This window comes from Companilactobacillus furfuricola (genome assembly GCF_003946325.1).
In the GTDB taxonomy this organism is placed as follows: domain Bacteria; phylum Bacillota; class Bacilli; order Lactobacillales; family Lactobacillaceae; genus Companilactobacillus; species Companilactobacillus furfuricola.
Genome location: NZ_RHNT01000001.1, coordinates 115,344 through 230,686, shown reverse-complemented (window position 1 = coordinate 230,686; position 115,343 = coordinate 115,344). Strand labels below are relative to the sequence as shown.

Sequence of the window (115,343 nt, the reverse complement as noted above, 5' to 3'; positions counted from 1 at the left end):
CATCGATCTTGGACTATTTAAATGATGCTTCATCAAAGCGCTTCGAATACTTGAAGTCACTGTTGGATGATTTAGATATTAATTATGAAGTTGACCCAACTATGGTTCGTGGACTTGATTATTACAATCACACAATTTTTGAGTTCATGGTGACAGATCCGGCTTTTAATAATAAAGAAATCACCGTTCTAGCTGGTGGCCGTTACAACGGCCTAGTTGAAGAATTAGGTGGTCCCGAAACTCCTGGTATCGGATTTGGTCTAGGTGTTGAAAGACTATTGTTGCTGATCGACGACCAATTAGATCTCACGACTGACTTAGATGTATATTTAGTTACTATTGGTGAAAAAGCTGAAAAAGCTTCCGTAAAGATTTTGGCTGGATTACGTGCAGCTGGATTTTCAGCCGATAAGGATTATTTGAGTCGTAAAACAAAGGCTCAATTCAAATCCGCTAATAATCTAAATGCCAAATACACAGTAACCATTGGTGACAATGAGTTGGAAAATGATACTGCCAATGTTAAGAATATGGCAACTGGTGAAGAACATCCCGTATCTTTAGCAAATTTAGCTGCAGAACTGAAAGGAATCGAGGAAAAATAATGCAAAAACGCACAGACTATTGCGGAAATATTGATGAAAAATATGTTGGTCAAACCGTATCTCTTGATGGATGGGTCCAACGTCGTCGTGATCTAGGTGGACTTATTTTCGTTGACCTTCGTGATTACAAAGGAATCGTTCAATTAGTTTTTAATAACGATGAAGGCGAGATCTTCAAGCAAGCTGAAACACTTAGATCAGAATATGTCATCAACGCTATTGGTAAAGTTCAATTGCGTGGTGAAAAAGCTATCAACCCCGATATGAAGACGGGGAAGGTCGAAGTTTTAGTTGACAAGCTTGAGATTTTGAATAAGTCAAAAACACCTCCTTTTGAAATTGCTGACGACATTGATACAACTGAAGAGACTAAATTAAAGTATCGTTACTTAGATTTTCGTCGTCCTGTGATGCAAAAAGCACTTAGAACTAGAGCTCAAATCAAGCACTCAGTTAACGAGTACTTGTATGACAACGGCTTTATCGATATTGAAACGCCTAACTTAGGAAAGTCATCTCCTGAAGGTGCTCGTGATTACTTAGTTCCATCACGTGTTTACCCAGGAAGTTTTTATGCTTTGCCTCAATCACCACAATTGTTTAAGCAATTGTTGATGGTCGGAGGATTTGATCGTTACTTCCAATTAGCTCACTGCTTCCGTGATGAAGACCTTCGTGGTGATCGTCAACCAGAATTTACACAGATCGATATTGAAACTAGTTTCATGTCAGCTGAAGAGATCCAAGATGTCACTGAAGGCTTGATTGCTCGTGTTATGAAGGATGAAAAAGGTATCGACGTTAAATTGCCATTCCCACGGATACAATGGGATGATGCCATGGATCGCTTTGGTTCAGATAAACCAGATATCCGTTTTGGTATGGAATTACAAAACTTAAATGATATTTTTGCCGATTCAGAATTCAAAGTATTCAAAGGTGCCATTGATAACGGTGGTCAAGTCAAAGCTATCGTTGTTAAGAATAATGCGGACAAATATTCACGTAAGAATATCGATGCTTATACTGAATACATCAAACGTTTTGGCGCTAAGGGTCTTGCTTGGGTCAAATATAATGATGACAAGTTGACAGGTCCGGTTGCTAAATTCATTACTTCTCATGAAGATGATTTAGTGAAGAGATTAGGTCTTGAGAATAATGATTTAGTCTTATTCGTAGCTGATCGCAAGAAAGTTGTCGCCGATGCTTTAGGTTGGTTAAGAACTGATATCGCTAAAGATTTGCATTTGTACGATGAAAATGAATTTGCTTATTGCTGGGTCGTAAATTGGCCACTCTTTGAATATGACGAAGGTATTCAAAGATGGACAGCTGCTCACCATCCATTTACTATGCCAAATGAAGAAGACGTTCACTATCTCGATGATGGTGAAGATCCACATAAGGCTTACGCTCAAAGTTATGATATTGTCTTAAATGGCTATGAATTAGGTGGTGGATCGATCCGTATCCACAACCGTGACATCCAAGAAAAGATGCTCAAAGCACTTGATTTCACGCCTGAAAGAGCTAATGCTGAATTTGGTTACTTACTGGATGCCTTGACATTTGGTTGCCCACCACATGGTGGTTTAGCAATTGGTCTTGATCGTTTCGCTATGTTGTTGTCCGGTAAAGACAATATTCGTGACGTAATTTCATTCCCTAAGAATTCAAATGCTACTGAACCAATGACACATGCGCCTGCTCGGGTATCTGACGAGCAATTGCAAGAACTTGGTATTGAAGTAGCCGATAAAGATAAATAATAATTAGAAGCATCCTGGAAATAATCTAGGATGCTTTTTTTACTCAAAAATATTCTTAGAATATATCCCGCCATAATGTTTTTTTGCAAACAATTGCTTGAATTTTTTTAAAAATTTATGAGCAAAATATTAGTAAACGATATGTGGTTGTTTATACTATTTTATATACAAAGGAGTGATTTTATTGGCAGACGCATACAAGAAGAACACAGAGGATCTAAACGAAATGGAGTATATGGTTACTCAACACGCAGCTACAGAGAAGCCTTTTAGTGGGGAATACGATGATTTTTATCAAAAAGGTATTTACGTAGACATTGCAAGTGGTGAACCACTATTTTCATCAGCAAAGAAATACGATGCTGGATGTGGATGGCCTTCATTCAGTCAGCCAATTGCTAAGTTACAAGAAAATCGTGATACTTCAATTGGTATCGAAAGAACTGAAGTCCGTAGTGGATCAGCTAATTCGCATTTGGGACATGTCTTTACTGATGGGCCACAAGATCAAGGTGGATTGAGATATTGTATCAATTCAGCAGCTTTGAAATTTATCCCATATGATGAGATGGATGCAAAAGGCTATGGCGACTACAAGAAGTTCGTTGATGAGGGGGACAAATAATGAAGGAAGAAACTGCAATTTTTGCTGGTGGATGTTTCTGGTGCATGGTCCATCCATTTGATCAACAACCTGGTATTATCTCGGTTATTTCTGGATATACTGGTGGACACGTTCCTAATCCTACTTATGAACAAGTTTGTTCTGAAACTACTGGACATACTGAAGCAGTTAAGATCACTTACGATGCTGACATTATTTCATACAAAGAATTAGTTGAAATTTATTGGATGGTAGCTGATCCAACTGATGCTACGGGGCAATTCCAAGATCGTGGCGATAGTTATCGTCCTGTGATTTATTACGCGAATGATGAACAGAAACAAATTGCAGAAGCTTCAAAGAAACAATTAGCTGAGTCAGGTGAGTTTGACGATCCGATCGTTACTCAGATCTTGCCAGCCAAAGAATTTTATGTAGCTGAAGATTATCACCAAGACTTCTACAAGAAGAATCCTGAGAGATTTGAAATGGAAGAAATGGGTGGACGCGCAGCTTATATTCAAAAACATCAAAAGTAACGTATTCCGTGAGTATTCACTAGTATTTGTGGTAAGATTACAACGTATATATTAATGAACAAATAACTAGGAGAATTTTTCATGGATGAACTGGATAAGTTGATTGAAAGACATCAAAGCTTATCGAAATTATCAGTTGCTTTTCTTTATTCTATTACCGTATCAATAGCCGTTAATATGTTTTGGACACCAGGTGGAATTTATGGTTCTGGTATTACTGGTGCTGCTCAGTTGGTCTCAACTATTACTGAGCGGTGGTTCCCATTTCATATTTCAACGGCTATTATGCTAGTTGTATTAAACGCACCACTGTTTGTATTAGCTTGGACGAAGATCGAACACAAATTTACCATGTTTACGTTTGTAGCAGTCATTTTATCATCGTTCATGATGCACTGGATCCCGCCTTTGGAGATCACGGCAGACCCTTTGGTCTGTGCGATCTTTGGTGCGGTGGTCAATGGATTTGGTACCGGAATGGCTCTGCGTAACGGAATCTCAACTGGTGGTATTGATATCATCGGGATCGTACTAAGAAGGAAAACGGGTAAAAGTGTTGGTACGATCAATATTATGTTTAATTTAATGATCATTGCTTTTGCGGGATTTTTATTCGGCTGGGTCCATGCGCTATATAGTGCGGTAAGTATTTTTATTAACGGACAAGTAATCGATATGATCTATAACAAGGATCAAAAGCTACAAGTGATGATCGTTACGTCTAAACCTAAATCTGTTATCACTGAGATTCAAAATGAGATGCGTCGTGGGATCACTATCGTTCACGATGCGGAAGGTGCTTATAAGCATCAACAAAAGACGATCTTGTTCACTGTTATTTCCCGAGCTGAACAGCATGAATTAGAAAATGCGATGTATGAATCAGATCCACATGCTTTCGTCAGTGTTACGGATACTGTTAAGGTATTGGGTAGGTTTTATCAGAAACACATTTATTAATGGAGGGTCAAGAATGATAATTGGGTCACATGTTGCCATGAAGGCACCAAAAATGTTAGTTGGATCAGCGCAAGAAGCTCACAGTTATGGAGCTAATGCAATGATGATTTTTACTGGAGCTTCACAAAATACTCGTCGTAAAGACACTTCTGAGATGAGGATCGAAGAAGGTAAGAAATTACTAGAAGAGTATGGGATCAATAACATCATTGGTCATGCACCTTATATCATCAATCTTGGCAATACCGTTAAGCCACAAAATCTCCAATTTGGAATTGAATTCATGCAAGGTGAGATCAAACGTTGCGATGCTTTGGGCATTCAAGCGTTAAGTTTTCATCCAGGTGCGCACCTGGGCAAAGGTCCAGATGTCGCATTAAAGCAAATTGCTGAAGCAATGGATGAGATCATCGATGAGCAACAAAATGTTAGTATTGCCATTGAGACTATGGCTGGAAAGGGTACTGAAGTCGGAATAACCTTTGAACAAATAGCTCAAATATTTGATCACTGTCAAAAAAACGACAAGTTATCAGTAACGATCGATACGTGTCATATGAGTGATGCAGGATATGACATCAAAAATGATTTTGACGGTGTCTTAAACGAATTTGATCACATTTTAGGAATCGACAAAATTTCAGTCGTGCATCTGAATGACTCCAAGAACGAACGAGGTTCACACAAAGATCGTCACGATGACATCGGCTTTGGTACGATCGGATTCGACGCTTTAAATTACGTGGCACATCATCCACAACTAGAACAAGTTCCTAAGATCATGGAAACGCCATACGTCAAGAAAGATGAAAATGACAAAAAAGGCGTGCCCGCATTTAAAGAAGAAATCGATATGCTGAGAAGCGAAACATTTGATCCTGAAATGAAAAAGAAGCTAATCAACAGTATCTAAGCGTGAAATCATATATTTCAAATAAAAACAGCTAACGTTCAAATCGCAGTGCGATAACGTTAGCTGTTTTTACGTATTAAGATCAAAAATATTTGTATGAAAAAAGCCAGCCCGAGGCTAGCTTTTATGAAATCCATTAAAATTAAGTTGTTCCATAATCAATGCCGCAGTTTCCTCGATTGAACGATCAGCAGTATTAATCACATAACAGCCGATCTTATCATAAATATTATTTGAAAATTGGAGTTCTTTTTCGATCTCGTCTTTTGCAGAATACATATTGTTTGGGTCTAATCCATAGGCAATCATCCGTTGACGTCTGATCTTTAAAAGAACGTTCATGTCAGTCGTTAAGCCGATCACTTTATTGGAATCGACCTTCCATAGTTCTTTAGGGATCTGAGCTTGCGGTACTAGTGGCATATTAGCAACTTTTAATCCTTTGTTTGCTAAATAAAGTGACAGGGGAGTCTTCGATGTTCTGGAGATGCCCAGTAAAACAAGATCTGCTTCCAAGAACCCCTTTGGATTTTGCCCATCATCATTATTTAAGGTAAACTCCATTGCTGAGATCATATCGAAATATTGTGTGTCAAGACTATGTGTCAGACCTTTCTTTCTCACGGGGTCAATTCCCGTTAATTGTGAAAAAGTTCCAATTATTGGGTTTATTACGTCGTAATATGTGATATTATTTTTCTGACAGAAGTCTTCGATCGTATGGATCGTAGCTTTTGATACAATTGTGTGAACAATGACTGCATCTTTTTCTTTAGCCATATCTAGAATGTGTTCTAGTGTGGAATCATTTTTAACAAAGGGAAATTTCGTGAAGCTAGTATCTAGTTCTGGGAACTGTGAGAATGCTGCTTGTGCCACTTTTTCAGCGGTTTCACCGGCGGCATCGGATAAAATAAAGACATTTTGTTCTTTTGTCATGAAAGCTCCTCCTAAAAAAATGAAAAAATAGTTTGAACATTAAGCTCTTTTTGTTATAATAACATATGAACTGTGAAAGAAATAGGCAGTTACGTTCAATATCGGAAGGAGGGATATCATATGGCAAAAACTATCGTTCATGAAAATGAGTCGCTTGATGATGCTCTTCGTCGCTTTAAACGTTCTGTCTCAAAGAGTGGTACACTTCAAGAATACAGAAAACGCGAATTCTACGAAAAACCAAGTGTTAAGAGAAAGTTAAAATCCGAGGCTGCTCGTAAGCGTAACAAGAAGCGTCGTTAATAATAAACCATATCCATTGGGTATGGTTTTTTTGATGGACTTTTTTCAAATCACTGGCTGATTGATAGTTGAACCTTGAAATGATTTGATAATTTCCATCAGTGTGTGAAAATTTTCTATAATATACAATAATTGTATTTTCTAATTTTTTTTGAAGAATACTGCTATTTTGACAGTGTTCTTTTTCTTTTCCTACAAGTTTTTACCAACGTTATGGTATCATTCAAAGTAACGACAGGGGTGTGATTTATTGACTGAAAATGAGCAACAAACTAAGAAAACAATTCAGATTAATGATCCGCAAGATGCGATCAATATTTTTGGCGTTAATGATGGTAACTTAAATTTGATCGAAGAAGGACTGAATGTTAAGGTCCATGCTTTTGGTGATCAAATCGATATTGTCGGCAACGGCAGCGATGTTAGCAAAGCTAATTCTCTTATCAGTAAGCTAATTAAGCTGTCTAACACTGGAATAACTTTTGGTTCAGCCGACATCGTCAGTGGTTTGAAAATGGCAGAGATAGGAACTCTGGACTATTTTGATGATCTTTACAAAGAGGAATTGATCAAAGACTTTAGTGGTAAGCCGGTCCGAGTGAGAAATTTTGGTCAAAGGCAATATGTCAACGCTATTCGTCATAACGATATTACTTTCGGTATTGGGCCTGCTGGTACTGGTAAAACGTATGTTGCAGTGGTAATGGCTGTTGCTGCTTTGAAAGCTGGCCGAGTGCAACGGATCGTTTTGACCCGTCCAGCAGTTGAGGCTGGTGAAAGTCTTGGTTTCTTGCCTGGAGATTTAAAAGAAAAAGTCGATCCTTATTTAAGACCAATTTATGATGCTCTTTATGCCATTATGGGTGCCGATCACACTAATCGTCTCTTAGAACGTGGTGTGATCGAAGTGGCACCATTAGCTTATATGAGAGGTCGGACTTTGGATGAATCATTTGTTATTTTGGATGAGGCTCAGAATACTACTCGAGAACAAATGAAGATGTTCTTAACTCGTTTGGGCTTTGACTCAAAGATGATCGTCAATGGTGACGCTACCCAGATCGACATCCCTGGACATGGCCGCAGTGGCTTAGTTCAGGCTGAAAAGATTTTACAAAATTTACCACACATCGAATTTGTGAACTTTACTTCTGCTGACGTTGTAAGACACCCAGTAGTCGCTGAAATTATCGATGCATATGAGGATACAGACTCAAAAGAAAAATAAACGGAGTAAGCTATGGATCTAGAAATATTTAATGATGATAATTTAATTGGTGAAGCTCGGCAAAAGTGGGTCGAAGATTTGGCCGATTTTGCAGCAACTGATCTTGAATTGGCCGACAATACACAGTTGTCGATCCATTTTGTAACAAAGAATGAGATTCACGAGATCAATAAGAAATATCGTGATGTTGATCGTGCAACTGACGTGATTAGTTTTGCCATCAATGATGGTGAGGATTCTCTTGATTATTTAGAACAACAAATCCCCGATTTACCAGTTGATTTGGGAGACTTATTTATTAGTGTTGAAATAGTTAAGGAACATGCCGATGAATATGAACATTCATTTGATCGGGAACTAGGATATACGATCGTCCACGGGATTTTGCATTTAAATGGTTATGACCACATCGAACCTGAAGACGAAAAGGTCATGATCGGATTACAAGAAAAGATACTAAGCGCCTACGGCTTAAAAAAATAAGAGGTAAGTAAAATTGACAATTGATGAAAAAACGTTATTTGCTAAAGCTACTGTAGCAATGGATCAAGCTTATGCACCATATTCTCATTATTCAGTTGGAGCAGCTATAGTTACTGAAGATGATGAGATCTACACTGGTTGTAACATCGAGAACGCTTCATATGGACTGACTAATTGTGCTGAGAGAACGGCCATTTTTAAAGCAGTTTCTGAAGGACATAAGTCAATTAAGACAATTATCATTGTCAATAAGACTTCAGAGATGTCCAAGCCTTGTGGGGCTTGTCGACAAGTAATGAGTGAATTTATGGGACCAAATAGTCAAGTTTATTTGGCCGATAAAGATAATAACTTCAAAGAATATACTTTCAAAGAAATTTTGCCATTAGCATTTAGTGATAAGGACATGGATAAATAATATGGATAATAATTTTCGTTCAGGATTCGTAGCGATCGTTGGTCGTCCAAACGTTGGTAAATCGACATTTATGAATCGGATCATCAAAGAACAAGTGGCAATCACGTCGCCAAAAGCTCAAACAACTCGAAATAAGATCCAGGGTATCTATACTGATGACCAAAGACAAATCGTCTTTTTAGATACACCCGGGATCCATAAGCCACATAATGATTTAGATCAATATATGGATAAAGCAGCTTTGTCAGCCTTAAAAGAAGTTGATGCAGTCTTATTCATGACTGAAGCTGGTCAAAAGGCTGGACCTGGTGATAAATTCATCATCGAAGAATTGGCCAATGTTAAAGCACCTGTCTTTTTGATCTTGAACAAGATCGATTTGATCAATCCTGATGAGATGGCACCCCAAATCGATGAATACAAAGATCTAATTGACTTTGCGGAAGTCATACCGATCTCTGCAACTAATGGTAATAATGTTGAGGATCTAATCGATTCATTGACTAAGCATTTACCGTTAGGACCTAAGTATTACGATGTAGACCAAATCACTGATCATCCAGAGTATTTCATAGTTGGTGAATTGATAAGAGAGAAGATCCTGGATGACACTCGTGATGAGATTCCTCATTCAGTGGCTGTCATTGTTGAATCGATGAATCAACGCAATGAGCGTGGTAAATTGCAAGTTGAAGCAACAATTTATGTTGAACGTGATAGTCAAAAAGCCATTGTCATCGGTAAAGGTGGCAGTATGTTGAAGAATATCGGGATCGGTTCACGGATCAAGATCGAACATTTGCTTGGGGAAAAGATCAATTTGAAGCTTTGGGTCAAGGTCAAGAAGAATTGGCGCGATGATCCGTTATTCCTTTCGAAAGCAGGGTACTCCTTAAAGGACCTCAAGTAATGAATCGTAAAACTAGTAATTTTTTTGGCATGGTGGTTAAACGACAACGATATCGAGAACATGATGCGTTAGTCACAATTTTGACAAAAGAATATGGCTTCAGAACTTTTTTGGTTCGTGCGACTCAAAATGGCAAGTCAAAGATCTCAGGAGCAGTGATCCCTTTTTCTTACGGAGATTACACGGGCGTTGTACGAAAAGACGGTTTGTCTTATCTGAATTCAGCTAGCAATATTAAGCAATTTGAACAAATTATTTTAGATATCGAATTAAACGCCTATGCGACTTTTTTATTTGATCTAGTTCACAATGCTTTTATGGAAGATAAAGTACCGCTTGCTTGGTATACAACAGTCTTTAAAAGCCTGCGCTATATCGACAATGGTTTTGATGCTCAGATAATCGTAAACATTATCCAAATGCACCTGTTAAAGATTTTTGGTGTCGAACCTAATATGCACCAATGTGTCGTAGGTGGCGAGACAGAAGGTAAATTTGATTTTTCCGTCGTCCTTGGTGGTTTATTGTGTTCCAAACACTTCGGTAATGATCCTAATCGACTGCATTTACAACCACAGACTTTGTATTTTTTAAGGTTGTTTAGTCAAATCAGTTTAGATCAAGTACATAGCGTGGAGTTAAAGTCAGAGAACAAGCAATTGATACAAAAAGCTATCGACGCAATTTATTTAGGATCAGTGGGTTATTATCCCAAGAGTAAATCATTTATCGATAAGATGCATAGTTGGCATTTGTAGCGTTGACAAGTGGTTTAAAAGTGACTATCATTATATTTATGTAAACAGCGATGTGGAATAGTGAAAGCCACAATTTTAATGGCGTACTTCTTTAAACTAATAATATAAAAGAGCAGAACTTCGGTTCTGAATAAGGGTGGAACCGCGAGAAATCGTCCCTTGCAACATAAATTTATGTTTGCAAGAGGCGATTTTTTTGTCGCTTTCTATCTGGAGGGAGAAACTATGACAAAGAAGCTTAATATTCAAAACATGATTTTGACACTTCAACGCTTTTGGGGTGAAAAAGGCTGTATGTTAATGCAAGCCTATGATACAGAAAAGGGTGCTGGTACTATGAGTCCTTATACGTTCTTGCGTGCTATTGGACCTGAACCTTGGAACGCTGCCTATGTGGAGCCTTCAAGAAGACCAGCTGATGGACGTTATGGTGAAAATCCTAACCGTCTATACCAACATCATCAATTTCAACTAGTTATGAAGCCAGCTCCAGAAAATATTCAAGAATATTACTTAGATTCTCTTCGTGCTTTAGGAATTGAACCACTAGAACATGATATCCGCTTTGTTGAAGATAACTGGGAAAACCCTTCAATGGGTTGTGCCGGTGTTGGTTGGGAAGTTTGGCTTGATGGAATGGAAGTTACTCAATTTACATACTTCCAACAAGTCGGTGGACTTCAATGTCACCCAGTTACTAGTGAGATCACATACGGTGTTGAACGTTTAGCTGAATACATCCAAGATGTTAATTCGGTATATGACCTTGAATGGGGCGACGGCGTTTTATATGGTGATATTTTCAAAGAACCTGAATACGAACATTCTAAATATTCATTTGAAGAAAGTAATCAAGATATGTTGTTCCAAGCATTTAATGATTATGAAAAAGAAGCTAATCGTTTGATGGATCTAGGTTTGGTTCATCCAGCTTATGATTACATCTTGAAGTGTTCCCACACTTTCAATTTACTAGATGCACGAGGTGCCATTTCTGTTACTGAAAGAGCTGCCTATTTATCACGTATCAGAAGAATGGCTCATAAAGTGGCTGCTGCCTTTGTTGCAGAGCGTGAGAAACTTGGTTTCCCATTGTTAGCCAGCAAAAATGCTAAAGACGCAAAGGAGAAAGCAAATGACTAAAAATTACTTATTAGAAATTGGACTAGAAGAAATGCCAGCTCACGTGGTAACTCCTAGTATCGATCAATTAGCTAAGAAAACTGCCGCATTTTTAAAAGACAATCGTATTTCTTTCTCTAAAATCGAAAAATACTCGACACCAAGAAGATTATCCGTTTTAGTAAAAGATATCGCTGACAAACAAACGGATATTGATGTGAAAGCCAAGGGACCATCAAAGCAGATCGCCCAAGATGACGATGGCAACTGGACCAAAGCTGCTCAAGGATTTGCCCGTGGTCAAGGCATGAGCGCTGATGATATTTTCTTTGAAGATCTCAAAGGTACAGAATATGCATATATTCAAAAGCATGAAACTGGGAAAGATGTTACCGAGATCCTCAAAGAAATCGCTGATGTCATCACATCATTGACTTTCCCAACTAGAATGCGCTGGGATAGTTATGATTTTGAATACATTCGTCCGATCCATTGGATCGTTTCATTATTGGATGATGAAGTTGTTCCCATGAAAGTTTTAGATGTTGAAGCTGGACGCAAGAGTCGTGGTCATCGTTTCCTAGGTAAGACAGCTGAGATCAAAAACGTTCGAGACTATGTTGAAGATCTTCGTAGTCAATTCGTTATTGTTGACGCTAAAGAAAGAAAAGATATAATTAGAGATCAAATTGCAACGATCGCTCAGGATAACAATTGGGTTGTCGATGTGGATGAGGACTTGCTGGAAGAAGTTAATAATTTAGTTGAATTCCCAACAACCTTCCACGGCAAATTTGACAAGAAATACTTAGAGATCCCCGAAGAAGTTTTGATTACTTCGATGAAGGATAACCAAAGATATTTCGACGTTCGCCAAAAAGACGGTAAGTTAGCTCCAGATTTTATTTCTGTTCGTAACGGTAACTCAGAATTCATTGAGAACGTTATTCAAGGTAACGAAAAAGTCCTAGTTGCTCGTCTTGAAGATGCCGACTTCTTCTTTAAAGAAGATCAAAAGAAGACAATTGCTGACTACGTTGAAAAATTAAAGACAGTTAACTTCCACGTTAAAATCGGAACGATGTATGAGAAGATGCAACGAGTTCATCAAATTGCTGACTATTTAGCATCAGTCTTTAATTTATCAGCTACTGACAAAACCGATTTATTACGGGCTAGCGATATTTATAAATTTGACCTAGTAACTAATATGGTTGATGAATTCCCTGAACTACAAGGTGTCATGGGTGAAAAATACTCCAGTATCATGGGAGAAACCGATGGTGTGGCTCGCGCTATCAGAGAACATTACATGCCAGTTTCTTCAGAAGGCGAATTGCCAGATACTAAAGTTGGAGCAACTTTAGCCGTAGCTGATAAATTAGATTCATTGATCACATTCTTCGCTGTTGGTTTGATCCCAAGTGGATCCAATGACCCATACGCTTTGAGACGTCAAGCTTACGGGATCGTACGGATTTTAGATCACGAAGGCTGGGAGTTGAACTTAAATGATCTTCAAGCTTACTTGATCAAGAATTTGAACGTTCCAGAAACTTTGGATCTTAATGCTAACGAAAAGGATCTGGATGGATTTATTATTGACCGTATCCGTCAATTCTTAAATACAAAGGCCATTCGCAATGACATTATTGATGCCGTGACAGATGGTCGTATCTTCGATCCTGTTTCAATGATCAATACAGCTCAAGTACTTCAAAATCACGTTGCCGATGCTGATTTCAAGGTTGTTGTTGAAGCATTGAGTCGTGTCGTCAACTTGGCTCAAAAAGCAGGCATTAAATATTCAGATGATTTACAAATGGATGAGTCATTGTTTGAACATCCATCTGAAAAAGTTTTGAATGATGCCGTAACTGATATTTATCAAAAACAATCAGACGATGCTGAAAAGCTGTTCCAACAATTGGCAACATTGAAAGATTCGATCAACGATTACTTTGAAGAAAACATGATCATGGATAAAGATGAGAAGATCAAAAACAATCGCTTGACTCAATTAGTAATTACAAACAATTTAATTGCAAAATTAGGAGATTTGTCTAAAATTGTAATTAAGTAGAGATTCGACCTTGCAATAATATCCAAAAGATGATATATTGTAATTCACTGTTTTTACATTAATTCGTTGAGGGGGTGATGCGTTTTGGCAACAATGATTCCACAAGAATTTATTGAAGAAGTCTCCTCTAAAACTAATATCGCTGATGTTATTAGCAAATATGTTCAACTGAAGAAGTCGGGGAAGAACTTGTTTGGTCTCTGTCCTTTTCAACCTGAAAAGACTCCGTCTTTCTCAGTATCAGAAGATAAGCAGTTGTTTCATTGCTTTAGTTGTGGCCGTGGTGGAAATGTTTTTAAATTCATCATGGAAATCGAAGACAAGAGTTTTCCCGAGGCAGTAATTGAAGTTGCGGAAATGGGTAACATCACTGTACCTGACAAATTTCAACCTTCTAATTCACCTGTTCAAAACAATAGTCATCGACAACTAATGCAAATGTATGCTGAAGCTGCCAAGTTGTATTCTCACATTTTGACCAAAACAGAAAACGGTGATGTTGCGATGCGTTATTTGACGGATCGTAATATCAACTCTGATTTGATTGAAGAATTCGATTTAGGCTATGCACCTAATAATTCAAATTTATTGTTACAATTTTTTAGAGATCGTTCCATAGATGATACTGTCCTGAAGAAATCTGGATTATTCGCTGAAAATGATTCCGGTGAATTATTTGACCGCTTTCGTGATCGTGTGATGATTCCGATTAAAGATGAAAATGGCAGTATCATTGCCTTTTCTGGACGGATATTGAATAAGACTGAAGGGGTAGCAAAGTATCTCAATAGTCCGGAAACACCAATATTCAACAAGGGAAAAACTATTTTTAACATCAACTTAGCAAAGCACAGTATTCGTGAGAAGAACAATGTGATTTTGTTCGAAGGTTTTATGGATGTCATGAGTGCTTACAAAGCTGGTGTAACTAATGGCGTTGCCTCAATGGGTACCAGTTTGACCGATGATCAACTATACTCATTGAGCAGATTAACCGACCAGATCAACGTTTGTTACGATGGTGATGATCCAGGAGTCAAGGCGACTTATCGAGCGTTAACGCAATTAAATGATGAGCGCTTTACTTATGGAGTGATCAGTATTCCAGATCAAAAAGATCCAGATGAGTACATTCGCAGTGCTGGACCAGATAAGTTTAAGAGCTTAACTGAGAATTCTGTTCAGACATCGATCGCATTTGTTCTTAATTATTTTAAACGGCAGTATAATTTGACTAATCAGCACGATCAGATCGAATTTTTGAAACAAGCCATTAACGAGTTAGTTAAGATCAAATCACCAGTCGAATTGGATATGTACGTGACTCGATTAGCAGACGAGCTGAATATCACTAAGGATTCGATCAATAAAGAACTAGTTACAGCACGACGGAAGAATTCGATCAATCAACCGGCCAATAATTACAAGAATATCGAACATGCCAAGTTGGAACAAACCACGGCCTCCGTTCCGACAAAATTTGACCGAGTTGAAAAGTCTGAGCGTAATTTGATTTATTGGGCACTGAATTTTCCGGAGATACGTTCGATGTTAAAGGGAAATGAGATCAAATTCGTTCATCAAAATTATCAAACGATTTTTGATAAAATGATCGAATATGCTTCAGATCGTGATGTAAATGATGAAATACAAGCAGCAGACTTCATGAACGTACTTGATGAAGAGAATAAAAACGTACTTGCCGATATTGAGATGATGAAAATGCCTCCCGAGTACAATGACGATGAGATCAAAGATTACATCGGCAATATTGAAAACTCGAGTTTGGAATTTAAAATCACAGATATCAATCAACAACTAAAAAAGGCGGCGATGGTGGGTGACAATGAGTTACAGTTACAACTTACCCAAGAGTTGATCAGAGTAAGGAAGTTGTTAGCTAGCAATTAATGCATACTGGAGGAATAATATATATGGCAACAAAGAAAACAACAGTATCAAAAAGCAAAAAGGTCGTTAAATCAAGTAAAGAATTAGAGTCAGCAATTAAAGCTTTAATTAAAGATAAGAAGAAGCAAGGTCAAGTGACTGAAACTGAGTTGACTGAGAAATTGATCAAGCCATTCTCTCTAAAAGATGACACTTTGGATGATACACTGGAACAACTGCAGGACAAGGGTGTTGCTGTTGTCGATGATGACGGTAATCCAAGTAAATTGGCTCTTCTCAAGGAAAAGAAAGATGAGAAGGAACCAAGCTCTAAAGATACTGCTGCTCCAGCTGATATCAAAGTAAATGATCCTGTTCGGATGTATTTAAAAGAAATCGGTCGTGTTCCTCTACTAAACGCTCAACAAGAAGTAGATTTAGCGTTGAAGATCGAACAAGGTGATGAGGAAGCTAAGCAGAGACTAGCAGAAGCTAACTTGCGTTTGGTTGTTTCTATTGCTAAGAGATATGTCGGTCGTGGTATGCAATTTCTTGATTTGATCCAAGAAGGTAACATGGGATTAATGAAAGCCGTTGAGAAATTCGACTACCGTCTTGGTTTTAAGTTTTCTACTTATGCCACATGGTGGATCAGACAAGCTATTACGCGTGCAATCGCTGATCAAGCTAGAACTATTCGGATCCCAGTTCATATGGTCGAAACGATCAACAAATTGATCCGTATCCAACGTCAATTACTTCAAGATTTAGGTCGTGAACCGCTCCCTGAAGAAATTGGTGCTGAAATGGATATGGCAACAACTAAAGTTCGTGACATCTTGAAGATCGCTCAAGAACCAGTTTCTTTGGAAACTCCTATTGGTGAAGAGGATGATTCGCATTTGGGAGACTTCATCGAAGATTCAGATGCAACTAGTCCGGAAGATCATGCCTCATACGAATTGTTGAAGGAACAACTTGAGAATGTTCTTGATACATTGACAGATCGTGAAGAAAACGTCCTTCGTCTACGCTTTGGTTTGGATGATGGTAGGACCAGAACTCTTGAAGAAGTGGGTAAGGTATTTGGTGTTACTCGTGAAAGAATTCGTCAAATCGAAGCAAAAGCACTTCGTAAATTACGTCATCCTTCAAGATCAAAACAATTGAAAGACTTTTTAGAGTAAAAGTATCCTAAAATTCAATTATCAGTTGATATATTAATCATAAAATAACAATGTCTATTTTTGGCATTGTTATTTTTTTTTGGCAATAATATGTAAAAGATCAAATATCAAGCACTAGGCCAAATCAATGGCTTAATAGCAAGCATTGATTAATTGTTTTCTGAAAAAATTAATAATATTTTTGTTTTGATTCATTTTGATTTACAATAAAGTATATTCAATTTTTGGAGGATTTTTATGTTAGATAAAACTATTTACGATCAGATTTTTAAACGGTCGTTTACTATTCCCATAACCATTATTTTCTGGGATGGCAAAGAGAAAAAGTACGGACCAGAAGGAAAATCTGACATAACAATCAAATTCAACAAGGAAGTTCCCATTTCTGAAGTTGTAAAACATGCAACTTTAACATTGGGTGAAGCCTATATGAATAAAGACATTGAGATCGAGGGGTCGATCCAAAAACTTATCACATCAGCCTATACGCAATCAGATAGTTTTATGTCTAGCACTAAATTAAAGAAGATCATTCCTCAATTTAGTCATTCTGAGGAGAATAATAAGAAAGAGATCCAAGAGCATTACGATATCGGTAATGATTTTTACAAGTTATGGTTGGATGATACTATGACTTATTCATGCGCTTACTTCCGGACGCCTGAAGACGATTTAGAAACTGCGCAGATGAACAAGGTTCATCATATTTTAAATAAATTAAATACTAAACCTGGAGAGTCTATCATCGATATCGGTTGTGGCTGGGGCACCATGATGTTCACTGCCGCTAAAGAATATGGATTGAAGGCTAAAGGGGTAACTTTAAGTCAAGAACAATACGATTACGTTAATAACAAGATCCAAGAAGAACATTTGACAGATCAAATGGAAGTTATTTTAGAAGATTATCGTGAAGTCAACGAACAATTCGATCATGTTGTTTCGGTTGGTATGTTTGAACACGTTGGCCAAAAGCATCTTGAGGGTTATTTCCAATCTGTTAAGCGCATGCTCAAACCAAATGGAACTGCTTTGATCCACGGTATTACTGGTCAACACGAGGGACTTGGCGTTGATCCTTGGTTAGTTAAATATATCTTTCCAGGTGGGTACATTCCTGACATTAAAGAAAACATCGGTCATATTATGGACGCCAAACTCCAAATCGATGATATCGAACCACTTAGAAGACATTATCAAAAGACTGTTGAAATTTGGCATCAAAACTTTTTGAAAGTCGAAGATCAAGTTGAAGATATGTTTGATGAGAGATTCGTCAGAATGTGGGATCTTTATTTGCAAGCTTGTGCAGCTTCATTTGAAAGTGGGAACATTGATGTTATACAATATTTATTAACAAACGGTGCCAGCGGTAGCAGTATGCCAATGACTCGTGAGTATATGACTGAAAAAGACAAGCAAACTGCAGAACGGGTGACAGAATAGAGTGACTTTATTATCAAAGCGACTTAGTATCGTTTCAAAAATGGTAGATCAAAATGCGCGGTTGGCCGATATCGGCTCTGACCACGCTTATTTACCAGTGGAATTAGTAAATAATCAAGTAATAAACTTTGCAATTGCCGGCGAAGTGGCAGAGGGACCTCGCGACCGCTCACTAGAAGACATCAAGAAATATCAGCTCGCTGATAAGATCGATGTCAGACTAGGTGACGGTCTGGCCGTGATCAAGCCGGCTGATAAGATCGATACAGTAGTTATTGCAGGAATGGGCGGGATCTTGATCTCGGACATTTTAACGCGTGCTACTCCAGATCAACTAGCAAATGTCCAAACTTTGATCTTGCAGCCAAATATTGGCGAACCTCTGGTTAGACAGTGGTTGATCAAACATCATTTCGCAATCGTTGACGAAGATATCGTGGAAGATGAGCATCACATTTATGAAATTATCAAAGCTAATTTCCAAAACGAGATCGAGCCGCTTTCTGAGGCGGAAATTTTGATGGGTCCAGTGTTGATGCAAAAGAAATCAATGACTTTCGCCCAGAAATGGTCACATAAATTGCAGAACTATCGAAATGCAGTAACAAATATGCAACACGCTAAGAAAATCGATCAAGCCAAAATTGCTCAAATGAATGACTATATTAAGTACATTGAGGAGATTTTGTAATGGTAAAAGTTCAAGATATTTTAAATAAAATAGAAGAGTTTGCTCCATTAAGCATCAAGATGGATGGCGATCCTTCTGGTTTTCAAATCGGTGACCGGAATAAGGAGATCCACACGGTGATGACGACGCTAGATGTGCGGCCTAAAGTGGTTCAAGAGGCAATTGACAACCAGGTCGATTTGATTTTGGCACATCATCCGATCATGTTCCATGCTGCTAGAAATCTAGATCTTTCATCACCACAAAACCAAATGTATCGAGATCTTTTGGCAAATGATATCGCGGTCAATGCCTCTCACACTAACCTCGATAAGGCTCACGGTGGTATGAATGATTGGTTGATGGAACGTCTCCGTGAGAATATTGACATTAAAGATTCAGAGTATCTTGACCCGGATGACGATTACTCAATTGGTCGGGTCGCCGATCTCAACGAACCAATGGAACTTTTAGATTTTGCCAAGAAAGTTCGGGATACTTATGGTCTCCAAAATTTACGTTATGTTAAATCTGAGAAGGGGCAACCAGTAAAACGGGTCGCTTTGATCGGTGGAGATGCTGGTAAATTTTATCCTGAAGTTTTAAGATCAGGAGCAGATACCTTTATTACTGGTGATGTTTACTACCATACCGCTCATGACATGATGTCAGCAGGATTGAATGTGGTTGATCCGGGACATCATATCGAAGCCATTTTTATTGAAAAGATGGCACATAAGCTTTCAGACTGGTCTAACGCTTATCATTGGGACCTTAACATTATCAAATCAAACGTAAACACCGAACCATACAACTTTATTTAAGGGGAGAAGAAAATGACTACTAAATATGAGAAATTACTACCTCGCTTTCTAGGATATGTTAAAGAAAATACTAGATCAGACGAGGATTCAACTACGGTTCCATCAACTTCCAGACAAACTGTATTTTTAAAGAAGCTTGAAGATGAATTAGTTAATATTGGTTTGGAGAATATTCGAATTCATCCAGTAAATTCATATTTAATAGCCGAATTACCTTCAAACCTAGACTACGATGTTCCAGTTTTAGGATTGATCTCACACGTTGATACAGCTGATTTTAATTCAGAGAATATTCAACCTAAAGTGGTTGAAAACTATGACGGTAAAAGTGTGATCGATTTAGATGACAAAGGCGAGTTCAAACTTGATCCAAAAGAATTTTCTTCATTGAAGAAATATGCTGGTCAAACATTGATCACAACTAGTGGTGACACTTTACTAGGGTCTGATGACAAATCTGGAGTTACAGAAATTATTACTGCCATGGAATATTTAGTTGCCCATCCAGAAATCAAACACGGAAAGATCGTCATCGGTCTGGGACCTGATGAAGAAATTGGGACCGGTGCTGATAAATTCGATGTTGCAGATTTCGGTGCTGATTTTGCTTACACAGTCGATGGTGGTCCAGTCGGTCAACTAGAATATGAAACTTTCTCAGCAGCAGCTTTGAAGGTCAAAATCAACGGTAAAGATGTACATCCTGGTTCAGCTAAGGGGATCATGATCAATGCTTTAGGTGTTGCAAATGATTTCCAAAATGCTTTACCAGATGAAGAAATTCCTGAAAAAACTGCTGGTAGACAAGGTTTTTACCATTTGTTGTCACTCAATGGGACTGTCGACAGTGCCAAAATGTCTTACATCATTCGAGATTTTGAACGTGAGGGATTGAATGATCGTAAAGCTAAAGTAGAAGAAATAGTCGATCAATTAAACCAGAAGTATGGTGCCAATACTGTTGAAATCGATATGAAGGATCAATACTACAATATGATCGATGTTATCAAAGATCACATGGATGTAGTTAAAATTGCGGAACAAGCAATGAAGAACTTGAATATCGAGCCAGATGAAGCTCCGGTCCGTGGTGGGACTGATGGTTCCAAGATTTCCTTTATGGGACTTCCTACGCCAAACCTATTTGCCGGTGGCGAAAATATGCATGGTAGATACGAATATGTGGCTGTTGAGTCCATGGAAGCAGCAGTTGATGTTATACTAGAAATTGTTAAACTAAATAACGAACGAAAAAATAATTAAGGAGTGATTGGTTATGCCATTAGTACACATTGATTTGATAGAAGGACGTTCCTCAGAACAATTGAAAGGTTTAGTAAAGGATGTAACAGATGCTATTTCAAAAAATGCTGGTGCGCCTGCTGAACACATCCACATTGTTTTAAATGAAATGTCAAAAGATCATTACTCAGTTGGTGGCGTGCGCGCTAGCGATGAAAAATAATCAAAAAAAATAAGACTTCAACTGAAGCCTTATTTTTTTTGCCCTGATATTAGGGTTTGATTTTTAATTCTCGAATATTATTTTGTTGCATGAAATCGTTGATTTGATCGAGTAAAACTTGATTTTTATTAAAATCCGCAAAGGCAATCGCCATCGTCAGAGAATGGCTGATCTTTGCTTGATAGTTTTGCTCGGCAGGCTTAGCATTTTGTGCTGCAAGAAAAAATAGCTTGTCAGTAAATTCAGCTGAAAGGTATCCGTGACGGGGGTTAATTCCTAGACGAATGTATTTTTCCGCAGTTTCCGAATCATTTTGTGCCGTAAAGTATGCCGCAAGCTCAGTAATTGCACTAAGAAAATAATAAAATTCTAAATCATCGAAGAGATCAAATTCAATGAAGTATTGATCAGCCAATTTCATATAGTATTGTTGCTTATCTACAGCCTCTTTTTTTAAGTAGGCGTTAGCTAATCCAACATAAGCCATGAATTTCCAAAAATTAACACTTTTATTGTCTAGAGATTGTAGCGTGAAGTTAAATTGAAAAATGGCTTCATCTAGATCTTGATCACTTGAAATCAATCCTAATACAAAGTGTATGTGAGTGTTTTGGACCTTAGTTAAGGAACTTATATCTAAAGACAACAAAACATCCTTAGACTGAAGATAATCGCCATTCTGAAACAACAGGTCTGATCGACGGATTTTATCATTGATAAAATTATTTGAAGGAAGATTACTAAACTCGGAAAATAAATCATTTAAAGATAGATCCACTCGCTGACAAAGTTTGAGCAAAACATCGACAGAAGGGGAGATATTTAAATTTTCAATTTTGGAAATAAACGCTTGAGAACAAATCCCTCGACTAACATCTAATTGATTTAATTTTTTTGCCAAGCGATGCTTTTTAAATTCAGATCCTAAAAACATACAAACCACCTTACTAATATTCATATATATTATAATATTAGATTCAAAACGAATATTTATTACATATAGTAATATAACTAGACAACGAATGCAAAATAATCATTTCAAAACGACTTGATTTCACACGTCTTATTTCTTTAGAATTTGAATGATAATTCAAATTCGAACAAGTTCGTCTTCAAATACTCTTGTTGATGTCTATTTAAATTTGGTAATGAGCAGCAATAATAAGTATTCAATTCGTAAGAGAGTGGGGGGAGTACGATTGTTTTTTCTAAATCTAACACGCTTCTATATGATGATAAAAGATAACAAAAAAAATAAGACTGATTAACTCAGTCTTATCGTATAATTCAAAAGCTTAATTCTAAAGATTAACTGTGAAGCTTAATGTATTCAAGAATTACTTTTTCTTCATCAGGAGTTGCTTCGTAACCACCAGATTTGAGGTTATGAACTCTTTCAACTGACAAATGACTTTCAAAAGCAAACTGTGTGTCATTCATATTTTTATTCTTTTCATACTCAATTATCATTTCTGAAATATTAGGTTTATCCATATTCATGACCTCCATAATCAATCATATCATTAAGACTAAATTTCGCACATTATTTTAGAAAACTGTCCATTCGTTTAATGGCCAATAACGCCATTTGACTTCACCTACAACTGAATCTTTCTTGATAAAGCCGATCAAGCGACTATCTTTAGAAACAGTTCGGTGATCTCCCATTACAAAGTAAGTACCAGCGGGAACCTTATTAGTCTTTTTGACTTTGTTTAAATAACTCTTGCTGTAGATTTGTTGATACTCAGGTGATTGAGCCAATTGACTTAATGTGAAATTGTAAGTCCAACCATAACCTTTACCAGCATAGACGTTAGGAGCTTTTTCTTTGATCTTGTTACCAGCATCTAAGAATGATTCCTTGTATCGTTTTCCGTTGATGTACATTTTGTTATTTTTTGATACGATAGTATCTCCGGGCATTCCAATGACACGTTTGATATAAAATGAGCCTGCTTCGTCAGGTGCCTTTAAGATAATGACGTCGCCACGCTGAATGTTGGTATGTTTGACGGCAAGTAATTTCTGGCCATCTTCAAATGTTGGTTGCATTGAAGGGCCGGAGACTCGCTCATTGGCTAACGTAAATTTGAACGCTAGCATAATAATTGCATACAAGACGATAGTTAATAAAATCGTCTGTAGCCAAAACTTCCACCCTGACTCTTCCTTCTCGGGGCGTTTCTTTTGATTATTTTTTGCCATATTTCACCTCAAAGTTGTACTACTTAGAATATTATACTTTTTCGCAATTATTTGAAATAAAATGTAGTATTAGAAATGATAATTTAATAAAAGGACAGTTTATCTTGGATTATATCGACCAATTAAAAGAAATCTCCAAACGATTACCACAATCGCAAGTCTTTAATGCTAGAATCAATTTTATGCAACATATTGTTGATGCTTTAAACGAGGGGCGACTACCGAAGCATCGGTTCATTCATTTTGAATTAACGGAATCCCAGTTAACTAACTATTTGGCCAATTATGCCGATCAAGACACCGGTGATTTGAAACAGATCATTGCAGATCTGGAACTTTTTGATAAAAAAATTGCTGATTTTCGAACTTACTTGCAAGACGAATTCGGCTACTGGGCAACCATTACGGAAGAATTAATGCAGACTTGGGCGCAACTGTTTCCTAATGAAACTTATTTAGAATTGATGGCAGGTAATGGCTATATCTCCAAAGGCTTTAGTGATCAAATGATCAAATCGATTGCAACCGACGATCTGAGTTGGTCGACTGAAAGTCCCACGGGTAAAAATCAATTGACCGCTGTTCAACAATTTGATGCACTTTCTGCGATCCAACATTTTAAAGACCAAGTATCAGCGGTTGTTTTAGCCTGGAGCCCAGACAAAAATACCATCGATACAAAGATCTTGGAACAGATCCGTCAAACTAAACTGAAGTTTTTTGTGATCGGGGAACCATATGGGGCAACCAACAGTCATGAATTTTGGGATAAAATTGATATCGTTGAAGATCCTAGGATCGAGCAATTGAATCAAAAATATCCTCAATATGATTTAGTCAATGATAAAATATTTTTAATTAAGTAAATATAGGTGGAACAATGAAGAAAGTTATTTCTAGCATTATTATCTTTTTGGTAGTGCTTTTAGCAGCAGTAGCAATTTCACGGAATGATTCCGTCAAATACAACAACACGATGAATCGATTAGGTATGAGTGAAAGCGCAACGGTTTTAAAAACGAACTCTAAACAAAATTTGACTAGTGCCGTCAAGAAATTGAGCGATTCAAAATTAGCACATTACCAAATAATCTTTTTTGACAAAGATAATAGTAACTTTGGTTACTTATATAGTAACCATACTTTGCGCAAATTGCCGACTGTCAATGGTCGCTATTTCTCTAAGTCTGATTTTAATTCGGAGATCCCTTTTGCAGTCCGTGGTCAACAAGCTGATGTTCCTAGTTACAAACCGCAAACTCAGCAATACATCAAGACTGGCAAACGTTACGTCTCTGTGATCGGTACGATCGGGTTTAATAATGCTAAGATATTGAACGAGCAAACTTTAGTTTCGATTTCACCAGTCCAAAACCAAGCTAATTTGCAATTAAATGATGTGATCCCGGTAGTAGATGGTCCAATCGTTTCTTCAAAGACAGATCTATCCAAAATGAAGAAAACGTTAAAAGTTAGTTCAACTCATAAATATAGTCCACAAACTGATGATTTCAGTGAGATCAAAACTAACTCAAGCGGTAACATGTATATCATTTCATTATTGTTGACGTTCTTAGTGACCATCGCTGTAGAGATTTATATTTTGTTACCATTGCGTTTTGATGTGAAGAAAACTAATTTGACCGGTGACCTTAAGAATAATTATCGAAATGGGCTTTTGATCCGTTATTTATTATTTACAATGATCCCTTATTTAGCCGCATATTTATGGAGCAAGTGGAAGATCGTTATTATTAGTCATTCGACTTTCAATACTTATTTGATAATATCCATCATTGCCGCCATCGTCGTCGGTATCTACCAAATCTATTTTGTTAAAAAAACGGAGTGACCAGCATCTTATGAGCGTGAATTTAAGTCAAGAATTTAAAAGAAAATACCAACAGTTACTCGGTGATCGTGCCGATAAGCTTTTTACAGCAATGGAGGCAAAGAGCTTGGACTCTTTTCGATTAAACCCGCTAAAAGCTGACTATCAAAATGTTGACTGTGACAAAAGTCAACCGATCGAATATTCCAATATTGGTTATTACGGTAATGTCGATGGGAATAGCATTGATCATCTGGCCGGATATGTCTACTCGCAAGAACCTAGTGCAATGTATGTTTCAGAATTAGTCGATCCTAAACCTTCGGAATCAGTCCTAGATCTCTGCGCGGCTCCAGGAAGCAAGAGTACGTATTTGGCCACTAAAATGGCCTCACAGGGACTTTTGGTAAGTAACGAGATCAATTACAAACGTGCTAAGGTTTTGTCCTCGAACATCGAAAGAATGGGGATATCCAATACAGTAGTGACTAATAACTCGCCACAAGACTTCGAAAAGCCATTTGCTGAATATTTTGACAAGATCTTAGTTGATGCTCCATGTTCTGGAGAAGGAATGTTTCGAAAGGATCCTGATTCAGTCAAATATTGGTCGCAAGAATATGTTGAGCAATGTGCTAACCGGCAAAAACATATCTTGGATTCCGCCTATCAATTATTGAAACCTGGTGGGACGCTCGTCTATTCAACTTGTACTTTTGCGCCAGAAGAAAACGAAATGAATATCGATTATTTTTTGAATAAATATGACGATATTGAATTGCTTCCGGTGACAAAATATCCTGGGATGGAAGACGGAAGACCTGAATGGGGGAACGGCAATCCTGAATTAAGAAAGGCTCTTCGCATGTTTCCAGATCAATTTAAAGGTGAAGGTCATTTTATGTGTAAAATGGTCAAAAAGGGTGAACCAGGCAAACTTCACGTCAAGACTTTTAATGATGGCATCAAGAAAGATGACCTGGCACTAATTCAAAAATTCGCAAAGGCCAACCTCAACCAAACACCAACCAACAACTTGTTTAAACTAAATGATTTCTTGTATCAAGCTGCAAGTTTCGATACTCGCTTTAAAAAATTGCACATTTTACGAAACGGATTGAAACTAGGAGAGTTCAAAAAAAATAGATTGGAACCCGATATCGCAATGATATTGGCGATCCAACCTAATGAACTGAAGACGGTTTATGAATTAAATGATGAGCAATTTAAGAAATATTTACACGGTGAAGCCCTGATATTGCAAGAGACACCGGATTTTTCCAATAAATGGATCGGCCTGAGTTATCGCAATAAACTATTCTCTTGGGGTCGATACAGCAATAAGCAAATAAAAAACGTCTATCCCAAAGGATTAAGACGTTAGATCGATTTTGCGCTGTTTAGCGTAATTTATTAAGTCCTGATCGTAAATGATCGGGGCTTTTTTGATGTCAGAAATTTGTTTGGCGCCAATGGCAGCCATTAGTATTTTTAGCTGAGTTATCATGACTTCAAAGAATATCTTGGTTTCTTCGTATGAGTACTTTTGCAAATGATGTAGGGCTAGTCCTGAGATCCCGACTGACTTAGCTCCCATAGCTAAAGCTTTGATAATATCAAAAGCTTCTTTGATGCCTCCGGAGGCAAATATGTTAGCTTCGCTAGCAAATTGTTTAGCTTCTAGCAATGATTCAACTGTCGAAAGCGAAAGCTGGTCTAAATAAGTTAAATCGAGCTCGTGATTGCGAGCACTTTCGATTTCAGCAAAATCAGTGCCACCAAAGCCAGAGATGTCGATATTTTTAACGCCTAAGGAAATCAGTTTAGCGATAGTTTCTTTGGTCATCCCAAAACCAACTTCTTTGATGATCACGGGCACTGTTAAATTATTGACGATCGATTTAATATTGTCTGCCCAGTAATATTCACGATCACCTTCCGGCATTGCTAATTCTTGTAAGACATTCAAATGGATCTGCAATGCATCGGCATGAATTAACTCAACTGCTTGTTGAGCTTGTTTTTCATTGGCTTTGCCAGAGAGGTTCGCGATAACTACACCATTCGGATTATTTTCACGCAAAATCGTAAAACTGTCTTTCGTCTCTGGGATCCGAAAATAAACCCCCATTGAACCGCTAGATACAGGAATGTTGAATTCAGCTGCTAGTTTGGCAAGTTCAGCGTTGAATTTACCAGACTGCTTGGAACCACCTGTGATCGCATTGAAATAAAACGGATAAGAGACCGTATGGCCTAAAAAGTCCGTTGAGAGATCGATCTTATCAGTCGCTAATTCGGGTAGGGCATCATGTAAAAGTCTGACCTGATCAAATCCGGCAAATGATTCTTGATTATAAAACTTCTCCGCTAAAAACAAATGCTCAACTTTTCGTTGAATTTGTTCATCCTGTTTAGGCATGGTCGATTATTTCTCCGATTTTTAATTTAAGTGGGGTAATGCCAGCTTTTTTCCATTCATTTTTAAGATTCTTTAAATTGAGATCTTTATTGCTGATAACAATGCCGCAATCACCACCGCCGGCACCGGAGGTTTTGGCTGCGCCACCGAGTTTTTCGGCAATATCGCACAACTTGGTAAGTAGTTTAGTCTCGATGTGAACGTCACTGAAATGTGCTAGGTCCGTCAAGACTTTACGATAATCACTGATCATTTTCTTGATCATCTCGGCATCGCTATTTTTGAAGCCCTTGATCAATTGTTCGACGCTGTTACGGCTCGATTTCAAAAAGTGTTGATATTTATCGACTTTTTGAGCTTTAGTCAGTGCTATTCGATCAACTAAAATCGAGGTCGATGCGGGTGAACCAGTCCAACCGACGACCATTTCTAGCTCTTTTGGCAAATGAAGTGGTTCGATTTTCAAGTTAGGCCAATCCAATTTGAGTAGTTTCTTTAAACTGTGGTTTCTCACCATATTAAAAACCCAATTTCGATCAGGCGACTTGTAAGCGATAATGCCACCAAAAGCGCTGGCAGCAATATCGCCAAGGCTACCATTTCCTTGAACCGACAAATGAGCAACTGATGCTAGCTTGTAAACATCCATTTTGGATAAATCGAGGTCATAAAAGGAGCCTAGTGCTTTAACTACGGCAACTGTTATTGCCGCTGAGCTTCCTAGACCAAATTTCTTCCCGTCATCAGAATCAAGTTCACTAGTTACTAGTAGATCGTAATAAGCTAGTTTCTTGTTGTTTTCGATCGCATATCTTTCAACGAATTTGATAGCGGTAAGTATATATGCTAATTGACTTTCGGTGTCGTCAAAGACTAATTTCGTTCCTTGACGATTCCAGTGGATCAATTGTTTATTTAAGTTTTTTGATTGGATCGTTCCGCTACCCTTAGCCTTTGTAACGGTAACTTTGACGTATTGATCGACCGAGGCGATCACAGCAGGGAAGCCAGTTTCTACAACGGCGTATTCTCCTGCTAAATATAGTTTTCCAGGTGCAATTCCAGTGGACAAAATATCATACCTTCCCAAATATCAGATGTATTGTATACCTTTTCCAATATGTGCTTCAAACGTTGAAACATTCTTGATATGTTGCGTGATGTAATCATTAACATGATTAACAGAATTATTATTACAAATTATTTTAACATTTGGACCAGCATCAATAGTAACATATGCGAATACTCCTTGTTGACGCAAATGCTTAACTGCTTGAATAATCTCAACTGTTTCTGGAGCAAAGTAAGTAAAAGGTGGCTGAGCAGAAAGTGTTAAAGCGTGCATTGATAAAGCATTGTGTTCTGCTATCTCGCCAATTTTCGTAATATCTTTTTGAGCAATTGCTTGCTTAATCTCTTGTATCTCTGAAGCCACTAGTGTACTCCAATTTGGATAAAATGGGGAGGTTTTAACTGATAATTCCATCCCAATTGTCGATGAAATTGATTTCTTTTGTTCCGAAATCACGACTGACAGTAAGACTAGGTCAATATCAGGATCTTCATCGATCGGTTCAGAAAATGAAGTTTCGTTGGAATGACCGGCATGCCATTCAACAAATCCACCAAAAATCGAACGACTAGCTGAACCAGAGCCATTTCGAGCTAAGATCGATAGTTCTTTGCGGGTCAATCCTAAGTCTAAACATTCATTGATCGACCCAGCTAATGCAGCAAAACCGGAAGCAGAGGAGGCAAATCCCGCAGATATCGGAACATGATTGACCGATTCGATTTGAAAATGTTGGGCAAGTCCGTACATGTTTCTCACTGTATCTAAATATTTCCTAGTGCGACCGGAAGCTTTGTCGTCAAGGATCGTGTCGTTTAAAGAAATGATATCTTTATCGCTATCGATCACTTTAGCTGTTGTATCGGTATAAAACTTGTCTAACGTTAGCGAAAGGCTATTAGTTTGGGGCAATTTCAGCTGTTGATCTTTTTTACCCCAGTATTTGATCAAGGCAATGTTTGTATATGCTCGTGTAATCCTAGTCAATATTTGCTCCCTCATTTTCGTATATTGATAAAGGTTGGATCCAAGTTTGGGCAGCACCTTGTTTAAGTAACGCCTTTTGGATCATTTGGGCACTAGTCAAGTTCTTAGCCACGCAAATAATGCAGCCACCGCGACCGCCACCTGTCATCTTGCTACCTAAGGCGCCCGCACTGTTAGCAGCTTCGATCATCGTATCGACCTTCGGGATCGATAAATTCAGTTTAGTTAATATTTCATTAGCTTGAGTAAAGATTTGCCCTAGATTCTTCAAATTATTAGTTTTAAGAGCCTTTATAGCCAATTCAGTGCAATTACCTAGGTCAGCTAATTCTTGTCCTACAACGACGCTATTTTCGTCAAATAATCGACGCACATCCCTAACTGTTTGCTTAGTTTTCCCTTTAACATTCGAATCACCAATAACGATGAAGCCATCCGATTCAAATGAAAAATGTTGAAACGAAGTCCCTTGACTATATTTTATCGGAAAGTCGGAGATGACCGTATTGGCATCGAGCCCACTGGCTTTACCGTGGGTAACAGTTTCCGACATGTTGATGTGTTCCAATAAGCGTTCATCACTAAGCGGCCGATCAAAGAAGTCGAAAAAAGCCCTCGTCAATGCTGCGCCGATGGCAGCTGAAGATCCTAATCCGCGTTCGATGGGTAAACCACTGTCGATAAAAATCGAATAGTTGATTTGATCTTGATTCATTTCTTTATCGAGCGTGTCGATCAAATATTTGACGCCTGATAATGATTCAGGTAGATCTGCAAGGCTACCGACAAAATAATTCGACGATAACGTTTTAGTCTTACTTTCTTTGATCCGAATAATGACAGGAATACTGACTAGCGGCAGGGCAATTGCTGGATACCCGTAGACTACCGCGTGTTCTCCCATCATGATCATCTTTCCATGACTTTTTCCAATACCATTCATCACGGCATTCACCTCAGTTTCTCTAAGATTATATTTTATACATACTTCAAACTTATTTCCACTGTATGGCGATTGAACTATGATAGAATTTTTTTATTAGGAGAATAAACATGACACTTAACTTCATTTTAGGTAAAAATCAATTTGATCATCATACAGAAATGATGAAACTATTTAAAGCAGATTTTGAAAGGGACCCAGAAGGGGAATTTTTCTTTATCGTGCCTAATCATATTAAATTTGAATCTGAGATCAAGATGCTGAATGACTTTGGGAAGATCCAGGGTCATCCCGAATTAGTGGCCTCCAGTCGCGTTCAATGCTTTTCACTTTCACGTTTAGCTTGGTATTTTTTGCGTGGAAGTGATGTTTTTAATACCGAAACTTTGACTGACACTAAATCAGCAATGATCATTCGCAACATTATTGCCAAGAATCACCCTGATTTGAAGATCCTCGGTGGTATGGCTGATAAAACTGGTTTCGTACAACAATTAACATCGCAATTCACTGAATTTCAAAATGGCCAAGTTTCACCCGACGATGTTGAGCAAGTCATGCAAAACAACCAGTCGAATTTATTTACTGGAAAGATCGAAGAGGTCAATTTGATCTATCGAGATTATTGTGAGGAGATTGCTAAATTTGCGACGAATAATTTTAAGCTAGATCAATTGGCTCAATTTTTCAATGAAAAAATAAATACTAAGCATTATTACTTTTATGTTGAAGGCTTTTCAACTTTTACAGCATCAGAACTGCAAGTTATCAAATCGATTTTAGTTAATTGTGGTAGCTTAAATATTTCTTTTAATTTGGATCAACCAGCTTTACAGCCCGTTGACAAAACTAGTTTTTATGCACGTCCTGCTGGGACTTATCATCAATTATTGCAACTGGCGCAAGATAATCAGGTGGCGTTCCACAATCTTTTTGCTAAAATGCCACGTGTGGCTGACGATATTGCCAAGCTGGAAAACTACTGGGTCGATTCCAGTCAGGGGAATCCGATCGATCCCGAAAAATTTACAACTAACAACGCGGTGCAGATCTGGAAGAGTACTAATAAGCAAGCTGAACTGTCAGCTACTAGTACTTATATTCGTCAATTGGTAGCTAATCAAGGCTACCGGTATAAAGATTTCTTGATCTTAGCGAGAGATCTTAACCAGTACAGTTCCTTTACAGAGGCTTTCATGGATGAGAACAAAATCCCTTACTTTATCGATCTGCAAAGAAAGATGTCCGATCATCCCTTCAAGAAATTGGTCGACCTCTTATTTGATTTGTATAACAAAGGCTTGCAAAGTGAAGATGCCATAGCTTTGTTGCGGACAGAGTTGCTTCTACCGGATGAATATCAAGAACAAGATGTTTCAAAATTTCGCTCAGCAGTCGATCTGATTGAAAATTATGTTTTGGCCAATGGTTCTACCAAACGTGATTGGCTGGGGGACGACATTGAAGCTGATGCCACTTTGGATGAACAAGTTGACCAGAAGCTGATTTCTGATTATCGATCGATAAATAATATCAGAGCTTTTATCAAGCAAATTTATTCTGAACTGGAAAGTTATTTTAAGAAGCCACACAAAGCCTTACAAGTAGCAGGATTTTTATATCAATTTTTGGAGGATCACGGCGTTTTTCAAGAACTAGTCAATTGGCAAGAATTAGCAATCGACCAAGAAGATTTAACTAGTGCCGATCAACCTGAACAAGTCGTTGATAAATTTAATACTATCTTAGATGAATACGTCAGTGTTTTTGGTGAAGAGAAATTCAATGGGCAAGAATTCATTGAAATTATCGATGCTGCTTTTGAAACGGCTCAATATTCGCAAATTCCTTCAACTTTAGATGCCGTCAATATTTCTGAAATAGGGATGGTCCAACCTAACAATCGAAAGATCACCATCATTTTGGGAGCTACGGTCAACAATATGCCTGGCACCTCAGTGTCTAACGGCATCATAGCCGATGAAGAACGGCAGTTGATCTCAGATAACTTGGACGCTGACAAGTATTTGAATGCTTCTGATGAAGTCATGAACAATTCTGAGCCTTACCTTCATGACTTGACTTTTACTACACCATCACAACGCTTGATTTTTACTTATCCTAACTATACTGAGGATAATAAGCAGCAAGATCTGTCCAGTTACGTGGTGCGGATCGCAAAACATTTTGATATCCCTGAACAAGATATCTTGCTAAATCCAGCACCCGACGAGGTCAAAGAAAATGAGATCTTACGTTACATTGGTTCAGCTGAATCTAGTTTGAATTATTTGATCAGAGTTTCTCGTGCTGCGATCGACAACAAGAGCGAACTTTCTGGTCAGTGGAAATATGTCCAAAAGAAATTGCTTCAAGATGATCAGGCTGATTCGGAGTTTGCTTTAAGTTCTTTGAAATATCAAAACATCCCGACTAATTTGGATCCGGAGACGGTCGAAAAATTGTATGGGGATGACATCAAAGTTTCCATTTCTCGTTTGGAGACTTTTTACCAAAATGAATATGAGTATTTCTTAAAATATGGCTTGCGATTAATGCCACGGAAGATTTTTGAAGTTACTCCAGCGCAAACAGGTTCACTTTATCATGCGGTTCTCGATGGCTTCGTTAAAATGATCAATGATAAAAAAGTTAATATCCGTGATTTGAATGAACAACAATTGGCCGATTTTGTGAAAGATATTTTTGAACAACAAGTTAAACTGCCAGAAAACAAGGTTTTCAACTCCTCAGAGCGAATGGGATACATTTCTAAAAAAGCCCAGAATACTTTGCTCCAACTAGCACGGATAATTCAAAAACAATTATCGAGAAACAGTTTCAATCCCAAGGCAACCGAAGTAGCTTTTGGGAAAATGAACAACACTAAGCAAGATCTGCCAGGATTGAATTATGATATTTCTGGCGGACATCAGATCAAGGTCAGAGGAAAGATCGACCGGATCGATGAGATGAAACTGAATAATGCCGACTATTTAGCCGTCATTGATTATAAATCTAGTGGCCGTAAATTTGATTTTGATGCCTTCTTGAATGGGATCACGATGCAGATGCCGACTTATTTGGAAAACCTTGTCAGCAACAAAGCCTTATTTTCTAATGGTGACGACGTGAAGATCGCTGGAGCCTTTTATGAACACATTCAAAATCCTAAGATCCAGCTAAAAAAGGGCATCGATCTAGAACAAGAACTATTAAAGAAGTTTAAACTTGATGGATTGATCGTCGATGACGAGGAGCTATTAGATAATTTGGACTTGCTAATGGGAAATAATTCTTTGATCCTACCTTTGAAGCAATCTAAAGCCAAAGGTGTTTACATTGATCAGAAACATGCGATTTCTGAAGACGACCTATTTAAGATCTTGAATTATAATCGTCACTTGATCAAACAAGCAGGCGAAAAGATCTATTCCGGTAACTTACAGATCAATCCTTATCGTGACAGCAATAACCAAACTGGTTTACAGTACAGTGATTATCGTCCGATCCTGCAATTTGACGCCATGCTGCCAGAAAACGAATATCATGAGATCATCAATCATGGACGAGAAGCAAAGAAAGAAGTATTGAAACGAATTCAAATGATTTTAGAGGAAAGTAAAGACAATGCCTAAGTGGACAGAAAATCAACAAAAAGCAATTTTTCATCATGGACATGATATCCTGGTTTCCGCAGCTGCTGGATCAGGGAAAACGACTATCTTGATCGAACGGATCATCGAATTGATCAAAAACGGTGAAAATGTCGACAATTTACTAGTTGCCACCTTTACCGATGCGGCCGCTAAAGAAATGAAAGACCGTTTGATCAATCGGATCAAAGAATTAGTTGCCAGTGATTCTCTGAGTGATGAACAACAGCAGCACATGCAATCACAAATTTTCAAAGTCCCCGTTGCTAATATCAGTACATTGCATGCATTTTGCCTCAGTGTGATCAAGAAATATTACTACGTGATCGATTTAGATCCTAATTTTCGACTGTTGAGTGATGATACGGAGAGGACTTTATTACAAGAACAAGCTTTCGACAATGTCAGAAATAAATATTATAACAAAGCTGATCTTGAGTTCCTCGATCTGACTGAGAACTTTTCTAACGATAAGACTGACGATGGTCTGGCTGATACAGTTTATCGACTCTACAATTTTGCCGTGACCAACGAAAACACTGATCTGTGGCTCGATAAACTGGCAGATAGTTATCAAATCGGCGATGACCTAGTGAGTTCTGATTTTTATCAAACTAAAGTCAAGAAGCAATTGCTGAACAATTTGAACAACATGATCTCCGAGATGGAAAGCTTAGCTGAAATTTCTGCTAATGATCTGCTCAGCCAAAATTATGTGGTCGTTTTTAATAATGCAATCGCTAAAATCAAAGTGATCCAAGATGCGATCATCAATGACGCTAAGTTTGACGAAGTCCGTGATATGGTCGCAAATTTCAAGTTTGATCGAGTCAAAGCTGTTTCAAAAGAAATCAAAGCTATGGCAGATGACGAAACTATCGTCGAATCCGTCAAAGATCAACGTAAAAAATTAAAGACAGAAATGGATGAAAAGATCTATGAAGGTTACTTTATCCAAGACGAAGAAAACACCATCAAGACGATCCACAATGCCCAACGATTAGTTAAAAAGCTGGTCGAGGTAGAAGAAGCATTCATCAAAGAATTTACTAAACTTAAAGACCAAGGACACACTTTGGACTTCAATGATCTTGAACATAAAGCCATTGAAATTTTTAATACTGAGGTCGACGGTCAAAAAGTGGCCTTAGATTTTTATCAAAGCCGTTTTCATGAGATCATGATCGATGAGTATCAAGATGTTAACCCAATGCAAGAACAAATCATCCAAACTTTATCAAACGATGATAATCATATGTTCATGGTTGGGGATATCAAACAATCGATCTACGGATTCAGGCAAGCTGCTCCATATATTTTTACGAGCAAATATCAACGTTTCCAGCAAGACGACAATCCTGATGAATTGATCCAGTTGTCCAAGAACTTTCGTTCTTCGGTAGCAGTTGATGACTTTGTAAATGCTATCTTTAAGAGGATCTTAGATCGTAAGATCGGTGATATTGATTACGATCGCAGTGTCCAACTGATCCCGGGGACTAATTTTCCAGATGATGTTGACTCGACCAATGAAGTTTATATTTTAAATCCTAAGGGACCTGAAGAAAATGACGAAAAGAAAACTGAAATTGAAGTCATGGATCCAGCGGTAGTCGACAAGCGGGTCGATAAAATCGAATTTGCTGCTAAGCGGATCAAACAGATGATGTCCGAAAACTTTCAAGTTTATGATGCCAAAAAGAGTAGCTATCGTGATCTGAAATATTCTGACATTGCTATTTTGATGCGGAACAAAAACAGCAATACGGATCTGATATCTTATTTTGCAAATGAAGAGATCCCGGTCATGGTAACTGATGCGCAAAACTACTTCCAAACGACCGAATTGCAGATCATCATGTCCATGCTGAACATCATTGACAATCCACGTCAAGATGTGCCGCTAGTTGCTGTTTTGCGTTCACCGATCGTCGGGCTGGATGAACAGGAATTAGCTTTGATCAGGCTCGCCAACAAGAGGGTAGACTATTATTCAGCAATTTTAGATTTCATTCAGCAACCAGATTCAGATCAACGATTAGTTTCTAAGATGGTTTCTTTCATTGAACGACTTGAAGGATATCGGGATTTTTCGAATAAAAATAGTTTAGTTAAATTGATTTGGAAAGTTTATCAAGAGACAGGGATCTTAGAATACGTTTCAGGGATGCCTGGTGGAAAACAGCGAGCTGCTAATTTACACGCGTTGTATCAACGGGCTAATACTTATGAAAAGAATAATTTCATGGGTCTCCATAAATTCATTAGTTTTATCCAACGTATGCAAGACATGGATCGAGATCTTGCACAGCCTAATAGTATCGAAACGACTGATGATAGTGTCAAAGTCATGACGATTCACGCAAGTAAGGGCCTGGAATTTCCAGTGGTGATATTGCTAAATATCGATGACAAATTTAACAATAAAGATTATATTGCTGATACTTTATATGATGTTCACCAAGGCATCGGGATCAGTGTCTTGGATCAAGTGAGTCGTGCTAATGCTCGGACCATTCAACGAACATTGATCAGCAACGATAAGAAAATTTCCACGGTTTCTGAAGAAATGCGATTATTATATGTTGCCTTGACCAGAGCTAAGCAAAAATTAGTCTTAGTGGGATATGACAAAGATCCCCAAAAAATGATCAACAATTGGGAATACGTTCGTAAAGATGACAATGGCGTGATCAATGAGGGCTTTCGATTAGCAGCCTCCAGTTATCAAAATTTAATCGGTATGAGCCTTATTTCTGATGACAAGACTCAAAATGATTTAGACTTAGAGCACTTTACCAATGACGAAAGCCAGATGCAGCTGACGATCGTTGACACTCATCAATTAAAAGAACTAGAACCAAATAAAGCAACTGCATCAGACGTGAGCGATTCTAAAATCAGTGACCGTTTCAAGACAACAGTTGATAATATTTTAGATTTCCAATATCCTCATGAAGACGCTGTTAATACGACTGCTTATCAGTCCGTTTCTGAGATCAAAGGCCTATTTTCTGACCCTGATGACGAACAAATGGCACCAGCAGAGATCGTATCCCGAGGTCGATATACGCAAAAGCAATTCAAACGTCCACAATTTTTGGCACAAGAAAAGAAAGTTTCTGCTACAGATATTGGCTCAGCAACGCACTTAGTTCTCCAAAAAATCCCTATTGAACAAACTCCGGGTAAATCCGAGTTTGAAGCTTTATTAGAACAGTTGGTAAACACAAAAGTTTTGGATGAACAAGTAGCGCAAAAAATCGATTTGGATAGCTTAGTCAGTTTTTATCAAAGTGACTTGGGCCAAATGATCATTTCAAATCATAAGCAAGTTTTGCGTGAATATCCGTTTTCGATCTTGGCACCAGCAGAAAAATTGTTCAATTCTGCAAAAGATATTGATACTAGTGATGACAAGATCTTAGTTCATGGTATTATTGACGGAGTGATTGAATTAGACGATGAAATAAAAATTTTTGATTATAAAACAGATAACGTTAATACCAACAATATTGATGAAAAGATCAATAATTATTCTGGACAGCTGAATTTGTATGCCAAAGCAATTTCAATTATCAAAAATAAACCAGTGACAGGGAAATATCTTTATTTCCTCAAGATCAATCAAATTGAGAAATTAGACTAGTGGTGATGTAATATTGAAAAACTCATATGCTGTTGTTGATCTCGAGACGACTAATGCTAATTGGCACGATGATGGTCGGATCATTCAATTTGGCTGTGTGTTGATCGAAGATGGTGAGATAACCAAAGTTTTTAACCAAAAGATCAATCCTGAGGTGCCGATCCCAAGTCGGATCACAGCCTTAACAGGATTGAGCGATGAAGATGTCAAAGACGCACCTAAATTTAAAGAACTTGCTCCAGGTATTTTTAAGCTCTTGAAAAATAAGATCTTTATTGCCCACAATGTAAACTTTGACCTGCCATTTTTAAATCGAGAATTAAATCGTGTTGGCTTGAACGAATTGAACGTTAACGCCATCGATACCGTGGAACTTTCACAGATCATGTTTCCCACAGTAAGTAGCTACAAGTTGCAAGACCTCACTAGTTATTTAAGTATTGAGCACGACAATCCGCATAGCGCCGATAGTGACGCTTTAGTAACTGCCAAATTATTTTTAGTTATTCAAAGCCAGATCAGAGATCTACCTCTGACTACCTTAAAGAGCCTAGTTGATCTAGGCAAACACACGATCCGCGAAACGAACCTTGTGTTCAAAGATATTTATCAACGTCGGGTCGATCATAAACGATTATTACCCGATTATCTTTATGAGAAAAATGGATTAGTTTTGCGGAAGAAACAGTTCCACATTACTGAACAAATAGCTCAACACACAAAATATCCTCGATCAAAGCAACAAAAGCAAAAGTTACTGAATGGTAAGTTGCAGTATCGAGAAAACCAAGCTAAATTAATGGATGATATTTACCAAAACGCCAAACAACACAGTACTGACAGCAAGTGGAATTTGATCGAAGCACCAACTGGGTCAGGGAAGACCTTAGGTTATTTGTTGCCGCTATCTTATTTGATCAATGGCGATAAAAAATTGGTTATCGCAACAACGACGAAAGTGTTGCAAAAACAAATAGTTGATCAGTCCATCCCTTTGTTGAATCAAGTTTCACAACACAACTACCATGCTGAAGTAGTGAAGAGTAGTTATAATTTTATTGATATCGATCGCTTTTATGAAGCTATCGAAAACTATCAAGGACATCGTCACACCGCATTATTGAAGATGAAGATGCTAGTTTGGCTAACGATTACTGACACTGGTGATCTTAACGAACTCCATCTGACAAATTATAACAATCCGCTTTTTACGATCATCAGACATCGTGGTGAACCTAAGGAAAATACCTTATTTGCTGACGATGATTTTTGGAAATATCAACTGAACAAGTATCGTGAATCCTTGATCTTGGTCACGAATCAAGCTTATTTAGCTAGAAATATCGATAGTCCTATCTGGGGCAATGACTCATATTTGGTAGTCGACGAAGCTAACCATTTTGATGACAATCTGCGCGATGTTGCTTCGCCGAAGATTGACTTTTTGAAACTGAATGAATACGTGAAGAAACTAAGCGATATCTTGTATCAAAATCGCGTTACTTTACGCTATGCCTTTACCGAAGTGACAACGCAATTGTGGAATTATCAAGATCTCCAAGATATGGAGTCGCACTTTCAAGCAATCGACGAATTAATGGAACGTCTGGAGTTCAACATTTTTGAAAATAGTATTCAAGACAATGTTTCACTCCAGGAGCGCGATCAATTTGTCAATTTGTTACTCAATCAAAATGACTTTAACAAGGGCAATTCTGACTTAGTCGACCTATTATCGGACTTGATCGTCGAATTGACTATGGTCGTTAATCGAATCGATATTTTGTTTGATCAGTACAACTTCCAGAAGAACTTCATTTCCGTAGAACTTTCGCGGATCATTTCGAATTTGATCATTGAGAATTCAAAGATCAGACGCTCCTTGCATGCCATGGACGAATTGCTACAGGTCATTCAACAAGAAGATTCAGACTTTGGCATCGAGCTTGATATGCGTGACTATTATGAGCCGAATACTATCAAAATCAGTTGGCGCCAATATGATATCAAGAGTTTGATCAAGGATACGACTGATTCATTTAGCCAGATATTTGCCATCGGTGCAGCGATCACTATCCAAAAAGATTTTTCACATTTTATCTTAGATCTGCAGCTTGATAGCAATCAGATCAATGAAATGATGATCTTGCCAGATGCTAATAACATGGCTAAAAATAGCAAGATCTATATTCCAGAAGATATTTCAGATATCACTCATTTATCGACTGAGGATTATTATTCAATGGTGACGAGATATATTGTAGAAATCCTGGAAGATCTAGATCGCCAAACAATGATCTTATTCAATTCTTTAACAACACTAGAGGCTGTCTACAATAAGCTGATGGAGACCTCGGTTAAAGAAAAATGGGAAATCTTGGCGCAAGGAGTTACTGGGACTAACGAGAAGATCAAAAAGCGCTTTGCTATCGGTAATCGTTCAGTATTACTCGGGGCGAATTCATTTTGGGAAGGCGTGGATTTTCCAAACAAAATGCTGGAAATATTAATTGTTACGCGCATTCCTTTTGAATCTCCAGAAATGCTTGACGTTAAGGTAAGACAAGAAGTAATGAGTCAAGAGGGTATCAACGTATTTCAGGCTGATACTTTACCCAGAGCTATCTTGCAGCTGCGCCAAGGACTGGGGCGTTTAGTAAGAAATCCTCACGATCGTGGAGTCATCTTATTGCTTGATAACCGGATTTTAACAAAATCATACGGTAAGAAGATCATCGACTCATTGCCACAAGGGATCCACATCGTCCAAGAGAACATGCCCAATATAAAAAAAGATATAAATAAGTTTTTGAATTAACTAAAAATTGCTATACTATGAATGTTGACTAACATTAAGGAAGAACTTATGACTAGAAACACAAAGATTTTATTAGCAATCTCATTAATTGCCTTAGCCGTGGTCTCATTGATCACATATATTAATTTATCTTTTGCTCCTTACTCTAGTGCGAAATCACAATCGTATGATATTGCTCAGACAAGCGCAAAGATCACTCAACCGGATTATTTTGGCAATTTTTCACGTCAAAAACAATATTACTCTGTTGGTGGGCTAACTAATAGCAAGCAATATCGTTACGTAATAATCAACGCCAAAACTGGGAAGACGACTGTCGTTGACAAAGGTAAAGCGCCAGTTCGCCAAACTGTCATCGACGGTGTTGCTACTCGATATGATCCTAGTAAGATCTTGCACATCAATTTAGGGCTCTACAAGAATAAGCCTACTTGGGAAGTGGCATTCAAGAACAAGAATGGTTCGATCGGGTACAATTTAGTCGACTTCAAAACGGGCAAAAGTGTACAATTAATCAATAATATTTAGTGGAACCTCACTTTTTAATGGCAATATTCAATTATGCGAATATTGTCATTTTTACATTGTGGAATAATTTATGATTTTTGGAGTGAAATTAATGGATGAGAAAATGTTTGAGAAATTTCTCAACAGTGGTAGTACCAATATTAGTAATTTGATAATAGCTAATTATCATAATTTAGGGATGAATGAACAAGAATTGATCATCTACTTGAATTTACAAATGTATGCTCAGAAGGGTAACTATTTCCCGATGGTTCAAAACATTGCTCAGAATACTGGATTTGACGAATCGGAAATATATAATTTATTGCAAGAAATGATCAAGCTGGGCATCATTGAATTAAAGACCGTGGTTGAGAATCACCAACAACGAGACATTTACTCATTAACACCAGTATATGAACGATTGAAAGCGCTGTTTATTCAACAAGCAAATAATGACAGTCAGCAAAAGTTAATGTCAGATACCCAAGAATTATTTAAGAAGATCGAAGTGGAATTCGGTCGTCCGATCTCGCCGATCGAGCAAGAACAAGTTCATCAATGGATCGATGATGATCATTATTCGATCCAATTGATCGGCTTGGCATTAAGGGAAGCCGTGCTAAATCAAGCCTATTCTTTGAAGTACATGGATCGGATACTGATCAGTTGGGAAAAGAGTAATATCAAGACGGCTGAGCAACTACAAGAAAGACGAAAGAAGTTGGGATATTAATGTTAACGAATGAACAAATTGTCTGGGCCATTCATCAAATGGAAGAAGACATTGGGCCAGTCGGGCCATCGCTAGATTCGAGAACTCCTTTTCAATACTTAGTTTCGGTCATTTTGAGTGCACAAGCTACGGATGTTTCCGTCAACAAAGTTACGCCTGTGCTATTTTCTAAATACCCTGATCCTATCGATCTGATGGATGCCCCATTAAGTGATGTTGAAGATATCATTAAGAGTGTCGGATTATTTCACAATAAGGCAAAGAATATCATTAGGACGGCAAAAGTGATCCATGAGCAATATAATGATGTTGTTCCATCAGTTCGTAGTGAGATCATGAAATTACCTGGGGCAGGGCGAAAGACCGCTAACGTCGTCTTGAGTGACGTTTTCGATCAACCAACGTTTGCCGTTGATACTCATGTTGCTAAGATCTCTAAGCGACTTCATTTTGTTGAAGAAGATGCTTCCGTTTTACAAGTGGAGAAAAAGATCGTCTCGGTCATGAAGCCTGAAGAGTTGCACCGGGCTCATCACACCATGATCGAATATGGTCGCAAATATTCAATGAAGGTGCCAGTAGACGAAGAAACAAATCAACTGATCATTCAATGTGATGAGTTAAATGAAGCTAACAAATTGAAATAAGATAAGGGACCGCTGCCTTGCACAGCTTTCTTCCAAACAAAAAAGGTCAAAACCAAAAATCGGTTTTGACCTTTTTAAATAGGCTAAACAATTAGTTACTCAAATGTTTGTTCACTACCACTTTGTGTGTTGGAGCCTTGCGTACCTGCTCCATTATTACCAGTGTTGCCGGTAGAACCACCAGTAGTTCCACCGGTGTTGCCAGTGTTACCACCAGGGCTTGTAGAACCACCAGTAGTTCCACCGCCGGTATTGCCACCGGTATTTCCAGTAGTTCCACCAGTATTACCAGTTGTATTGCCGCCAGTATTACCAGTGGTGTTGTTACTGTTGTTTTGATCAGTTTGACTGTTTGTTCCATCACCAGTATCGGTATTGCCGTTCATTTCATTAGTGTTGGAATTTTCGCTAGTTTCGTCATCATCCGAACTTGGACGACGGTTTGGGATGACTTCTTCAGAACTGGATGAAGAACTAGAACTGGATGATCCAGAGTAGTTCTTGTATGGATTAGAAGGTGCATGACCACGGACGAACAATTCAGTTGTGTATGAACTTGAAGAAGATCTAGGGTTCGCTACAATCGGCGTAGTTGAACCGTTATTTCTAATCTTCAAAGATACTACTGAACTAGGCTTCTTCCAATCGGAGTTCGTGACATCACTGCTTAAGTATTGCATTTCAGCTTTGTAGATCTTTCCTGCAACACTTTGGTATGTCGAATCGATCCCATTTTGATTAGGGGAGTCATAACCGGTCCAGACGCTCATCGAATAATTCTTCGTATAACCGTTGTACCAAGAATCCTTAGATTTACCACTTAAACTAGGATTAGAACTGATAGCATCGTCAGAATAATTTGTCGTCCCAGTTTTACCAGCCTGATGCAATCCTGAAATCATTGCGTAGTCGGCAAAGCCAGTGCTAGTTGGCACTTCTTTTAGAATGTCAGTGATCATGTAAGCAGTTGAAGCTTTCATGACACGTTTAGGTTCAGAGTGATATGAGTGGGTGATACCATCTGAAGTCTCGATCTTAGATACATAGCTAGGTTTGTAGTAATTACCGCCATTTGAAAAAGCAGCATAAGCTGCAGCACCTTGAAGACTAGAAGCATCAGCACCGATACCTTGCGAAGTCCCTTTATCTTCAGAAACATTCATACCTAAGTCCTTAGCAAAACCAATGGCTTTCTTAAAGCCGACAGCATCTAAAGTCTTGATCGCAGGGACATTTCTTGAGGTTGCTAAAGCTTCCCGCAAGCTCATTTGTCCTTTGTAAGTCTCATCCCAGTCTTTCAAGACAATATTAGTACCAGGATAAACGTATTTTGTATCATCTAATTGGTGATAAGTCGACCAATTCAAATACTCGATCGCAGGACCGTAATCCATTACTGGTTTCATAGTTGAACCATTACTTCTGGATGTTTGGACCGCTCGATTCAAACCAAACTGGATATTCTTCAAATTACGTCCACCAACCATAGCAACTACTTTACCGTTGCTAGGGTCAACGACCGTGGCACCAACTTGCATCTTGGAATCAGGATATTGGACATAGTTTGAGGAATTGACGATATTGTAGAGACGTTTTTGCGCATTATAATCCATATTGACAGTGATCTTAAGATTATCACGATAAGGATCAAAGCCTTTAGCCCTAACTTCTGAAATAGCTTCTTTAATGTATGGATCGGTGATCATCTTATTCTCGTCATCGCCAGTAGTATTTTCTTTAAATGGCTCTAAACCAGAATCGATCGGCGTGTTGATTGCTTCTTGTTCCTGAGCTTGCGTGATCTTCTTATTGTTGTACATTGCACGTAAGACTAAATCACGGCGCTCTTTGGCAGCTTCTGGGTGGGTATAGGGATCATAATTACTAGGAGCATTAGGAAGACCTGCAAGCATTGCCATCTGTGCTAACGACAGTTTGTCGAGCGACTTACCGTAATAGTATTTTGATCCAGTTTCGATACCGTAAACACCATTATTCATATAAACTTTATTAACATAAAATTCAAGGATCTGCTGTTTAGAAAAGTCATGACTGACTTTCATTGCTAACCAAGCTTCTTGCATTTTCCGCTTGAAAGTTTGATCTTTAGCGTCAGTTGAGAAAACAGTCAGCTTAACTAGTTGTTGCGTCAAAGTACTTCCACCTTGTAATGTATCGTTGGTTACATTGTTGAAAGCAGACTTAACGATCCGCACAGGATCGATACCAAATGTTTCATTGTAAAAGTTCTTATCTTCGATAGAAATTACGGCATCTTGCATTTGTTGAGGAACTTTGTCGATTGTCACGTAATTTCTTTTGTTGGAGCCGAGTGAACCGACTTGGTTTCCTTTAGTATCAACGATGGTCGAAGAACCACCACTTTGCAATAATTCTTGGCTAATTGCAGGAGCCTTGAAAGCGTAAAAAATGAATATTACTAAAAAGACCGTAATTGCAGTCCCTAGCAAGATCCCTAACCATTTCAAAATATTCTTGAAAGGAGAGTTCTTGACTCGAGGTTGATTATTAGGAGTATTATTCATTGTTTCTCCTTCCTTTTTGCGATTAATTTCTTAATAATGTCAACATAGGGTAGTGTGGGATTATAATTTGATTTAATTTCATATGAATCCGCAACTACTTGTGACAATTGGATCGATTTTGGTCCATCATTGCGTTGACCTTCCCAGTATTTAAACAGGTTAGTCGCAGGCATGATAAAATATCTGTTGAGTGTGACATATTTGATGATCACAAAACAAATACCATCTTGCTTTTGACAAGCACGCAAATGATCGATCTGATGTTGATGAAAGTTCTTGAGTGGAAACGTATTCTTATTAGTTGTTTCCTTAGCCTCAAAATCAATATAGTAACCTTGATAAACACCGTTATAATCAGTAGTAGATGCTTGTCGAAAGTAGGCTTCTTTGATTACGGCTCTCGAGCGCTTAGGATAATCTACTTTAACGATCTGTAAAGGTGTTGGTTTCTTGTATATTACCGCAATTTCGTGAGCACGATAATACTTATTGCTTTCATTTATTTCATCTTCCAGTCGCATACCACGATCACCAAAGATAACTTTCTTGGCAGCGGTAGTAGACAACTGAGATGGCTTGGAACGTTGTTCGAATTTTCGGCCATCAGGGTAGTTAAATTTCAAATTATCAACTCCTACTTGAAGAATTATACCATGATAGCAGAAAATAAAATTATTGGAGGGATCTCTGTGATCAAGAATTTATGGATAACCGGGTATAGATCCTACGAATTAGGGATTTTCAAGCCCGATGATCCAAAATCGAAAGTTATCAAAAAATTTCTTGAGGAACGGATAACTAACTATGTTGAAGATGGCTGTGAATGGATCATCACCGGCGCCCAAATGGGAACGGAACAATTTGTGGGTCCAGCAGTGCAATCTATTCAAGAAAAAGGATATAATGTTAAACATGCAGTCATTTTACCATTTGCTAACTTTGGCAGTCAGTGGAATGAGAACAATCAGTCATTACTAAATATTTTTTTAAGAAATGCCGACTACGTAAATAAAATCACTAATTTAGGTTATCATTCAGGTATACAACTAAGAACTTGGCAGAATTTTATGCTGCAACATACTGATGGGGCGCTATTATTTTACGATCCTGATAGTGGAGGGAAGCCAAAGTATGATTATTCTGCAATAGAAAATTATCTCGATAAGGGGAATGACTATTCCTTGGAGTTGGTAGATTTTGATGCAATGCAGGATTTTGCTAATAGTTTGTCGGAAGAGTAATTAAATTTGTCAATAAATAAATAATTGGGGTGCAAATTATGAATAACATGAATCAAATGAATGGAAATGGATTCAATCCACAACAACAACCACAACAACAACCAAACAATAAATTCTTTTTGAACTTCCAACCAAACGATATTTTACAAAAAGAATTCAAGACTAAAATGCGTGGCTACGATCAAGCAGAAGTTGACCAATTTTTAGATGGTATTATTAAAGACTATGAATCATATTCTAATGAGCTAAATCGTCTCAAGGCTGAAAATAATCGTCTTCAACAGCAACTGAATTCGATCCCACAAACCAACCAGCCTAATAACGCTCAAAACAACAATCAAAATGGACGTCAAAGAATGAATCGGACAATTCCTACACAACCAAAGTCCGCTTCTATGCCAAATTACAATAATAATAAGGCTAAGCAAGATGCTTCTACTTATGATATTTTAAGAAGAATTTCCAACTTGGAAAAGCATGTCTTTGGTCATGACTTTGCTAATGGCGTTCCTAATCAAAATGCTGCTGGCAATAAGAATGATGAACCAATCAAACAATTTGCTTCAGCTGCTGTGCCAAATAACAATATGCACAACAGTCAAGCTAATCCATTCGAGTCAGGTCACAACGAGATCAATCCTGATTCAATGCAACAAAATTTGAACAATAATAATAACATGAACAATCCTATTAATAATAGTAATTTGAGCCCAAATCATTTTGATGCTAATCGTCAAAATATGAATGGATTTGGACAAAATTTAAATAATAATGGAAATGTTAACCAATTTTAGGTATAATGAGTAACGTTGTAAATTTTGAGTAATCGCGGTCTAGTTATCTAGGCTGAGGAAGGTCCACGCCAGCACGAGCTGAGATGCTTGTAGTGTTCGTGCTTAGCCTAATAAGCTAAGGTACCTTTTGGTAACGGCAGCGAACGCACTAAGGTTTTCTATGTGTTAATAGCTTGAAAGTGCCACAGAGACGTAGTATCAAGGGAAACCTTGATAGTGGAACGAGGTAAACCCCGCGAGCTGGCAACCCAAACTTTGGTAGGGGCGCTTCATAACGAGAAATGAATCTACTGTGAAGGCTTAATTGTAGATAGATGATTACTAATTGTATCGGTTTACCAGACCGGTACTTGAACAGAACGTGGCCTATAGAAATTTACTTGGTAAGGGACGACTTGCTCGTCCTTTTTTTGTACATAATTTTAACAAAAGAGGAAAAATATGAAATTAATTGCGACGATGTCGAGTGGTTTTGAATCAGTAACTAAACAAGAATTGCAAAACTTAGGCTATGATGTCTCAACCGAAAATGGAAAAGTTTATTTTGAAGGTGATTATGAAGACGTCGCTAAGACTAATTTGTGGTTGCGCAGTGCCGATCGAATCAAAATTGTGATCGATACTTTTGAAGCTAGAAGTTTCGAAGAATTATTTGATAAAGTCAATGCGATCGATTGGGATTATTGGTTGCCTCTCAATGCAGCTTTTCCGATCAAGGCTAGAACTGTCAAGTCTAAGTTACACTCCGAAAGAGACATACAAGCAATTACTAAAAAAGCTATCGTTAATAAAATGTCAGACGTTTATAAGAGACGAGGTCGGTTACCAGAATCTGGTGCAACTTTCCAAATCGAGACTAGGATCCATAAAGATGTTGTTGAGATCACACTGGACACAACAGGAGATTCGCTTTATAAACGAGGATACCGTACAGAACACGGTGCAGCACCTATGAAGGAGAACTTTGCAGCGGCACTGATCATGTTGACTAATTGGCATTCAGACATGCCTTTTGTTGATCCAACGACTGGTTCCGGAACGATTGCCATTGAAGCGGCATTGTTAGCAAAGAACGTAGCTCCTGGGATCTTGCGTCATTTTTCATTTGAAAACTTCGATTGGTTCGATCCAAAGATTTTAGAGCAAGAAAAAGAAGCAGCCAAAGAAGTTCAGACTGCTCCAGAATTAAATATCTTTGCCAGTGATATTGATGGTTCAATGATCGATATTGCTAAGTTGAATGCTCACGCTGCTGGGGTCCTTCACGATGTGACCTTTAAGCAGATTGCTGTAAAAGATCTCAAGATCGAAGGCGACGATGGCGTCATCATTTCAAACCCTCCATACGGACAAAGAATGAGTGATATGGAAGGCGTTCATTTGCTTTACAAACAAATGGGTGAAATCTTTGAAACTTTGCCAACGTGGAGTAAATATATTGTTACTAGTGATCTTGAATTTGAACAATATTACGGTAAAAAAGCCACTAAGAAGCGCAAATTATACAATGGCTCACTCCGAGCAGATTACTATCAATATTGGGCGCAGAGAAGACATTAGAGGCTATTTCGACGATGCAGATCCCAAAGGACGAAGATTATCATGGCGATCGTGACCACGATCGAGAATATCCAAGACCATTTTTGGTCAGCAACTGGTAGAGGCATGTTCATTCCGTAAAAACCAGAAATAATAGTTGGCACACTTAAGACGATGGTATAAATAGTCAGTATTTTCATGGTGTTGTTCATTTGGTTATCAAGAATATTATTGGAAGTATTAGAAACGCGATCAATAATATCTGAGGAAAGGTCGGATTCATCTTTTAGTTGTTCGATCTCAACAACTGAATCATGCAGCCGTTCTTTAGTTTTATCAGTGAGATCGACGGTTTCTGCCTTACTATTAGCGATAATATCGATCTGTTTGATCACGCTATAATCGTTATTAATGGCCGTACTGATATAAATCATAGTGTCTTGCAAATTAGCTAAACTAATAATTTGTTTGTAGGAAGTTCGCCTTTTTTCAATACGATCTTGCATACGATTACGGTGATTATTAATATCGTTGATAGTATCACTGTAGTCATCAGAAATTCGATCGAAGGCATAAAAGATCAAGGCCCAAAGTCGATCTTCAATTTCTCCTTGAAAATGGCTGTCAGCATTCATCAAGTAATCTTTGACGTAATGGGTATATTTGTTAGTGAACAAAAATAGTTGACCATCCTTAATAATAATCGCAATAGGGCGAGTGCTTTTAGAAGCAGATGATTTGATCTCAGTTTGGACGTAGTACACTACTAGCCATATTTGATGATCTTCATCAAATTCTAAACGTGCTCGCTCGTTTTCGTCATCGGCATAATCTAAGAATTCATTAGTTAAGTTGTATTGCTCGATCAACTTTGTACGGTCTTCATCTTGAAGACTAGTCTCAGATTGAATATCGATCAGGCTTAGATTCTGTTTTAGTTGTTCGAATTTGATCATAATTTTTTCCCCTTGTGATTTTTATTTTATCATATAGGGTGTTGTTGGTTGGATGCGGGTTCAAGGTTTGTTCTGTAATAATATGAAATCAATCAAAAAAAGCTAGCGTAAGCTAGCTTTTTTCTTAATCAGTAAATAGTTTTATTAAATCATCATGGTTGATCCCACTAAAATATTGGTCTAAATCGTATTGGTCTAGGACCGATCTTATCGTTGCTGGATCATAATCCATACCGAGTAAGTTTTGTTTGATCTCATTGGAATCCTTTTTCCCAAAATAATCACCGTAGATTTCTAGGTCTTTGATTTTTCCCGATGAAACTTGATATCTGACATCGATGGTACCCATTTGGAAATGCTTGCGGTTTTTTACTGTGAAATCAGGAGATTTTCCATAGATCCAATCCCAATTGTAATAGTAGTCATCATTTAACTTTTGAATAGCTTGTTTATCTTGTTCCGTTAATTGATACTCTTTATCACTGATTTCATCCATTGATCGAGCATGAAATAGTTCTAAGACTAAACGATCTCTGAACTGCTCAGTCGTCAAACTTTGATATTCAGGTTTCAAATATGGTTTGACGTTCGTTACTCTAGATTTGACGGATTTGATTCCCTTAGAAGCTATTTTGTCTTTGGGAACATTAAGCGCCTTTGACAAAACTGTCAGATCGACATCATAGGCTAGGGTACCGTGCGAGAACATCTTGCCATTCTTAGTGTACATGGCGTTGCCTGAGAATTTCTTACCGTCGACCATCAGATCGTTTCTCCCTGAAACCGTGGCCGTGGTTGCCCCCATGTCTTTTAATGCGTCGATGATCGGCTTAGTCAATTTCTTGAAGTCACCAAAATTATCGTTGTCAGAGTTGACCACGAAGCTGAAACTGATATTTCCTAAGTCATCATAAACAGCTCCACCGCCAGAAATCCTTCTTGTTACAGTGATATTGTGTTCTTTGACGTAATCTAAATTGATCTCTTCTAAAGTATTTTGATGACGTCCAACAATGATACATGGCTTTTGAATGTAAAAAAGGACTAACGGTTCATCGAACTCGACGTTATTCATTAAATATTGTTCTGTTGCCAAATTATCACGGATATCAGTTGATCTCATCCGGTAAAAATACATATTATTCTTCGCTTCCTTCAAAAAAAGCTCGAGTTTATTTAAACTCAAGCTTCGGTTTTTATTATGGAGTAAATAATTTTACTAATTCATCTTGTGGGATACCTTTAAAGTAGTCGTCCAAATTAAATTGATCTAGTACTTTCAAGATCTCATCGCGATCGAATTTAGTGCCAGTTAGTTTAGCCTTTACTTCGTTAGCATCTTTCATTCCAAAATAATCGCCGTAGATTTCGGTATTCTCGATTTTACCGTCAACGACATTATATCTAACATCCACAGTACCCATATCGAAGTGCTTGCGTTGTTTGGCAGTAAATTTTGGAGATTTTCCGTAAACCCAATCCCAGTTGTAATAATATTGTTCTTTGATCTTATCAATTTCTTTTTGCTCGTCTGGTGAAACGATGTATTCTTTATCTTTGATCTCATCGATATTATTTGCATGGAACAATTCTAGCAAGAGACGATCTCTAAATTCTTCTGTTGATAATTTTTGATATTTCTCATCTAAATAAGGTCTTAAGTTAGTAACACGACTTCTGATCGACTTGATCCCTTTTGAGGCGATTTTGTCTTCTGGAACATTCAAAGCATCTGTTAGGACTGACAAATCAACGTCCAATGACAATGTACCATGTGAGAAAGTCTTACCATTCTTTGAATACATGGCATTACCGGAGAATTTCTTACCGTCAACTAATAGATCGTTACGGCCGGAAACTTCGGCAGTTGTAGCTCCCATATCATGCAAAGCATCAATAATAGGTTGGGTGAATGACTTAAAATCACCGAAATTCTTGTCGTTAGAATCAACAACAAAGCTAAAACAAAGATTTCCAAGGTCTTGGTAGACTGCTCCCCCTCCAGAGATACGACGAGTAACGGTAATATTGTGATCCTTAACGTAATCACTATTAATTTCCTCGAGTGTATTTTGGTTTCTACCAACGATAATACATGGCTTTTCAATATAGAAAAGGACCAAAGGTTCGTCAAAATCAACGTTGTTCATAAGATATTGTTCAGTGGCAAGATTGTCACGAATATCTCGGTCTTTCATTAGAACATAATACATTTGCGAAAATCCTCCTTGCTTAAATTTATAAGCGATTCAATCGTATCACAAACTTTTAGATTTTGATAATAATGATATTTATGATTTTCTTAAATGTATTAATTCTTGATGTATTAATGAATGTGCAGCTTTATTTTCCTTATCAGAAATATGTTTGACAAAGTAAGCTGGAAATTTTTCTAATAAGGGGATAATTTCGTCGACCATCTCTTGATAATGTTTCGAATATTTCTTCTCGATACTATCAGTGACGATCTGACTATCAGACAGTAGTTGAAGCAAGTCATCATTTAAATTTTGTTGTATCAAAGTCGATAATCCTAATTTGACAGCCAAAAATTCTAGGTAGTGGTTATCAGAACCGTTGACTTGTTTAACGTTACTGTCACGCTTGTTTTCTGTTTGGTAAACAAATGCGATCGCAGCTAAGTTTTGATTAGTATTTAAACCTGCGTCGGTGTACAATTTAATCATGTCAATTAACCTTTCGGGGGTATTTTATGTCGAAAAAGTATTACATTCAGCCCAGCGGGGCCTGGGGTATCATTCTCTGGTCCATTGCTTTGATCATCATTTTCTTTGGAGTGATCTTGCAACTGGAAATATTTAGTTTTAGTGTTATCCCTGTTATTATTTGGATCGTAGGACTGATTTATATTTTTTATATCCTTAGAAGTTCATGGATCAAAGTTTCGGACTCACAAATTGTTATTAAGGAACCTAATTATTATAAAACGAGATCTTTTGACATTGCGGATGTAACTGTTAAATCTTCTCATAAATGGCAATTAGAGTTTGAATTTAAGAATCATGATTACTTTCCAGTCAAAGTTACGTCAACTAGAAAGATTTTAACAGACTTAAAGAAAAGAGTAGGTGGATAAGCATGGCATTTCCTAGTGATATTGAAATAGCACAGATAAATGAGCACGACAAGATGAAAGATATCAATGATATCGCTATTAAGTTAGGCTTAGATTCTCAAGACATCGAGCCTTACGGACATTATAAGGCAAAGATCGGTCAAACTGGTATTTCTAAAGCTATGAAGAACGATGACGGTAAATTGATCTTGGTAACTTCGATCAACCCCACTCCAGCTGGTGAGGGTAAGTCGACTGTCGCTATCGGTTTAGCTGACTCACTTCAATCTTTAGGTAAAAAGACGGTCTTGGCATTGCGTGAACCATCTTTAGGACCAGTGATGGGGATCAAAGGTGGTGCTACTGGTGGTGGTTATGCTCAAGTAGTTCCGATGGAAGATATCAATTTGCACTTTACCGGTGATATGCATGCCTTAACTAGTGCAGTTAATACTTTAGCTGCCTTGATCGATAATCATTTACATCAAGGAAATCAATTAGGCATCGATCCTAGACGGATCATTTGGAAACGAGCTTTAGATATCAATGATCGTTCTTTGAGAAGTACAGTAATTGGTTTAGGTGGTCCTATCAACTCGATCCCACGTGAAGAACATTTTGAGATCACTGTTGCCAGTGAATTAATGGCCATTTTATGTTTAGCTCAAGATCTAGATGACCTAAAGGAACGGATCGCTAGCATTTTGATTGCATATACTTATGATCGAAAACCAGTTTTTGTCCGTGATCTCCAAGTTGAAGGAGCAATCACGATGTTGCTCAAAGATGCTTTAAAACCTAACTTAGTTCAAACTTTAGAGAATACACCGGCAATCATTCATGGTGGTCCTTTCGCAAACATTGCTCACGGATGCAATAGTATTTTAGCAACCAAGTTAGCAATGAAGTTAGGTGACTACACTGTAACAGAAGGTGGCTTTGGTGCTGACCTTGGTGGTGAGAAATTTATGGATATCGTTACTCCTAAATTGAATCATGCACCTAATGCTATTGTTATCGTTGCGACTATCCGTGCCTTGAAATACAATGGTGGTCAAAAATTAGCCGATCTTAAAGATGAAGATCTCAAAGCACTTTCACTCGGATTCAAGAACTTGAAACGACACATTCAAAATATGCGTTATTACAACGTTCCTGTTGTCGTTTCGATCAATAAATTTGCAACTGATACCGAAGATGAGGTCAAATTATTGACGAGTCTTTGTGATGAGGTAGGCGTAACGGTAGAATTAACTGAGATCCATCATAAAGGTAGTGCTGGCGGTACTGGACTCGCTAAAGCTGTCATCAAAGCTTGTGAGCAAGAAGCTAATTACACACGCTTATATGAAGATGAACAAACTACTGAAGAGAAAATTGCGACGATCGCTTCGGAAATTTATGGCGCTAATAATGTTGAGTATTCAGATCAAGCTAAGAAACAACTGAAGTTACTCAAAGATAATGTTTGGGACGATCTGCCAGTATGTATTGCAAAGACGCAATATTCATTAAGTGATGATCCTAAGAAATTGGGTAGCCCTAAAGACTTCACATTACATGTTAAGAGTTTGATACCAAAGCTTGGTGCAGGGTTCATCGTTGTGCTGACAGGAAATGTCTTGACCATGCCAGGATTGCCAAGCAAACCAGCAGCCTTAAATATGGATGTTGATAACTCCGGAAAGATAAGTGGACTCTTCTAATGCCTTTTGTTTATATTATCGTTTTACTCGGCTTAGTCTTTTCTGACCAGGCTCTCAAGTTTTATGTTTTTTATAATATTCCAGCGATGGGGAACCAAGAATTCATCCCCGGGATTTTATCGCTGACTAATATCAGGAATACAGGTGCAGCGTGGAGCATGTTAGAAGGGAAGATGTATTTTTTCTACATCGTTACCGCGATTGCCGTGATCGTTTTAGGATATTTATTTTTTAAAGCTGAAAAAGACCAACATCTCTACCGGTTTTCGCTTTTGTTTTTGTTAGCCGGTACGATCGGTAATGCGATCGACCGATTTACGAGACAATTCGTGATCGATATGTTTAATCTTGAATTCATGAATTTTCCAATTTTCAATTTGGCAGATACTTTTATTACGATCGGCGTTATTTTATTACTGATCTCTTTATTTAAATCGACAGCAGGTGAAAACAATAGTAAATAGTACAATCGAATTAACTTTTGAAGAAAATTCAAAAGCACGTTTAGATAAATTTATTGATGAACAAGTGGATGATCTTTCCAGATCACAGATTTCTAAGTTCATCAAAGATGGCGAAGTTTTTGTTAATGGCAAGATCATTACCAAAACTGGTTTTAAAATAGTTAATGGTGACAAAATTGAATTTACCATTCCGGAAGAACAACCACTCGAAGCTATCCCTCAGGACATTCCCATTGATATCGTGTACGAAGATGAAGACGTCATAGTCGTAAACAAACAGCAGGGGATGGTTGTCCATCCAGCTGCTGGGCATCCTGATCATACATTAGTAAACGCCATTTTATATCATAGTAAGATCAATGATGATGATATGGTGCGACCAGGGATCGTTCATCGGATCGATAAGGATACTTCCGGCTTGTTAATGATCGCTAAAAATAATTTAGCTAAGCAATCATTGATGGAACAATTGAAAGCAAAGACTAACCTTCGAGAGTATCTAGCCATTGTTCATGGAAATTTCAAAGAGAAAAAGGGCGTGATCAATGCGCCGATCGGTCGATCAAAGAGTGATCGGAAGAAACAAGCAATCGTCGATAATGGTCGTCATGCTGTGACTCACTTTGAGGTCTTAGAACAATTTAATGGCTATGCGTTGGTCAAGCTAAAGCTAGAAACGGGCCGCACGCACCAAATCAGAGTACACATGCAATATATCGGTCATCCGGTTGCTGGAGACCCACTTTATGGTCCAAAGAATACACTTGCTGGACATGGACAATTTTTACATGCGCAAACCTTAGGGTTTGATCATCCGAAAACTCATCAGTGGATGGAATTCTCGGTTGAACCTCCTAAGATCTTTGAAGATACCTTGAAAAAATTGCGCAGTTGACATGTTGCGACGGCTAATTTATTCTGAAAATATATTAATATCTTTTTGATCGAGTATTACTCGAATGAATGATGAAAAATCTTTAAGCTAGGGCACCTGTCCTGGCTTTTATTTAGGATAAGGAGTTTTTTTATGGCAAAAGAAATCATTGATGGTCAAACGATGACTAGAGCTTTGACTAGAATAACCTATGAGATAATCGAACGAAACAAAGGGATCGATGACTTAGTATTAGTTGGCATCAAGACTCGAGGCGTATTTGTCGCTCATCGGATCGAATCACGCCTCAAACAGCTGGAAAATATCAGTATCCCTGTTGGGGAATTAGATATCACACCTTATCGTGATGATGTGGCTGTAGATGAAAAAGACGCCCAAGATTTCAAGGCGGAACCACTTAATTTTGACATTAGCAATAAACATGTCATTTTAACAGACGACGTTTTGTACACTGGCAGAACTATACGTGCAGCGATGGATGCATTGATGTCTTCAGGTCGTCCTAAAAAGATTTCCTTAGCTGTCTTGGTCGATCGTGGACACCGTGAATTACCGATCAGAGCTGATTTTGTCGGTAAGAACATTCCAACTTCTCAACGTGAAAAGATCAGAGTATTCATGAAAGAGATCGATGGCGAGGATAAAGTCGAAATTGAATAATTAATTGGAGTTGGGAAAATGAAACGTTATTTAATACTAGAAGACGGGACAGTTTTTCCTGGAGAAGGATTTGGATCTTCCGTCATTACGACGGGACAATTAGTCATCTCTAATAATCGGACTGGTATTGAGCAGTCAGTAACTGATCCTGATGCTGAAGGGCAAATAATTGCTTTCACAATTCCTGGTATTGGTAGTTCTGGGATCAATCGAGATTTTTATGAATCTATCAATTATCAATGCAAGGGTGTCGTGATCGGATCAGCAAGTGCTGAAAGTGTTGATGGTTCGATCCCCTTTGAGGAATGGATCACAACCTTAAAGATCCCCGGCATCAAAAATGTCGATGTTAGAGCACTCTCAAAGTACATTTATGAGCACGGTGAAATGAAGGCCTCGATCATGGATACCCATGATGAGCACGCCATCGATCAGATCAAAGCTTTAGTATTGCCTACAGATCTAGTTAAGCAAGTTTCGACAAAGCAGTCTTATCCCAATCCTAATATTGGGTTAAAAATGGTCATTGTTGATCTGGGATTGAAATATTCAATTTTGAGACAATTATCTTACCGAGACTGTAATTCAGTAATCGTTAATTACAATGCTACGCCAGAAGAAATTGCTGGTTTACATCCCGAAGGGATCATCTTTTCGAATGGACCAGGGGACCCGAAGGACTTACCCAAGACAATTGAGAATATCAAAGTCTTACAAAAGCAATTTCCGATCATGGGCATTGGTTTGGGAAGTTTGTTAGTAGCCATGGCAAATGATTGTCAAATCACCAAATTACCAAATCCACATCACGAATCTTCATTAGCCGTCAAAGAAGTTGCCAGTGGCAAGATCGATTTTGTTAACCACAATCATTCGTATACGATCGATCAAAAATCGATTGGATCATCTGATTTTATCGTGACAAATATTTGTGTAGCTGACGGTAGTATTGAAGGGATCCGTCATGAATTTTTGCCGATAATCAGTGTTTTATTCGAACCTGAAGCGGCACCTGGTCCAACAGATGGCTATTACGTCTTTGATGAATTCATTGATTTGATCAATTCAACAAAGAATCAAGATTGGAGCATCTAGATTGGTAGTAAATGGAATACATAACATTTTGATCATAGGTCCAACAAACAGCGACAAAAATGTCGATTTATCGACTGCACTGTATGACACCGCCCAAATCTTGCATAAATTAGGCTACAAAACTAGCGTCATGGTGGAAAATCCGACATCTTTACTATCCGCAAATGTCCTTTTTGATCGGATCATTGTCGAAAAAGTCAACGGAGAGAATGTCTTAAACTATGTCGATCAATATCATCCCGACGCAATTTTACCCACGGTCGGGGATAAAAATGCTCTCGGGATAATCTCCGGACTAAACGGAAAGATATCTTCGACTAAAGTTTTGGGTACAAATTATTTTGCTTCATTAGCAACATTCAAACGTGAATTATTTATTAGTAAATTAAATAAAAATGATCTCCCAGTGATCAACTTTATCTCGTCAGATGATGAAGAAGAACTCTATGATTTCATCCGTTCGATCGGGTTTCCTATTATCGCTAGAAGAAGATTTTCAAACCGGCATTCAAGCGGCTGGACGAATATCAACAATTTATTTGAACTAGACAACTTTATGGCGCTGGAAGATTCGAACAATGCCAAAATTGAAATTGAACGAAGTATTCGAGGATTTAGTGAATATTCATGTACGATCGTGCGTGATCGTTTCGATAATGCATCATTGATCGGTACGATCGAAGACGTCGAACCGATCGGGGTCCATCACTTAGATTCAAATTTGATTTCACCAGCTTTATCTTTGAATGATTCGAAGCTGCAAAAATTACGCAATCTCGCAATAAAGTTGGCACGTGTTTTTGACGTTATTGGTGTCTGCACGGTACATTTTGCTCTTAATCACAAGACCAACGAGTGTTATATTACAGAATTTATCCCACGTTTGAGTGAAGAAACTAAGTTTTTGGAATATGCCACGAGTTATCCGTTAGCCACAGTTGCCGTAGAATTGAATCTTGGTTTCCAATTAGATAAATTGCAACTGGATTCTGGAAATAGTTTTAATGGAGCCTGTGAACCATTTATGGATCACATTACTTCACGTTTCCCTCAGTGGAATTCTTCTGAACAGAGATATATTGGTCCTTCAAAAACGTCTGATTCAAGCATCATTGTAAGCGGTTTTAGTTTGGAAGAGGTCTTCAATAAAGGACCATTGAACGACAAACTGAATGATACTTTGATTCGCTATGAAAAATTGCATAAATTGGATGATGATCAATTATTCGAGAAGATCATTCATCCGACTAATTGGATGTTAGACGTTTTACTTGAAGCAATTAGACGTGACTTTGAACTTCCAGTACTATCTGAAGTTACTTCTATAAATACCCCTTATTTATTAGCTTTGAAAAATATCAAAAACAATAGTGCCATCATCCGCGACGATGAGATCGATGAAAATAACATCGAAAAATTGGTCTCAATGGGAGTTAAAGGCTTAGGTTATAACAAAGTATTACTGGATCGCGACGATATCGTGACTAAGTCAGTTGTTAAAAGTAAAAAAGCCATTTCCGTTAACATGGATCAAATTACTAACCGCAATTTCTTTGTTACTAGTGGGATCAGCAATGATCTAGAATTTGGTGATCGCAATAAAATTGTTGTTAGATCACCGATCATCACTTCAAAGAAGAATATTATGGTCCGACAATTTGTTTTATTGCAACTAGTCAAGTCGATCCATCAAAATGGTTTAGAGGCTGTTATCCTGGGCCGTGAGCCGTGGAGTTCACCATTAGACGTTCGTAATATTGCCTATGAAATCGCTGATCCGCATATGGAAATGCAGCATCTTAATTTGATCGATACTAAATCGATCTTTAAGATAATTGATTTTTCACAAACTTTGAGTGATGAAGATAAGCAAAGCAATGAGGTGTTCCAGATCAGTGCCAAACCTATCAAATCACTCGATCTTAAATCAGACAAAACAATGCGAGTGATCGTCGTTTCTGATGGTAAGTCATTTACCATCCCATCTGTCATCTATCGACAAGTGATCAACGATAAAAGTTACGAGATCAGCAGCTTTAATAAATTCTTGACTGATTCAGAAAAGTCCGATTTGATCGAAAACATTACGAATGAACTACAGAAGACAGACCAGATCAATACTTACAATTTTGAGTTTTCATATGTTCATGATCACTGGATCATCACTAAGATCTCTTCGGGGATGAATCAAGATATTATCCGTCACGAATTGGCTAGTTCTGTCCACGTGATCGATACTTTAGTCAAACTGATCCTAGGAAACAATTTAGGATCGAATATGTCTTCAGACGAAATATTTAACAATGATGATGAAAACTTTCTTGTGACTGTGAATGATCAAAAGTTTAAAACTTACGATGAGATCGGGTTGAGATTTTTCTTGAATAATACTTTAAAGATTTAAAAAGATCTCGTGTGCATACGTGCATATTGGGAACTAAGTGGAAATTTTTTCTGGTATGAGAATTCCTTGACTTGCATCGATTTGTATTTAATTAGGACATTAAAAAAAGTACTATCCATTTTGGCTTGCGATAATTGCAGCAAATTGGATAGTACTTTTTTATTTTGATCCTCAAGGATGTTGAAACGAGCTCCGCGAGGTAGCGACCTCCGGTTAACACAGGTGGTCGCGGCGCTGCTTCGCAGCACCTTTGTGCTGACTGACCTGAAAAAAATAGTACTATCCATTTTGGGTTGCGGTAAATGCAGCAAATTGGATAGTACTTTTTATTTTTATCCTCAAGGATGTTGAAACGAGCTCCAGGCGACAGCGGCCTCCGGTTAACACAGGTGGTCGCGGCACTGCTTCGCAGCACCTGTGTGCGACCACCCGCGTTAATCCTCAGCAGCTGACCGTCGCCTTGCGCTCTCTGATTTTTTATTTCACGCGTAATTTTTCGACTAATTCTCTATCCGGATCAACTAGGATGGTGGTCTGTCCTTCGAAGATTACGAATCCGGGTTTGGCACCATTTGGTTTTCTGATGTTTCTTACTTGCAAGTAGTCTACCGGAACTTTGCTCGATTCTCTGGCCTTTGAATAGTAAGCTGCTATCATGGCTGCTTCTAGGATCGATTGATCATCTGGTTGGCTTGTTTCTAAAATGACGTGTGATCCGGGTATGTCCTTGACGTGGAACCAATAATGATTCTTTTGAGCCAATTTCATAGTTAATTTGTCGTTTTCAATATTGTTTTTCCCGACGACAACTGGCACACCGGTGGAAGTTTCAAAACGTTCGCCGACTGTTTTCTTTTTCTTACGACGTTTTTGCTTTTTCTTCTTCTTGATATATCCAGATTCTTCTAATTCTTCAATAATACCGTCAACATCTTCAATATCTACGTAATCCAGGGAAGCTAACACTGATTCCAAATAATTTACTTCCGAATTAGTAATATCTAACTGTTCTTGAATGTGAGGGATCGAATTTTGTAACTTGCGGTATTTCTTGTAATAACTTTGAGCATTTTCAGAAGGTGAATACTCAGGATTGAGTTTGATAGCGACTTCTTCATTGTTGTAGTAATTCGTTAAGGTTATCGACTTAGCCCCACGTTTGATCTGCGACATATAAGTTGTCAACAGCTCACCGTAAAGGTTGTACTGATCCATGATCTTAGTTTGTTCTAATTGCTTATTTAGCTTCTTAATCTTAGATCTATCTTTTTTCAAGATAATATTCAAACGGTGTGTTACGTTCTTAGTTTGTTGTTCGATCCGGTCGATCCGTGCACGATCTAGGTAGTAGTTATCCAACAATTGGCCCAGAGTAGGGTAGTAACCGACAATATTAGTGGTCTGGCTGAACTCCACTGCAAAAAAACCTAATTTCTTCTTGCCATTTTGTTTGGCTGTATTGGGAGAAATGACGTCATCAAATTTATTGAAAAATTCCTTCACATCACCATTGCTGCTTAAAATAGATTCAAGTTCTTTGGAAGTATCTAGGCCGATTCCCTCAAACTTATCTCGGATATCGCTGGCTGACAGCGAACTGTCAAAATCAGAACTATTTGCCTTAAAAGGATCGAGCTTATTTTGAGATGGTGGTAATTGGTAAGTATCTCCAGGTAATAGTCCTCGGAAACTATTATTTTCTGGAGAAACACGTTTGATCAGATCGATGATCTTGCCCGTTTCGTTGTTGATCAAGAAAATATTACTGTGACGACTCATGATTTCGATAGTCATCGTATATGAGTGGATATCACCGAGCTCGTTTTTGGCACTCAGATCGATACTTACGACCCGATCGTTATTTAATTGTCGAAAATCTTGAACTATCGCACTAGTTATGTACTTTCTCAGTGACATGACAAATGTGGAAGGCTTTGCAGGATTTTCAAATGGTTGATCAGTAATTTGGATCCGAGCATAATTAGGATGTGCGGACAATAACAGTTGCTGGTTCTTCCTATTAGAACGGATCGTTAAGATCAATTCATTCGCAAAAGGCTGTTGAATTTTAGCGATCCGACCGCCCTTAAGCGTGTTGTTTAATTCATTCACCATTGCATGGGTGAACATTCCGTCAAATGACATTAATGGAAGCTCCTTAATTCTTTTTATGTAAAAATATGTGTATTTCGCTGTAGGAAAGTGTAGAATACTACTCTATACTTAATCCAAAAGGAAATTGTTTTTAGATGCGATAAATATAATATGCCTTTAATATGATATAATCAAATGGTTATACATCCATTATACGTGAGTAAACGAGGAATTGATAAATTTATGAAAATTGCCATTGTTACTGATAGCACATCTTATTTACCTCAAGAAATTGTGGATCGATACAACATTACCGTTGTTCCGATAGAAGTTGTGTTTGATACTAAATCTTATCGTGAAGATATTGATATTACTACTTCAGAGTTTTATGACCTGCTACAAAAATCATCAGAATTACCATCAACGGCTCAACCGCCGATCGGTGAAATGTTGAAATTGTACGATAATCTTGCCAAAGAAGGATATGATGCGGTGATCTCGATCCATTTGGCATCATCGATCTCTGGTTTTGTTAACAACTTAAAGAGCGCCGCTGAAACGGTTGAGAATATCAATGTAGTAGTTTATGACTCATGGATCACAGTAAGATTAATGGGATACTTAGTTCAAGAAGCTGCTGCTATGGCCCAAGACGGTAAAGCTCTAAACGAAATCATCAAACGTTTAAACATTTTAAGAAATACTATGGGTGAATCATTCGTCGTTAGTGATTTGAAAAACCTGGTCAAGGGTGGACGCTTATCTAATGCATCTGCCGTGATCGGAACGATGCTGAACATTAAGCCTTTACTAGAATTTGATTCCGTGAGTCACTACATCATTGCCTATGATAAAGTCCGTTCGCTCAAAAAAGCTAAGGCTAAGGCAGAAGACAAACTCAAACGTGCTATCAAAGATTCAAAATACCCACTCCGCTTATTGGTCATCGATGGTGATGACAAACCAGCTGGAGACGAATGGGCTGAACATTTGCAGCAAAAGTACCCAGATTTAACTTTGGATCGTTCATATTTTGGTCCTGTTATTGGAGCACATTTAGGAAAAGGTGCTCTGACTATTGCTTGGATCCGTGATTTTGAGAAATCATAAAGATGAGTTTTAGGGGGATATTATGAAATTGAATAAAAAGAATCTTGCAGTTTTGTTCTCTAGTGCACTTTTATTAACATCAACGTTTGGTTCAGTCACAACTACCTTTGCTGACTCAACATTGGCTACTGACAATCAATCTACTGAACAAGTGACAAATGATACCACTACAAGATCACAGAACAGTCAAACTACCAATGCTGACAATACTCAGGCCACGACACCGAAAACTCAGGCTAATGCAACAACTGACGTTGCAGCTATCAAGGCAGCTATGCTAACTGAGATCAATAATTTACGTGCTCAAAATAATTTGAACGCATTGACTGAAGTCGGTGTCTTGAACAACTACGCTCAAGAAAGAACTGATCTTTTTGCTTCAAATGGTACGGGGATCGATAACCATGTAGGTTGGAATTCTCAAAAGATGGCACCATACAATTTGACTGCTGAAGAAAACATCGGTCAGTTGCCACTTGGAACATTATCAAATGATCCTTCTGAGATTGCCAAAACGATCATTGCTGAATTTTACAATGAAAACAATGATGCTATTCCTAATTATGGTCATCGCAAGAACATGCTCAACCCATACGTCGGCTATATTGGTTTTGGTGTGACTATTGGTACCAACGGCATGATTTATTTCAGTCAAGAGATCGGTAATGATGCAACATATGCTGCCAAGAGTAGCTACACGGACCGAAATACTTACTATTACACAACTCAAAATGATTATGCTAACGTTTCTCAATATGATGTTGCTGACGCTTCACGTAAAACTTCTAATGCTGCTGCAGATTATGTTCAAAATGGCAACAAGTATATTTACAGTGATGTTCGCGGTGGAGCAAGTACCCGTGATTCATATGTCAACTTATACAACAGAGAAGGAACAATGTACACGAATTTACGACTAGCACCAGGAACTGATTGGGCCTCAGATATCGTTTCAATCATAAATGGTTCTTATTATCTACATGTATCCAATAATGGTTTTGTTCGGGCAGAGGATGTCCTTCCATGGGCTTCGTTCTTAGCAGGACAAGTTATCCAAGTCAAAAATGACAATACAGTCATCTACGATGATTATGGCAAGCCAACGAATCGCAAAGTAATGGCTGGTTCCGCTTGGCAAACTGACCGTCGCTCGATCAACTTTGGCACTAACGTTAAGTATTATCGGATCGGAACTAATGCTTGGCTATTGGAATCAGACTTAGTTAGTCCCTTGAACTAATAAACAACTGAATAATCTATGAATGACAATATTCTATCGAGTATTGTCATTTTTTGATGAATAAATCTGGAGGTCCTTTTGAAAGAAATATTTGACGATTATATAAATAAAAATGTAACTAAATATCGCTTAAATCCCAATATCAAATCGTGGTACATTGCAAATAAGTGGTTGATGATCTTTTTCTTATTGTTCCCACTAATAATGGATCTATTGTTTGGCACTTTTATGATAAACAGCATCGTAAAGAGTATAATTATATTAATAATTGGATCAATCTGGGTCTATTTAAAGTATTTATTTGTTAAACGGGTGTTAGTCTTGCATGAAAAACCACTCAAACCTTGGAAATACAATTTATACAATGCAGTGATTTGGGGATTGTTCGTAGCTGTTTTAGCCATCCCCTCATCAGGTAGCGACTATGCAGGTGGAAATTTCTTAATTAACTGGTTGACGATCTTTATCATCGGAGCGTTGTTTTCTCTATTATTCACCAGTCTCGAAATGGATCGGTTCCGTTTATATTTGAATAAACACAAATAATTCCCAGAAAAGTTCGGGGGGTTATTATGAAAAGAATTCTTACGGCTTTATTTTTCTCTGTGCTAATATTTGTTGGTTTGCTGTCATTTAATGACGAAAGCGTCAACGCAAAGGGGAGTTATGTCGATAATTTTGATACCGATGTGTATATCCAGACTGATGGCAGTGCCAAAATTAAACAATCGATCCGTTTTTATGTTTCTGGTAAGCAAAATCAGTTTAGTTTTACATAACATTTCTCGGATTCCGTTAAAACTAATAATGCTAAACCTAAGGTAATGTTTTACGATGGGAAAAATGAGTTACCGCTGCATTATGGTTCAGGGGATGATAATACTTATGACACTATGGCTGGCCATGGATTGGTTGCCATTGGAGTTTATCATACGATAAATGATGGCTTTGCAAGTGCGAGATATAATTATCATGTCAAAAATTTTGTTGTAAATTATAATGACGTTGCAGAAGTTAATTGGCGTTTAATTGATTCCGATTGGAAGATGTCCTTTAAAAGAATTTCCGTAACTTATCATTTACCAACTGGAGCCAATAAGGACATCTATGCTTATGAAAAAGGACTTGCGAAGTACAACATTCAAATTGATCACAATAGGTCGAAAGTCAGTTTTGTTGCTCATAAAGTTTCTGCTCAACAACTATTTGAAACTAGAATTCTTTTCCCAAATACCGTCACCTATAACAATAAGAACCAGATCAAGAAAAATGCTAAAACTAAAATAATTCATCAAGAACAGCAATACGATCGTCAGCAAACACTTAAGCACGTTATTTTTTATACAATGGGTGTATTTTTTATCCTAATAATTATTTCTTGGTATTACACTCTTTTTCGCAATATCTATCGAAATCCTTACCAGAAGAATTACCCGATTTCGGAGTATTTGCATTGGTTTACAACTCCCAAGTTAGGACCAACCATGACAAAATTACTCTTAAGAAATCAAACTTTGGCTGACTTTAGCTGCTTTGTAAGTGAATTGTTAGTTCAAATAGATCGAGGCAAGCTTCAAATTAAGCGAAACGGTAAAATTATCGAGATAAAGCGTATTGCTCCGATCCACGATAAATTTATCAACTATTTGCTGAATGAAGTAGGAGATAGTCAACAAGTTAAATCTACTGACATTCAAAACTTTAGTGATGATCAACTATATGTGGAATATCATAATTGGCTCATTCGAGCATCCAATGGGAAAAATCGTTTCATTGAACCAATCTCAATCAATCACCGACACAGTTTAGCCAATATTTCATTGTTCACCAGCTTTTTTGCTGTCTTAGTATTGATCTTAGCAGCATTTCTTAACCCAGGGGTGATCTTTACTGTGGCATTCATTTCATTGGGTATTTTAATCTGTAGTTGGTTGGCGTTTGGATTGATTAACCGTTATAGCAAATGCATGACTGATTCCGGAAAAGAGTCGATTTCGCAGTTAAAAGCATTTGACTTAATATTGACAGATCCAGAAAAAATAATCGAGTCTATTACTCATGGTAATATTACTAAATCGAATATTTTACCGTATGTAATTGCTCTTCACAAACAAGAAATTATTGATTTAGATATTTTTAAAGTTGATAAAGAAAACCTAGCACTTTTGGTTGGTGCATTTCAAAATAATCCTGTTTTTAACAAGCATCGCATCAATATTTAAATTACCGCATCAATGCAATAAAAAGTGGATGAAAAACCGTAATCGGCTGTTCATCCACTTTTTTATATCAATATTTATTATTTTTCCAGATAATTCAACGTTGCTGTTCCCATAGCTTTAGCAGCGATCAATAAACAGTCTTCATTCATCATGAAATCAGGGCTATGATGCGGATGATTGGCTCCATCTGGAGTTTGACATCCGACATAGAAGAAACAACTTGGTCGATCATTGGCGAAGTAAGAGAAATCTTCTGAAGGATCCTGTGGTCCACAGTCAAATACTTCGGTAATTTCTGGAATATCCGCATGACTGATCGCGGACATTGCTTTTTCAGTAATTTTGGAATCGTTATATAAGACTGGGTAATTATCGTCATAGTCGACATCAGCTGTAACGTCGAACATGTCACAAATGACGTTAATGATCTTTTGGATCCGGGTGCGGATGACCTTCCGGGTCGATTCCTTCATGATCCTGACGTCTCCTTTTAAGACGACGCTTTCTTTAATGGCATTGTAAGAACCTGCTCCATCAAAAGAGCCGATCGTAACACTAGCAGTATCAAAAGGATCGATGTTTCGTGAAACTACCGTCTGCAGTGCGGTCACAAAGTAGCTTCCTGCAAAACAATTGCATCCTTAGAAAGATGAGGCATTGATGCATGGCCACCTTTACCAGTGAATTTTATCGTAAAATTAGCGCGTCCTGTTTGCGTTTCGTTGGTATGATAGCCAATTGACCCAGTGGGCATAGACGTCATTACATGGGCACCAATGACGTTATCGACGCCTTCTAAAACACCAGCGTCGATCATTGACTTGGCCCCACCAGGAGATACTTCTTCAGCCGGTTGATGGATGATACGGATCTTGCCACGCAGCTTATTTTTCATTTCAAAAAGATTCTTGGCAAGGATCATCATATAAGCGGTATGTCCGTCATGTCCGCATGCGTGCATCACGCCAGAATTCTTAGACTTGAAAGGCAAATCATTATCTTCTTGAATTGCCAGAGCATCAAAGTCAGCACGTAAAGCCAGTGTTTTGCCAGGATGTCCAGAATCGATATCCACAACTAAGCCATAGCCATTGCCAAAGTTCTTAGTTTCGATACCATTTTGATGATAAAAATCTTTGATGTATTTAGCAGTTTCTTGCTCGTGAAAAGATACTTCAGGGTGCTCATGAAGGTGGCGACGAATGTTAATAATATCTGTTTCTGAGTCATTTAGCCTTTGCATTAATTCACTTTGAACTGTCAATTGATCCACTCCTTAACCATTTTTAATACTTTTAGCGTAACACTGTTTGAAGGAAAAAATCAGCCGTATTTCCACCTGAAATATATCTTCTCAGAGCTTTTTGAGACCTTTCTTTTGTTCTTCATCGATCATATGTGTATATAAACTCGTTGCTCCCGTTGAATTTTGTCCTAGTTGCGTGGCAACTAATTGTTCATTTTTAGTGGCAAGATAAAGTTTTGAGGCTAAGGTATGTCGCAGTTTATGTGGGGTGATCCGAACTTTGAAAGCAGCTGAATACTTTGCGACCATCTTTTCAATAGTTGATGATTTGATCCGTGAAGGTTTGCCTCGATATAAAGTCAAGAATAAGGCACGGTCAGCTTTATTAGCATGATACAGTTCTTTTCTTTGTTCAACGTAGTCTTGAATAAATGGCAGAGTCCAGGGTGCAATATGGACGATATCTTTTTGACCACCTTTACGAACGACACCGATAGTGCCTGTTTTTAGATTTAGATGCTGAATATCAGCATTGGCAGCTTCGGAAACTCTGAGACCACTTCCTAATAAGAGAGCGTTTATCGCCAGATCCCGTTTTTTATCACGCAAAAAATAACGTTTTTGATTGGCAGTCAATTTAGTTTCGTATTTCTCGTCAATAAACGACAAGTACTCATGATCAGTATTGCCCAGCATGAGTTTTGTCTTCAAATTAGAAGCTCGAGTTGCAAAAGTTTCGTTAGTTCTAACCAAGGCAATCTTATGCATCACATTGCGGTCAAAATAAGCCTCTCCATTGTCATCTTCGGTATCTTCAGTTAAGTACTTGAAAAGCGATGATAAAGCGTGCAGAGAGCGATTTACCGTTGAATGCGTCTTGCTTTCGTGGGAGCCAGTAGTTTTAGCTTGATTCAGCAATGCTGACTTGTAAAATTCAACCGTTTCTTTCTTGAGATGTTCTAATTCTTCCAACTTGATCTCTGATTGTTTTGTAGCAGGACTGTGGCCTTCAATGATCAACCAGCTAAAAAAGCGACGAAACTCCGTTAAATATTGATATAGTGTGGCAGGGGAGAGCGGTATGGTAGATTTTGCTTGATAATATTCTTTCACGAACCAGGGGGATGTTGATAACTCTTCATCGATCAATTTCAGGTATTGTTGTTTTTCCATAATTAGCTTTCTCCAAACGTATGTTCTATATGTAAATATGATACCTTTTTTATACTGATTTGGAAAATATTAAGAAAAAAGACTCGATTTTTTGAACAATCACTATCGTCCAAGAAGCTCGAGTCTTTTTTCTATTTAATTTTTTTAATTAATTTTGCGGGGTTGCCACCAACAACAGCATAAGATTCAACATCTTTTGTTACCACAGCGCCAGCTCCAACGATCGCATGCTCACCAATTGTTACGCCTGGTAAAAGAATTGCTTTGGCACCGATCCAAGCACCTTCTCGGATGGTTATTGGAGCGGTTTTTAAGATATTCATGTGTTCGATATCATGATTAGCTGTCAACATGGTCACACCTGGAGCAATTTGGACATTGTCCTCAATCGTAATTCCACCAAGTGCTACTGTAATCAAACTGTGATTAATGAAAACATTTTGGCCGATCTGAATTTTATTTCCACGATCAATTTGGGTAGGCGCCCAAATGGTACTATTTTCAGGCAATCTATTTTCGAATAGTTGATTTAAATAATTTCTGATTTGCGAATCGTTAGGATCAAGATTATTGATCTTGAAACAAAGCGATTTGCTACGAGCACTTTCTTTAACATCATCGAGATACTCTTTTGAATTCATATCATATATTTTCATAATTAGTTCACCTTTGAAAGAAATTCTGCACCATCAGCTGTTAAATGATCGATAAAAGTGGACTTCTTTGTATCAAGTTGTTTTATGGTATCCATTTCTTGATTAGTCAAATAAAAATCAAAAATATTAAAATTTTCTTCTAAATGATTTAAGTTACTAGAGCTAGGAATCGTAACAATATTTCTTTGTATTAACCAACGTAAGATAACTTGAGGCACCGTTCTTTGATGATTATCGGCAATTGCTTTTAATGTAGGTAATTTGCTTAATATTTGAATAGATTCACCAAAGGGTGCCCATGATTGTGGCTGAATATCATTTTGTAACGCATAATTTGACTCCGGTATTTCTTGAAAAAAGGGATGTATTTCGATTTGATCGATCATCGGCTTGATTGTGCTATGCATGGTTAAATCAATCAGTTGAAATGGAGCAAAATTCGAAACACCGATAGCCTTGACTTTGCCATCTCGATAAAGTTTTTCCAATGCACGCCACTCACCAAAAACATCACCGTATGGTTGATGGATCAAATAAAGATCTAAATAATCCAAATCTAATTTTTCTAAAGAATCATTGAACGCTTTGAGCGTTCCAAGATACCCATCTGACTGGATCTTTAACTTAGAAGTTATAAATAGGTCTTTTCGATCAATATCACTATTTTTAATGCCTTGACCAACTTCAATTTCATTATCATAGTTGGCAGCAGTATCAATTAATCGATACCCCAAGTCGATTGCCTGCGGTAATAATTGAGGTAGATTTTTAACATTCATTGTTCCTAAGCCTAATTGTGGCATGGATAATTGGTTATTTAAAATTACGTTTTGCATTAAGTCACTCCCAATTTATTGGATAAATTCATCTTAAGAGAGTATCTTAATTATGTAAAATACTTATAATAAAAGGTAAACTATCCATATATTGAATAAGAGAGAAGCAAAAAAGCATGGAAACTAGATTATTTAAATACTTTTTAGCCATTGCTCAAACAGGCACAATTTCTAAAGCATCTCGTGAATTGCATGTCACACAACCGACTCTAAGCCGCCAATTAAAAGAACTTGAAAATGAACTGGGAACAGAACTATTTATTCGAAAACAACGGCAAATGGTTTTAACTAATGCAGGACTGCAGTTCCAAACTGATGCCAAACAAATTTTATCGATGCTTGATCATGCAAAGACCAATGTCCAAGAAATTGATAATAAAGTAGTAGGAACGATTGCTATTGGTTGCATTGAATCCAACGCTGCCGAATTACTTGCTCAAACCATTAGGCTGTATCACGAGCAGTATCCAGGTGTAAAAATCGAGTTGTATGACTTAGATAGTACCGATATCCAAGAACGATTGGATCAAGGGATGTTAGATTTAGGGATTGTATTGAAACCAAGTGAAACTGCTAAATACCATGTTAAAGATTTAAATTTAAAAGATTCCTGGGGATTAGTTGTGTCAAAAAAAGCGTTCTTAAATCAAGATGAAATTTCCAAGGCCGAAATGCGAAAGATTCCTATTTTTGTGACTCGCAATAATTTGATCCAAACTGAGATGACCACTTTACTAGGTATTCCATTATCAGAGTTGAACGTCATCGGTAAGCAAAATTTAGTTTCCAATTCTTTGTATTTAGCGAAGAATCAGACAGCTTATCCACTCTGTGCTAAAGGGGCTTTTATCGGTGCTACCACTGACTTAAAGTTTTTACTTTTAAAAGATGCAAGTTTGATAGAGCAGCAATTAATTTGGAGTAAACAACGAAAAGTTTCAGAAATCGTTCAAAGATTTATTGAATTACTGGTCAAACAAGATCAAAAAAGCAATTAAGATTACCTATCCAAACGTTATCGGTTTAAGATAGAAATTTCATATAATGCTTCCTTACCTAAGGCAGGCTAGTAATCACCATTAATATAAAATAACCTTTCCTAAATATTAATGATAAGGAAAGGTTCTTTTTGTATTTACGAAATTATAATTTGAGGATTTTCGACAGGCTAATCAAAAAATTGTCAACTTTACTTCCGGGAAATTTAGTAGTTAAAATCCCATAGGATACATGGATATCGGTTTTTAAAGGGATTGATACAAGATTAGGATGAATACTTTTCCAAGGAGTCAAAGTTATCAAAGGGATGTTTTCTTCAACAGCCAGATTAAAGGTATTCATATCATAACGGCCACTGGTTGCCACTACTTGAACAGTAGGGTATTTCTCGTGAATGATTTTTCTCACTGACCTTGCATATTCCTAAAATTAATAATTAATTATTAATCACGCTTTAGATTTAGTATGCATTTTTTACTATTCATTTATTCAATTGAATTGACTAAATAATTTCGCCATACTAGGTATATCAATACTCTTTGGAGATAGACATATGAACATGAATGAAGAATTAAGACAACTATTACTAGCGACTAATTTGGGAAAAAGTCGAGACCATCCATTAGCTGGATGGAATATTTTGACGATTCTTTATGGTAATCGAGCAAGTGCCGATATTCCAAGAACATTAGACTTTTTACTTAAACAGTACAATGCCAATTATTTAGATGATAAATCAAACGAAGCACGGATCAGTGATGCAGTATTGAAAAGTGTCTTGGGAACACTAAATGAGCAAGCTAAATTCATTGAAGTTTCACCACGAAAGATACGAGTCCGTATGGAGAGTGGAGCCACTCATATGCAACAAGCCCCCGTTTATCGGATAACTAGTCGTGGAATGGAATATTTAGCAATGCTCCCAAAGGTCCTCGATGCCGAAAGTACCGTTACTGCAAATATTTCACGAATAAATGAATATTGTCAATTAATTGCAAAATTAAATTCTCCAGAGATAGATCCTTCAAACACACAACTATTCAATGATTTCAATAATATAATCTCAGCTTATACTGACGTCATGAAGGGGATGCATAAACTAAGTGAAGACCTAGATGAGGTCTCCAATGATTTAGCATTTAATCACGGTCGATCAACACCATCGGTAAATTCGTTGAACAGGAACAATTAATCGACCAATGGCTTGGCTAACTTATCTAGCAAGTGTAATTTGTGATTTATAAGTTAACAAGTAATAGCTTTGGATTTGGTATATTTAAAGTTTTGAATCAATCGAGATACAATTAAAAAAATCAACTAATTGATGATTATCTATCGTGTTAGTCTATTATCAAATTAAAAGAACTCCACCAGCAAATTGGTAGAGTTCTTTTTTGACTAATTCTGTTCAGCAAAAAAGTTATCTAAAGCAAATCTCAAATTGGTTGATAAAAATTTAAAAGCAGATTTGGTTAATTGAGATTCAGGGGCAGCAATATCAAAGCAGTGGAAGGCCCCTTTGACCTCTAGTAAGTTGGTCCAAATTCCAGCTTTCTTCAGTTTTGTAAAGTATTGAACTGTTTCATCATAAAAAGGGTCGATTGTCCCCACAAATGATATAGCTGGTGGCATATTGGACAAATCTTCGGCTCGATTCGGCGCAGCATAAATCGGTACATTTGCACTGTCGAATTGATTGCCTAAATATATATCCCAAGCATTTTTATTCGAACGCTCACCCCAAACAGGAGCATCGTTATCTTTCATCGACTCTGTGATCATTCTATCATCTAGCATTGGATAAATTGGCAACTGTAAAGCTATATTAACTTCACCTTTATCACGAGCATACAGCGATAATGCTGCGGCAAGCCCACCTCCAGAACTACAACCACCAACGACAATTTGATTTGAACGAAGATTGTATTTATTAATATTGTCCTTGAGCCACAATAAGCTCAAATAAGCATCATTTAGGGCAGCCGGATAGGGAGCTTGCAGTGAAAGAGTATAATCAGGAGCAAAAATTATTCCCCGACTAGCATGTACTAATTGTTCGATCATCGCAATTTCGTCTTCTGGTTGTCCCATAGCATAACCGCCGCCGTGAAACCACAAGATACCAGGAACGGTAGAAGCGGTAGACTTCTTTTCGGAATAGATCAGAATTCTCAATTTACTGGCATCATTTCGCGTTAGATAAACCGTTTGGACGTTTAATCTACGATTGTCCGGAACAACATCATTTCTGGCTGCATTCATTTGCTTAATAATGTCCATCGAAAAATACGGCAAACCTTGGCGGAACTGTTCACCTTGCTGGCGAATTTCTGGATGGATTTGATCGGTTGTGATTTTCATCGTATGCTGTTATCCAATTCTTTGTATTATTTTTAGAATGTTACAATTCAAAAATTTAATGGAATTTATCAAGATAAGTCTAAATACCTAATAGAGGAGCAAATATCAAAACTATTCCAGCAATTAGCAATAGGATGTATACGAGGAGTCTATTTGACCAAATCCTACGACCTAATTGTCTTGAGTTACTGATATTACCGACGACAGCAAAAAGCCCCAAAATTACCAGACCAATTCCTAAAATTACTAACATATAAGAACCCCCATATTCACAAATTAGATATTATTGTTTAATATCAACTTCCTGACGCATATGCTTTAATACGATCTTAGCATATACATTGAGGATCATAAATTAGAGATACCAAAAACTACTACCATATCCTGGACGTGGGAGAGATTAGCTAAATCAGCAATACATGTAGAAAATGGAAACCTAACTTGATCCCACCACATTAACAAGCTTGCCAAGAAAATAATATTGTTCTCGATCCATAGCTAATCTTGGAACAGGGGACAGCTACCTGACATTTATAATTCAATGACGGTAAATTTAGAACTCTTGATCAATATTTTTAAAATTTCCGCAGAAAAGCATAATGTTTTAAGCCTCTACATTGCAATTGCTTGGGCCATTCAAAGGGGAGCCACATCAATTATCTGGTTTAATAAACCTAAATACATGGATGAGACATTGCTACTAATATACAATCATCCAAAAATGAAATGAATATACTAAAAAAATTAGCTGAGCAAATTCAAGAAAATATGCGTGGTAATTAAGATACATATATGAGGCGGATACATATATGAATAAAATCAGTAAAAAAAGTATCTAATTGTAAATTTAGATTCTTTTTAAATATTCAATTATTGGATTGATACTTTCATTAAAATACTAGTTTTAATGAAAGTACTAAATTTGCTATCTTGATTGGCACACAATCGACAAAAATATCTATTAGATAAAATACCTTTATCATTGTATAAATCAACATATTTATTGCATACTCGCAGCAAATTAATTTTTAAAATCATCAATTACATACTGTAGCATTCTAGATTATTAATATTTAATGTTTATTGTTTATATATTACAAATCTAGTGATTTTTAACTGGCATAATCATTCTTACATTTGTTATTGATCAAAATCACCAAATCAATAACACTTAAGAAAAAACAACTGTCGTGAACGTCGTTGCTATTAGGATAATCTCATTACGTAGCAATTGTAGTTTTAATTAGGCGCGTTCTAAGGTCATGTTCAAACATTAAGCGAGTAGTTCTTGGTCAAGATCAATCACAGCACGCAAGTATTTGAGATTAACTGTTACAAACAATCAGTTTTAAGAAAGCATATAAAGGCCTGAGTAATTTATTTGCTACGAATCATTTTACAACCGCTTTAAAACTTTTAATCAACTATGGCAATTAGCAATAAAGTAGTAAATCGCCAAACATATTCTGAAAGACTAAAAAATACCAAACAGGGGATCTATTTTGAAAATAACTGTTATTTGTTCATCTAAGGTTACATAATATATATTATACGAAGTAATGCTTTTAAATAAAAGAGACTACTCTTTCTCAAGTAATCTCTAAAAATGATTTACGCGCAATCTTTTAAAGAAATCTATTACATCTGCGCGATAATTATATTGCTTATTATATTTGGTCAAAGTATCAATATCATGCGTGCTGGCTTTGCCAGTGTGCAATAAATAATCATAAAGTTCCAAGTACGGTAATTTGGCAGCTTTAGCAAGTTTGAGTTCATCATTGATATCATATGACGCGCGTTTAAACGACACGTTCGCCAATCCACTTGAATCGATCTCCATTACGGCATACTCAGCACGCAAATTATCAGCAAATTTTTGCCAACGTGTATATGGTTCACCGATCGATCCCGGATTAACGATCAATTGATCATTTGAAGAAGTTCTCATGATTTGATGATGTGTGTGCCCGTAAAATGCCATATCGATCGATTGGTCTTCAGTTAGTTCGTCAAAGTTTCCCTGTATTTCATATGGAAACAACTCGTGTCCAGAATTCTTCAGTTTGAAGTTATGTGATATTTGAAGATTCAAACCGTTGATCGTAAGATTTTGAAACGTTGGCGCATTTTTTAGCTGTTCAAAATTTGCTGCTGTAATTGTGTCGTCAATGTATTCGATCATTCGTGCAACGTGCACATAACCATCGTTATCGTAATCCAAGAATTGCTCGTTATCAGCTAGTACATGAACAACGATGTCGTCCCAATTTCCACGTATAAACACAGTTGTGTTTAGGTCATTCAAACGATCAAATATTTCATTAACACCGGGTCCAGGAGTCAGCAAGTCGCCTAGATACCAATACTCAGTAATGTTTTCACTTTGCAACTGATTTAAGACTGTTCTTAATGCAGTCACATTGCCGTGAATATCAGATAAAATTGCGATTTTATGCTTCACGTTGAATCCCTCCTAGTTATAGTAGTGTTTTTTATAAGATGTTTTCGTAAAACATTTATTATAACAACTGCTCCCAAAATTCATTTAATTTTCAGCTTGATATTCCTTGATCTCATGAATAAATTTGTCGCCATATCGTTCAAGTTTAGCATGTCCAACTCCGGAGACCGTCAAAAATTCTTCACTATTCTGCGGCAAGATCTGCGCCATATCTTTTAATGTCTTATCAGAGAAGATTACAAACGGTGGCACATCGGCAGCGTGAGCCAAATTCAATCTTAATTGACGCAACTTCTCGAATAATTGTTGATCGTAATTACCATCGTCAATAATTGGACTTTGTTGTTTGGTGATCCGTGTTTCCCGACGCTTGACTTTCAGTTCACTCTTCAAGACTTTTAACCCTTTTTGAGTCAGTTGTAGTACCGGATAACGACCTTGAGACATTTGCAAAAAGTCATTAGCTGTCAAAAAATCAATAAACTCTTCAATATATTTCAACGTCTCATCGTGCATCAATCCAAAAGTCGATAATTTGCCAAAATTTCGCCAATCGTTAGCAATATCAGGCTTCCCTGCCAAGACCCTGGCGACAGTTTTCTTACCATAGCGTTGATCCATGCGTACTACACAGCTAAGAGCTTGTTGCGTTTTAGCTGTTACATCATTAGCCGGACGCTGGTCAAGGCAATTCGAACAGTGACCACAAGGCGTGGTCTTTGTTTCACCAAAATATTTCAAAATATAATTCATCAAACACAATTCGGTCTTGGCATACTGATTCATTTCACGCAGCTTATCATTTAAGCTCTGTTTATAAGCTTCATCAGCTTCTGATTGCTCAATAAAAAATAGATGCAGTCTTAGATCAGCGGGAGAATAAAGTAAAATAGCTTCTGCTTCCAAGCCATCACGACCTGCCCTACCTACTTCTTGGTAATAGCTCTCTATCGTACCCGGCATCGTATAGTGGATCACAAAGCGGACGTTAGTCTTATTTATTCCCATTCCAAAGGCGTTGGTCGCGACCATGACATCGATCTCATCGAATAAAAACTTCTCCTGCATTTCGTGACGGATCGAATCGCTTAAGCCAGCATGATATTTCCCAACTTTGAAGCCTTTTTCTTTTAGTAAATCATATATCTTTTCAACATCTTTTCGACGGCCAGCATAAATGATCCCTGATTCGTTAGGATGAGACTGCACGTATTCAGTTACATAACGTGGCTTGTTGACACCTCGTTCGATTTTTAAAGCTAAATTAGTCCTTTCAAAACCAGTTTTAACAACGTTATCCTCAGAAATATCTAAAATTTGCATCAAATCTTGTTGAACCCGTTGCGTGGCAGTAGCAGTCAACGCTAGTAAAGATGGTTGACTAGGTAACTGGTTCAAGGGATCGATAACGTTTAAATAACTAGGACGAAAATCATGGCCCCACGATGATAAAACGTGAGCTTCATCGATGGCGATCAATTGTATTGGTAGATGAGTTAGCCAATTGTAGAATTCTTCATTTTCAATTTTCTCAGGGGCAACGTAAAGCAATTTTACTGCTCCAGATTCGATGTAACGCATCCGTTCGTTAGCATCAAAATAACTCAAAGTACTATTTATATAAGTTGCTGGGATATTCATCTCGTTAAGACTATCAACTTGATCCTTCATCAAGGAGATCAGTGGGGATACGACTAATGTTAATCCCGACGACATCAAGGCCGGTATCTGATAACAGATCGACTTTCCACCACCAGTTGGCATGATGCCTAAAGTTCTTTTTCCCGCGTTCACCTTTTGGATGATCGACAATTGTCCAGGGCGAAAATCGTCGTAACCAAAGGTGCTCTTCAATATTTCATTTGGACTAGTAATCATGAAAACTCCTTAAAAATAAGTTCATTACTAGGATATCATTAACTGAAAAATCCACCTAATCATGAGCAGTATTTTCATTAATTCTCTCCTTGATATCAAATTACGTTAAAATTGTCTGGATTTTTTTAGATCAACCCAAAATGTTTCAAACCGTGAAGGATACCATTTTGATCGATCGGATCGGTCACAAAATCTGCTGCTTGTTGGACGATTTTTGGAGCATTACCCATCGCTATCGCCATGTGAACGTGTTTGAACATTTCCAAGTCATTTTCCTCATCGCCAAAAGCCATCGTCTGTTGTTGATTAATTTGGCATTCGCTCATAAAAGCTGAGATCCCAACGGCTTTATTTGAAAAATCTTGGGTCACATCATAAACATCATGTGCAACTTTAACCAATTTGACGCCTTTGACTGGCACTTTCAGCTGCTCATTGGTCTCGTTTCTGACAATCAATTGAATGACCTCATCTGGGATCACCGTATCAGAAATTTGTTTGATTGTCATCGAGCTATCTGGAATGAATTTTGAAAATCGGTTTTGGTAAAGCGTTTCAGCGGTCTCATAGCAAAACGGTATATCGCGATTTCTAAAAAAAGTCACGATTTCTTTTAATTGCTGCTGATCAAAAGTATCGTGTTTGATAACTTTACCGTTTACCTCAACGTAACGTCCGTTATTAGCAATTAAATTATTGATCCCTAACTTTTGCAGCACTTGTTCGATCATGCCACGGTTTCTTCCCGTAGCGATCACTGGGATCACCTCAGTCTTTTGTAACAAGTCGATAGCTTGGAAAGTGGAATCTGGGATCCGCTCCAAAATAGATGAATTATTGCCACTATTGTGCTGTGCCAAAGTTCCATCGACATAAAAAAATACTACTTTAATTTCTCCCACAATTAAACTCCTCAAAATATTCATAAATACATTATATACGTAATAATTGCTGAATTAATTGTTTTTAAATTAGTATTTTACTAATCAGGTTGACTTTTATTCTAATTAAGACCACTATAATTTTAATGTTTAAAAAATAAGGGGTGCATTTTATGAGTAAAGTTGCGATCATTGGCCTAAGTCATGTCGGTAGTACGACAGCTTATACATTAGTGAGTCGAGATTTGATCGACCAATTAGTATTGTTCGATAAACATGAAAAAATTGTTACAGCTCAATACAAAGATCTTTATGATGGGCAAGTTGGACTCAATTCACACGTTGAGATCATCAAACCTGATCTAAAGGAATTAAAGGATACTGATATCATTATTTTTTCTGCTGGGAAAATTTCTGTCCAGCAAGATAGCGGTAACCGTTTTGATGAATTGAATTATACGAAAAAGGTAGCTCAAGAATGGGGACCTAAGATCCAACAAGCTGGTTTTCACGGTATCTTGATCAATATCACCAATCCTTGTGATGTCATTACGAGGATGTTGCAAGAAGAAACTGGTTTGCCACATGACCAGGTATTTGGAACAGGAACCTCTTTGGATACTGCCCGCATGAAACAAGCTGTCAGTGCTGAACTAGGCATTCATCCTAACAATATCAACGGTTCAGTCGTTGGCGAACATGGTATGACGCAATTCGTTCCATGGACAAAAGTATCCGTTGGCGACTCTGTCTTGAGCGATACTCTGACTCAAGCTCAGCAAGATGAATTCGAAAATCAAGCTAAACAAAACGGGATCGATATTTTCTTTGGCAAAGGATTTACTTGCTACGGGATCGCTAATCAAACAGCTTTGATCGTTCAAACCGTACTCAGCAATAGTAAAAAGATCATGCCAGTTTCCGTCTACAATGAGAATGAAGGCATCTATATTGGTCAACCTGCCCTCGTGGGATCCGGTATTGAAAAAGTCTATCCTTTAGACTTCAATGACAATGAGCAAGCAAAATGGGAAAAATCTGTCGCCAGCATCAAAGAAATGTATGCGGCTATTTAATTAATGAGATCTACATATGGAAGATATGTAGATCTTTTTTCATGGAAACGAGTTGCAGCGCACAGCGGCCTCCGGTTAACACAGGTGGTCGTGGCACTGCTTCGCAGCACCTTGTGCGACCACCCGCGTTGATCCTCAGCAGCTACCCGTGCACCTCCACTCTCTTTTTTGGAAACGAGTTGCGCTTGATAGCGGCCTCCGGTTTAGAAACTATCAGCGAGCACTGCTTTCGAATAAGTGGATCTTTAAATCTTTAGTAGCAAAATTTGAAGCAAATTGAATAGAGGTTGTTATTTTAATTCTCAAGGATATGGAAACGAGTTCCGGTGCACAGCGGCCTCCGGTTAACACAGGTGGTCGTGGCACTGCTTCGCAGCACCTGTCCGACCACCCGCGTTAATCCTCAGCAGCTACCCGTGCACCTCCACTCTCTTTTTTGTTGAACGGATGTTCGATTTACTTTAACATATAAGTATTAATTGTTTAAGTGAGGTCCGCTATGACAAAGATCCCATATATCACTGGATTTAATGCTTATTTAAAGACACGTCATATTTCAGCGCGTGCACACGATGAATATCTCAATTCACTCCATGATTTTTTGGATTATTTAGTTGAGCACGATCAACTGTTCAAAAGCACGCTCGATACTCACTCGATCCACGATGTTGATGTGCTTGAATACAAGTCCTTTTTAGAACATAAACTGCGTTTGAGTCCTAGTACGATCAATAAAGTTCTTAGCAATTTGAATATTTATTTCAAATATCTATTTGCCAATAAGTTGATCGACGATTTGCCGACGTTAAATATCAATAGTTTAAAAGTCCCTCTCCAAGACAACTTTCCTGTCGAAATATTCTTGAATCTCGACGATTATTTAACAAATCAAAATCTCCACGTCTACCCTCGTTTATTAATGTTGATAATTTCTAAGGGATTCCATTACCAGACAGCTTTGTCAGACGGATTCTATCAAACTTTCACCTCACTTAAATTTTCATCCAGGCAGCGCCAATTTCTCCAAGAATATCATGATTTCATCGAACCTTGGCAATCGTATTGGAATACGAAAAATCTCTTTTTGAGTCGAAATAAAGGTGCTAAATCGCCTCTCTTAAGTACCGCTGCGTTACATCGAGATTTAAAAAAAGATAGTGAGAAATTAGATTTAGAACTTACACCAAAAAAACTATACACGACTTTCATCCTGATTTTACTTTCGAAAAGAGAACCAACCGATGATGATTTAGCGATCATTGATCAACTCAGTGCAAGTTCTTTACTCTACTATCGTCGATTACTTCGTGAAACTGACTTTGAAATTTAATATTAATTTTGTTTATAGTCAAAGAATTTTTGTTGCTTTTGAATTATAATGTTGATATTGATTATAAAAGGGGAACAAAAATGTTCAAACATAAATTATTTAAAACGACTGTTTTAACATTAGGCTTAACCATGCTCTCAATCGGCCTAAGTAACAATTCTGTCCAAGCTACCACCACTGAAACTAATGATTCTGATCTGATCTATCAACCATTTCCAATTGATTACCTAAATTCATTCCTAGATAATTTAAACGACAATGTCACTATCCCAAGCTATGAACTTGCTGAAGAAGTTGATGGTTATTATCGAACTTTTGATCAATTCGTTGCCGGTGACATGCCTCTCTGGCTCGGTGAAGCCAATACTAACTATGCTAAAGCAACGAGAAATGATGCCTTAGCAAATCATTACAAGTATCGTTTGAGTCCAGCAGACGACGATTTTTGGACTTTTAAGACCCAAACTGTCCCTGATCTCAAAAAAAATGGCGGAACTGCGCAACTAAAACTACAGATTTTAAACAACTTTAACTACAGTCAAACACTGATTGAAAAGCCGATCACGATCACCGTTCCAGCTTTAAATTCTTTAAATGTCGACTTCCAAGATACGATCACAACAACTAACGCTACACCAAATGTCTTTACAAACATTTATCAGATCCCGAACTTCACTATTACTGATAGCCAAGGCAAAACTTATCAGGCTAAAAATATTGCCCCAGTAAGTAATGTTTATCAAGATGGTAAAAAAGTGGCGATTAGTGCTTTACCTAAGACATTAAAAGCTGGTACCTATGCTCAAAGTATTTTCTTTGATGTAAGTAATATGAGTCAAGCTGAATTAAAACTATTATCTACCAACGGTCTTATTACTGGTAACAATGGCAATGACACTATCCGTTACTCCAACGGTCAGTTGATCGCTGCTAGAACAGTAATTGTAAAATAAATCAACTTTTTATTTAACAATTGTACTTATTGGACCTATGATGAAGATGTCAGGTAGGTATTGGTGATTTCCCTATTTGACACTCCTTAGATTTCGGTAACATTAGACTCATCACTAATAATTACCGAGATCCCCCACATTATTGGATAGAAGTATTCTGAGACCTAGTCTCAAAAAAGCGCTCCAGGAAAATTCCTGGAGCGCTTTTTCTCTATTATGAAACGAATTCTTGCAAAAAAAATATGCAACGACCATAGTCATTGCATAACATTAGACACATAAGATTACTTGATAAATGCTGTAATGATACCAGCGATAACAACTAAAGCTAAACCACTAAGTACAGCGACCATTTCTTTTGATGTCTTCTTTTCATGAAGAACGTAAATTCCACCAAGTGTAGCAAGGATAACGTTCATTTGTGAAAGTGTGAATCCTGTAGCTAAACCATTAACTTCTGGACGTGCAGAAATCAAATATGATAAGGCAGCTAAGGCAAAGAACAAACCACTGATGATATTAGTGTATGAACTCTTAGTTCTGTAAGGTTTTGAAGATCTGTTTGATTTAGTTGCAAATGCAAAAATCGTTGCCACAACAGCCATACCTAAACCTTGTGGTAGAAAGGCTTCAAATCCTGAAACTTCAACTGCTTGTGGGAAGGCTGAGTATGCTAAGTAACCAACTTCAGCGATCAATACTAAACCTACACCCTTTAATGCTTTACTGCCATTAGTACCAGTTGATGTCTGATTCTTATTCTCAGTATAAGTAGTCAAGTAAACACCAATGATGATCAAGAAAATAGCGAAAAAGCCGATTGCTTTAGCCATTCCGGTTGACCATTCACCTAAGACGAAGACGCCCCAGAGAGAAGCACCGATCAATTGGAAACCAGTTGAAATAGGCATTGTTCTTGAAACACCCATTTCCGTAAAGGCATAGAACACAAAGATCTGACCAAAGGACCAGGCTGCACCAGAAAGGAAGGTAAATAAGAATTCCTTTCCAGATAGTAGAGGTGTTTGCGTAAATAGTGCAACAACAATAGCACCAAGCAAAGTACCATATGTTGCACCAATAATTTGGTTAACTGGCTTTCCACCGAAGTATCCTGTCAAGACTGGGAAAACACCCCAGCCGATCATAGGCAGAAGACCAATTAGTATGTTTGTAACGCTCATTGTAAATCCCCTTTATTTAAGAAAGTATCTAAAACACCAAAACTGCCGGCAGTCAAAAAACCACCAGCAGTTTTAATGATATATAGATTATACAAGAGCAAGCGAACGTTTTCAATGAAAACGATTAACAAAAAGTAAATTCTTTTAATTAAAATTTACTCTTATTTTACTAAAAGTTTTCGTTAAGTGGAGGTACGATTTGCTTCTTACGTGAAACAACGCCAGGTAATGCAGCTTTGTTATCATCAACCTTAGTATTTAAGGCTTTTTCAAAGGTAGCAACGTCAGCATCATCACCAATAATGATACCAGTTGTATCACTTGTCATGATATTTGTGATCAATAAGACAAATAGGTTGTAACCATTATCTTGGTTTTCAGCCTTAATATCTTTGACAAAATCTGCTTCACGTTCAAGCGTATGATCGACATCAACGGTATTAACTTGAGCAACACGCACGCTGTGACCGTTCATATCAAAACTCTTAGCATCCATGTCAAGAAGTTCCTTCGTCGACTTGTCATCTAAGTCAGTTCCTGCTTTAAGCATGTCCATACCGTATGACTTGTAGTCGATACCAGCTGTTGTAGCTAAGCTCTTAACAGCAGCAACGTCTTGATCAGTGGTTGTAGGTGATTTTAGTAAAAGTGTATCTGAGATAATAGCTGAAGCCATCATTCCAGCTAAATTAGCTGGGATCTCAACATCATGTTCATTGAACATCTTCCAAAGGATCGTACTTGTACACCCTAGTGGTTCAGCACGATAGTAAAGAGGTTGGTCAGTTTGGAAATTAGCAATACGGTGGTGGTCAACTACATGTGTTACTTGAACATCATCGATATCGTCAAAACTTTGTTGTGCTTCGTTGTGATCGACCAACATAACTTTTTTAACTTCATCACTAGCTTTAGTAGTAATACGTGGGTACTTATAGTCAAATTTATCAAAAACAAATTTTGTTTCTTTGTTAGGTTCACCTTGAGCAACTGCTTCGGTATTGAACCCTGTTTGATTCTTAAAATATGAAAATGCAATTGCTGCCACGACAGCGTCAGTATCTGGACTCTTGTGTCCAACTACTAATTCTTTTTCTTTTGCCATTAGTACGTTACTCCTTTGTTTTATAAAGATTTCAAACGATCGATATAACTCTTCTTACTTAAAAAGCCATCCCACTCAGTAAAGAATTCTTTGATCCGTGGGATCTTATCTTTGTCATCACGATAAACAAATGTTAAATCAGCTGAAATAGCTGGCTCGAGTGGTGTCTGATAATACTTAAACATTTGCTCATTAGCTAAGCAAAAGCTCAATGGCAGACCAGTATAGACGCCATCTGAATCTTGTACGAACTTCAACAATTGATAAGGTGAAGAAAATCTTGCGACTACTTTAGGCACATCGACTAATGAATTCTTGAACTTCTCGATCATCAAGTCTGTAAAGTAATATCCTCGCAAATAAGAAACCCACGGTGTGGTGATAGCTTCTTTGTAAGTAGCTTTGCCACGTTTGGCGATCTTTTCATTATTGTGCACCAACATTATCGTATCATTAATAATCTTCTTTGACTTATAAGATTTCCAATTTTTGATAGTATTGTCAGGCAAATACATTACAGCAATATCGATCTTATTGTTTTGGATCTGGTCCCAGATCTCATTACGAGTCAGCAAGACTAGATCGATCTCGATATTCGGATTGATCCGATTGAACTCAACAATAAAGTCTTCAAGAACTTTTGGTTCAACTGAATTCAAAATACCGATACTGATCGTACCTGAACTTTCGGAAGATTTTTGCTGAATTTGGTCTGTAACGGTATTGATCACATCAAATATTTCGTGAGTCGCACTTAATAAAACAGATCCGGCATCAGTTAAATAGATTTTCTTACCAACGCTGTAAAACAACGGGGCACCTACTACCTTTTCTATTTTTTTGATCTGTTGAGTTAATGCTGGTTGCGTAATCCCTAAGGATTGAGCCGTTTTGGTATAACTCATGTTCTTAGATAACTCATCAAAATAATTTAACGCTTTGGAACTAAATACACGTCTAGCATCTTCATCTAACAAAAAATCACTTCCTTTCACTGTCTAAATTAAACACTCTATAGGTCAATGATACTATATATAATAAATTAATTATAGCATTGCTTATTTATTAATATAATTTATTTCAAATCTGATAGGATCACCGTCAGAATCAGGATCTAAAATGAATGATCCATTAGAATAACGGTCAGTATCACTATGAGCGTTGAAATCAATTGAGACGTGTTGGTTAGTATCAGTGATAACTTCTAGCTGGATATTTTGGTTAGTCTTAGCAACTAAACATATACGATGTGGTGATCGCTTAAGTTCTCGTAAGGTCAAGACCCCTCTTCTAGCACGGCTAGTGATCGGGATCTCTGATAGTTTCATTTGCTTGTATGAACCACGCTGGGTCAAGACAGCAATTTTATCTTCAGTATCGTCTTTATCGGCGATAAAGTATCCAGCAACTTCATCATCTGGTTTCAGACTGACAAATTTAACACCGACAGCTTTACTACCAACGACTGGAACCTCTTCTAGTGGGAAAGCTGAAGCATAAGAATGTTTAGTAAATACATAGACTAATTGATTGTTAGCTTGATCTGCAGGGATATAATCTACGTCAAAAACATGCTGGTCGTCATTTTTTAGCTTAATGTAGCGGCTGGCACGTGATTTATAAGTTCGTCCCGGTAATAAATCAGAAAAGTCGATCTGTTTGATGTAATTACCGTCAGTTCCGGTTACAAATGTTCCTGTTTGCTTCAGATCTTTGAAGACGAATGCCTTCAGAACTGATTCATTATTAGCTAAGCCAACTTCTTGCGACAAGTGGGAACCCGTTTCTTTCCACTTAGTATCTTCTAATTCAAAAATCTGCCGGTAGATCAAATTACCCTTATCCGTAAAGATAAAGAGATGATCCAAGGTGTTAGCTTCAATGTTTAAGACTGGATAATCTTCGTCCTTGAGGCCATTCTCGCCCTCGTCTGAAGCCATATACGAACGTTGGCTGCTACGTTTAACGTAACCATCGTGACTAACTAGTACTCGGACGTCTTCACTAGCGACCAAGACAGTTGTATCAACTTTGATCTCGTCAACTTTTGCCTCGATCTTAGTTCTACGATCATCCCCATAAGTATCTTTGACCTTAGAAAGTTCTTCTTTGATGACCCACATTAATTCATGATGATCATTAATGATCTTGTCTAATTGTTTGATCAGAGCATTCAGATCTTTATCTTCTTTTTCTAATTCAGTGACATCAGTATTAGTCAAACGATAAAGCTGTAAAGAAACAATAGCCTCAGCTTGAGCTTCAGTGAATTTATACTCTTTCACTAAGTTGTTCTTGGCATCGGACTTATTCTTACTTGCACGAATAGTCTTGATCACCTTATCTAAGATCGAGAGTGCCTTGATCAAGCCTTCAACGATGTGAAGACGCTTCTTAGCTTTATCTCGATCAAAATGTGAACGTCGCAAAACTACGTCTTCTTGATGCTTGATATACTCTTTGAGCATCTTGATCAAGCCAACTTGTTGTGGTGTCATTTCGGCAATAGCGACCATGTTGAAATTGTAAGAGATCTGTAAATCGGTATTTTTCAATAAGTAATTTAAGATCCCTTGAGCATCAACATCGCGTTTTAGCTCAACGACGATCGAGAGACCTTGTCGATCACTTTCATCACGAACTTCAGCGATACCCTCGACCTTTTTCATCACACGAACTTCATCCATTTTCTTGACCAGTTGTGCTTTGTTGACTTCATAAGGTATCTCAGTGATAACGATCTGTGACTTGTGACCACGAAGTTCTTGGATCGAAGTCTTTGAACGTAAATAAACCTTACCACGACCAGTTTCGTATGCTTCTTTGATACCGGAAGCTCCCTGGAGGATACCACCAGTAGGAAAGTCAGGTCCCTTAACGATCTTCATGAGCTCTTCTAAAGAAGTATCTGGTTCATCGATCAACTTGATAGTTGCTTCAATGACTTCGCCTAAGTTATGTGGTGGGATCTCTGTCGCATAACCAGCTGAGATACCAGTTGCTCCATTGACTAACAAATTGGGGAAGCGAGCTGGTAAAACTTTTGGTTCCTTTTCAGTATCATCAAAATTCCACTCTTCATCAACAGTATTCTTGTTGATATCGCGGAGCATTTCTGTGGAGATCTTGCTTAATCGTGCTTCGGTATAACGCATCGCTGCCGGTGGGTCACCGTCCATCGATCCGTTATTTCCGTGCATCTCGATCAGCGGCTCACGTAATTTCCAATCTTGTGACAAGCGGACCATGGCTTCGTAAATGGAGGAATCACCATGTGGGTGAAAGTTACCCATGACATTACCGACACCTTTGGCCGACTTTCTAAAACCTTTATCGAAAGTATTCCCGTCCAAAAACATTGAATATAAAATTCTTCGTTGAACCGGTTTCAAGCCATCTCGAATATCAGGTAGTGCTCTTTCCTGAATAATCGATTTTGAATATCTCTCGAAACGGTCCCCCATGATCTTCTCTAATGGGATATCTTGGATTTTAGGAGAATTATTTGCCAATATCTATCACCTATTCCTTATTCAATAAATCATCAACAATTTGGCTGTCCATATGATCGGTATCATCGACTTTTTCCAAAATGTTGTCGCCTTCTTCAGTTCCGTTAAAGCGAACGTTCTTTTCGATCCACTCACGTCTTGGCTTAACTTTATCGCCCATGAGTGTTGTAACTCGACGTTCTGCCAAGGCAGCATCATCGATATTAACTCTGATCAAGATCCGATTTTCGGGGTCCATAGTTGTCTTCCAAAGTTGGTCGGCGTTCATTTCACCCAGACCTTTAAATCTTTGCAAGTCATATCCTTTACCTGCTTCTTTGATGGCATCTTTTAATTCCTCAGGCGTCCAAGCATAACAATTGTAGATCTTTGATCCACGGCCCTTTTGAACCCGATAAAGCGGTGGTAAAGCAATATAAACGTGTCCAGATTCAACTAATGGACGCATGTAACGATAGAAGAATGTTAGAAGTAAGATCTGGATATGCGAACCATCATCATCGGCATCGGTCATAATGATAATTTTGTCGTAATTACGATCTTCTAGTTTGAAGTCGGCACCGACTCCCGCACCGATCGTATAGATCATCGTATTGATCTCTTCATTCTTATATATTTCTTCTAATTTGGCCTTTTGGGTATTCAACACTTTACCACGTAAAGGTAAGATAGCTTGAAATTTACGATCTCGTCCTTGCTTAGCAGAACCACCGGCTGAATCACCCTCAACTAAAAAGAGCTCATTTTTAGCAGAATTCTTGGATTGAGCTGGTGTCAATTTACCAGACAAGAGACCGTCATTTTTCTTGTTCTTTTTACCATTACGACTCGATTCACGTGCTTTTCGAGCTGCATTACGTGCCTCACGTGCCTTGAGAGCCTTTTTCACCAATGTTTGGGCTTGTTCCCCATTTTCCATCAAATAAAAGCTCATTTGCTCGTATACAAGCTGATCGACGGCAGAACGTGCCTGAGGTGTTCCCAATTTACCTTTAGTTTGACCTTCAAATTGTAAGATCTCTTCAGGGATACGCACAGAAATAATGGCAGACAATCCTTCACGGACATCGCTACCTTCGAGATTCTTACTATTCTCTTTGAGCAGACCGACCTTTTTAGCGTAGTCATTGAAAGCTTTAGTAAGTCCTGACTTCATTCCTGCTTCATGAGTACCACCATCAGCAGTTCGAACATTGTTAACAAACGAAATAATATTTTCCGAATAGCCATCATTGTATTGACCGGAGAACTCGATCTCGATACCGGAATTTTCACCTTCAACGTAAAAGATCCCACCTAACGCATCTTTTCCTTCGTTCAAGTACTTGACGAAAGATTGGATCCCATCTTCATAGTGAAATACTTCTTCACGGTCTTCTTCACCACGTTTGTCAGTGATGGTAAATTTAACACCTTTGAGTAAGAAAGCTGATTCACGAAGTCTCTCAGCTAAGGTGTCAAAATTAAATTTAGTAGTTTGGAAGATGCTTTCGTCAGGCTTAAAGCTGATAGTAGTTCCACTATCTTCTTTAGTCTTACCAGTCATCTTCAGAGTACCTTTAGGATGACCACCATTTTCAAAGCGTTCTTCGTAAATCTTATGATCTCGAACAACGCGGACAGTCATCCATTCAGATAAGGCATTTACGACCGAGGAGCCGACCCCATGCAATCCACCAGAGGTCTTATAACTGTTCTCTGAGAACTTTCCTCCGGCATGCAATACGGTCAAAATAACTTCGATCGTTGGTTTTCCTGAAGAATGCATCCCTGTTGGCATTCCTCGTCCGTGATCGACCACAGTGATACTGTTGTCCTTATTGATTGATACATTTATCTCTTTACCATATCCTGAAAGAGCTTCATCGACAGCATTGTCGACAATTTCGTAAACCAAATGATGCAGTCCACGTGAATCGGTCGAACCGATGTACATACCTGGACGTTTACGAACAGCTTCTAATCCTTCGAGGATCTGGATAGAAGAATCATCATAAGATGATTTAGGCATTTAAATCATTCCTTTTTAAATTAAGCTTAGTAACAGTGTTTAATTATAGCATGGAAAGCAAAAACAAACATATGTTCTTTTTTAAAAGTTAAGTTTTATTAAATTTCATAATTCTCTAAATTATTTTAGCAAAAACGGGTATTATGATGTACATTAGTGGTTTAAACTAATTGAATTTGATGTACACTTAAACAAATATGAAATGAGAGTGATATTTATGTTTATTACCAAACTCGTTATCTGTATCATACTAGCATACTTGATAGGATCGTTTCCGACGGCGTACATCGTTGGTAAAGTCTTCTTCCACAAGAACATCTTTGATTATGGTAGTGGTAACGTTGGTACAACTAATGCTTACCGGGTCTTTGGACCGATCGCCGGTACCTCGGTGCTCTTCATCGATATCTTGAAAGGTACCTTAGGTGCATTTCTTCCGATCTTTGCAGGCATCGATCGTCCATGGATGCTCTTCGTGGGATTATTCGCTGTTATCGGACACGTCTTCTCTATTTTCTTGAAGTTCAAAGGTGGTAAGGCGGTCGCTACTAGTGCCGGGATCTTACTAGCATACAGTCCGATCCTATTCTTCGTCTGTTTTGCCTGCTTCGCCTTGATCGTTTATTTAACTAGTATGGTCAGTGTTGCCAGTTTGATCACCATCGTCGTCTTCACTGTTGCGTCTGGTTTTATGCACGATTGGATCTTAACTACAGTAGCATGTGTCGTCACGGTGATAATTTACGTTAAACACATCCCTAACATCAAACGATTAATCAAAGGAAAAGAAAATCTAGTTTCCATTGGCTTAGCTTATAAGCGTCAACAAAAGAATCTGAAACAAAAAGACGACCATTAAAGGTCGTCTTTTTTGTAGCTTGTAAATAATTTACTTGATCGAAATACTGTAATAAGCATCGAAACTTTCTTTAGGACCTAATTGATTGATACCATATTTGTTCGTTAATTGGTGATCAGTATCGATCTTATCAGCGATCCCCCACCAAGGTTCGATACAAACGAAGTCACCTTTTTCAGGGTATTGCGACCAAATACCGACAAATTTAGCATTTCCAGTGTCTAACTGGATCTTACGCGTAGTTTTTGGCGAACTGACCTCAACAGTCGTTGGTTCACTCAAACTGTAGATCAAGGCATCATCAACGAATGCTTCATGATCTAAAGCAAAATCTTGATCTTCGACACGGTGTTCTTGACTCAGATCAATGTTGGCATCTTTTAGAGAAATCTGCGAGCGAACTTCCTTTGGAGATAGTTTCACTTGGTAGTCTTCATAATTAGTTCCTGGGGCAAATGGTACTTTAAACCCAGGATGAGCACCGATCGAGAAATAAAGATCGTTTTCTTCATCAGTATTATCAACGATATAACTGATCTGAATCGAGTCTTTGACTAATTGATAAATGACCTTAAGTTGAAAATGAAAAGGATAGATCTCTTGCGTCGATTTATCATCAACTAAAGTAAGGACCAATTTATTGTCATTTTGCGACTCTAACTGGAATTCTTTATCTCGAGCAAAGCCATGTTGCGTCATTTGATACTTAGTATCTTGATAATAGTAATGATCACCGTTTAAACGTCCAACGATAGGAAATAATACAGGGGCATGGCGATTCCAAACATCAGGGTCGGCTTGCCAAATATATTCTTCACTAGAATTGTCTTGAATACTAATGATCTCAGCACCAGCTGCTTTGACCTGTAACTTTAAAAAATCGTTTTGAACAGTGTATATTTCCATCACTTTCACCTCTATAGGATATAACGTGAAAGGTCTTTGTCGGAAGCGATCTTACCAACTTGTTCTTTGACGTATTCACGAGTAATTGTAATATCACCCATTTGCATATCTGGGCCCTCAAATAAGATATCGCTTAAGATCTTTTCAAGAACAGTTGAAAGTCTTCTGGCACCAATATTTTGATTAGTGTTATTAAGATCAAAGGCAACCTTAGCAATTTCTTCAACTGATTCTTTAGTGAATACTAGGTTGATGCCATCTGCTTTTGTCAAAGCTATATACTGCTTAGTCAAAGCATTATCGGGAACAGTCAAGATCTTAACAAAATCATCTTCAGTTAAGTCTTTCAATTCAACTCTGATCGGGAAACGTCCTTGAAGTTCAGCGATCAGATCACTAGGCTTGCTTTCAGCAAAGGCACCAGAAGCAATGAATAACATGTGATCCGTTCTAACAGCACCGTATTTTGTATTAACTTGTGACCCTTCAACGATCGGCAAGATGTCACGTTGGACACCTTCACGAGAAACTTCACCGGAAGTACGTTTGTCACCAGGTGCGATCTTATCAAACTCATCAATGAAAATGATCCCATTGTTTTCAGCACGATCGATCGCACCTTGATAGATCTCATCGTGGTCGACACGCTTAGATGATTCTTCACGGATCAATACTTCACGTGCCTCTTTAACTGGCAAAGTTCTTGAGATCATTTTCTTAGGCATCAATTGATCCATCATGCCACTCATATCAACGCCCATTTGCTGCATTTGGTCATTCATAGGAGCTTTTCTTGATTCTTGGACTTTGATAGTCACCTCTTGGTCTTCCAAAAGTCGTTTGTCCAGTTGTTCCTTGATCGATAGTCGTTTATTTCTGATATCATCAGTCACGTCGCGACCTTCATCAGGATCTTCATTCTCAGCTTGATCACCAGTTCTTAGCATGTCGCCAAGATTAGATGAATTTCCCATATTTTGCAACATGGACATAAAGTCGTTCATGCCATTTTCTTGTTTAGTTTCTTTCTTGATAGCGGGAACGAGCAATTTAACTAACTTCTTGTCTACTTTTCGCTTAACTTCTGGTCTGATCTCAGCGAATTTCTCGTCCTCTTCCATTGTGACAGAAACATCCATTAGATCACGGACCATTGATTCTACATCACGTCCAACGTAACCAACTTCAGTAAACTTGGTTGCTTCAACCTTAACGAATGGTGCATGGACCACTTTGGCTAGTCGACGAGCGATTTCTGTCTTACCTACACCGGTAGGTCCGATCATCATTAAGTTCTTAGGCGTGATCTCTTTTTGCATTTTATCAGGAACTTGCATTCTGCGGTAACGGTTGTACAAGGCAATAGCCACTGAACGTTTGGCATCATCCTGTCCAATAATGTACTTGTCAAGTGCTGAAACTATCTCTCTTGGAGTTAAATTTTCCATTTATGAATCTCCTCTAAAATTTATCTGTAATGATATTTGTGTTAGTAAAGATATCGATGCCTGAAGCGATCTTAACACCCTCGCGTGCGATCTCTTCGGCAGTCATGTCTTTGGCGTGTCTTTGCATAGCCACAGCAGCAGCTTGAGCAAAATTACCACCGGAACCGATCGAAATGACATCTTCATCTGGTTCGATCACTTCACCACTACCAGAGATCAGCAAAACGTTGTCCTTATCTAAAGCGATAAGCATAGCTTCTAGCTTTTGTAGCTGTGGATCTTTACGCCAATCTTGGGCTAATTCGACTGCCGCACGCTTCAAGTTACCAGAATAGGCCTTTAACTTCTTCTCGAGCCAATCTTGCAAAGTAATAGCATCAGCCACACCACCAGCGAATCCGATGATCACTTGGTCATCAAAAATTCTTCTGATCTTGTGAGCTGAACCTTTCATGATAAATTTCTCGCTAAGTGTGACTTGTCCATCACCGGCAATAGCAGTTTTTCCATTATGTTTTACAGCTAAAATAGTTGTCATTAATTATATCCTCTCTTATCTGGGAAAGTATTTCTTGTAATCTTTTTGCAAATGATCCATCGTCACGTGCGTATAGATCTGAGTCGTTGACAAGCTGGAATGTCCTAGCATTTCTTGAACTGTTCGCAAGTCAGCTCCATTATCTAACAAATGTGTGGCGAAAGTGTGACGGATCATATGGGGATGAATATCAGCAGTTAGACTTGTTTTCTTAATGATCCGATCCAAAACGTATTCGATGCCACGACTAGTTATTTGTTTTCCTCGATTATTAACAAATACAAAATCGTGATGCTGCTGATATTTATCCATCAGTTGTTTACGTGAATCATCCAAATATTTATGCAACGCCGTTTGCGCATACTCACCAAATGGCACGTAGCGATCTTTATCGCCTTTACCGTGGATCAACACGATGCCATTATTAAAATCCAATTGGGAAAGAGTCAAATTAGCACACTCGCTAACACGCATCCCTGTTGCATATAATAATTCTAACAAAGCAGAGTTTCTTAGGGAAAGAATGTCGTCTCCTTGGACAGCTTTAAATAGTTGGTCCATTTCTTTTTCGTAGAAAAACCGTGGGAGTTTTCGACCCTTTCGTCGTAACTGAACTAACTCGAAAGGATTTTGACTCACGAAGTCGTTCTTTACCAAAAAGTTATAAAACGAACGCAGAGAAGACATCCGTCGAGCAATTGTTTCATCAGAATAATTGTGTTCATCAACATAAGTCAAATAAGTCTCAACATCAAATCGATCGACATCGGTAAATCCTTTGAAACCACCGTTTTCTTCGAGTGATTTTACAAAATTATCAATATCTTCTAAATAGGATCTTTTGGTATCTTCTGAATAGTGGCGATTGATCATCAAATAGTCAACGAATTTATCGACTAAGTCTTGTTGTAACATTATTTCTGTACGTCTTCTTCATAGTCACCATTTGGACAGACTACTTGACGGCCACCCTTGACCTTTTTCTCAACTAAGTAATGTTGGTCTTTTGGACAGTTTCTGTTGATCGGCTTGTCCCATGAGACGAAGTCGCACTCTGGATATCTCGAACAACCATAAAAAATCCGATTCTTCTTAGATTTTCTTTCGATAACTTGACCTTTTTTACACTTGGGACAAGTTACACCGATCTCTTTGACTATCGGCTTGGTATTTCGACAATCCGGGAATCTAGAACAAGCATAAAACTTACCATAACGTCCTAGTTTGATGACCATTGGAGCACCACAGATATCACAATCGATCCCAGCAGGTTCGTCTTTGATCTGAACCTTTTCGATCTTATCTTCAGCTGATTTAAGTTCTTTTTCAAATGGACGATAATAGCGATCGACTACTTTGACCCAGTTCTCTTTGCCTTCTTCGATGTTATCTAATTCGTCTTCCAAATTAGCAGTAAAATCGACGTTGACGATATCAGGGAAATAATCTTGGATCAAATTATCGACGATGCCACCTAGCTCTGTTGGTTCAAAGCTCTTACCATTCAATTTAACGTAATATCTTCTTTGAATAGTGTCGATAGTTGGAGCATAGGTTGATGGACGACCAACGCCATTTTCTTCCAAAGCTTTAACAAGCGAAGCTTCAGTATATCTGGCTGGTGGTTGTGTAAAGTGTTGCGAAGGATCATTTGATTGCAGTTGAACTTTGTCGCCTTCAGCTAGTTCTGGCAAGATATTGTCTTTACTGTTAGCTTCAGCAGTACTTTGGTAGACCTTGCGGTAACCTTCAAACTTCATCTTTGAACCATTTGCTCTAAACATGACATCATTTTGAGTAATGTCAACTGACATCGTATCAAAGACTGCTGGTGTCATTTGACTAGCGGCAAATCTGGACCAGATCAAACTATAAAGGCGGAATTGATCACGGCTTAAGATTTCTTTGAGAGATTTAGGTGTCCGATAGATCGATGAAGGACGAATAGCCTCATGGGCATCTTGGGCACCTTCTTGGTTCTTATCATTGCGTTTCTTTACAGCTGCGAATGGTTCACCATATTCTTCATGAATGAATTGCGAAGCCTCATGAATGGCAACTTTAGAAACACGCTTGGAATCGGTACGCATATATGTGATCAAACCAACGGTTCCTTCTTTTTTGCCCAAATAAATTCCTTCATACAATTGTTGGGCGATCATCATAGTCTTTCTAGTCTTGAAGTTTAACTTACGGTTAGCTTCTTGTTGCAGCGAACTAGTAGTAAATGGAGCTTGAGGGAATCGCTTCCGTTCTTTCTTTGTGACCTTTTCAACGTCGAAGTCAGATTTCTTATCGATCTTGCTTAAGACATCTTGGACTTGTTCGTTATTTTTCAAAGCTAGTTTCTTGTGGTTAACACCGTAAAAGTTTGCTTTGAATTTGTTACGTTTGTGCTTGAACATTGATTCGATCGTCCAATATTCTTCAGGGACGAACTTGTTGATCTCATTTTCACGCTCGATAACTAATTTCAATGCGATCGATTGAACACGTCCGGCACTGAGACCCTTTTTAACTTTTGCCCAAAGGATCGGCGAGATCGAATATCCCACTAACCGATCCAAAACTCGACGAGCTTGCTGAGCATCAACTAGGTTCATGTCGATACTTCTTGGACTCTTGAATGCTTGCTTAACAGTATCCTTGGTGATCTCGTTGAAAACCACACGATTCTTTCCTTCAACGTCTAGTCCTAAAATATGGGAAACATGCCATGCAATGGCTTCCCCTTCACGATCCGGATCGGCTGCGAGGTAAACTCGTTTAGCTTTCTTAGCTTCTTTTTTGAGATCCTTGATAACGGGACCTTTTCCACGGATCGAGATATATTTAGGTTCGTAATCGTGTTCAACATCGACACCCATTTGACTCTTAGGCAAGTCACGAACGTGACCTAAACTAGCAACTACGTGGTAATTTCTACCTAGGTATTTTTCAATAGTCTTTGCTTTAGATGGTGACTCTACGATCACCAGATTTTTTGATGATGGCACGTAGTGTGCTCCTTTCTACTTGACGATAATTCAAATGAAAAACTGAACTTATATTAAATATCAATTTTCGTTTTGTCAAACAAATCATACATTTAATTTGATAATAAAAAAAGCGTTCTCTAAATTTCAGTGAAATTTGTTAAAGGGATAGCCCCTTCTTTGATCAGCTCATTACAACCTGTCGAATAAGTTGACATGATCGGACCGGGGATGGCGTAAACATCACGATTGGAGTCTAAAGCCATCTGGGCCGTGATCAAAGAACCGCTTCTCTGACGTGCTTCAGTGATAATAACCTTCTCAGATAATCCAGCAATGATCCGATTTCGTTGTGGAAAATGCCATTTCTGTGCCTGATCCCCCGGTGGATATTCACTGATCAAAAGACCAGCAGTAGCAATTTGTCGCTGCAAGCTTTGGTTAGCTTTGGGGTAACACATTTCGACACTATTTCCGAGCACCGCGATCGTTTGACCGTGATTATCTAGGCAAGCCTTATGAGCCATCATATCGGCTCCTAAAGCTAGCCCGCTTACAACAGTATATCTGTCGACTATTTGTGGAACAAGACCTCTTATGCAGTTATAGCTATATTCAGTCGCATTCCTAGAACCAACAATAGCCAAACAACGATTTAAAAGCAAATTTTTATTTCCTTTGTAAAACAATAAAGCAGGTGGATCATAAATATTTCGCAACTGTTGTGGATAAGACGGATCCATAAACGACAAAGCGTTTACACCATTCAATTCTACACCTCTTATTAATAGTAGAAACTGGTTATATTTTTCTTTACCCAATCTTATTTTCATATAATGACAACATTCGTGATAAAAATCAGTTTTTTTGAACGATATTTGAATCATTTTTAATAGGTCACGATTTGATACTAGTCGACTCATTCGACATTTGACTAAAAACTTTGTAATTTTGTCCATAAAAAAACCACCTTCGTAATTTAAATTACGCAAGTGGTCCATATAATTTCGAAATATCTTTTACAGGAGAAAAACTTTCTCGGTGGATCGGAGTTTTCCCATATTGCTTTAGTGCTTCTAAGTGTTTTTTGGTGCCATAACCATCATTATGCAAGAAATCAAATTCAGGATATTTACGGTCATATTCTTCCATCAATCGATCACGAGCAACTTTTGCGACAATGCTGGCTGCCCCGATACTTAAGGACTTAGCATCCCCTTTGATCAATTTAGTTTGTGGAATGTTAACTGGTATAGTCATTGCATCCACTAAAATATGATCAGGCAATAAATACATGTTATCGATCGACTGCTTCATAACTAATTCAGTTGCATGGTAAATATTTTCTTTATCGATCAATCGAGGAGAGCCAACGGCCACGCTAATATCGATCGCTTGATCACAGATCTTAGCATATAACTCACTGCGTTTTGAAATAGATAACTTCTTCGAATCATCGACTTCATAAAGCGTATTATCACTGGGCAAAACAACTGCAGCAACAACTACTGGTCCAGCAAGTGGTCCACGTCCGACCTCATCCACACCAGCCACATATTGACCTTGTGCCCAAAAGGGATGTTCCAATCGTTGTTTTTGCGAAAAGATCTGCATTTGTTCCTGAAAAGCCTGGTGTCTTTTATCATATTGAGTCAATAATTTTTGAACGCCTTTTCGCTCATCTTGTGCCAATTCGCTTAAAACGCTTGGTTGCACGTCTTTTGATAAAAGTTCTTTGATATCACTAATGGTGCGTTTATTCTTCATAAAATTCACCAGGAACATCGAAAGTCAGTCGTCCAAATTTGAGATTACGGACATCCATGATGACTTTTCTCGCTGCCCGATCGTAATCTTCCTTGTAGCCAAACTGTTTAGTCAAATGCATCAACAGCTCAGCCGTCGTATGATTGTAAATATCGGCTTTTTCGAGGTTATAAAACGAAACTACGCGATCAAGATAATTGGTCAGTAAGAAATTGAGCGCATAAATCGCAACATCATCAGGTGGATAGATCTTATCTTTGATGGCGCCTGATAATGCTAATTTCATACCGACTTTGGGGTCAGTGATCTTAGGCCATAAAATACCTGGAGTATCGAGCAAATCGATCCCATAGTTAGTTTTTAGCCAATTTTGATTCTTGGTCACGCCTGGTTTATTGCCAGTAACGGCCACGTTTTTACCGACCATTTTATTCAAGATAGTTGACTTGCCAACGTTGGGTATCCCCACGCACATAGCTTTGATCTGATAGTTCTTGACGCCATTTCGTTCATATTTAGCAATTTTCTCAGACAATTCGGAACGGATCATCGTATTTAACTTTTGCAACTTGTTGTGCTTAGCATCAGATTCAATCGAAGCCGTACCTTCTTGTTTAAAATTAAGTTTCCAATCCTCAGTTAATTTAGGGTCAGCCAAATCAGCCTTGTTTAAAATAATAATGTGTTTCTTCTGATTGATGATCTGTTCCAAAACTGGATTTCTTGAGGAATATGGTAATCTAGCATCTACGATCTCTAAAACTATGTCCACAACTTTTAATCGATCTTGAACTTGGTTTTTAGCCTTGTTCATATGACCGGGGTACCATTGTAACGCCATAATTATCACCTATTTTCTGTCAATGTCTTTATATTTCTCATAAATCTCATCAAAAATCGTCATACTCGGTAAATACCCAGCATTCAATTCTAGATATTCTGATAGTTTCTCATAATCAGTTTCTTGCTTAGGAAACGATTGATCATGAAATGCATTGTTTGCAAACTGTGCGTCCGGTTCAACACTTTCTGGATTTCTCAATGTCATCAGAAATTCAAAAAAACTTCTTCTCATCTTCTACCCCATTTCTTATTGATCGACCGTCATTTTCTTGTTCATAACGTCAAACACGAGGTCATCATGTTTAAGATCAATTTTCTTAGCACGAATGCTATACCCTTCTTTAGTTGTAAATTTAGTAAATTTGAGCAAGATAGTCTTGTCTTTACTATTTACATCGACCCATTTAGGGAACTTAAAGCTATTTTTAGCATAATTCATTACAAATTTTATTGGTAGTGATAACGCTCCAACTTTGATCTTTTTTGCTTTTAAAAGGACATCCCCATTGGTTTTGGCATAAGGTTCCATTTCTAGATCAAAGTGGATCTTAGCTCCTAAAAAGCCAACTTTACCAGATAAGACAGCATCGTCTTTTAATTTCAACTGATATTGCGCCTCACCATTGTTAAGCGTGTGCTTGAGATAATAAGCCGACATTTCGTTAGCTTGTTTCTTATTCATATTTACTGTGAAAACTTTTTGATCAGTTGATTCGATCTTTGATGAAACTCGATAAGTCTCGTTTGGAGCACTTAAGATCTTGGAAGTCAGTAGACCGCCAAATATCAAAATCAATCCTAGCAAAACTAAAAAAGCATACATCCAATAATTTTTCTTCTTCATATACTACTTATTAAGCCACTCTTTCTTGGTATTTTGCACTTGAGCAAAAATTTGATCCGTCATCATGTCGTAACCCGTTCCGTTAGGATGGAAATGATCCTCATTAGATAGATAAGGATTCGTTCCCGTCTTTTTGGCTTTTTTCTGAACATACTTAGTCTCATATAAATCATTGATATCGACATAGTAAGTATTCTTGACCGATTTGGCAACCGCTTTAGATCCCTCGCCCCAGTCAATGAATGCTTGCGTCGCATCTTCTACGTTTGATAAATAAATGCTGAAAGGATTATAGATGCCGACTAAATAAATCGGTGCATTAGCGTTGTAATGACGAATATCGGCTAATAATACGCCAAGTCGCCGGTCAAATGCAACTTGTTCCTTCTGGATGTCTTTTTGAGTCAGATCCATGCCTTTCTTCTTTAACAAGTGCATGAAGTCATTTCCACCAACCGTTACGGTAATAATATCAGCCTTTGGCAATGCTTTATGGATCTTTTGATCAAATGAGATCCGATCGATGATCTGACTACTAGTATTACCAGAAACTCCAAAATTATCCGAAGTGGCTTTTACATCATATTTTGAAGCCACCCTCTTAGTCAAGCGAGTGACGTATCCTCCACCGACAGACTTAGAATCACCGATCCCTTCTGTTAATGAATCACCGATAGCGACGATCTGAATGTTGGACTTCTTTGGTACGACCTTTTTCTTTTGACTTAATTCGTTGGTTTTTAGATTATCCTTTTTTACTTGTTGCTGACTTAAATTTGTTTGTTGATTAAAAACATAGTATCCACCCGTACCAGCAACTAATAAGATAACGACAACTATTACAAAAATCCACAATTTCTTTTTCTTCATATAAATCCATCTTTCAAAAAAAGCTGATGTCTAAACATCAGCTTTACTTGGTATAAAATTCGATTGCAAAAGCACCAGAACCTGCATGAGTAGCGATAACTGGACTTGTAACTCTGATGAGGAGAGGAACGTTAGGAACGATTTGTTTGAGGTGTTCCTTCAATTCATTGACATAATCCATATTGTCGACATATGAGATCCCGATTGCTTGAATATCTTCTTTTAATTCTTCAATTTCAGCAAGGACATTTTTCATATATTTTTCAATCGTTTTGCGTCCACGTCCACGCTTTGCGATGTCTAAACTGTTATTTTTTAATGTTAAAACGAGGTTCAGGTTCAAAAGTGTTGATAATGTCCCGGCGAAACGGCTCAATCGACCGCCTCGAAGGATATTTTCAATACTAGTTACACCCATATACAAATATGTGTGATCACGAACATTATTGATGGCAGTTTTGATTTCGTCAACAGATTTGCCTTCTTGAGCTAACTTAGCAGCTGTGATGACTTGAAAAGCTAAAGCACGATCAGTAAATTCTGTGTCGATCGCTTCAAAATTGCGGTCAGTCATAGTGCTGATCTGTCTAGCAGCATTGATCGTCCCACTGATAGCTTCTGTCATGTTCAAAGAGAGAATGTCCGTATAGTCTGAAGGTACTTCTTCAATAATTTTCATGAAAGTACCGATCGAAGGTTGCGATGTTTTAGGCAATTCCTTTGAAGAGTCCATCTCCCTTACAAATTCCTCGCGACTAATATCCTCGCCATCAATGTATGTATTACCATCGATCTCGATCGTCAAAGGAACTACTCCGATATTGTATTCTTTGATTTCTTCATCTGTAAGTTGTACAGACGAATCAGTGATAATTTTAACCTTGCTCATGTTCTCCCTCTTTCATAGGGTTTTTAATGCTTAATTGTTTAAATTATACCAGATTTATTAACAATGTATTAACATTAAGATAAAGTATTAATATGTACTTAAACAATTAGAAAGTTGAGATTCATTTTGAAAAACAATCTTGCACAAAAAAACGATCCAACTCAAAAATTTTCACGAACATATCAAATACTCAATGAAATTTTCAGTGCTGTCACCCATGGGATCGGCATCATTTTAGCGATAATCGCCGCTATTTTCTTGATGATCAAAGGCTATAAGACCGGCGACCCACTAACGATCACGGCATTCTCGATCTACGCTTTTACACTGTTCTTTCTTTATTTAAGCTCCACTTTGTTTCACAGCTTGTACTTTACAAAAGCCAAAGGTGTCTTTCAAATATTCGATCACAGTTCAATTTTCTTGATGATCGCCGGGACCTACACTCCCTACTGCTTAGTAGCCTTAAAGAGTACCCCATTTGCGATCACTTTATTATCGATCATATGGGCCTTAGCCATTGGCGGTATCCTCTACAAAATATTCAACGTTGGTCGTTTTAAATACTTTGAGACTTTATTGTATGTCTTAATGGGTTGGGCGATCATTATCGCAATGAAGCCACTTTATCTAGAGGTCGGATCCGTTGGTACTTGGCTTCTGTTCTTCGGTGGAGTCGCCTTTACACTTGGTGCTGGAGTATATTTGATCAAAAATCTTCGCTTCGTCCACGTCATCTGGCACATCTTCGTCATGTTAGGAACAGCGTTAATGTTTTTCTCGGTATACTTATACGTGGGCTGATCGTTGATAAGTTTCGAAGGTATATGGATAGATATTTTTCTCATCCACAATGCCTTCTTTTTTTTCGATCAATTTAAAGTCGTCATAATTCAATGGTGTCATTTTCGTATCTCCGGAAAAATCATGGTGGATCTTGGTGACATATAGAGTATCAACATCATCTTTAAATAGCTTAAAAATAGTGCTGCCACCGATCACCATGATCTTGTCGTCAGGATCAACGTGATCGAAAAGTTGTTTTTTATCGTTGATCAAAATAGCTGGTTGTTGCACCGGATAATTCTTATCGCGCGAGATCACGATATTTAACCGATTTGGCAATGGTCCATTAGGAAAACTTTCGTAAGTCTTACGTCCCATTACGATAACGTTGTTAGTCGTTAGATCCTTGAAACGTTTCATATCATTTGGCAAATTCCATGGCAAATGACCATTGATACCTATATTTTGGTTTGAGTCTTCGGCCCAAACAAATCCGATCATAAGAAATCTCCTTTATTATTAATTCTTTAGACAGCTACGGGAGCTTTAATAGCAGGTAATGGTTGATAATTTTGAACTACGATATCTTTGACATCTAAGTCAAAAATACTCTTATCTGAGTTTATTTGAAGTTGCGGTGAACCCTGTGGCTTTCTCGACAATTGTTCGTGGACTTGATCCAAATGGTTCAAATAAATGTGGGCATCTCCAAACGTATGAATAAATTCGCCAACTTCTAGTCCTGTCTCTCGTGCGATCAAATGGGTCAATAAAGCATAACTAGCAATATTGAACGGAACTCCTAAAAATAAGTCAGCACTGCGTTGGTATAGCTGACAAGACAACTTGCCATCGTTAACATAAAATTGGAATAAAGTATGACAAGGTGGCAATGCCATCGTTGGCACATCCTCAGGGTTCCAAGCAGAGACGATCATTCTTCTTGAGTCGGGCGTCTCTTTGATCTGCTGGATCACATTTTTGATCTGGTCGATGATACCACCATCACGTCGTTGCCAGTGGCGCCATTGAGCACCATAAACAAAACCCAAGTCACCATACTTCTTAGCAAACTGATCATCATTTAAGATCAATTGATCAAATTTAGTCTTTTCTTCTTTGTATGCAGCGGCAAAATCTTGATCAACTAAAGAGCGACGACCAAAATCTGTCATATCTGGTCCTGAATAGTCAGGACTTTCAATATATTTCTTAAAAGCCCATTCATCCCAAATATGATTCTTGTGCTGCAACAAATATCTAATATTGGTATCACCATGCAAAAACCAAAGTAATTCGCTTTTGATCAAACCAAAGGGAACTTTCTTCGTGGTCAAGAGTGGAAATGATCGTTGTAGATCAAATCTAGCTTGATAGCCAAAAACACTGATCGTACCAGTGCCTGTTCGGTCTGACTTCTTATGACCGTGATCCAAAACGTACTGTAATAAATCTAGATACTGCTGTTCGTTATTCATTTTGTGCTCCTATTCGAATTGACTCAAATATTCCCAACGTTCCATCATTTTATCGGCTTCTTGATTAGCCTCGTCTAATTCACGTTGATAATCCATTAATTTCGTATAGTCATTACTATCATTATTGAGTTGAGCTTTCAGATTTGAGATCTTGTCATCGAGTTTTTCAATTTGTGGTTCCAATTTCTCTAATTCTTTTTGCTCAGCATAAGTTAGTTTTGTTTTTTCCTTAGGCTTAGAATCTTCGACCTTTTTTTGTTCAGCAACTTTCTTTTCTTTAACTTGATGGTGCTTTTCTTGCTCTTTTTGGTCCATTTTCTTTAAGTATCCAGAGTATGAATCATAGCTTTCTTGAATGATCCCCTGACCTTGAAAAATCAACAGTTTTGAAGCTACTTTATCAAGAAAATAACGATCATGAGAAACTGCTAAAACCGTTCCTTTAAATTCATCCAAGTAGTTTTCTAAGATAGTCAATGTCTCAATATCTAAGTTGTTAGTTGGCTCATCTAGCAATAAAACGTTAGGTTGTTGGATCAAGATAGCCAATAAGTACAAACGACGTTTTTCACCACCAGAAAGTTCACGAATGAAGGCACCTTGCATTTGGTGATCAAACTTGAATGTGTCTAGTAATTGTGAAGCAGACATCATCTCACCGTCAGTATTACGGACATTTTGACCGATCCCTTCTAGATAACGAATAACACGCTTATCAGGATCCATATCTTGCGTATATTGAGTATAATATCCTAGTTGAACGGTTTGACCAGTCTTAACTGAGCCTGAATCGAGTGGGACCTTTCCAGCTAAAACATTCAAGAAAGTCGTTTTACCTGAACCGTTGGCTCCAGTGATCCCGATCCGATCACCTTTAGAAACTAAGTAGCTGAAGTCATCGATGATATCTTTATTTTCAAAATGGAGTTTCGCATCTTCAATTGAAAAAACATCATTTCCCAGACGTTGCTGCGCAATATCGATCGACATTTCCGATTGCTCTTGAGGTTTATTTTGCAGATCTTCCTTAAGATCTTTAAAACGATCAACTCGAGCTTGTTGTCTAGTACCACGGGCTTTGACCCCCGCTCTCATCCACTCAAGCTCTTTCTTGTACAATTGTGTCTTATGCTGCTGAACGGCCGCCATCGTTGCTTCATTGGCAGCTTTTTGCTGCAAGTACTTCTCATAATTACCAGCATACTCAGTCACATTTTGATGTTCTAATTCAAATATCCGATTGGCCACTTTATTCAAGAAGTAGCGATCGTGGGTCACAAACATCACTGAACCCTTAAATTTATTCAAATAGCCTTCGAGCCAATCGATTGCTTGATAATCCAAGTGATTAGTTGGCTCATCTAAGATCAACAAATCGGCATCAGAAATCAAGGTTTGAGCAAGCGCAACACGCCTTTGCTGGCCGCCAGAAAGTTCTTTGACTAATTTATCCAACTCGGTGATCCCTAATTTATTCAAAATTGCCTTAACATCAGACTCCATTTGCCAAGCATCAGCCGCATTCATTTTCTCCTGAAGCTCAAAAAATTCTGATTGGATCTGATCATCATCAGGGTGACTATTGAATTTCAATAATGATTGCTCATATTTGCGGATCAACTTGAACAAAGGATTTTCTCCAGCAAAAACCGAGTCGATCACTGAAAGGTCCTCATCAAGTTCTGGCTGCTGAGTCAAATAGTTGATCTTGTAGTCTTTAGGTTTGTCGATCTCGATAGAATTAAGATCTTCATTGTTAACTAATCCATCAAGCAAGGTCGTTTTACCGACACCGTTCAATCCTAAAAGACCGATCCGGTCGTTTTCATTGATAGTAAAAGAAACGTCTTTAAATAAAGTTCTTTCACCAAAACTCTTTGATGCATTTGTTACGTTTAATGTTTTCAAATAACTCACCACATATTTTCAAAGTTACTTAATATTTTAGTCGAAAACTAAGATTAAGCAAAGCTAATTGTCATAATTTGTATGATTGAAAATGTTTGTTTGCTTCAATAAAACTGCAAAAAAACACGATCCGCGTCCGCAAAACTTCACACAATATTTCGTTCTTTAACTTTCTCCATTCAAAAAGGCAGATCCACTGATGTACGGATCTGCCTTTTTGCAACTTGCAGTAAACTTAAACTGTAGTTAATTTTATAATTCTTCTTTGTATACGTCGTATACAGTCTTTTCTTTGTTAACAGTCAAGTATAGCTTACCTGTTTTCTTTGAGATAGCTGAAGTTTGATATGCATTGTCTAATCCTTCAGCATCTTTTTGCTTGAATGGGAAGTAGATTTGCATTGGTTCTTTTCCTTCTTCTTCACCGAAGATGATGTCTACTTTTTCAAGGTCTTGATATTTGATGATCCGGTTGAACATACCATCTGCCATGGCAGCTGTTGATACATCAGTATCCTTGATGTAATCAGCTTCTGGTAAAATCTCAACTCTGAAACTCTTGCATGGATGGATCTCTTCCATACGTCCACCATTGATACGTCCAAAGCTAGTTGTAACACGTGAAATCCAAACGTCACTCATTTCACCGTGATTTACTGTCCAAGTATCATCATTTCTGAAATAAAACTTCAATTCCTTAAATACGTGTTTCATAATACCACCCTTTCGAAATACCATTTCTACATTCATATGATAACACGTACGTTACATTTTTAACAAATATCTTTTAAGTTCTTTGAAAGAATTTACGACCTGCCCTTCTACGACGGCTTTTTCAAGTGCAGTCATGTATTGGCCTATTTGAGGACCTGGTTTTATCGCCAATATATCAATAACATCTTTACCAGTAATTTTCATATCATGTGAACTTTTTATCGGAATTTCTGAAATCGTTTTCTCGATCTCAGTCTGATCAATTTCAATTCCAAACAATCCACAAAGACTGATGACTCGCGAAAAGTTATCAACACCATTAGTATAAATATTCCAAATATCAAAATTTCCAGTTTGAAAATCTAGTAGCATTCTTTCAGTAGCTAAACAATCTTCTCTGACTTTATTGGAGACTTTCCACTGCCTCATAAAATGGTTGAAGTCGTCATCATACAAGGAAAGAACGTATCCTAAGGCAGTCCAGGCCATTTCTTCATCAGTAAAAAGGATATTTTCATCATTTATTAGTTTAGTTAATTCTTTCTGTTTGTTTTCAAAACCAGGGCAATGTTGGGATAATCCTAATTCGACAAAATTGGTCAAACCTTTTTTCCACGAGTGACCATAGAGCATTTTTAAAAATTCCTCGTGGATCCGCTCAATGGCGATTTTCTCAAGCAATGTCGAATTATCTTTAATGGCAGCTTTCGTCTTCTCTTCGATCTTAAAGTCTAATTGAGCTTGGAATCTGACTGCCCGCATCATTCGCAGAGCATCTTCATGGAACCTTTCCTCAGCGACTCCGACCGCCTTGATCAACTTATTTCTCAGATCAGTTAAACCGTCAAAATTATCAACTACATTTCCCTTATGATCGACAGCTAAGGCATTGATAGTAAAATCCCGACGTTTTAAATCATCAGTTAGTGAACGGACAAATGTTACCTTGTCCGGACGTCGATAATCTTGGTAGCCCGACTCAGTTCGAAAAGTTGTGATCTCGTAAGAATCGTCATTGACTAAAACAGTCACTGTGCCATGCTTGATCCCAGTATCGACTGTATGTTTGAATATCGACTTAATTTCTTCCGGATAAGCACTAGTTGCAATATCGACATCGTGGATCGGCAGACCTAAAATATGGTCCCGGACACTGCCGCCAACAAAATAAGCTTGAAAACCAGCTTGCTCAATACTCTTTAAAATCGGTAGTGCTTTTTTAAAATCTTCTGGAAGTTGTTTAAGTTGCATTTAATTACCTCATTTGATCTAAAAGATCTTGCATGTCCTCGTCATCAGGATTTTTCCGCAAGTACAACTGAAGAGCTGCCTTTAGTGCATCTTTATCCCCGGCACTTCTTAAAATATCGATCATATCATTCAAAAAGTCGAGATTGTCTTTATATTCATCAAAAACTAAGCCAATGTTCTCTTGAGCTTGAGCAATATCATCAGTTTCATAATATGATTTAGACAAATTCCAGATCAGCTTAGGATTATTGTTGATATCTGTATTCTCCAAGAGATCCAAATTATTCTTATATTGACCATGAGTAACATAAAAATCACTGAGACGGATGACTAATGTCAGTGGGTGCTCCACTGTCTTGATCCCCTTTTCGATGATCTTGATGGCTTCTTTTGGATCTTCTGAAATACCAGAGTCAAAAGCAGTTTCGTAGAGTTTTTCATCAAGTTCATTGAGATTCAATCCCAATTGAGCATATTTGAAGGCTTGCTGATTATCTTTGATATTCAAATAATCATCAGCCAAGACAACATAAGCGGTTGGATAATCACGATTAGTATCGAGCAGTTTCTCCAAAGTTGTAATAGATTTATTATAGTTCTTAACTTGATTATAGAGAAATCCTAATTGATATTGAGCATCCTCATTCAATTCAATAGCATTTAGTTGTTCAAACTCACTGATGGCTTCTTCATATTTTCCCATACCGGCGAGCGAACTAGCTTTACGCAGCTTTAAAGAGATACCAGAGTACTCTTCGATACCATCGTCAAGCAAAAAGTTATAAAAAACGATTGCTTTGCTGAACTTATTTTCATCAAAGTAAAGTTCGGCGATGGCAAATCTGAAGACATCTTCTTCAGGATAAGTTCTAACGCCCTCTAAGAGCTTTTGTTCACTAACTTCATACATTCCTTGCGATTGATAAATATCAGCGGAAACCAATAAATTTTCTGCATATGAGGGAGAACTAGGAGTTATCTGTGATATGTAGTTCAATGCTAAGTCGCTGTCGCCGTCAGAAACAGCAATCTCAGCCAAGCGGGATAAAATTTGTCCCTCATCTGGATATAACTTAAGCAAGTGCTCATAAACCACCTTAGCTTGAACAGACAGTCCACGACTCAATAAAGTTTCCGCTAAGGAAAATTTTGTTTGATCATCATCTTGTTGTAACGATTCGTTTATCAAGTGATCTACATTCGAGAAATCACCTGCGTCAATTGTTTCAATAACTTCTTCTGCTTTACTCAAATTCTTTCCTCCAAAAAGTAATTTTTTCGATAAAAAAAGCGGTCAATCGACCGCCCCCAAGAAATAACTATTATTTAACTGAGTCCTTCAAAGCTTTACCAGGTTTGAATGCAGGTACTTTGCTTGCAGGGATCTTGATTTCTTCACCAGTTTGTGGGTTACGTCCTTTACGTGCGGCACGTTGACGTACTTCGAAGTTACCAAAGCCGATCAATTGAACTTTGTTTCCTTCTGATAAGTTTTCTTGAATTGATTCAAAGACAGCATCTACTGCTGAAGTTGCATCTTTCTTTGTCAATCCTGTTTTGCTAGCAACACTATCGATAAGTTCTGCTTTGTTTGCCATGTTTGATAACCTCCGGAGATAAAAAAATTTTTTTAGAAAATATGAACAATTGACGTATGTGTTCATCATTCCAATTACAAAAATACCATAGCGACGGGCATTGGGCAAGCCTTTAACCTCTGAAAGTCTATAATTTGTGGATTTTTACAAGTATTTTAATAAAAAAATGACTATTTGGGCTAAAATCCCCTATTTCCGCTTTCTAGGCAGTATCTTGATCGGAGTCCCTTCAAAATCAAAAGTCTCTCGCAATTGATTCTTCAAGAAACGTTCATATGAGAAATGCAATAATTCATTATCATTTACGAAAACTACAAATGTTGGTGGTTGGATCGCAACTTGAGTCATATAGTAGATCCGCAAACGTTTGCCGTTAACAACTGGAGTTGGTGCGATCGATGTTGCCCGTAGCAATAAATCATTTAGCATAGCTGATTGGATCCGACGATGACGATTGTCATATACGCGAGTGACCAATTCAGGGATCTTATCAAGTCTTTGTCCTTTAACCGCCGATGTAAAGAGGATCGGTGCATATGATAAATATTGGAATTCAGCTCTGATCTGGGTTTCAAAATCATGCATCGTGTGATTATCTTTTTTCAGCGTATCCCATTTATTGACCACAATAATCACGCCCTTGCCGGCATTATGAGCATAACCAGCAACTCTTTTATCTTGTTCTCTGATTCCTTCTTCAGCGTTCAATACGACACAGACTACATCAGACTTGTCGATGGCACTCAGCGCTCTTAAAACTGAATATTTCTCAGTATTTTCATAGACTTTACCACGTTTTCTGATACCTGCCGTATCGATCATGGTAAATTCTTTATCTAAACGCTCATCAAAATATTTGGTATCGATAGCATCACGTGTAGTTCCCTCCATGTTGGAAACAATCACACGCTGATCCCCTAAAATAGCATTAACTAGTGAAGATTTTCCAACATTAGGACGACCGATAAAACTGAACTTGATCGAATCGTCAACATCATGAGTATCTTCATTAGGGAATGCTTTGACTATCTCATCTAATAAATCACCGATACCGGTACCTTGTGAACCAGAGACCGGATTAGGATCCCCGAATCCAAGTGAATAAAAATCATAGATATTTTCACGCTGTTCAGGATTATCTGCTTTATTAACTGCCAAGATCACCGGCTTTTTAGTCCGGTACAAAATCTTAGCAACGTCTTCATCTTCTTTAGTCACACTATTTTGACCATTTACGATGAAGACGATCACGTCTGCTTCATCAATGGCGATCTCTGCTTGATTCTTGATCTGAACAGTCAGTGGTTCGTCCGACATATCGATACCACCAGTATCGATCAAACGAAATTCTTTGCCGAGCCAACTAGCACGGGCATAAATTCGATCACGGGTAACTCCTGGTGTATCTTCAACGATCGAAAGACGTTCGTTAATAATTCTATTAAAAATCGTAGACTTGCCGACATTAGGTCGACCTACGAGCGCTACTACTGGCACTGCCATGAGCATGCCTCCTTATTTATTTGCTTGAACAATTTCTAAAACCTTGGCTACTACTTCTTCAATTGTCATATCAGATGTATCGACTTCGATAGCATCATCAGCCTTTTGTAATGGTGAGATCTCTCGGTGAGAGTCTTTATAATCACGGGCAGCGATTTCTTGTTCCAAAGTCTTCAATGATGTCTCGATCCCACGTTCAACATTTTCCTTATATCTTCTTTGCGCACGAACTTCCACACTGGCGATCAAGAAAATTTTGACCTCTGCATTGGGAAGGACTGTTGTTCCAATATCACGTCCATCCATTACAATATCAGTATCATTAGCTAATTGACGTTGCAATTCAACCAACTTCTCACGGACCTCTTTAATAGCAGACACTTGAGAGACATTATTAGTGACCGCTTCACTTCTGATCTCTTCTGAGACATTGTGACCGTCTAATAAGACAACTTGGCCATCATCTTTGTTAATGAATTTGATCTCATGTTCATCCATTAATTTTACAATACTAGACACATCACCATAATCTATTTGATGATTTTTTGCAAGTAAAGTCACCGTTCGATACATTGCTCCTGTATCACAATACACGAATTTAAGTCTTTTGGCGATCAATTTAGCGATCGTACTCTTACCAGCTGATGCTGGACCATCAATTGCAATTTGCATTTCATTACCCCACTATAAAAAAATAAGAGAGTGGAAGAAGATGGGCAGTTGCTGAGGATTTAGGGACTATCAGCACAGAATACTGCAACGCAGGACTCACTGATAGTTTCTAAACCGCAGGCCGCTATCTTCTGCAACTCGTTTCAATATCAAGAAGATCGGCAGCTGCTGAGGATTTAGGGACTATCAGCACAGAATACTGCAACGCAGGAATCGCTGATAGGCTCTAAACCGCAGGCCAATATCTTCTGCAACTCGTTTCAACATTAAGAAGATGGACAGACACAGGAGCCGGATACTTCCAGAATTAAATTGCTTTTTGGAAGTTTGGCCCAATGATCTGTCATCTTCTACAATTCATTTCAAATAAAAAAGACAGGAATACACCTGTCTTTTATTTTACATTATTTTGTACGTAATTGTGTACCTGGAGACAAAGTTGATACTCCTGGATTCAATCCTTTAAGAGCCTCGATCGTCGTTCCGCTATTTACTGCAGCACGATACCAGCCTTCACCTTGTTTAACGGTATAAGTCGATGTGCCTGTTGAAGCAGTTTGACCGGCAGTTGAACTTGACGCTTGAGAAGAAGTAGCTGAAGATGCTTGATTGTTTTGAGAAGCATTGGCTGAAGTAGTAGTATCAGTTGCTTGGCTTGTCTGACTTGATGTGTCAGCAGTTGTATCTGAAGCAGCTTCATCGCTAGTTTGGTTCACAGTTCCAGAACCGTTTGAGTCTGATTTATTCTTACTACTGGCCTTCTTCTTATCAGAGGATTTCTTCTTGTTATCAGACGACTTCTTCTTGTTTGAATTTGAAGATGACTTTGAATTAGACTTCTTGGCAGTGTCTTTATCTTGTTTCTCAACTGATTGTTCAGTTTGTCCACTTCCAAGATTATTCGAATCATCATCGCCCTTAAAGAAATACATTGTTGCAGGTATAAACATCAAAGCAATCAAGATAATTACTAAGATAGCCACAAGGGTATGATTACCACGCTGTTTACTCTTACTTACGGCGCGAGAAACGTGACCTGATTCATCTTCATCAGAATCAAAGGTCTTCTCCCATGGTTTCTCTTCAGAATCACGAGCAGCCTCTTCACGAGTCTTAGCTTCATTAGCGCTTGCATTATTATCATTTTGCATCGAAGAAGCCATCCCAGCTCCTACACCAGCACCGACGGCCGCACCTGTAGCAGCTTTTTCGTCATTTTGCTTGCTAGCTTGTAAATGATCAACATTTTCAGGATCAGATACTGGTCGATTTGGTTGACTAGGCTCAGAAGTTGGGACATTGTTAACAAAATCGGAACTTGTGCCAACATCTTTACCCACAACACTATCAGAGTTTGCAGGGATCGACTCATTTTCTGATGGTGCTAAATTATACTTTCTTAAATCTTCCGGGCTAACTGAACCTTTACGGCTCAGACCTTCCGTTGATGCGGGGATTTTTGAACCAGAAGTGTTTTTGTTATTATTCTCGGGCATTAAAATCCAACCTCCTAATTTCTATCCTTTTAAGGATAGCATATTAAGTTAAATTTTTTCTTAAAAGATTTATAAATACACCTTAATTTAATGTTTGAAATTAAAATGCCCGTTGATCCGAGGATAAATCAGCAATACCCCAGCACAAGTCAATAGTGCCTTAATAATATTGAATGGAACGACTCCTGTAGCAACATATTGTGGAAGTCCCATATTAAGTTGCATTCCAATAACGCCCATATATAAAGGCATAACAACAAATAAATTCAACAACGACATAACAATTGTCATAACTAAAACGCCAGAAACGATCGCCATAACCTTCTTACCTTGTTTCCAAAAGTAAGTAAATGGCAAAAGCAAACTAACCGCACCGACAAAATTAGCAAAATTTCCGATCAGACCAGCAGCACCAGATCCAGTAATGATCCAATGACAGACCGATTTAATAAAAGCAATAGCGATACCACCGACTGGTCCAAAAATCAAAGAGCCGATCAACGTCACAATATCACTTAAATCAACCTTTAAAAAAGGCAACCAGATCAACACTGGAAATTCAAAAAACATAATAATGACTGCCAGTGCTGACAAAATAGAAACTCCGATCAATGAATGAAATTTATAAGTACTTCTTCCCATAAAAATCAACCCCTCCGTTGATTCCCGAAGAAAAAAGGCCTACTTTGGGCATACCAAAACAGACCTTCTCTGTTTTCTTCCATCTAGACTTTAACTATCGGTTTAGGAATTTCACCTAATCAACCAGTAAAACTGGGTAGCGGACTATACCGCCGGTCGGGAATTACACCCTGCCCTGAAAACCAACTATTTAATTTATATTTTCACTATAGCAAACTATTGACGTTCCTTCAATAGGGCAACTTCTTGTCTAGTCAAATTGCGATATTTTCCCGAAACCAAACCATCCAAAGTCAAAAATCCATACTTTTCACGTGATAGCTTAGTAACAGCATGTCCAACAGCTTGAAACATATTCTTAACTTGATGATTGTGACCTTCATGGATCGTCAAACGAACCAGCGAAGTATTCTTCTTAGCATCCTTTGACAACACCTTAGCCTTAGCAGGAGCCGACTTATAATCCTTAAACTTAATACCACTCTCAAGCTTCTTGATCTCTTCAGTAGTCAAAACACCTTCGATCTTAGCGAAATAAGTCTTATCAACATGATAACGAGGATGCATCAATTGATTAGCAAACTCACCATCATTGGTCAACAAAATCAAGCCAGAAGTATCGTAATCAAGCCTACCAATGGGATAAACACGCTCTTCAACATCTTCCTTCAAAAAGTCAGTAATAACCTTACGACCCTTATCATCCTTAACTGCAGAAATCACACCACGAGGTTTATACATCAAAATATAACGTTTCTTTTCAGAACGAAGAGGCACGCCATTAACTTCGATCTTGTCAGAATGATCAACCTTAACACCCATCTCCGTCACGATCTTACCATTGACCGAAACTTCTCCATCAGCGATCATCTGTTCAGACTTACGGCGAGAAGCCACACCAGCATCAGACATAGCCTTCTGCAACCGAACCTTATTAGAATTAGAATTCATCAAAAAATCTCCTTATAAAAAAACTGAACTAATCTCGAACCTTATTGTATAGATAGAATAAAATAAGTGCAACAAAACATTGATCGATTCACAATTACCAACT

At 37.9% G+C, this 115,343-nt stretch carries 104 protein-coding genes, 1 other RNA gene, 2 pseudogenes and 1 riboswitch (1 of these 108 only partly in view); of the genes and pseudogenes, 54 read left to right on the top strand and 53 right to left on the bottom strand.

All coding sequences use genetic code 11. The features are described from left to right. The 6 genes from hisS to EKM78_RS01015 form a co-directional block, all read left to right on the top strand. On the top strand, positions 1–605 hold the end of the coding sequence (gene hisS / locus EKM78_RS01040) for a histidine--tRNA ligase (protein WP_125768085.1). It extends 667 nt beyond the left edge of the window; the window shows 605 of its 1,272 coding nt (coding positions 668–1,272); its start codon lies beyond the left edge, outside the window; the stop codon is at positions 603–605. Continuing rightward, positions 605–2,377, top strand: coding sequence for an aspartate--tRNA ligase (gene aspS / locus EKM78_RS01035; RefSeq protein ID WP_125768083.1), 1,773 nt, complete (start codon positions 605–607; stop codon positions 2,375–2,377). The genes hisS and aspS overlap by 1 nt, the downstream gene beginning before the upstream one ends. 184 nt (positions 2,378–2,561) lie before the next feature. After that, positions 2,562–3,002 carry a peptide-methionine (R)-S-oxide reductase MsrB gene (gene msrB, locus EKM78_RS01030; RefSeq protein WP_125768081.1) on the top strand — a complete coding sequence of 147 codons (441 nt, stop codon included), beginning with the start codon at positions 2,562–2,564 and terminating at the stop codon, positions 3,000–3,002. Then, positions 3,002–3,520, top strand: coding sequence for a peptide-methionine (S)-S-oxide reductase MsrA (msrA, locus tag EKM78_RS01025; RefSeq protein WP_125768079.1), 519 nt, complete (start codon positions 3,002–3,004; stop codon positions 3,518–3,520). The genes msrB and msrA overlap by 1 nt, the downstream gene beginning before the upstream one ends. Before the next feature lie 81 nt (positions 3,521–3,601). After that, on the top strand, positions 3,602–4,480 hold the full coding sequence (locus tag EKM78_RS01020) for a YitT family protein (protein WP_125768077.1): 879 nt from the start codon (positions 3,602–3,604) through the stop codon (positions 4,478–4,480). Positions 4,481–4,493: 13 nt separating this feature from the next. Then, entirely contained in the window at positions 4,494–5,393 is a 900-nt protein-coding gene (locus EKM78_RS01015) for a deoxyribonuclease IV (RefSeq protein WP_125768075.1), read from the top strand. A gap of 117 nt (positions 5,394–5,510) precedes the next feature. On the opposite strand, the gene EKM78_RS01010 is transcribed toward EKM78_RS01015, so the two are convergent. Then, positions 5,511–6,332, bottom strand: a complete 822-nt coding sequence (locus EKM78_RS01010) for a pyruvate, water dikinase regulatory protein (RefSeq protein WP_125768073.1) — start codon at positions 6,330–6,332, stop codon at positions 5,511–5,513. Positions 6,333–6,452: 120 nt separating this feature from the next. Between EKM78_RS01010 and rpsU the strand changes: the two genes are divergently transcribed. The 15 genes from rpsU to EKM78_RS00935 all read left to right on the top strand — a co-directional run bounded on the left by rpsU (position 6,453) and on the right by EKM78_RS00935 (position 21,119). After that, positions 6,453–6,635, top strand: a complete 183-nt coding sequence (gene rpsU, locus EKM78_RS01005) for a 30S ribosomal protein S21 (protein ID WP_010623558.1) — start codon at positions 6,453–6,455, stop codon at positions 6,633–6,635. Positions 6,636–6,885: 250 nt separating this feature from the next. After that, the gene (locus tag EKM78_RS01000; protein ID WP_125768071.1) at positions 6,886–7,863 is read left to right on the top strand and encodes a PhoH family protein; all 978 of its coding nucleotides are present in this window, start codon (positions 6,886–6,888) and stop codon (positions 7,861–7,863) included. A 12-nt stretch (positions 7,864–7,875) separates the two neighbouring features. Then, positions 7,876–8,346 carry an rRNA maturation RNase YbeY gene (gene ybeY, locus EKM78_RS00995; protein ID WP_125768069.1) on the top strand — a complete coding sequence of 157 codons (471 nt, stop codon included), beginning with the start codon at positions 7,876–7,878 and terminating at the stop codon, positions 8,344–8,346. A 13-nt stretch (positions 8,347–8,359) separates the two neighbouring features. Next, on the top strand, positions 8,360–8,764 hold the full coding sequence (locus tag EKM78_RS00990; RefSeq protein WP_125768067.1) for a cytidine deaminase: 405 nt from the start codon (positions 8,360–8,362) through the stop codon (positions 8,762–8,764). A 1-nt stretch (position 8,765) separates the two neighbouring features. Further along, positions 8,766–9,674 carry a GTPase Era gene (gene era, locus EKM78_RS00985; RefSeq protein WP_125768065.1) on the top strand — a complete coding sequence of 303 codons (909 nt, stop codon included), beginning with the start codon at positions 8,766–8,768 and terminating at the stop codon, positions 9,672–9,674. A 29-nt stretch (positions 9,675–9,703) separates the two neighbouring features. Next, positions 9,704–10,432 carry a DNA repair protein RecO gene (gene recO, locus EKM78_RS00980; RefSeq protein ID WP_245994695.1) on the top strand — a complete coding sequence of 243 codons (729 nt, stop codon included), beginning with the start codon at positions 9,704–9,706 and terminating at the stop codon, positions 10,430–10,432. A gap of 225 nt (positions 10,433–10,657) precedes the next feature. After that, on the top strand, positions 10,658–11,575 hold the full coding sequence (glyQ, locus tag EKM78_RS00975; protein WP_125768062.1) for a glycine--tRNA ligase subunit alpha: 918 nt from the start codon (positions 10,658–10,660) through the stop codon (positions 11,573–11,575). Next, the gene (gene glyS, locus EKM78_RS00970; RefSeq protein ID WP_125768060.1) at positions 11,568–13,637 is read left to right on the top strand and encodes a glycine--tRNA ligase subunit beta; all 2,070 of its coding nucleotides are present in this window, start codon (positions 11,568–11,570) and stop codon (positions 13,635–13,637) included. The genes glyQ and glyS overlap by 8 nt, the downstream gene beginning before the upstream one ends. Positions 13,638–13,730: 93 nt before the next feature. Further along, positions 13,731–15,548 (top strand): DNA primase, encoded by a 1,818-nt coding sequence (gene dnaG, locus EKM78_RS00965; protein WP_245994702.1) that lies wholly within the window; start codon positions 13,731–13,733, stop codon positions 15,546–15,548. A gap of 23 nt (positions 15,549–15,571) precedes the next feature. After that, positions 15,572–16,714, top strand: coding sequence for an RNA polymerase sigma factor RpoD (gene rpoD / locus EKM78_RS00960; RefSeq protein ID WP_125768056.1), 1,143 nt, complete (start codon positions 15,572–15,574; stop codon positions 16,712–16,714). 237 nt (positions 16,715–16,951) lie between these two features. Then, positions 16,952–18,160: an SAM-dependent methyltransferase gene (locus EKM78_RS00955; protein WP_125768054.1), complete on the top strand. Its 1,209-nt coding sequence runs from the start codon at positions 16,952–16,954 to the stop codon at positions 18,158–18,160. 1 nt (position 18,161) lies between these two features. Then, complete coding sequence (locus tag EKM78_RS00950; protein WP_125768052.1) at positions 18,162–18,851, top strand: tRNA (adenine(22)-N(1))-methyltransferase; 690 nt, start codon at positions 18,162–18,164, stop codon at positions 18,849–18,851. Further along, positions 18,851–19,654 carry a Nif3-like dinuclear metal center hexameric protein gene (locus tag EKM78_RS00945; RefSeq protein WP_125768050.1) on the top strand — a complete coding sequence of 268 codons (804 nt, stop codon included), beginning with the start codon at positions 18,851–18,853 and terminating at the stop codon, positions 19,652–19,654. Before EKM78_RS00950 ends, EKM78_RS00945 begins: the two co-directional genes overlap by 1 nt. A 12-nt stretch (positions 19,655–19,666) precedes the next feature. Further along, entirely contained in the window at positions 19,667–20,917 is a 1,251-nt protein-coding gene (pepT, locus tag EKM78_RS00940; protein WP_125768048.1) for a peptidase T, read from the top strand. Positions 20,918–20,930: 13 nt separating this feature from the next. Next, a complete protein-coding gene (locus EKM78_RS00935; protein ID WP_125768046.1) occupies positions 20,931–21,119 on the top strand; it encodes a 2-hydroxymuconate tautomerase in 189 nt (62 codons plus the stop codon). A gap of 49 nt (positions 21,120–21,168) precedes the next feature. Here the strand turns inward: EKM78_RS00935 and EKM78_RS00930 are convergent, their stop codons facing one another. The 3 genes from EKM78_RS00930 to lepB form a co-directional block, all read right to left on the bottom strand. Then, complete coding sequence (locus EKM78_RS00930; protein ID WP_164507122.1) at positions 21,169–22,053, bottom strand: helix-turn-helix domain-containing protein; 885 nt, start codon at positions 22,051–22,053, stop codon at positions 21,169–21,171. A gap of 374 nt (positions 22,054–22,427) precedes the next feature. Further along, positions 22,428–22,613, bottom strand: a complete 186-nt coding sequence (locus EKM78_RS00925; protein WP_125768042.1) for an LBP_cg2779 family protein — start codon at positions 22,611–22,613, stop codon at positions 22,428–22,430. A 54-nt stretch (positions 22,614–22,667) separates the two neighbouring features. Further along, positions 22,668–23,327, bottom strand: coding sequence for a signal peptidase I (lepB, locus tag EKM78_RS00920; RefSeq protein WP_125768040.1), 660 nt, complete (start codon positions 23,325–23,327; stop codon positions 22,668–22,670). A 104-nt stretch (positions 23,328–23,431) separates the two neighbouring features. On the opposite strand from lepB, the gene EKM78_RS00915 reads away from it, so the two are divergent. The 3 genes from EKM78_RS00915 to EKM78_RS00905 are packed head-to-tail and all read left to right on the top strand — an operon-like array spanning position 23,432 to position 26,542. Then, positions 23,432–24,193 (top strand): hypothetical protein, encoded by a 762-nt coding sequence (locus EKM78_RS00915; protein ID WP_125768038.1) that lies wholly within the window; start codon positions 23,432–23,434, stop codon positions 24,191–24,193. Between the two features lie 14 nt (positions 24,194–24,207). After that, positions 24,208–25,179 (top strand): hypothetical protein, encoded by a 972-nt coding sequence (locus EKM78_RS00910; protein ID WP_125768036.1) that lies wholly within the window; start codon positions 24,208–24,210, stop codon positions 25,177–25,179. 10 nt (positions 25,180–25,189) lie between these two features. Beyond that, positions 25,190–26,542 carry an RsmB/NOP family class I SAM-dependent RNA methyltransferase gene (locus EKM78_RS00905; RefSeq protein WP_125768034.1) on the top strand — a complete coding sequence of 451 codons (1,353 nt, stop codon included), beginning with the start codon at positions 25,190–25,192 and terminating at the stop codon, positions 26,540–26,542. Here the strand turns inward: EKM78_RS00905 and fni are convergent. From fni to mvk, 4 genes are read right to left on the bottom strand one after another with little or no spacing between them, the layout of a single operon-like run. Next, positions 26,531–27,580: a type 2 isopentenyl-diphosphate Delta-isomerase gene (gene fni / locus EKM78_RS00900; protein ID WP_125768032.1), complete on the bottom strand. Its 1,050-nt coding sequence runs from the start codon at positions 27,578–27,580 to the stop codon at positions 26,531–26,533. The two genes, EKM78_RS00905 and fni, sit on opposite strands and share 12 nt — an antisense overlap. Further along, the gene (locus EKM78_RS00895; RefSeq protein WP_125768030.1) at positions 27,573–28,652 is read right to left on the bottom strand and encodes a phosphomevalonate kinase; all 1,080 of its coding nucleotides are present in this window, start codon (positions 28,650–28,652) and stop codon (positions 27,573–27,575) included. Before EKM78_RS00895 ends, fni begins: the two co-directional genes overlap by 8 nt. Before the next feature lie 21 nt (positions 28,653–28,673). Then, positions 28,674–29,639: a diphosphomevalonate decarboxylase gene (mvaD, locus tag EKM78_RS00890; RefSeq protein ID WP_125768028.1), complete on the bottom strand. Its 966-nt coding sequence runs from the start codon at positions 29,637–29,639 to the stop codon at positions 28,674–28,676. Next, the gene (mvk, locus tag EKM78_RS00885) at positions 29,632–30,582 is read right to left on the bottom strand and encodes a mevalonate kinase (protein ID WP_245994693.1); all 951 of its coding nucleotides are present in this window, start codon (positions 30,580–30,582) and stop codon (positions 29,632–29,634) included. Before mvk ends, mvaD begins: the two co-directional genes overlap by 8 nt. 110 nt (positions 30,583–30,692) lie before the next feature. On the opposite strand from mvk, the gene EKM78_RS00880 reads away from it, so the two are divergent. The 6 genes from EKM78_RS00880 to EKM78_RS00855 all read left to right on the top strand — a co-directional run bounded on the left by EKM78_RS00880 (position 30,693) and on the right by EKM78_RS00855 (position 42,595). Then, positions 30,693–34,220 (top strand): PD-(D/E)XK nuclease family protein, encoded by a 3,528-nt coding sequence (locus tag EKM78_RS00880; protein ID WP_125768024.1) that lies wholly within the window; start codon positions 30,693–30,695, stop codon positions 34,218–34,220. Further along, a complete protein-coding gene (addA, locus tag EKM78_RS00875) occupies positions 34,213–37,887 on the top strand; it encodes a helicase-exonuclease AddAB subunit AddA (protein ID WP_125768022.1) in 3,675 nt (1,224 codons plus the stop codon). The genes EKM78_RS00880 and addA overlap by 8 nt, the downstream gene beginning before the upstream one ends. Positions 37,888–37,900: 13 nt before the next feature. Beyond that, positions 37,901–40,705, top strand: coding sequence for a helicase C-terminal domain-containing protein (locus EKM78_RS00870; protein WP_125768020.1), 2,805 nt, complete (start codon positions 37,901–37,903; stop codon positions 40,703–40,705). A gap of 48 nt (positions 40,706–40,753) precedes the next feature. Next, positions 40,754–41,233 carry a hypothetical protein gene (locus EKM78_RS00865; protein WP_125768019.1) on the top strand — a complete coding sequence of 160 codons (480 nt, stop codon included), beginning with the start codon at positions 40,754–40,756 and terminating at the stop codon, positions 41,231–41,233. A 91-nt stretch (positions 41,234–41,324) separates the two neighbouring features. Continuing rightward, on the top strand, positions 41,325–41,948 hold the full coding sequence (locus EKM78_RS00860) for a DnaD domain-containing protein (protein ID WP_125768017.1): 624 nt from the start codon (positions 41,325–41,327) through the stop codon (positions 41,946–41,948). Next, positions 41,948–42,595, top strand: coding sequence for an endonuclease III domain-containing protein (locus EKM78_RS00855; RefSeq protein ID WP_125768015.1), 648 nt, complete (start codon positions 41,948–41,950; stop codon positions 42,593–42,595). Before EKM78_RS00860 ends, EKM78_RS00855 begins: the two co-directional genes overlap by 1 nt. A gap of 95 nt (positions 42,596–42,690) precedes the next feature. Here EKM78_RS00855 and EKM78_RS00850 read toward each other — a convergent pair whose 3' ends face one another. Beyond that, entirely contained in the window at positions 42,691–45,141 is a 2,451-nt protein-coding gene (locus EKM78_RS00850) for a transglycosylase domain-containing protein (protein WP_125768013.1), read from the bottom strand. Further along, on the bottom strand, positions 45,138–45,764 hold the full coding sequence (gene recU / locus EKM78_RS00845) for a Holliday junction resolvase RecU (protein WP_125768011.1): 627 nt from the start codon (positions 45,762–45,764) through the stop codon (positions 45,138–45,140). The genes EKM78_RS00850 and recU overlap by 4 nt, the downstream gene beginning before the upstream one ends. Before the next feature lie 66 nt (positions 45,765–45,830). On the opposite strand from recU, the gene EKM78_RS00840 reads away from it, so the two are divergent. From EKM78_RS00840 to EKM78_RS00825, 4 genes and pseudogenes are all read left to right on the top strand, one after another. Next, the gene (locus EKM78_RS00840; protein ID WP_125768009.1) at positions 45,831–46,382 is read left to right on the top strand and encodes an SLOG family protein; all 552 of its coding nucleotides are present in this window, start codon (positions 45,831–45,833) and stop codon (positions 46,380–46,382) included. A 167-nt stretch (positions 46,383–46,549) separates the two neighbouring features. Next, a pseudogene (locus tag EKM78_RS13395) lies at positions 46,550–46,661 on the top strand (DivIVA domain-containing protein); the annotation flags it as partial. A gap of 535 nt (positions 46,662–47,196) precedes the next feature. Then, positions 47,197–47,550, top strand: an RNA gene (gene rnpB / locus EKM78_RS00830) — RNase P RNA component class B. Positions 47,551–47,617: 67 nt separating this feature from the next. Next, on the top strand, positions 47,618–48,736 hold the full coding sequence (locus tag EKM78_RS00825) for a THUMP domain-containing class I SAM-dependent RNA methyltransferase (RefSeq protein WP_125768007.1): 1,119 nt from the start codon (positions 47,618–47,620) through the stop codon (positions 48,734–48,736). On the opposite strand, the gene EKM78_RS00820 is transcribed toward EKM78_RS00825, so the two are convergent. The 4 genes from EKM78_RS00820 to EKM78_RS00805 all read right to left on the bottom strand — a co-directional run bounded on the left by EKM78_RS00820 (position 48,733) and on the right by EKM78_RS00805 (position 52,358). Beyond that, the gene (locus tag EKM78_RS00820) at positions 48,733–49,671 is read right to left on the bottom strand and encodes a magnesium transporter CorA family protein (protein WP_125768006.1); all 939 of its coding nucleotides are present in this window, start codon (positions 49,669–49,671) and stop codon (positions 48,733–48,735) included. The two genes, EKM78_RS00825 and EKM78_RS00820, sit on opposite strands and share 4 nt — an antisense overlap. Before the next feature lie 124 nt (positions 49,672–49,795). Beyond that, entirely contained in the window at positions 49,796–50,809 is a 1,014-nt protein-coding gene (gene lplA / locus EKM78_RS00815; RefSeq protein ID WP_125768133.1) for a lipoate--protein ligase, read from the bottom strand. Positions 50,810–50,870: 61 nt separating this feature from the next. After that, positions 50,871–51,884 carry a lipoate--protein ligase gene (gene lplA, locus EKM78_RS00810; RefSeq protein ID WP_125768004.1) on the bottom strand — a complete coding sequence of 338 codons (1,014 nt, stop codon included), beginning with the start codon at positions 51,882–51,884 and terminating at the stop codon, positions 50,871–50,873. A gap of 78 nt (positions 51,885–51,962) precedes the next feature. After that, positions 51,963–52,358, bottom strand: coding sequence for a reverse transcriptase-like protein (locus EKM78_RS00805; protein ID WP_125768002.1), 396 nt, complete (start codon positions 52,356–52,358; stop codon positions 51,963–51,965). 26 nt (positions 52,359–52,384) lie between these two features. Here EKM78_RS00805 and EKM78_RS00800 point away from each other — a divergent pair, with 26 nt between their 5' ends. From EKM78_RS00800 to EKM78_RS00770, 7 genes are all read left to right on the top strand, one after another. After that, a complete protein-coding gene (locus tag EKM78_RS00800) occupies positions 52,385–52,768 on the top strand; it encodes an EbsA family protein (RefSeq protein ID WP_125768000.1) in 384 nt (127 codons plus the stop codon). A gap of 2 nt (positions 52,769–52,770) precedes the next feature. Continuing rightward, positions 52,771–54,453, top strand: a complete 1,683-nt coding sequence (locus EKM78_RS00795) for a formate--tetrahydrofolate ligase (RefSeq protein WP_125767999.1) — start codon at positions 52,771–52,773, stop codon at positions 54,451–54,453. Continuing rightward, positions 54,453–54,917 (top strand): signal peptidase II, encoded by a 465-nt coding sequence (gene lspA / locus EKM78_RS00790; protein ID WP_125767997.1) that lies wholly within the window; start codon positions 54,453–54,455, stop codon positions 54,915–54,917. The genes EKM78_RS00795 and lspA overlap by 1 nt, the downstream gene beginning before the upstream one ends. Continuing rightward, a complete protein-coding gene (locus tag EKM78_RS00785; RefSeq protein WP_125767995.1) occupies positions 54,898–55,812 on the top strand; it encodes an RluA family pseudouridine synthase in 915 nt (304 codons plus the stop codon). Before lspA ends, EKM78_RS00785 begins: the two co-directional genes overlap by 20 nt. A 132-nt stretch (positions 55,813–55,944) precedes the next feature. After that, on the top strand, positions 55,945–56,472 hold the full coding sequence (gene pyrR, locus EKM78_RS00780; RefSeq protein ID WP_125767993.1) for a bifunctional pyr operon transcriptional regulator/uracil phosphoribosyltransferase PyrR: 528 nt from the start codon (positions 55,945–55,947) through the stop codon (positions 56,470–56,472). Positions 56,473–56,490: 18 nt separating this feature from the next. Further along, positions 56,491–57,567: a carbamoyl phosphate synthase small subunit gene (locus EKM78_RS00775; protein WP_125767991.1), complete on the top strand. Its 1,077-nt coding sequence runs from the start codon at positions 56,491–56,493 to the stop codon at positions 57,565–57,567. A 28-nt stretch (positions 57,568–57,595) separates the two neighbouring features. Then, a complete protein-coding gene (locus EKM78_RS00770; protein WP_245994690.1) occupies positions 57,596–59,971 on the top strand; it encodes an ATP-binding protein in 2,376 nt (791 codons plus the stop codon). A 477-nt stretch (positions 59,972–60,448) separates the two neighbouring features. Here the strand turns inward: EKM78_RS00770 and EKM78_RS00765 are convergent, their stop codons facing one another. After that, entirely contained in the window at positions 60,449–62,116 is a 1,668-nt protein-coding gene (locus EKM78_RS00765; protein ID WP_125767987.1) for an Rqc2 family fibronectin-binding protein, read from the bottom strand. 192 nt (positions 62,117–62,308) lie between these two features. Between EKM78_RS00765 and EKM78_RS00760 the strand changes: the two genes are divergently transcribed. The 5 genes from EKM78_RS00760 to EKM78_RS00740 all read left to right on the top strand — a co-directional run bounded on the left by EKM78_RS00760 (position 62,309) and on the right by EKM78_RS00740 (position 66,637). Continuing rightward, positions 62,309–63,175 carry a DegV family protein gene (locus EKM78_RS00760; RefSeq protein WP_125767985.1) on the top strand — a complete coding sequence of 289 codons (867 nt, stop codon included), beginning with the start codon at positions 62,309–62,311 and terminating at the stop codon, positions 63,173–63,175. Between the two features lie 22 nt (positions 63,176–63,197). Next, the gene (locus EKM78_RS00755; protein ID WP_125767983.1) at positions 63,198–64,415 is read left to right on the top strand and encodes a CAP domain-containing protein; all 1,218 of its coding nucleotides are present in this window, start codon (positions 63,198–63,200) and stop codon (positions 64,413–64,415) included. 78 nt (positions 64,416–64,493) lie between these two features. Beyond that, positions 64,494–64,961 (top strand): hypothetical protein, encoded by a 468-nt coding sequence (locus EKM78_RS00750; protein WP_125767981.1) that lies wholly within the window; start codon positions 64,494–64,496, stop codon positions 64,959–64,961. Positions 64,962–64,987: 26 nt separating this feature from the next. Continuing rightward, the gene (locus tag EKM78_RS00745) at positions 64,988–65,194 is read left to right on the top strand and encodes a hypothetical protein (protein WP_125767979.1); all 207 of its coding nucleotides are present in this window, start codon (positions 64,988–64,990) and stop codon (positions 65,192–65,194) included. A 45-nt stretch (positions 65,195–65,239) separates the two neighbouring features. Beyond that, entirely contained in the window at positions 65,240–66,637 is a 1,398-nt protein-coding gene (locus EKM78_RS00740) for a DUF2207 domain-containing protein (RefSeq protein ID WP_125767977.1), read from the top strand. A 77-nt stretch (positions 66,638–66,714) separates the two neighbouring features. Here EKM78_RS00740 and EKM78_RS00735 read toward each other — a convergent pair. The 4 genes and pseudogenes from EKM78_RS00735 to EKM78_RS00720 all read right to left on the bottom strand — a co-directional run bounded on the left by EKM78_RS00735 (position 66,715) and on the right by EKM78_RS00720 (position 70,548). After that, positions 66,715–67,901: pseudogene (locus tag EKM78_RS00735) on the bottom strand (amidohydrolase). Between the two features lie 90 nt (positions 67,902–67,991). Then, positions 67,992–69,056, bottom strand: a complete 1,065-nt coding sequence (gene xerS, locus EKM78_RS00730; protein WP_125767975.1) for a tyrosine recombinase XerS — start codon at positions 69,054–69,056, stop codon at positions 67,992–67,994. Between the two features lie 131 nt (positions 69,057–69,187). Then, entirely contained in the window at positions 69,188–69,379 is a 192-nt protein-coding gene (locus tag EKM78_RS13390) for an acyltransferase (protein WP_425453518.1), read from the bottom strand. 335 nt (positions 69,380–69,714) lie between these two features. Then, the gene (locus EKM78_RS00720; protein ID WP_125767971.1) at positions 69,715–70,548 is read right to left on the bottom strand and encodes an aldo/keto reductase; all 834 of its coding nucleotides are present in this window, start codon (positions 70,546–70,548) and stop codon (positions 69,715–69,717) included. A 116-nt stretch (positions 70,549–70,664) separates the two neighbouring features. Here EKM78_RS00720 and EKM78_RS00715 point away from each other — a divergent pair, with 116 nt between their 5' ends. Next, complete coding sequence (locus EKM78_RS00715) at positions 70,665–71,546, top strand: LysR family transcriptional regulator (protein WP_125767969.1); 882 nt, start codon at positions 70,665–70,667, stop codon at positions 71,544–71,546. 145 nt (positions 71,547–71,691) lie between these two features. Here the strand turns inward: EKM78_RS00715 and EKM78_RS12935 are convergent, their stop codons facing one another. After that, a complete protein-coding gene (locus tag EKM78_RS12935; protein WP_211334317.1) occupies positions 71,692–71,955 on the bottom strand; it encodes a hypothetical protein in 264 nt (87 codons plus the stop codon). 145 nt (positions 71,956–72,100) lie between these two features. Here EKM78_RS12935 and EKM78_RS00710 point away from each other — a divergent pair, with 145 nt between their 5' ends. Next, the gene (locus tag EKM78_RS00710) at positions 72,101–72,739 is read left to right on the top strand and encodes a hypothetical protein (RefSeq protein ID WP_211334316.1); all 639 of its coding nucleotides are present in this window, start codon (positions 72,101–72,103) and stop codon (positions 72,737–72,739) included. A 206-nt stretch (positions 72,740–72,945) separates the two neighbouring features. Here the strand turns inward: EKM78_RS00710 and EKM78_RS00705 are convergent, their stop codons facing one another. Beyond that, entirely contained in the window at positions 72,946–73,908 is a 963-nt protein-coding gene (locus EKM78_RS00705; protein ID WP_211334315.1) for an alpha/beta hydrolase, read from the bottom strand. Between the two features lie 541 nt (positions 73,909–74,449). Here EKM78_RS00705 and EKM78_RS12360 point away from each other — a divergent pair. After that, positions 74,450–74,638, top strand: coding sequence for a hypothetical protein (locus tag EKM78_RS12360; protein WP_164507121.1), 189 nt, complete (start codon positions 74,450–74,452; stop codon positions 74,636–74,638). 870 nt (positions 74,639–75,508) lie between these two features. On the opposite strand, the gene EKM78_RS00700 is transcribed toward EKM78_RS12360, so the two are convergent. The 3 genes from EKM78_RS00700 to EKM78_RS00690 form a co-directional block, all read right to left on the bottom strand. Beyond that, entirely contained in the window at positions 75,509–76,372 is an 864-nt protein-coding gene (locus EKM78_RS00700; RefSeq protein WP_125767967.1) for a metallophosphoesterase family protein, read from the bottom strand. A gap of 84 nt (positions 76,373–76,456) precedes the next feature. Continuing rightward, positions 76,457–78,247 carry a DNA helicase RecQ gene (recQ, locus tag EKM78_RS00695; protein ID WP_211334318.1) on the bottom strand — a complete coding sequence of 597 codons (1,791 nt, stop codon included), beginning with the start codon at positions 78,245–78,247 and terminating at the stop codon, positions 76,457–76,459. A gap of 128 nt (positions 78,248–78,375) precedes the next feature. After that, positions 78,376–79,152, bottom strand: a complete 777-nt coding sequence (locus EKM78_RS00690; RefSeq protein ID WP_164507120.1) for an HAD-IIB family hydrolase — start codon at positions 79,150–79,152, stop codon at positions 78,376–78,378. Positions 79,153–79,304: 152 nt separating this feature from the next. On the opposite strand from EKM78_RS00690, the gene EKM78_RS00685 reads away from it, so the two are divergent. The 3 genes from EKM78_RS00685 (at position 79,305) to EKM78_RS00675 (ending at position 82,490) form a co-directional block, all read left to right on the top strand. After that, positions 79,305–80,207 (top strand): lactate/malate family dehydrogenase, encoded by a 903-nt coding sequence (locus EKM78_RS00685; protein WP_125767961.1) that lies wholly within the window; start codon positions 79,305–79,307, stop codon positions 80,205–80,207. Positions 80,208–80,706: 499 nt separating this feature from the next. Then, positions 80,707–81,537 carry a phage integrase N-terminal SAM-like domain-containing protein gene (locus EKM78_RS00680; RefSeq protein ID WP_125767959.1) on the top strand — a complete coding sequence of 277 codons (831 nt, stop codon included), beginning with the start codon at positions 80,707–80,709 and terminating at the stop codon, positions 81,535–81,537. Between the two features lie 80 nt (positions 81,538–81,617). Next, a complete protein-coding gene (locus tag EKM78_RS00675; RefSeq protein ID WP_125767957.1) occupies positions 81,618–82,490 on the top strand; it encodes a hypothetical protein in 873 nt (290 codons plus the stop codon). A 284-nt stretch (positions 82,491–82,774) separates the two neighbouring features. Here the strand turns inward: EKM78_RS00675 and rbsU are convergent, their stop codons facing one another. The 5 genes from rbsU to parE all read right to left on the bottom strand — a co-directional run bounded on the left by rbsU (position 82,775) and on the right by parE (position 90,302). Beyond that, on the bottom strand, positions 82,775–83,674 hold the full coding sequence (gene rbsU / locus EKM78_RS00670; protein WP_125767955.1) for a ribose/proton symporter RbsU: 900 nt from the start codon (positions 83,672–83,674) through the stop codon (positions 82,775–82,777). A 169-nt stretch (positions 83,675–83,843) separates the two neighbouring features. Then, complete coding sequence (locus EKM78_RS00665) at positions 83,844–84,779, bottom strand: manganese-dependent inorganic pyrophosphatase (protein WP_125767953.1); 936 nt, start codon at positions 84,777–84,779, stop codon at positions 83,844–83,846. 20 nt (positions 84,780–84,799) lie between these two features. Further along, positions 84,800–85,756, bottom strand: coding sequence for a LysR family transcriptional regulator (locus tag EKM78_RS00660; RefSeq protein ID WP_125767951.1), 957 nt, complete (start codon positions 85,754–85,756; stop codon positions 84,800–84,802). An 81-nt stretch (positions 85,757–85,837) separates the two neighbouring features. After that, a complete protein-coding gene (gene parC / locus EKM78_RS00655) occupies positions 85,838–88,291 on the bottom strand; it encodes a DNA topoisomerase IV subunit A (RefSeq protein WP_125767949.1) in 2,454 nt (817 codons plus the stop codon). 10 nt (positions 88,292–88,301) lie between these two features. After that, the gene (parE, locus tag EKM78_RS00650) at positions 88,302–90,302 is read right to left on the bottom strand and encodes a DNA topoisomerase IV subunit B (protein WP_125767947.1); all 2,001 of its coding nucleotides are present in this window, start codon (positions 90,300–90,302) and stop codon (positions 88,302–88,304) included. Positions 90,303–90,519: 217 nt separating this feature from the next. Between parE and plsY the strand changes: the two genes are divergently transcribed. Continuing rightward, a complete protein-coding gene (plsY, locus tag EKM78_RS00645) occupies positions 90,520–91,161 on the top strand; it encodes a glycerol-3-phosphate 1-O-acyltransferase PlsY (protein WP_125767945.1) in 642 nt (213 codons plus the stop codon). Between the two features lie 30 nt (positions 91,162–91,191). Here the strand turns inward: plsY and EKM78_RS00640 are convergent, their stop codons facing one another. From EKM78_RS00640 to EKM78_RS00585, 12 genes are all read right to left on the bottom strand, one after another. Continuing rightward, on the bottom strand, positions 91,192–92,067 hold the full coding sequence (locus EKM78_RS00640; RefSeq protein WP_125767943.1) for an aldose 1-epimerase family protein: 876 nt from the start codon (positions 92,065–92,067) through the stop codon (positions 91,192–91,194). An 11-nt stretch (positions 92,068–92,078) separates the two neighbouring features. Continuing rightward, positions 92,079–93,515, bottom strand: a complete 1,437-nt coding sequence (gene hslU / locus EKM78_RS00635) for an ATP-dependent protease ATPase subunit HslU (protein ID WP_125767941.1) — start codon at positions 93,513–93,515, stop codon at positions 92,079–92,081. Between the two features lie 13 nt (positions 93,516–93,528). Further along, entirely contained in the window at positions 93,529–94,053 is a 525-nt protein-coding gene (gene hslV, locus EKM78_RS00630; RefSeq protein WP_125767939.1) for an HslVU peptidase proteolytic subunit, read from the bottom strand. A 15-nt stretch (positions 94,054–94,068) separates the two neighbouring features. Next, positions 94,069–94,968 (bottom strand): tyrosine recombinase XerC, encoded by a 900-nt coding sequence (gene xerC / locus EKM78_RS00625; protein ID WP_125767937.1) that lies wholly within the window; start codon positions 94,966–94,968, stop codon positions 94,069–94,071. Continuing rightward, positions 94,968–97,049, bottom strand: coding sequence for a type I DNA topoisomerase (gene topA, locus EKM78_RS00620; RefSeq protein ID WP_125767935.1), 2,082 nt, complete (start codon positions 97,047–97,049; stop codon positions 94,968–94,970). The genes xerC and topA overlap by 1 nt, the downstream gene beginning before the upstream one ends. A 119-nt stretch (positions 97,050–97,168) precedes the next feature. Beyond that, the gene (gene dprA / locus EKM78_RS00615) at positions 97,169–97,987 is read right to left on the bottom strand and encodes a DNA-processing protein DprA (protein WP_125767933.1); all 819 of its coding nucleotides are present in this window, start codon (positions 97,985–97,987) and stop codon (positions 97,169–97,171) included. Between the two features lie 25 nt (positions 97,988–98,012). Beyond that, a complete protein-coding gene (locus tag EKM78_RS00610) occupies positions 98,013–98,795 on the bottom strand; it encodes a ribonuclease HII (protein ID WP_125767931.1) in 783 nt (260 codons plus the stop codon). Beyond that, on the bottom strand, positions 98,785–99,636 hold the full coding sequence (ylqF, locus tag EKM78_RS00605; protein WP_125767929.1) for a ribosome biogenesis GTPase YlqF: 852 nt from the start codon (positions 99,634–99,636) through the stop codon (positions 98,785–98,787). Before ylqF ends, EKM78_RS00610 begins: the two co-directional genes overlap by 11 nt. 9 nt (positions 99,637–99,645) lie before the next feature. Beyond that, entirely contained in the window at positions 99,646–99,870 is a 225-nt protein-coding gene (locus EKM78_RS00600; RefSeq protein ID WP_125767927.1) for a YozE family protein, read from the bottom strand. Positions 99,871–99,885: 15 nt separating this feature from the next. Continuing rightward, entirely contained in the window at positions 99,886–100,482 is a 597-nt protein-coding gene (locus EKM78_RS00595) for a YpmS family protein (protein WP_125767925.1), read from the bottom strand. A 3-nt stretch (positions 100,483–100,485) separates the two neighbouring features. Next, positions 100,486–101,352 carry a DUF459 domain-containing protein gene (locus tag EKM78_RS00590; protein WP_125767923.1) on the bottom strand — a complete coding sequence of 289 codons (867 nt, stop codon included), beginning with the start codon at positions 101,350–101,352 and terminating at the stop codon, positions 100,486–100,488. Between the two features lie 43 nt (positions 101,353–101,395). Continuing rightward, positions 101,396–102,241 (bottom strand): DegV family protein, encoded by an 846-nt coding sequence (locus EKM78_RS00585; RefSeq protein ID WP_125767921.1) that lies wholly within the window; start codon positions 102,239–102,241, stop codon positions 101,396–101,398. A gap of 126 nt (positions 102,242–102,367) precedes the next feature. Here EKM78_RS00585 and trhA point away from each other — a divergent pair, with 126 nt between their 5' ends. Further along, positions 102,368–103,045, top strand: coding sequence for a PAQR family membrane homeostasis protein TrhA (trhA, locus tag EKM78_RS00580; RefSeq protein ID WP_164507119.1), 678 nt, complete (start codon positions 102,368–102,370; stop codon positions 103,043–103,045). On the opposite strand, the gene EKM78_RS00575 is transcribed toward trhA, so the two are convergent. The 12 genes from EKM78_RS00575 to EKM78_RS00520 form a co-directional block, all read right to left on the bottom strand. Then, positions 103,031–103,528, bottom strand: coding sequence for a dihydrofolate reductase (locus tag EKM78_RS00575; RefSeq protein ID WP_125767919.1), 498 nt, complete (start codon positions 103,526–103,528; stop codon positions 103,031–103,033). The genes trhA and EKM78_RS00575 overlap by 15 nt on opposite strands. Before the next feature lie 26 nt (positions 103,529–103,554). Beyond that, on the bottom strand, positions 103,555–104,505 hold the full coding sequence (locus EKM78_RS00570; RefSeq protein WP_125767917.1) for a thymidylate synthase: 951 nt from the start codon (positions 104,503–104,505) through the stop codon (positions 103,555–103,557). Positions 104,506–104,514: 9 nt separating this feature from the next. Further along, complete coding sequence (locus tag EKM78_RS00565; protein WP_125767915.1) at positions 104,515–106,413, bottom strand: ABC-F family ATP-binding cassette domain-containing protein; 1,899 nt, start codon at positions 106,411–106,413, stop codon at positions 104,515–104,517. Between the two features lie 252 nt (positions 106,414–106,665). Next, entirely contained in the window at positions 106,666–107,130 is a 465-nt protein-coding gene (locus EKM78_RS00560) for a hypothetical protein (protein ID WP_125768127.1), read from the bottom strand. Between the two features lie 48 nt (positions 107,131–107,178). Further along, the gene (locus EKM78_RS00555) at positions 107,179–108,378 is read right to left on the bottom strand and encodes a CCA tRNA nucleotidyltransferase (protein ID WP_125767913.1); all 1,200 of its coding nucleotides are present in this window, start codon (positions 108,376–108,378) and stop codon (positions 107,179–107,181) included. A 4-nt stretch (positions 108,379–108,382) separates the two neighbouring features. Continuing rightward, complete coding sequence (locus EKM78_RS00550) at positions 108,383–109,630, bottom strand: tetratricopeptide repeat protein (RefSeq protein WP_125767911.1); 1,248 nt, start codon at positions 109,628–109,630, stop codon at positions 108,383–108,385. Between the two features lie 70 nt (positions 109,631–109,700). Next, the gene (locus EKM78_RS00545) at positions 109,701–109,976 is read right to left on the bottom strand and encodes an HU family DNA-binding protein (RefSeq protein WP_010623460.1); all 276 of its coding nucleotides are present in this window, start codon (positions 109,974–109,976) and stop codon (positions 109,701–109,703) included. 189 nt (positions 109,977–110,165) lie between these two features. Further along, complete coding sequence (gene der / locus EKM78_RS00540; protein ID WP_125767909.1) at positions 110,166–111,479, bottom strand: ribosome biogenesis GTPase Der; 1,314 nt, start codon at positions 111,477–111,479, stop codon at positions 110,166–110,168. A 12-nt stretch (positions 111,480–111,491) separates the two neighbouring features. After that, positions 111,492–112,151 (bottom strand): (d)CMP kinase, encoded by a 660-nt coding sequence (cmk, locus tag EKM78_RS00535; protein WP_125767907.1) that lies wholly within the window; start codon positions 112,149–112,151, stop codon positions 111,492–111,494. Between the two features lie 404 nt (positions 112,152–112,555). Further along, complete coding sequence (locus tag EKM78_RS00530; protein ID WP_125767905.1) at positions 112,556–113,647, bottom strand: LysM peptidoglycan-binding domain-containing protein; 1,092 nt, start codon at positions 113,645–113,647, stop codon at positions 112,556–112,558. 87 nt (positions 113,648–113,734) lie between these two features. After that, positions 113,735–114,289 carry an ECF transporter S component gene (locus tag EKM78_RS00525; RefSeq protein ID WP_125767903.1) on the bottom strand — a complete coding sequence of 185 codons (555 nt, stop codon included), beginning with the start codon at positions 114,287–114,289 and terminating at the stop codon, positions 113,735–113,737. A gap of 67 nt (positions 114,290–114,356) precedes the next feature. Beyond that, positions 114,357–114,476, bottom strand: a riboswitch (FMN riboswitch). 29 nt (positions 114,477–114,505) lie between these two features. Next, entirely contained in the window at positions 114,506–115,240 is a 735-nt protein-coding gene (locus EKM78_RS00520) for a pseudouridine synthase (protein ID WP_125767901.1), read from the bottom strand. Between the last annotated feature and the right edge of the window lie 103 nt (positions 115,241–115,343).

What these genes read in the sequence shown, in the direction of transcription:
- EKM78_RS00740 (WP_125767977.1), top strand. Translation starts at nt 65,240, where the DNA reads ATGTTTTACGATGGGAAAAATGAGTTACCGCTGCATTATGGTTCAGGG.
- EKM78_RS00675 (WP_125767957.1), top strand. Translation starts at nt 81,618, where the DNA reads ATGTTCAAACATAAATTATTTAAAACGACTGTTTTAACATTAGGCTTA.
- EKM78_RS00600 (WP_125767927.1), bottom strand. Translation starts at nt 99,870, where the DNA reads ATGAGAAGAAGTTTTTTTGAATTTCTGATGACATTGAGAAATCCAGAA.
- EKM78_RS00880 (WP_125768024.1), top strand. Translation starts at nt 30,693, where the DNA reads ATGACACTTAACTTCATTTTAGGTAAAAATCAATTTGATCATCATACA.
- lplA (WP_125768133.1), bottom strand. Translation starts at nt 50,809, where the DNA reads ATGTATTTTTACCGGATGAGATCAACTGATATCCGTGATAATTTGGCA.
- EKM78_RS00865 (WP_125768019.1), top strand. Translation starts at nt 40,754, where the DNA reads ATGACTAGAAACACAAAGATTTTATTAGCAATCTCATTAATTGCCTTA.
- fni (WP_125768032.1), bottom strand. Translation starts at nt 27,580, where the DNA reads ATGCCTAAACAGGATGAACAAATTCAACGAAAAGTTGAGCATTTGTTT.
- lepB (WP_125768040.1), bottom strand. Translation starts at nt 23,327, where the DNA reads ATGGCAAAAAATAATCAAAAGAAACGCCCCGAGAAGGAAGAGTCAGGG.
- dprA (WP_125767933.1), bottom strand. Translation starts at nt 97,987, where the DNA reads ATGGACAAAATTACAAAGTTTTTAGTCAAATGTCGAATGAGTCGACTA.
- EKM78_RS00705 (WP_211334315.1), bottom strand. Translation starts at nt 73,908, where the DNA reads ATGAAAATCACAACCGATCAAATCCATCCAGAAATTCGCCAGCAAGGT.
- rpoD (WP_125768056.1), top strand. Translation starts at nt 15,572, where the DNA reads ATGGCAACAAAGAAAACAACAGTATCAAAAAGCAAAAAGGTCGTTAAA.
- glyS (WP_125768060.1), top strand. Translation starts at nt 11,568, where the DNA reads ATGACTAAAAATTACTTATTAGAAATTGGACTAGAAGAAATGCCAGCT.
- ylqF (WP_125767929.1), bottom strand. Translation starts at nt 99,636, where the DNA reads ATGGCGTTACAATGGTACCCCGGTCATATGAACAAGGCTAAAAACCAA.
- EKM78_RS00715 (WP_125767969.1), top strand. Translation starts at nt 70,665, where the DNA reads ATGGAAACTAGATTATTTAAATACTTTTTAGCCATTGCTCAAACAGGC.
- EKM78_RS00555 (WP_125767913.1), bottom strand. Translation starts at nt 108,378, where the DNA reads ATGCAACTTAAACAACTTCCAGAAGATTTTAAAAAAGCACTACCGATT.
- cmk (WP_125767907.1), bottom strand. Translation starts at nt 112,151, where the DNA reads ATGCAAATTGCAATTGATGGTCCAGCATCAGCTGGTAAGAGTACGATC.
- EKM78_RS00640 (WP_125767943.1), bottom strand. Translation starts at nt 92,067, where the DNA reads ATGGAAATATACACTGTTCAAAACGATTTTTTAAAGTTACAGGTCAAA.
- plsY (WP_125767945.1), top strand. Translation starts at nt 90,520, where the DNA reads ATGTTTATTACCAAACTCGTTATCTGTATCATACTAGCATACTTGATA.
- der (WP_125767909.1), bottom strand. Translation starts at nt 111,479, where the DNA reads ATGGCAGTGCCAGTAGTAGCGCTCGTAGGTCGACCTAATGTCGGCAAG.
- EKM78_RS00850 (WP_125768013.1), bottom strand. Translation starts at nt 45,141, where the DNA reads ATGAATAATACTCCTAATAATCAACCTCGAGTCAAGAACTCTCCTTTC.
- EKM78_RS00955 (WP_125768054.1), top strand. Translation starts at nt 16,952, where the DNA reads ATGTTAGATAAAACTATTTACGATCAGATTTTTAAACGGTCGTTTACT.
- EKM78_RS00825 (WP_125768007.1), top strand. Translation starts at nt 47,618, where the DNA reads ATGAAATTAATTGCGACGATGTCGAGTGGTTTTGAATCAGTAACTAAA.
- lspA (WP_125767997.1), top strand. Translation starts at nt 54,453, where the DNA reads ATGCCTTTTGTTTATATTATCGTTTTACTCGGCTTAGTCTTTTCTGAC.
- EKM78_RS00665 (WP_125767953.1), bottom strand. Translation starts at nt 84,779, where the DNA reads ATGGCAAAAGAAAAAGAATTAGTAGTTGGACACAAGAGTCCAGATACT.
- addA (WP_125768022.1), top strand. Translation starts at nt 34,213, where the DNA reads ATGCCTAAGTGGACAGAAAATCAACAAAAAGCAATTTTTCATCATGGA.
- EKM78_RS00755 (WP_125767983.1), top strand. Translation starts at nt 63,198, where the DNA reads ATGAAATTGAATAAAAAGAATCTTGCAGTTTTGTTCTCTAGTGCACTT.
- EKM78_RS00855 (WP_125768015.1), top strand. Translation starts at nt 41,948, where the DNA reads ATGTTAACGAATGAACAAATTGTCTGGGCCATTCATCAAATGGAAGAA.
- rpsU (WP_010623558.1), top strand. Translation starts at nt 6,453, where the DNA reads ATGGCAAAAACTATCGTTCATGAAAATGAGTCGCTTGATGATGCTCTT.
- mvk (WP_245994693.1), bottom strand. Translation starts at nt 30,582, where the DNA reads ATGAATGGTATTGGAAAAAGTCATGGAAAGATGATCATGATGGGAGAA.
- msrA (WP_125768079.1), top strand. Translation starts at nt 3,002, where the DNA reads ATGAAGGAAGAAACTGCAATTTTTGCTGGTGGATGTTTCTGGTGCATG.
- EKM78_RS00925 (WP_125768042.1), bottom strand. Translation starts at nt 22,613, where the DNA reads ATGGATAAACCTAATATTTCAGAAATGATAATTGAGTATGAAAAGAAT.
- EKM78_RS13390 (WP_425453518.1), bottom strand. Translation starts at nt 69,379, where the DNA reads ATGAATATCTTAAAAACCGCTCCAATAACCATCCGAGAAGGTGCTTGG.
- EKM78_RS00745 (WP_125767979.1), top strand. Translation starts at nt 64,988, where the DNA reads ATGAAAAGAATTCTTACGGCTTTATTTTTCTCTGTGCTAATATTTGTT.
- parE (WP_125767947.1), bottom strand. Translation starts at nt 90,302, where the DNA reads ATGCCTAAATCATCTTATGATGATTCTTCTATCCAGATCCTCGAAGGA.
- EKM78_RS01020 (WP_125768077.1), top strand. Translation starts at nt 3,602, where the DNA reads ATGGATGAACTGGATAAGTTGATTGAAAGACATCAAAGCTTATCGAAA.
- xerS (WP_125767975.1), bottom strand. Translation starts at nt 69,056, where the DNA reads ATGGAAAAACAACAATACCTGAAATTGATCGATGAAGAGTTATCAACA.
- EKM78_RS12360 (WP_164507121.1), top strand. Translation starts at nt 74,450, where the DNA reads ATGACGGTAAATTTAGAACTCTTGATCAATATTTTTAAAATTTCCGCA.
- EKM78_RS00595 (WP_125767925.1), bottom strand. Translation starts at nt 100,482, where the DNA reads ATGAAGAAGAAAAATTATTGGATGTATGCTTTTTTAGTTTTGCTAGGA.
- rbsU (WP_125767955.1), bottom strand. Translation starts at nt 83,674, where the DNA reads ATGAGCGTTACAAACATACTAATTGGTCTTCTGCCTATGATCGGCTGG.
- lplA (WP_125768004.1), bottom strand. Translation starts at nt 51,884, where the DNA reads ATGTATTATGTTCTAATGAAAGACCGAGATATTCGTGACAATCTTGCC.
- EKM78_RS00585 (WP_125767921.1), bottom strand. Translation starts at nt 102,241, where the DNA reads ATGAGCAAGGTTAAAATTATCACTGATTCGTCTGTACAACTTACAGAT.
- aspS (WP_125768083.1), top strand. Translation starts at nt 605, where the DNA reads ATGCAAAAACGCACAGACTATTGCGGAAATATTGATGAAAAATATGTT.
- EKM78_RS00760 (WP_125767985.1), top strand. Translation starts at nt 62,309, where the DNA reads ATGAAAATTGCCATTGTTACTGATAGCACATCTTATTTACCTCAAGAA.
- EKM78_RS00520 (WP_125767901.1), bottom strand. Translation starts at nt 115,240, where the DNA reads ATGAATTCTAATTCTAATAAGGTTCGGTTGCAGAAGGCTATGTCTGAT.
- EKM78_RS00590 (WP_125767923.1), bottom strand. Translation starts at nt 101,352, where the DNA reads ATGAAGAAAAAGAAATTGTGGATTTTTGTAATAGTTGTCGTTATCTTA.
- EKM78_RS00610 (WP_125767931.1), bottom strand. Translation starts at nt 98,795, where the DNA reads ATGAAGAATAAACGCACCATTAGTGATATCAAAGAACTTTTATCAAAA.
- EKM78_RS00795 (WP_125767999.1), top strand. Translation starts at nt 52,771, where the DNA reads ATGGCATTTCCTAGTGATATTGAAATAGCACAGATAAATGAGCACGAC.
- pepT (WP_125768048.1), top strand. Translation starts at nt 19,667, where the DNA reads ATGACTACTAAATATGAGAAATTACTACCTCGCTTTCTAGGATATGTT.
- EKM78_RS00820 (WP_125768006.1), bottom strand. Translation starts at nt 49,671, where the DNA reads ATGATCAAATTCGAACAACTAAAACAGAATCTAAGCCTGATCGATATT.
- EKM78_RS00805 (WP_125768002.1), bottom strand. Translation starts at nt 52,358, where the DNA reads ATGATTAAATTGTACACCGACGCAGGTTTAAATACTAATCAAAACTTA.
- EKM78_RS00910 (WP_125768036.1), top strand. Translation starts at nt 24,208, where the DNA reads ATGAAGAAAGTTATTTCTAGCATTATTATCTTTTTGGTAGTGCTTTTA.
- recO (WP_245994695.1), top strand. Translation starts at nt 9,704, where the DNA reads ATGGTGGTTAAACGACAACGATATCGAGAACATGATGCGTTAGTCACA.
- EKM78_RS00945 (WP_125768050.1), top strand. Translation starts at nt 18,851, where the DNA reads ATGGTAAAAGTTCAAGATATTTTAAATAAAATAGAAGAGTTTGCTCCA.
- EKM78_RS00525 (WP_125767903.1), bottom strand. Translation starts at nt 114,289, where the DNA reads ATGGGAAGAAGTACTTATAAATTTCATTCATTGATCGGAGTTTCTATT.
- era (WP_125768065.1), top strand. Translation starts at nt 8,766, where the DNA reads ATGGATAATAATTTTCGTTCAGGATTCGTAGCGATCGTTGGTCGTCCA.
- hslV (WP_125767939.1), bottom strand. Translation starts at nt 94,053, where the DNA reads ATGACAACTATTTTAGCTGTAAAACATAATGGAAAAACTGCTATTGCC.
- EKM78_RS00930 (WP_164507122.1), bottom strand. Translation starts at nt 22,053, where the DNA reads ATGTTTTTAGGATCTGAATTTAAAAAGCATCGCTTGGCAAAAAAATTA.
- EKM78_RS00765 (WP_125767987.1), bottom strand. Translation starts at nt 62,116, where the DNA reads ATGTCATTTGACGGAATGTTCACCCATGCAATGGTGAATGAATTAAAC.
- pyrR (WP_125767993.1), top strand. Translation starts at nt 55,945, where the DNA reads ATGGCAAAAGAAATCATTGATGGTCAAACGATGACTAGAGCTTTGACT.
- EKM78_RS00570 (WP_125767917.1), bottom strand. Translation starts at nt 104,505, where the DNA reads ATGAATAACGAACAGCAGTATCTAGATTTATTACAGTACGTTTTGGAT.
- EKM78_RS00720 (WP_125767971.1), bottom strand. Translation starts at nt 70,548, where the DNA reads ATGCAAAACGTAATTTTAAATAACCAATTATCCATGCCACAATTAGGC.
- ybeY (WP_125768069.1), top strand. Translation starts at nt 7,876, where the DNA reads ATGGATCTAGAAATATTTAATGATGATAATTTAATTGGTGAAGCTCGG.
- EKM78_RS00575 (WP_125767919.1), bottom strand. Translation starts at nt 103,528, where the DNA reads ATGATCGGATTTGTTTGGGCCGAAGACTCAAACCAAAATATAGGTATC.
- dnaG (WP_245994702.1), top strand. Translation starts at nt 13,731, where the DNA reads ATGATTCCACAAGAATTTATTGAAGAAGTCTCCTCTAAAACTAATATC.
- EKM78_RS00935 (WP_125768046.1), top strand. Translation starts at nt 20,931, where the DNA reads ATGCCATTAGTACACATTGATTTGATAGAAGGACGTTCCTCAGAACAA.
- glyQ (WP_125768062.1), top strand. Translation starts at nt 10,658, where the DNA reads ATGACAAAGAAGCTTAATATTCAAAACATGATTTTGACACTTCAACGC.
- EKM78_RS00685 (WP_125767961.1), top strand. Translation starts at nt 79,305, where the DNA reads ATGAGTAAAGTTGCGATCATTGGCCTAAGTCATGTCGGTAGTACGACA.
- EKM78_RS00530 (WP_125767905.1), bottom strand. Translation starts at nt 113,647, where the DNA reads ATGCCCGAGAATAATAACAAAAACACTTCTGGTTCAAAAATCCCCGCA.
- EKM78_RS00710 (WP_211334316.1), top strand. Translation starts at nt 72,101, where the DNA reads ATGAACATGAATGAAGAATTAAGACAACTATTACTAGCGACTAATTTG.
- EKM78_RS01010 (WP_125768073.1), bottom strand. Translation starts at nt 6,332, where the DNA reads ATGACAAAAGAACAAAATGTCTTTATTTTATCCGATGCCGCCGGTGAA.
- EKM78_RS00545 (WP_010623460.1), bottom strand. Translation starts at nt 109,976, where the DNA reads ATGGCAAACAAAGCAGAACTTATCGATAGTGTTGCTAGCAAAACAGGA.
- EKM78_RS00905 (WP_125768034.1), top strand. Translation starts at nt 25,190, where the DNA reads ATGAGCGTGAATTTAAGTCAAGAATTTAAAAGAAAATACCAACAGTTA.
- EKM78_RS00800 (WP_125768000.1), top strand. Translation starts at nt 52,385, where the DNA reads ATGTCGAAAAAGTATTACATTCAGCCCAGCGGGGCCTGGGGTATCATT.
- xerC (WP_125767937.1), bottom strand. Translation starts at nt 94,968, where the DNA reads ATGTTACAACAAGACTTAGTCGATAAATTCGTTGACTATTTGATGATC.
- EKM78_RS00775 (WP_125767991.1), top strand. Translation starts at nt 56,491, where the DNA reads ATGAAACGTTATTTAATACTAGAAGACGGGACAGTTTTTCCTGGAGAA.
- EKM78_RS00680 (WP_125767959.1), top strand. Translation starts at nt 80,707, where the DNA reads ATGACAAAGATCCCATATATCACTGGATTTAATGCTTATTTAAAGACA.
- EKM78_RS01015 (WP_125768075.1), top strand. Translation starts at nt 4,494, where the DNA reads ATGATAATTGGGTCACATGTTGCCATGAAGGCACCAAAAATGTTAGTT.
- EKM78_RS00860 (WP_125768017.1), top strand. Translation starts at nt 41,325, where the DNA reads ATGGATGAGAAAATGTTTGAGAAATTTCTCAACAGTGGTAGTACCAAT.
- hslU (WP_125767941.1), bottom strand. Translation starts at nt 93,515, where the DNA reads ATGGAAAATTTAACTCCAAGAGAGATAGTTTCAGCACTTGACAAGTAC.